Origin of the sequence: Pseudomonas cuatrocienegasensis (genome assembly GCF_900110925.1) — a bacterium.
Lineage (GTDB): Bacteria > Pseudomonadota > Gammaproteobacteria > Pseudomonadales > Pseudomonadaceae > Aquipseudomonas > Aquipseudomonas cuatrocienegasensis.
The window spans coordinates 57,672-142,711 of sequence record NZ_FOFP01000015.1 but is presented as its reverse complement, the minus strand read 5'-3'; the positions used below and the strand labels follow the sequence as shown (position 1 = coordinate 142,711).

75 protein-coding genes and 1 pseudogene (1 of these 76 only partly in view) are annotated in these 85,040 nt (G+C 63.2%); 38 read left to right on the top strand and 38 right to left on the bottom strand.

Annotated features, from left to right (window positions below):
• Positions 1-254: 254 nt before the first annotated feature.
• Together pssA and ilvC are read right to left on the bottom strand one after the other, a co-directional pair.
• Positions 255-1,070 (bottom strand): CDP-diacylglycerol--serine O-phosphatidyltransferase, encoded by an 816-nt coding sequence (pssA, locus tag BMW49_RS18915; protein WP_069521585.1) that lies wholly within the window; start codon positions 1,068-1,070, stop codon positions 255-257.
• Positions 1,071-1,224: 154 nt separating this feature from the next.
• Complete coding sequence (gene ilvC / locus BMW49_RS18910) at positions 1,225-2,241, bottom strand: ketol-acid reductoisomerase (RefSeq protein WP_069521583.1); 1,017 nt, start codon at positions 2,239-2,241, stop codon at positions 1,225-1,227.
• A gap of 124 nt (positions 2,242-2,365) precedes the next feature.
• On the opposite strand from ilvC, the gene ilvY reads away from it, so the two are divergent.
• Positions 2,366-3,247, top strand: coding sequence for an HTH-type transcriptional activator IlvY (gene ilvY / locus BMW49_RS18905; protein WP_069521581.1), 882 nt, complete (start codon positions 2,366-2,368; stop codon positions 3,245-3,247).
• 83 nt (positions 3,248-3,330) lie between these two features.
• Here ilvY and ilvN read toward each other — a convergent pair whose 3' ends face one another.
• Positions 3,331-3,822: an acetolactate synthase small subunit gene (ilvN, locus tag BMW49_RS18900; protein ID WP_069521579.1), complete on the bottom strand. Its 492-nt coding sequence runs from the start codon at positions 3,820-3,822 to the stop codon at positions 3,331-3,333.
• 2 nt (positions 3,823-3,824) lie between these two features.
• Positions 3,825-5,549 carry an acetolactate synthase 3 large subunit gene (locus BMW49_RS18895; RefSeq protein ID WP_069521594.1) on the bottom strand — a complete coding sequence of 575 codons (1,725 nt, stop codon included), beginning with the start codon at positions 5,547-5,549 and terminating at the stop codon, positions 3,825-3,827.
• Positions 5,550-5,963: 414 nt separating this feature from the next.
• Here BMW49_RS18895 and BMW49_RS18890 point away from each other — a divergent pair, with 414 nt between their 5' ends.
• Complete coding sequence (locus BMW49_RS18890; protein ID WP_069521576.1) at positions 5,964-6,407, top strand: DUF4124 domain-containing protein; 444 nt, start codon at positions 5,964-5,966, stop codon at positions 6,405-6,407.
• Positions 6,408-6,452: 45 nt separating this feature from the next.
• Here BMW49_RS18890 and BMW49_RS18885 read toward each other — a convergent pair whose 3' ends face one another.
• From BMW49_RS18885 to mrcB, 3 genes are read right to left on the bottom strand one after another with little or no spacing between them, the layout of a single operon-like run.
• On the bottom strand, positions 6,453-6,782 hold the full coding sequence (locus BMW49_RS18885; protein ID WP_069521574.1) for a YqcC family protein: 330 nt from the start codon (positions 6,780-6,782) through the stop codon (positions 6,453-6,455).
• The gene (locus BMW49_RS18880; protein ID WP_218187058.1) at positions 6,782-7,471 is read right to left on the bottom strand and encodes a tetratricopeptide repeat protein; all 690 of its coding nucleotides are present in this window, start codon (positions 7,469-7,471) and stop codon (positions 6,782-6,784) included. Before BMW49_RS18880 ends, BMW49_RS18885 begins: the two co-directional genes overlap by 1 nt.
• A 52-nt stretch (positions 7,472-7,523) precedes the next feature.
• The gene (gene mrcB, locus BMW49_RS18875) at positions 7,524-9,845 is read right to left on the bottom strand and encodes a penicillin-binding protein 1B (RefSeq protein ID WP_083251828.1); all 2,322 of its coding nucleotides are present in this window, start codon (positions 9,843-9,845) and stop codon (positions 7,524-7,526) included.
• Between the two features lie 118 nt (positions 9,846-9,963).
• Here mrcB and BMW49_RS18870 point away from each other — a divergent pair, with 118 nt between their 5' ends.
• From BMW49_RS18870 to BMW49_RS18855, 4 genes are all read left to right on the top strand, one after another.
• Positions 9,964-11,523: a bifunctional aminoglycoside phosphotransferase/ATP-binding protein gene (locus tag BMW49_RS18870; protein ID WP_069521572.1), complete on the top strand. Its 1,560-nt coding sequence runs from the start codon at positions 9,964-9,966 to the stop codon at positions 11,521-11,523.
• Positions 11,524-11,595: 72 nt separating this feature from the next.
• Positions 11,596-11,943, top strand: a complete 348-nt coding sequence (locus tag BMW49_RS18865; RefSeq protein WP_069521570.1) for a pentapeptide repeat-containing protein — start codon at positions 11,596-11,598, stop codon at positions 11,941-11,943.
• A 472-nt stretch (positions 11,944-12,415) separates the two neighbouring features.
• Positions 12,416-12,688, top strand: a complete 273-nt coding sequence (locus BMW49_RS18860) for a TfoX/Sxy family protein (protein WP_069521568.1) — start codon at positions 12,416-12,418, stop codon at positions 12,686-12,688.
• 204 nt (positions 12,689-12,892) lie between these two features.
• Entirely contained in the window at positions 12,893-13,693 is an 801-nt protein-coding gene (locus tag BMW49_RS18855; protein ID WP_069521565.1) for a Crp/Fnr family transcriptional regulator, read from the top strand.
• Between the two features lie 250 nt (positions 13,694-13,943).
• Here the strand turns inward: BMW49_RS18855 and deoD are convergent, their stop codons facing one another.
• The 12 genes from deoD to BMW49_RS18795 form a co-directional block, all read right to left on the bottom strand.
• Positions 13,944-14,666, bottom strand: coding sequence for a purine-nucleoside phosphorylase (deoD, locus tag BMW49_RS18850; protein ID WP_069521562.1), 723 nt, complete (start codon positions 14,664-14,666; stop codon positions 13,944-13,946).
• Positions 14,666-15,910: a phosphopentomutase gene (locus tag BMW49_RS18845; RefSeq protein WP_069521560.1), complete on the bottom strand. Its 1,245-nt coding sequence runs from the start codon at positions 15,908-15,910 to the stop codon at positions 14,666-14,668. Before BMW49_RS18845 ends, deoD begins: the two co-directional genes overlap by 1 nt.
• Before the next feature lie 43 nt (positions 15,911-15,953).
• A complete protein-coding gene (gene deoA / locus BMW49_RS18840) occupies positions 15,954-17,273 on the bottom strand; it encodes a thymidine phosphorylase (RefSeq protein WP_341864819.1) in 1,320 nt (439 codons plus the stop codon).
• On the bottom strand, positions 17,263-18,036 hold the full coding sequence (gene deoC, locus BMW49_RS18835; RefSeq protein ID WP_069521558.1) for a deoxyribose-phosphate aldolase: 774 nt from the start codon (positions 18,034-18,036) through the stop codon (positions 17,263-17,265). The genes deoA and deoC overlap by 11 nt, the downstream gene beginning before the upstream one ends.
• 51 nt (positions 18,037-18,087) lie before the next feature.
• A complete protein-coding gene (locus BMW49_RS18830; protein ID WP_083251827.1) occupies positions 18,088-18,912 on the bottom strand; it encodes an outer membrane protein OmpK in 825 nt (274 codons plus the stop codon).
• A gap of 123 nt (positions 18,913-19,035) precedes the next feature.
• Entirely contained in the window at positions 19,036-20,295 is a 1,260-nt protein-coding gene (locus BMW49_RS18825) for a NupC/NupG family nucleoside CNT transporter (protein WP_069521556.1), read from the bottom strand.
• A 69-nt stretch (positions 20,296-20,364) separates the two neighbouring features.
• Positions 20,365-20,784, bottom strand: a complete 420-nt coding sequence (cdd, locus tag BMW49_RS18820; RefSeq protein WP_069521554.1) for a cytidine deaminase — start codon at positions 20,782-20,784, stop codon at positions 20,365-20,367.
• 302 nt (positions 20,785-21,086) lie between these two features.
• Positions 21,087-21,968, bottom strand: a complete 882-nt coding sequence (locus tag BMW49_RS18815) for a ChaN family lipoprotein (protein WP_069521552.1) — start codon at positions 21,966-21,968, stop codon at positions 21,087-21,089.
• A 9-nt stretch (positions 21,969-21,977) separates the two neighbouring features.
• Positions 21,978-22,745, bottom strand: coding sequence for a heme ABC transporter ATP-binding protein (locus BMW49_RS18810; protein ID WP_069521550.1), 768 nt, complete (start codon positions 22,743-22,745; stop codon positions 21,978-21,980).
• Positions 22,745-23,782 (bottom strand): FecCD family ABC transporter permease, encoded by a 1,038-nt coding sequence (locus tag BMW49_RS18805; RefSeq protein ID WP_069521548.1) that lies wholly within the window; start codon positions 23,780-23,782, stop codon positions 22,745-22,747. The genes BMW49_RS18810 and BMW49_RS18805 overlap by 1 nt, the downstream gene beginning before the upstream one ends.
• Complete coding sequence (locus tag BMW49_RS18800) at positions 23,779-24,672, bottom strand: heme/hemin ABC transporter substrate-binding protein (protein ID WP_069521546.1); 894 nt, start codon at positions 24,670-24,672, stop codon at positions 23,779-23,781. Before BMW49_RS18800 ends, BMW49_RS18805 begins: the two co-directional genes overlap by 4 nt.
• Positions 24,673-24,734: 62 nt before the next feature.
• Positions 24,735-25,802 carry a hemin-degrading factor gene (locus BMW49_RS18795; RefSeq protein WP_069521544.1) on the bottom strand — a complete coding sequence of 356 codons (1,068 nt, stop codon included), beginning with the start codon at positions 25,800-25,802 and terminating at the stop codon, positions 24,735-24,737.
• Positions 25,803-25,977: 175 nt separating this feature from the next.
• Between BMW49_RS18795 and BMW49_RS18790 the strand changes: the two genes are divergently transcribed.
• Positions 25,978-28,179: a TonB-dependent hemoglobin/transferrin/lactoferrin family receptor gene (locus BMW49_RS18790; protein ID WP_069521542.1), complete on the top strand. Its 2,202-nt coding sequence runs from the start codon at positions 25,978-25,980 to the stop codon at positions 28,177-28,179.
• Positions 28,180-28,250: 71 nt separating this feature from the next.
• Positions 28,251-28,568: a Rieske (2Fe-2S) protein gene (locus BMW49_RS18785; RefSeq protein WP_069521540.1), complete on the top strand. Its 318-nt coding sequence runs from the start codon at positions 28,251-28,253 to the stop codon at positions 28,566-28,568.
• A 64-nt stretch (positions 28,569-28,632) separates the two neighbouring features.
• On the opposite strand, the gene sfsA is transcribed toward BMW49_RS18785, so the two are convergent.
• Both sfsA and BMW49_RS18775 read right to left on the bottom strand, forming a co-directional pair.
• Positions 28,633-29,337: a DNA/RNA nuclease SfsA gene (sfsA, locus tag BMW49_RS18780; RefSeq protein ID WP_069521538.1), complete on the bottom strand. Its 705-nt coding sequence runs from the start codon at positions 29,335-29,337 to the stop codon at positions 28,633-28,635.
• The gene (locus BMW49_RS18775; RefSeq protein WP_069521536.1) at positions 29,327-30,508 is read right to left on the bottom strand and encodes a pyridoxal phosphate-dependent aminotransferase; all 1,182 of its coding nucleotides are present in this window, start codon (positions 30,506-30,508) and stop codon (positions 29,327-29,329) included. Before BMW49_RS18775 ends, sfsA begins: the two co-directional genes overlap by 11 nt.
• A 195-nt stretch (positions 30,509-30,703) precedes the next feature.
• On the opposite strand from BMW49_RS18775, the gene dksA reads away from it, so the two are divergent.
• The 5 genes from dksA (at position 30,704) to BMW49_RS18750 (ending at position 34,808) form a co-directional block, all read left to right on the top strand.
• The gene (dksA, locus tag BMW49_RS18770; RefSeq protein WP_069521534.1) at positions 30,704-31,147 is read left to right on the top strand and encodes an RNA polymerase-binding protein DksA; all 444 of its coding nucleotides are present in this window, start codon (positions 30,704-30,706) and stop codon (positions 31,145-31,147) included.
• Between the two features lie 91 nt (positions 31,148-31,238).
• On the top strand, positions 31,239-32,126 hold the full coding sequence (gluQRS, locus tag BMW49_RS18765) for a tRNA glutamyl-Q(34) synthetase GluQRS (RefSeq protein WP_069521532.1): 888 nt from the start codon (positions 31,239-31,241) through the stop codon (positions 32,124-32,126).
• Between the two features lie 95 nt (positions 32,127-32,221).
• The gene (locus BMW49_RS18760; protein WP_069521530.1) at positions 32,222-32,749 is read left to right on the top strand and encodes a hypothetical protein; all 528 of its coding nucleotides are present in this window, start codon (positions 32,222-32,224) and stop codon (positions 32,747-32,749) included.
• Between the two features lie 18 nt (positions 32,750-32,767).
• On the top strand, positions 32,768-33,442 hold the full coding sequence (locus BMW49_RS18755; protein WP_069521528.1) for a cupin domain-containing protein: 675 nt from the start codon (positions 32,768-32,770) through the stop codon (positions 33,440-33,442).
• A 166-nt stretch (positions 33,443-33,608) separates the two neighbouring features.
• The gene (locus BMW49_RS18750) at positions 33,609-34,808 is read left to right on the top strand and encodes a GGDEF domain-containing protein (protein WP_069521526.1); all 1,200 of its coding nucleotides are present in this window, start codon (positions 33,609-33,611) and stop codon (positions 34,806-34,808) included.
• A gap of 5 nt (positions 34,809-34,813) precedes the next feature.
• On the opposite strand, the gene BMW49_RS18745 is transcribed toward BMW49_RS18750, so the two are convergent.
• Positions 34,814-35,704, bottom strand: a complete 891-nt coding sequence (locus tag BMW49_RS18745) for an esterase/lipase family protein (protein WP_069521524.1) — start codon at positions 35,702-35,704, stop codon at positions 34,814-34,816.
• Between the two features lie 150 nt (positions 35,705-35,854).
• Between BMW49_RS18745 and BMW49_RS24830 the strand changes: the two genes are divergently transcribed.
• Complete coding sequence (locus BMW49_RS24830) at positions 35,855-35,998, top strand: hypothetical protein (RefSeq protein WP_167362820.1); 144 nt, start codon at positions 35,855-35,857, stop codon at positions 35,996-35,998.
• Here the strand turns inward: BMW49_RS24830 and BMW49_RS18740 are convergent.
• Positions 35,987-36,883, bottom strand: coding sequence for an AEC family transporter (locus BMW49_RS18740; protein ID WP_069521522.1), 897 nt, complete (start codon positions 36,881-36,883; stop codon positions 35,987-35,989). The two genes, BMW49_RS24830 and BMW49_RS18740, sit on opposite strands and share 12 nt — an antisense overlap.
• A 187-nt stretch (positions 36,884-37,070) precedes the next feature.
• Here BMW49_RS18740 and osmE point away from each other — a divergent pair, with 187 nt between their 5' ends.
• A complete protein-coding gene (osmE, locus tag BMW49_RS18735) occupies positions 37,071-37,424 on the top strand; it encodes an osmotically-inducible lipoprotein OsmE (RefSeq protein ID WP_069521520.1) in 354 nt (117 codons plus the stop codon).
• A 249-nt stretch (positions 37,425-37,673) separates the two neighbouring features.
• Here osmE and BMW49_RS18730 read toward each other — a convergent pair whose 3' ends face one another.
• On the bottom strand, positions 37,674-38,780 hold the full coding sequence (locus BMW49_RS18730) for a fatty acid desaturase family protein (protein ID WP_090391052.1): 1,107 nt from the start codon (positions 38,778-38,780) through the stop codon (positions 37,674-37,676).
• Positions 38,761-39,885 carry a flavin reductase family protein gene (locus tag BMW49_RS18725; RefSeq protein ID WP_069521515.1) on the bottom strand — a complete coding sequence of 375 codons (1,125 nt, stop codon included), beginning with the start codon at positions 39,883-39,885 and terminating at the stop codon, positions 38,761-38,763. The genes BMW49_RS18730 and BMW49_RS18725 overlap by 20 nt, the downstream gene beginning before the upstream one ends.
• 152 nt (positions 39,886-40,037) lie before the next feature.
• On the opposite strand from BMW49_RS18725, the gene BMW49_RS18720 reads away from it, so the two are divergent.
• The 5 genes from BMW49_RS18720 to BMW49_RS18700 all read left to right on the top strand — a co-directional run bounded on the left by BMW49_RS18720 (position 40,038) and on the right by BMW49_RS18700 (position 43,344).
• Positions 40,038-40,694, top strand: coding sequence for a TetR family transcriptional regulator (locus BMW49_RS18720; RefSeq protein WP_069521513.1), 657 nt, complete (start codon positions 40,038-40,040; stop codon positions 40,692-40,694).
• Positions 40,695-40,845: 151 nt separating this feature from the next.
• A complete protein-coding gene (gene ureE, locus BMW49_RS18715) occupies positions 40,846-41,346 on the top strand; it encodes an urease accessory protein UreE (RefSeq protein ID WP_069521511.1) in 501 nt (166 codons plus the stop codon).
• A 21-nt stretch (positions 41,347-41,367) separates the two neighbouring features.
• Positions 41,368-42,066, top strand: coding sequence for an urease accessory protein UreF (locus BMW49_RS18710; RefSeq protein WP_069521508.1), 699 nt, complete (start codon positions 41,368-41,370; stop codon positions 42,064-42,066).
• 66 nt (positions 42,067-42,132) lie between these two features.
• Complete coding sequence (gene ureG / locus BMW49_RS18705) at positions 42,133-42,747, top strand: urease accessory protein UreG (RefSeq protein ID WP_069521506.1); 615 nt, start codon at positions 42,133-42,135, stop codon at positions 42,745-42,747.
• Between the two features lie 24 nt (positions 42,748-42,771).
• Positions 42,772-43,344 (top strand): HupE/UreJ family protein, encoded by a 573-nt coding sequence (locus tag BMW49_RS18700; protein WP_069521504.1) that lies wholly within the window; start codon positions 42,772-42,774, stop codon positions 43,342-43,344.
• An 835-nt stretch (positions 43,345-44,179) separates the two neighbouring features.
• Here the strand turns inward: BMW49_RS18700 and azu are convergent.
• Entirely contained in the window at positions 44,180-44,629 is a 450-nt protein-coding gene (azu, locus tag BMW49_RS18690; RefSeq protein WP_069521502.1) for an azurin, read from the bottom strand.
• Positions 44,630-45,034: 405 nt separating this feature from the next.
• Here azu and BMW49_RS18685 point away from each other — a divergent pair.
• From BMW49_RS18685 to BMW49_RS18675, 3 genes and pseudogenes are all read left to right on the top strand, one after another.
• A pseudogene (locus BMW49_RS18685) lies at positions 45,035-45,424 on the top strand (LOG family protein); the annotation flags it as partial.
• A gap of 161 nt (positions 45,425-45,585) precedes the next feature.
• Positions 45,586-45,873: an LOG family protein gene (locus BMW49_RS25680; protein WP_090391050.1), complete on the top strand. Its 288-nt coding sequence runs from the start codon at positions 45,586-45,588 to the stop codon at positions 45,871-45,873.
• An 87-nt stretch (positions 45,874-45,960) separates the two neighbouring features.
• Complete coding sequence (locus BMW49_RS18675) at positions 45,961-46,881, top strand: DUF808 domain-containing protein (RefSeq protein WP_069519528.1); 921 nt, start codon at positions 45,961-45,963, stop codon at positions 46,879-46,881.
• Here BMW49_RS18675 and BMW49_RS18670 read toward each other — a convergent pair.
• The 3 genes from BMW49_RS18670 to BMW49_RS18660 all read right to left on the bottom strand — a co-directional run bounded on the left by BMW49_RS18670 (position 46,878) and on the right by BMW49_RS18660 (position 53,666).
• Positions 46,878-47,780 carry a transglutaminase family protein gene (locus tag BMW49_RS18670; protein ID WP_069519529.1) on the bottom strand — a complete coding sequence of 301 codons (903 nt, stop codon included), beginning with the start codon at positions 47,778-47,780 and terminating at the stop codon, positions 46,878-46,880. The two genes, BMW49_RS18675 and BMW49_RS18670, sit on opposite strands and share 4 nt — an antisense overlap.
• Entirely contained in the window at positions 47,777-50,269 is a 2,493-nt protein-coding gene (locus tag BMW49_RS18665; RefSeq protein WP_069519530.1) for a circularly permuted type 2 ATP-grasp protein, read from the bottom strand. The genes BMW49_RS18670 and BMW49_RS18665 overlap by 4 nt, the downstream gene beginning before the upstream one ends.
• Positions 50,270-50,378: 109 nt before the next feature.
• Positions 50,379-53,666, bottom strand: coding sequence for a transglutaminase family protein (locus BMW49_RS18660; protein WP_069519531.1), 3,288 nt, complete (start codon positions 53,664-53,666; stop codon positions 50,379-50,381).
• A 249-nt stretch (positions 53,667-53,915) separates the two neighbouring features.
• On the opposite strand from BMW49_RS18660, the gene BMW49_RS18655 reads away from it, so the two are divergent.
• From BMW49_RS18655 to BMW49_RS18585, 15 genes are all read left to right on the top strand, one after another.
• The gene (locus BMW49_RS18655; protein ID WP_090391049.1) at positions 53,916-54,092 is read left to right on the top strand and encodes a hypothetical protein; all 177 of its coding nucleotides are present in this window, start codon (positions 53,916-53,918) and stop codon (positions 54,090-54,092) included.
• Positions 54,093-54,149: 57 nt separating this feature from the next.
• Positions 54,150-57,104, top strand: coding sequence for a sensor histidine kinase (locus BMW49_RS18650; RefSeq protein WP_069519532.1), 2,955 nt, complete (start codon positions 54,150-54,152; stop codon positions 57,102-57,104).
• A 35-nt stretch (positions 57,105-57,139) separates the two neighbouring features.
• Positions 57,140-58,561, top strand: coding sequence for a sigma-54-dependent transcriptional regulator (locus tag BMW49_RS18645; protein ID WP_069519533.1), 1,422 nt, complete (start codon positions 57,140-57,142; stop codon positions 58,559-58,561).
• Positions 58,562-59,242: 681 nt separating this feature from the next.
• Positions 59,243-60,643 carry a polynucleotide adenylyltransferase PcnB gene (locus BMW49_RS18640; RefSeq protein ID WP_069519534.1) on the top strand — a complete coding sequence of 467 codons (1,401 nt, stop codon included), beginning with the start codon at positions 59,243-59,245 and terminating at the stop codon, positions 60,641-60,643.
• Positions 60,643-61,152, top strand: coding sequence for a 2-amino-4-hydroxy-6-hydroxymethyldihydropteridine diphosphokinase (gene folK, locus BMW49_RS18635; protein ID WP_069519535.1), 510 nt, complete (start codon positions 60,643-60,645; stop codon positions 61,150-61,152). The genes BMW49_RS18640 and folK overlap by 1 nt, the downstream gene beginning before the upstream one ends.
• A gap of 137 nt (positions 61,153-61,289) precedes the next feature.
• On the top strand, positions 61,290-62,090 hold the full coding sequence (panB, locus tag BMW49_RS18630; protein WP_069519536.1) for a 3-methyl-2-oxobutanoate hydroxymethyltransferase: 801 nt from the start codon (positions 61,290-61,292) through the stop codon (positions 62,088-62,090).
• The gene (gene panC, locus BMW49_RS18625; RefSeq protein WP_069519537.1) at positions 62,087-62,947 is read left to right on the top strand and encodes a pantoate--beta-alanine ligase; all 861 of its coding nucleotides are present in this window, start codon (positions 62,087-62,089) and stop codon (positions 62,945-62,947) included. The genes panB and panC overlap by 4 nt, the downstream gene beginning before the upstream one ends.
• 202 nt (positions 62,948-63,149) lie before the next feature.
• Positions 63,150-64,814: a glucose-6-phosphate isomerase gene (pgi, locus tag BMW49_RS18620; RefSeq protein ID WP_069519538.1), complete on the top strand. Its 1,665-nt coding sequence runs from the start codon at positions 63,150-63,152 to the stop codon at positions 64,812-64,814.
• A 73-nt stretch (positions 64,815-64,887) separates the two neighbouring features.
• The gene (gene acs / locus BMW49_RS18615) at positions 64,888-66,825 is read left to right on the top strand and encodes an acetate--CoA ligase (RefSeq protein ID WP_069519539.1); all 1,938 of its coding nucleotides are present in this window, start codon (positions 64,888-64,890) and stop codon (positions 66,823-66,825) included.
• A gap of 378 nt (positions 66,826-67,203) precedes the next feature.
• Entirely contained in the window at positions 67,204-68,082 is an 879-nt protein-coding gene (locus tag BMW49_RS18610) for an oxygenase MpaB family protein (RefSeq protein ID WP_069519540.1), read from the top strand.
• A gap of 52 nt (positions 68,083-68,134) precedes the next feature.
• Positions 68,135-69,151, top strand: a complete 1,017-nt coding sequence (locus BMW49_RS18605) for a class I SAM-dependent rRNA methyltransferase (protein WP_069519541.1) — start codon at positions 68,135-68,137, stop codon at positions 69,149-69,151.
• Positions 69,152-69,218: 67 nt separating this feature from the next.
• Entirely contained in the window at positions 69,219-72,128 is a 2,910-nt protein-coding gene (locus BMW49_RS18600; protein ID WP_069519542.1) for a DUF748 domain-containing protein, read from the top strand.
• 9 nt (positions 72,129-72,137) lie between these two features.
• Positions 72,138-72,428, top strand: coding sequence for a DUF2845 domain-containing protein (locus tag BMW49_RS18595; protein WP_069519543.1), 291 nt, complete (start codon positions 72,138-72,140; stop codon positions 72,426-72,428).
• Positions 72,428-72,739 (top strand): DUF2845 domain-containing protein, encoded by a 312-nt coding sequence (locus tag BMW49_RS18590; protein WP_069519544.1) that lies wholly within the window; start codon positions 72,428-72,430, stop codon positions 72,737-72,739. The genes BMW49_RS18595 and BMW49_RS18590 overlap by 1 nt, the downstream gene beginning before the upstream one ends.
• 216 nt (positions 72,740-72,955) lie before the next feature.
• On the top strand, positions 72,956-74,410 hold the full coding sequence (locus tag BMW49_RS18585; RefSeq protein WP_069519545.1) for a rhomboid family intramembrane serine protease: 1,455 nt from the start codon (positions 72,956-72,958) through the stop codon (positions 74,408-74,410).
• 256 nt (positions 74,411-74,666) lie between these two features.
• On the opposite strand, the gene BMW49_RS18580 is transcribed toward BMW49_RS18585, so the two are convergent.
• The 9 genes from BMW49_RS18580 to rimP all read right to left on the bottom strand — a co-directional run.
• Positions 74,667-75,032 carry a BON domain-containing protein gene (locus BMW49_RS18580; protein WP_069519546.1) on the bottom strand — a complete coding sequence of 122 codons (366 nt, stop codon included), beginning with the start codon at positions 75,030-75,032 and terminating at the stop codon, positions 74,667-74,669.
• 194 nt (positions 75,033-75,226) lie between these two features.
• Positions 75,227-76,642 (bottom strand): tetratricopeptide repeat protein, encoded by a 1,416-nt coding sequence (locus BMW49_RS18575; RefSeq protein WP_069519547.1) that lies wholly within the window; start codon positions 76,640-76,642, stop codon positions 75,227-75,229.
• Positions 76,643-76,748: 106 nt separating this feature from the next.
• A complete protein-coding gene (pnp, locus tag BMW49_RS18570; protein ID WP_069519548.1) occupies positions 76,749-78,854 on the bottom strand; it encodes a polyribonucleotide nucleotidyltransferase in 2,106 nt (701 codons plus the stop codon).
• A gap of 213 nt (positions 78,855-79,067) precedes the next feature.
• Entirely contained in the window at positions 79,068-79,337 is a 270-nt protein-coding gene (rpsO, locus tag BMW49_RS18565; protein WP_042554902.1) for a 30S ribosomal protein S15, read from the bottom strand.
• A 148-nt stretch (positions 79,338-79,485) separates the two neighbouring features.
• Entirely contained in the window at positions 79,486-80,403 is a 918-nt protein-coding gene (gene truB, locus BMW49_RS18560) for a tRNA pseudouridine(55) synthase TruB (protein WP_069519549.1), read from the bottom strand.
• A gap of 4 nt (positions 80,404-80,407) precedes the next feature.
• Complete coding sequence (gene rbfA, locus BMW49_RS18555) at positions 80,408-80,815, bottom strand: 30S ribosome-binding factor RbfA (protein ID WP_069519550.1); 408 nt, start codon at positions 80,813-80,815, stop codon at positions 80,408-80,410.
• 107 nt (positions 80,816-80,922) lie between these two features.
• A complete protein-coding gene (infB, locus tag BMW49_RS18550; RefSeq protein ID WP_069519551.1) occupies positions 80,923-83,406 on the bottom strand; it encodes a translation initiation factor IF-2 in 2,484 nt (827 codons plus the stop codon).
• A gap of 26 nt (positions 83,407-83,432) precedes the next feature.
• Positions 83,433-84,914 (bottom strand): transcription termination factor NusA, encoded by a 1,482-nt coding sequence (gene nusA / locus BMW49_RS18545; protein ID WP_069519552.1) that lies wholly within the window; start codon positions 84,912-84,914, stop codon positions 83,433-83,435.
• A 66-nt stretch (positions 84,915-84,980) separates the two neighbouring features.
• Positions 84,981-85,040: the 3' portion of a ribosome maturation factor RimP gene (gene rimP, locus BMW49_RS18540; RefSeq protein WP_069519597.1), read on the bottom strand. The gene runs 399 nt beyond the window's last position; the window shows 60 of its 459 coding nt (coding positions 400-459); its start codon lies beyond the right edge, outside the window; its stop codon occupies positions 84,981-84,983.

The following is an 85,040-nucleotide window of genomic DNA, read 5'->3' as shown; positions in this document are numbered from 1 at the left end:
TCGTCAGCCCGGCGCATTCTACACAGCTTTCGCTGCTTTGCAACCCCTCTTTTTTAAGCTAACTCATTGATTTAAAACGAGTTATCCGAGAAGTCCGCGCCGGAAGAGGTGCGCATTATAGGCACAGCAGAAATGCCGTCAAGGGTTTTATGACGATTTGATGGCAAAGCATGCTTAAAGATCAATAACCCCTGCACCAGAAGCAGAAAAGCCGCTGAAGCAAGGCTTCAACGGCTTTTTAGGTAGCAGCGAAATCAGCTGACGGATTTACGCTTACGCAACTGCAGCAGGTATTGGATCGGCCCAGAGGCCGCATAGGCCAGGAAGATCAGCAACAGAATACGCGGCGGATCACTGAAGACGACCGCGAACACCAGCACAACCGCCAAGATCGCGACAAAGGGCACGCGCCCCTTGAGATCAAGATCCTTAAAGCTGTGGTACTTGATATTGCTGACCATCAACATACCAGCCGCTGCGACCAGGATAGCCACGACAAAGGCCATGTTCGAACCCTGGATACCAAAGTCGCTGAACGCCCACACAGTACCTGCCACAACACCGGCGGCAGCCGGGCTAGCCAGGCCAATGAAGTAACGCTTGTCGGTAGTGCCGATCTGCGTGTTGAAACGCGCCAGGCGCAATGCGGCACCAGCCACATAGATGAAGGCGACCATCCAGCCGACCTTACCCATGCTGCCCAGCGCCCACTCGAATGCCAATAGCGCCGGCGCTACACCGAAGGCCACCATATCGGACAGCGAATCGTATTCTGCGCCGAAGGCACTCTGCGTATTGGTCAGACGTGCCACGCGACCATCGAGACCATCCAATACCATCGCCACGAACACGGCAGCTGCCGCTACATAGAAGTTGCCGTTCATAGCATTGATGATCGCGTAAAAGCCCGCAAACAGATTGGCGGTAGTGAACAGGTTGGGCAGCAGATAGATACCGCGATGGCGAACCTTGCGCCCTTCTGCGTCGTGCCCCTCCTCGACGTGCTCGTCGATGGGCAACAAGCTTTCAGGTTCGGGGGCCGAAGACGGCTGTTCTGGACGTTCGCTCATGAAATACACCTTGCAGCGGATTTGAAGATTCGACACGGACCTGGAGCAAGGGTTCGTCCTGGCTCCGACGTGAGTACCGGCTTTATACCAGAGCCTTGCTGCAGAATGAAAAAACGCGGCCATGGCCGCGTTTTTTTATCTCGCAGACGAGGCCTTAGTTCTTGGCTTTGTCGACGATCTTGTTGGCCGAGATCCAAGGCATCATGGAGCGCAGCTGCTCGCCGACCACTTCGATACCATGGGCCGCATTGTTGCGACGGTAGGCAGTCATCGACGGGTAGTTGGCGGCACCTTCCTGGATGAACATCTTGGCGTACTCGCCGTCTTGAATACGCTTCAGCGCATTGCGCATGGCGGCACGGGATTCAGCGTTGATGACTTCCGGACCAGTCACGTACTCGCCGTACTCGGCGTTGTTGGAGATCGAGTAGTTCATGTTGGCGATACCGCCTTCGTACATGAGGTCAACGATCAGCTTCAGCTCATGCAGGCACTCGAAGTAGGCCATTTCCGGCGCATAGCCAGCATCGACCAGGGTCTCGAAGCCAGCCTTGACCAATTCAACGCAACCGCCACAGAGAACAGCCTGCTCGCCGAACAGGTCGGTTTCGGTTTCGTCCTTGAAGGTGGTTTCGATGATACCGGTACGGCCACCGCCCACGCCCGAAGCGTAGGACAGGGCAACGTTCTTGGCGTTGCCGGAGGCGTCCTGATAGATCGCGATCAGGTCAGGGATGCCGCCGCCTTTGACGAACTCGGAGCGCACGGTGTGGCCCGGTGCTTTCGGCGCGATCATGATCACGTCGAGGTCAGCGCGTGGCACAACCTGGTTGTAGTGGATCGCAAAGCCGTGGGAGAAGGCCAGGGTGGCGCCCTTTTTGATGTTCGGCTCGATTTCATTCTTGTACAGCTGGGACTGGAACTCGTCCGGGGTCAGGATCATGACCAGGTCAGCACCGGCAACAGCAGTAGCCACGTCAGCTACTTTCAGGCCATGAGCTTCGGCCTTGGCAACAGTGGCCGAACCTTTACGCAGACCAACAGTGACGTCGACGCCGGAGTCTTTCAGGTTGCATGCCTGGGCGTGGCCCTGGGAGCCGTAACCGATGATGGCGACTTTCTTGCCCTGGATGATCGAGAGGTCACAGTCTTTGTCGTAATAAACTTTCATGGTCTTGGCTCTTTTAAGCGAAAAGGGGTGGGTGCATGCACCGCGACGGAGCCACCTTAAGCGATCCGCGCTATTGCGTAAAATGATATATTCGCAACACAACATGCCGATATGTGAAACGACTATGGACAGCCATGCACTCAGGCTCTTTCTCGCGCTGGCCGACAACCTGCACTTCGGCAAAACCAGCCGCGAGCAGCACGTCAGCCCATCAGCGCTCAGCCGCAGCATCAAACAGCTTGAAGACGAGCTTGGCGCGACGCTGTTCTTGCGCGACAACCGCTCGGTGCACCTGACCCGAGAAGGCCAACAGTTTCGCGAGTATGCAAGCGGGGTCATGAGCGGTTGGCAAGCCATACGCCAGACATTCAAGCAGGATCAGTTGATCCTGCACGGGGAGTTATCCCTCTATTGCTCGGTCACCGCCAGCTACAGCTTTCTCTATGACATTTTGAGCAGCTTTCGCCAGGACTACCCACGCATTGAAATGAAGCTGCACACTGGCGACCCGGCAAAAGCGGTCGAGCGCGTGCAGGAAGGGCTGGAAGACCTCGCCATCGGCGCCCGCCCCGACAGCCTGCCCCCCGGCGTCGAGTTTCAATCGATTGCCCGCTCCGCATTGTGCTTTATCGGCCCGCTATCGCCGCAGCTACTCACCGAAGAACAACTGAAACACCCCAGCGCGGAGACGTGGCGGGACGTGCCGATGATTCTCTCGGAAGAAGGCCTCGCGCGAACCCGCACCGACCGCTGGCTGAAAAGCCACAATATCAAGCCACGCATCTACGCCCAGGTGAGCGGCAATGAAGCCATCGTCAGCATGGTGAGCCTGGGCTTTGGTATTGGCGTGGTGCCGCAGATCGTCCTCGATAACAGCCCGCTGACTGCACGCATCCGCATCTACGATATTCAACCGCCATTAACCGCCTACGACATCGGCCTGTTCGCCCTGGGCAAGCGTCTTAAAGAGCCGTTGATCAATGCCTTCTGGAATCGTCAGGGCTGAAGCCGTTCTACGGCACCTGAAAAACAAAAAGCCCTCGGGAGAGAGTCCCCCCGAGGGCTTTTTGTTTAATCAGTACAACGCGATCAGATGCTCAACACCTTGTCGCCACGGGCGATACCGGTAACACCGCTGCGCACGGTTTCCAGAATCGAAGCCGTGCCAATGGCCTGGATAAAGCTGTCCAGCTTGTCGCTCGTACCCGCCAGCTGAATGGTGTACACGCTGGTGTTCACGTCGACGATCTGCCCACGGAAGATGTCGGTGGTGCGCTTGACCTCGGCGCGCTGGGCACCGGTGGCCTTGACCTTGACCAGCATCAGCTCGCGCTCGATGTGCGCGCTTTCTGACAGGTCGACCAGCTTGACCACTTCGATCAACTTGTTGAGGTTCTTGGTGATCTGCTCGATCACATCGTCCTGACCCACAGTAGTCAACGTCAGACGCGACAGAGTCGGGTCTTCGGTCGGTGCCACGGTCAGGCTTTCGATGTTGTAGTTGCGTTGCGAGAACAGCCCAACCACACGCGACAGTGCACCGGGCTCGTTTTCCATCAGCAGAGAGATGATGTGTCGCATGATTAGGTACGCTCCGTCTTGCTCAGCCACATATCGCGCATCGAGCCGTCTTTGATCTGCATGGGGTAGACGTGCTCACTGGTATCGACCTGGATATCGAGGAACACCAGACGATCCTTCATCGCAAACGCTTCTTCGAGCTTCGGCTTGAGGTCCTTCAGTTCGGTGATGCGGATACCGACATGGCCGTAGGCCTCGGCCAGTTTGACGAAGTCAGGCAGCGACTCCATGTAAGAGTGCGAGTGACGGCTGCCGTAGTTCATGTCCTGCCACTGGCGCACCATACCCAGCGCACCGTTATTCAGGTTGACAATTTTCACCGGCAGACCGTACTGCATGCAGGTCGACAGCTCCTGAATGTTCATCTGGATGCTGCCCTCGCCGGTTACGCAAGCAACATCATCGTCCGGGAAGCTTAGCTTCACGCCCATGGCGGCAGGAAAACCGAAGCCCATGGTGCCCAGGCCACCGGAGTTGATCCAGCGATTGGGCTTGTTGAAGCGGTAGTACTGCGCCGCGAACATCTGGTGCTGACCAACATCGGAGGTGACGAAGGCATCGCCCCGGGTGACTTCGCTGAGCATTTCGATCACGGTCTGCGGCTTGATGATGCTGCCGTCGCCCTTCTCGTAAGGGAACATACCGCGACTGCCACGCCACTCTTCGATCTGCTTCCACCAACTGGCCAGCGCGTCCTTGTTCAGGTGCTCGCCAATCTCCTTGAGGATGGCGACCATCTCGGTCAGCACGCTGTCGACCGGCCCGACGATCGGAATGTCGGCCTTGATGGTCTTGGAGATAGAGGCCGGGTCGATGTCGATATGAATGATCTTGGCGTTCGGACAGAACTTGCTCGCGCCATTGATCACCCGGTCATCGAAGCGCGCACCCACAGCCAGGATTACGTCAGCATGGTGCATGGCCAGGTTAGCGGTGTAGCTGCCGTGCATACCGAGCATGCCGAGGAACTGGCGATCGGTACCGGGATAACCACCCAGCCCCATCAGGGTGTTGGTCACCGGCAGGTTGAGCATCTGCGCCAGTTCTGTCAGCGGCGCGGCCGCACCGCCCATAATCACGCCGCCGCCGGAGTACATCACCGGGCGTTTAGCCGTCAGCAACAGCTCGGCCGCCTTGCGGATCTGCCCGGAGTGACCGCGCAGTGCCGGGCTGTAAGAGCGCAGCTTGGCTTTCTTCGGGTACACGTACTCGAATTTTTCCGCTGGGTTGGTCATGTCCTTGGGAATGTCCACAACCACCGGACCCGGGCGACCGGACTCGGCCAGGTAGAACGCCTTTTTCATGACTTCCGGGATTTCCGAGGCATGCTTGATCATGAAGCTGTGCTTCACGATAGGCCGCGAGATACCGATCATGTCGGTTTCCTGGAAGGCATCGGTGCCGACCATGTTGCTCGGGACCTGACCGGACAGGACGACCATCGGAATGGAGTCCATATAGGCCGTGGCGATCCCGGTGATCGCATTGGTCGCACCAGGACCGGAGGTCACCAGCACCACACCGGCCTTGCCGGTGGCACGGGCATATCCATCAGCCATGTGCGTGGCGGCCTGCTCGTGGCGAACCAGGATATGGCTGACTTCCGGTTCTTTGAACAGGGCATCGTAGATGTGCAGGAGGGCACCGCCCGGGTACCCATAGATATGCTTAACGCCTTCGTCACGCAAAAAGCGGACGACCATTTCAGCGCCGGATAAAAGCTCCACGTTGTTCACCTCTAAAACGCCAGAAGACCGCCCACGGTGGACGGCCCAAGATAGGTTTACTGTCAGCAGAGCATGAGCGACGGTGGTCGCCGACTACGTCAGCTACAACTGAGCAAGTATTGGGAAAGCGCCTTGGTGTTGCGGAGCATTCCCACCCAGCGCGAGGTAACGCGTTGCGGGTGTTACAGGTCGGCGCGGGTGTGCGCCTCATGTCTGCTGAGCTAAAGCCTGCTTGCGGCCGACTCCACTACAGCGAGCTTGGAATTGTTCGGATTCGGCGCCAGCAAGTCAAGTCATCCGTTGTTGATTCTCTAATCTTCTGCTGTGACGCAGCGCAGGATGACGGCACCGTGCTTTTGGTTATAGTAATGCCAGGCTATTCAGAAGCCCCAGCGCTCACCAGAAGGAAACCCCATGCGCCGCACGATCCTCGTCAGCAGCCTGCTGCTCGCCCTCAGCGCTCCCGTCATGGCCAGCCAGGTGTACAAATGGGTCGATGCCCAGGGCGTCACGCACTTCGGCGCCCAGCCGCCCCAGGGCCAACAGGCCACGCAAATCAACACCAGCGCGCCACCGCCGCGCCCTGCAGAAACACCGCCGACGCCCGCTGCGCCTACATTCGACAGCATTGCCGACCCCGAGCAGGAAGCGATCAACGAGCAGGTCCGCAAGGATGTCGCCGCCCAGGAAGCAGAGCGGCGCAAGTACTGCGAAGCGCAGCGGAACAACCTGGCTCAGCTAGAGAACAACCCGCGAGTTCGTGTCGAAGTGGATGGCGAAGTCAGGCGTTTGGGCGAAGATGAACGCCAGGCGCGCATCACGGAGGCACGCAAGGCAATAGAGGAGACCTGCAAATAACACTGCAGGGGCTCTACAGTATGAGCAGGGCAGACTTTGCCCTGCTCAGGAGGCAGAACCACCTATCAGCGCATCGAACTCACCCAGCAACACGATAAGTCCCTGGGCACGAGCTTGCTGGCCATAAACCTGCTCGGCCATCGGTTGAATGCCGGAAACCCTAGGCAACGCCGCACCGGCTTCAAGCAAATCCTTCATCCGCGGCAGAAAGATCCACTGCAGCCACTGTTCGAACGCCAGGCTGTCGACACAGAAGGGCTCTACGCTGGCGAGCGCTTCAGCGCTAGGCGCTTGCTCTTCCCACCAGCCTTGCACGCGCAACTCACGCTCGATCAGCAATATCTGTTGAGCGACTGCTGGAAAACGCGCATCCATCAGAGGTTGACCCGCGCCTGCTCACGGGCCTGAGCAGCACCTGCCGGATCACCCTGGCGCTCCCGCGCCTGGGCGATCAGGTCCCACAGGCTGGCCTGCAGCGCCGGGCGACCACTGGCATAACTCAGCCCACGCCGGGCGAACTGCTCGGCTTGAGCGGCATCACCCTGCGCCAGGCGCACTTCGGCCAGACGATAGAGCACCTGGGGCTCACGGGGTGCGATACGCTGGGCGCGCTCCAGGCTTGATGCAGCGCCATTGAGATCGCCACTTCCCTGCAGCTGCTGGGCGGATGTCAGCAAAGCCAGCACCGGGCCGTCGAGCTGCTCATCCGCGGCGAGACCACCGCCACTGGGAATCCCGCTCGGCTGGCTCGGCATAGAAGGCGCAGTGAAAGTACCACTCGACGGCGCAGCAGGTACGTCACTGCCAGAACCGAAAGTCAGCGGCTGCTGATTGGCAATACCGCCGCCGGCACCGGAAGCAGGAAACGTTTGGATCGGCGCCGAACTGCCGCCCGGCACCATGACCACCACACCGGAGTCCTCCGGCGCGCTCTGCATGGACGCCTGGGGCGCTGCACTGGCGTAACCAGCGCTGCCGCCATCCTGCAATTCGGAAGCCGAAGTACCCGAGTCGACCACTGGAATGGAACCCCGCGGGACACTGGCACAACCACCCAGAACCATAGACGCGGTTAAAACAGGAATCAGCCACTTAGCCACAACACACCCTCTCGTCTTAGTCCAACCAGCCACGTACCCAATCCATCACCGAATCGACCGGCGCCTGGATGCCGCAGGCTTGACCTGCCGCGGGTTCACTGCCGCGAATATACGGCATCTGCACCGCGCCAGGGCAGCTCGGGTCCGAGCCCTGACCAGTCGTGGGATTAATCCACGCCTGCACCACGTTGTCCGGCATCGGCATGTCCAGCGGCAAGGGGTCAGCCTTGCGCATGAAATCTGTCCAGACCTGCAAGGCACCAGTCGCGCCTGTCAGCGGCGTTGGGCCGTTGTCATCGCGGCCGAGCCAGACCACCGCCAGCACGTCTTGGCCGAAACCGGCAAACCAGCTGTCGCGCGAATCGTTACTGGTGCCGGTCTTGCCAGCCAACGCCAGGGAGGCCGGCAACTGGTTGTACACCGAGCGCCCAGTACCTTCGCGCATGGTGCGCTGCATCGCATTCTGCAACAGGTAGATAGCACCTGCATCGAAGCGCTGCTGAATCTGATACGGGTAGCGGCCAAGCGGCTGCCCTTCGGCGGTCAGCACACTGCGAATGCCGCGCAGCGGTGTGTTGAAGCCACCATTGGCCAATGTTTGGTACATCCCCGCGACGTCCAGCGGGCTCAAGGCTCCCGCCCCCAGCAACATGGACGGATAGGCCGGCCACTGGCGACTCACGCCCATCCGATCAAGGGTTTTGAGCACGGTCGGCACGCCCAGTTCCAGACCGAGCTTGGCAGTCGACAGGTTGTAGGAATGGACCAACCCCTGGTACAGGTAGATGGTGCCGTGCGCCTTGCGGTCGTAGTTCTGTGGGCGCCAGACCTGACCATCCTGCCCCTTGACCGAGAATGGCTCGTCCTCGAGGAAACTGGTCAGGGTGTATTGGCTGGGCCGTTCCAGTGCTGTGAGATAAATCGCTGGTTTGATCAGCGAGCCAATCGGCCGTACCGCATCAATCGCTCGGTTAAACCCGGCAAAGCGCGGTTGGCGACTACCGATCATCGCCTGCACTTCGCCAGTTTCCGGATTGGTCACCACCATGCCGGCTTCGACTTCGTCGACGCCCTTGCGTCCGGAAAGGCGCTTGAGGCTGTCGCTCAGCGCACTCTCAGCCTTGAGTTGGAGGATGGGATCGAAGCTGGTGAAGATTCGCAGCCCCTCTTCGGTCAGGTCTTCCTCGCGGTAGTCCTCACGTAACTGGCGCTTGACCAGATCGAGGAACGCTGGAAACGAGCTGTTAGCCATACTGCCGCGCTGGGTCACGCCCAAGGGGCGCTGTTTGGCGGTTTCAACTTCTTCGGCAGAGGCCACGCCCTGCTCAGCCAGTACGTCGAGCACCAGATTGCGCCGCTCCAGCGCACGCTCCGGATTGCGTCGTGGGTTGTAGAACGTCGGCCCTTTGACCATACCGACCAGCAAGGCCACCTGGTGCAGCTTGAGCTCCGACAGCGGCTGGCTGAAAAAATACTGGCTGGCCAAGCCGAAGCCATGCACGGCGCGCTGGCCATCCTGGCCGAGGAACACCTCGTTAAGGTAGGCCTCGAGAATCTCGCGTTTGTCGTAATGCAGCTCCAGCAGCACAGCCATCATGGCCTCGGTGGCCTTACGGGTCAGGCTGCGCTCGTTGGTCAGGTAGAAGTTTTTCACCAACTGCTGGGTCAGGGTGCTGCCACCCTGGCGCACCTGGCCGGCCGAGGCGTTAACCCAGATGGCACGGGCGACCGATTTGGGTGATACGCCGAAGTGATTGAAGAACTCGCGATCCTCAACGGCCACCAGCGTCTCGATCAGGTAGGGCGGCACCTGGTCCAGCTTGATCAGCACGCGGTCTTCCTGATGCGCCGGGTACAGGCCGCCGATCAGCATCGGCTCCAGGCGTGCAACAGCCAGATTGCTGCCATTGGCCTGGCTCAGCGCCGCCACGTAATCGCCCGAAAAGCGCACACGTACACGCTGTGACGGCTCATTGCCTTCGTAGAATTGAAAGCCCCGCGAGTGCAACTCGATGGTATTGCCAGCCACCGACACACCACCCGGCCCATCGACCGCAGTTTCGCGGCGATAGCCCAGGGCATCGACTTCCTTGAGGAAGTCATCCTTGGCCAGTTTCTGCCCGACGAACAGCTCAAGCGGCCGGGCATAAACCTTGGCTGGCACGGTCCAGCGTTTGCCGGAGAACTTCTCCTGGACCACGGCATCGAGGTAAACCGCAAAGCCAGCCAGCACCACCAGACCGACCAGGCCGAGCTTCACAGCCCAGCCAAGCAGTGGACGCAGGCCGCGCGAAGGGCGGCGTTTAGAACGGGAACGGGGGGATCGGGTACGAGTCATGGCGCGGCATTATACGCACTTTGCTGCAGCCGAGCAGGCGCAGGACAGGCGGTTTGCAGGCGGCCTCACAGCGTCCATAATGCCGCCTCTAAATCTCTCGACACCCCAAGGATTCTCCGTGAGCCAAGCCCTGATCGCCGCCCTGCAGAACCCGGCCCTCTACCCGCATCCGGTAGACGCGTTCCAGGTCATCGAGACCCACATATCCTGGGTGCTCCTGACCGGCCCCTACGCTTACAAGATCAAGAAGCCGGTGAACTTCGGCTTTCTCGACTTCACCCGCACGGATGACCGCCGACACTTTTGCCAAGAAGAACTGCGCCTCAACCAGCGCCTGACCCAGGACCTGTACCTGGAAGTCGTCACGATCACCGGCAGCGAGCAGGCCCCCCAGTTCGGCGGCGAAGGTCAGGCACTCGACTATGCCCTGAAAATGCGCCAGTTTCCCCAGCATGACCTGCTCGCCGACGTGCAGGCTCGCGGCGAATTGACCGCTGCGCATATAGATGACCTGGCCCAGCAACTGGCCGCCTTCCACCTGGCCGCGCCACGCGTGCCGCAGGACAACCCCCTGGGTAGTGCCGAAGCGGTGATGGCGCCCGTGCGGCAGAACTTCGAGCAGATCCGCCCGCTACTGCAGGACAAAGAAGCCCTGCAGCAACTTGATGCCCTCGAAGCCTGGGCTGAAAGCAGCTACGAGCGCCTCAAGCCGCTGCTCGAACAGCGCAAGCGCGATGGTTTTATCCGCGAATGCCACGGCGACGTGCATTTGGGCAATGCGACCCTTATCGACGGCCGCGTGGTGCTGTTCGACTGTATCGAGTTCAACGAACCCTTCCGCCTGACCGACCCGACCGCCGACAGCGCTTTCCTGGTCATGGACCTGGAAGACCGTGGTTTGAAATCCCTGGCCCGGCGCTTCATGAGTACCTGGCTGGAGCTGACCGGGGATTACGCCGCGCTGGAGCTGATGAACTTCTACAAGGCCTACCGGGCGCTGGTGCGCGCCAAAGTCGCCCTGTTCAGCCTTGATGGTACTCAGGATGCCGTGAAGCGCGCCGTGATCCTGCGCCAGTACCGCCGCTATGCCGACCTCGCCGAGCGCTGCAGCGCCATTCCATTGCGCTTTTTGGCCATTACCCACGGTGTCTCGTCGGTCGGCAAAAGCCACGTGGCCATGCGCCTGGTCGAGGCGCTCGGTGCTGTGCGCCTGCGTTCGGACCTGGTGCGCAAGGGCCTGTTCGGCGAGCAGCAGGGAGCCAGCAACACACTGGACAGCGGCATCTACAGCAGCGATGCCAGCAGCGCGACCTACCAACGCCTGCACGAGCTGGCCGAGCTGGCTTTGCACAGCGGCTTCGGCGTGGTCGTTGATGCCACCTACCTCAAACAAGCCCAGCGTGAAGCGGCCTCGCGGGTGGCCGAGCAGAACGGCGTGCCCTTCCTGATCATTGATTGCCATGCCCCCGACGCGGTGATTGCCAGTTGGCTGGCCCAGCGCCAGGCCGAAGGCCGCGACCCCTCGGATGCGACACTGGAAGTGATCGCTGCCCAACAGCGCAGCCGCGAGCCCCTGAGTCAAGCCGAGCAGATCCACTGCAAACGCGTCGAGACCCACGACAGCGCCAGCATGGACAGCCTTATCGAGCGTATCCGCCAGCGCCTGCCGGGGCTCTGAAGCCGAGGCGTTCATCGCGCAAACTCCGGCATGCCACCTATACTGGTGGCAAAGCCGCTAGGGATTTGCGCCATGACCGAACAGCCCCACCACCTCGACAACCCGCTGTACCGCCTTCTGCGCGACGAGGACATCAAAGGCTTCAATGCGCAGAAACCTGCCGAAGGCCAGATCGACCTGGCCCACGGCGATTTCCGCGGCCTTGACCTGCGACTACTGAATGCCGAGCGGATTGACTTCACTGGAGCCTACTTCCGCGGCGCCGATCTGCGTGGCCTTGATCTGCGCGAAGCACAGCTTGAAGGTGCGAGCGTCGCCCATGCGCAAATCTCCGGTGCTTACTTCCCTGCCGAATTGACCGCCGACGAGATCCTCATGTCGGTCAACTTCGGCACACGCCTGCGTTATCGCACTAAATGATATGCGTGCCATCGCCTCGCTATTCGATAGGCGCGCCGAAGAGCAGCTACGCCCTGACTGCCCCATGGACGTGGTGGTGATTGACCAAGCCTGGCAGGGGCTTGCCACGCCACTTGTTTTTGTCGATGTCACACGCCTACTGCAACCTGGCGGACCAGTCGCTGTCTGGTGTGGTGGCCTACAAGAGAGAAACAGCGCTCTGAACGCGCTGATCGAGCATTGCTATCGCAGAACCTTGGCTTGCATACCCGCCCCCCGACCGAGATCGCACCGTCAATGTTCGCCATTAGAACCAAGCGGATAGCCACGCAACATGGCTACGAGCAAGTCTGCGCATTGAATCAGGCCATTGAACAGAACTGAGGCCCTCCCCACTCAACACCTCACCTACGCTGACTACTGCATCTGTACACCTGCGCCTGGGCAAGTCGCAGCACCCCTAAACTTTATCCATACGGCGCAAGGAGGCTCGATGAACGACGAACTGCAACAACTCAAGAATCTTGGCAAGACGTCAGCACAATGGCTGCATGCCGTGGGTATCCATAGCGCCAACGACCTCCGTCGACTGGGGGCCGCCAGCGCTTATAGCGCGGTACGCGCACGCGGCTTTCGTGCCTCCAGAGTGCTGCTCTACGCCATCGAAGGCGCACTCCTGAATGTTCACTGGAGCGAATTGCCACCGGCGCACAAGGCACTTCTCAACGCTCAGGTCGAGGATACGCAGGTGCGCAACAAGCGCTAGCTCACAACCTAAAGGCCCAAACATTTACCAAAGACGCGCCACCGCCTATTGTTTGAGGGACGTTCGTGCGCATGAGGGGCCTGCAGGTTACCCATGGCCACGACCTGGCCATGCAACGGCATACAGCTGCACACCGCGTCGGACCCTTGACGCGTTATCAATCGCCAACGGATCCTCGCTCAGCACGTTCAAGGAATTACACACATGTATCTACTCGGGGAGCAACCGGCGTACGCCGATCAGCTGATCAACCGACTGCAAAGCATCCCGGCCAAACTGCTCGACGGTCTGGCCCCGTGCGGCGAAGTGTTGCAGTTTGAAGGCGTCGACGACCTGGGCAAGCTGCTGCCGGGCAATCAGTTGTTCATTATCGAAAATGGCCTGCTGCACGCGCTAGTCGATGAACGGCCGCTGTTCTACCTGCAGGAGGGTGATCTGGTCGGCTTGCGCCAAGGCATCGACCTGCCCAGTTGCCGCTACAGCAGCGAAGAGCCGCTGAGCCTGCTGCCCTATTCACGCAGCGACGTGTTCAAGCACATCTATGCCAACGAACAGCGCCAGGAGCTATTCATTCAGTACCTGGTTGGCCATACCGCGCTGCTCTCGGACGCGCTGGCGCGGCTCAAGCAACCGGAAATTCGCCCTTCCACCGGCTTCCAGCATTTCGCTGCGGGTGAAGAACTGATCCACCAGGGTGATGCCGCCGATCATGTGTTCATCATCATCGAGGGCCATGCCGAGGCCTATGTCAATGGGCACAAGGTCGGTGATGTGCAGAAAGACGAGATATTCGGGGCGATGGCGGTGTTCACTCGCGAGAAACGCAGCGCGACCGTACTGGCCAGCGAACCCTGCACGGTAATGGTGATTCCCAAAGAGCAATTTCTCAGCCTGATGCAGAGCAACCCACGCATTGCCCACAGCCTGATCGAAAGCATGGCACGACGCATCGACCTGCTGAACAAGGAGGTTACCCAGCTGCGCCTACCCGACGCGGATGAGTGATTGTCCACTGCATTATCAAGAACCCGGCCGAGGCCGGTTTTTTTGTAGCGCCCGACCGTTCATCCGCCGTTGAGAATCTTTTTCAAAAAGACGTTGACTCATGAATGAGAATTGTTATTATTCACTCAACTGATCGCGAGATCAGTCGATAAGCTCAAGAGACTCTCATCAGGCTCTTCAGGTTATCTCCTCATCAGGCTAATCACGGTTATTGACCCGGCTAACACCCGGGTCTTTTTTTGCCTGCAATTTAAGCGCGGGCAGGCAGCGTGGTGACCGCATCCAAGGCCAGCCTGGCCATGTCATGGAAGTCATCCTGGCGCTGTTGGGCGCTGAGTTTTTCGCCGTCGAGGATATGATCGCTGACCGTCAGCAGCGTGAGCGCCTGACGGCCCAGTTCCGCCGCCACGCCATACAGCCCGGCCGCTTCCATCTCCACGGCAAGAATGCCCATGCGGGTCATCTTGGCGAACAGCTCGGGATCGGGCTCATAGAACAGGTCGGCGGAAAACACGTTGCCAATGTGCACAGGCAGGCCACGGGCCTGCGCCGCTTGTACGGTATGAGCGAGCAAAGCGTAGTCAGCGATGGCGGCAAAATCGAAACCGCCCAGGCGCTTGCGGTTGACCTGAGAGTCGGTGGAAGCGCCCAGCGCCAGCACCAGCTCACCAACCCGCACACCCGACTGTACCGAGCCACAACTGCCGACCCGCACGATACGCTGCACGCCGTACTGGCTGTACAGTTCATGGGCGTAGATGGAGATAGAGGCAATGCCCATGCCCGAGCCCATCACCGACACCGGCTGGCCGTTATACAGGCCAGTGAAGCCCAGCATATTGCGCACCGCATTCACCTGGCGTACCTCGCTCAGGTAGGTCTCGGCGATCATCCGTGCGCGCAGCGGATCACCCGGCATCAGTACGGTTTCAGCAAAATCGCCTGGTTCAGCCTGAATATGTGCAGTCGCCATCAGCGCGTACTCCTCGAAAGAGTGGGTTGCAAAAAGGACAGGCCATGGCTGCAGGGCGCCAGGCCGAAAAACGCGGCCAGGGTCTGGCCAATGTCGGCAAAACTGCCGCGCTCGCCCAGGCTGCCGGCCACCACGCCCTTGCCCAGGGCCAACACGGGCACGTGTTCGCGGGTGTGATCGCTGCCCGGCCAACTGGGGTCGCAGCCGTGATCGGCCGAGAGCAGCAACAGGTCGTCGGGCTGCAATGCGCCGATCAACTCGGGCAAACGTCGGTCGAAATCCTCAAGCGCCTGGGCGTAGCCGGCCAGGTCGCGGCGGTGGCCGTAGAGCATGTCGAAATCAACAAAGTTGCTGAACACCAGGCTACGCGCTGGCGCCTGGGCGAGAGCCTGCAGGGTGCTGTCGAACAACGCGTCGTTGCCGTCGGCCTTGTACAACTGGCTGATGCCGCGATGGGCGAAGATATCGCCGATCTTGCCCACCGCATGCACCTGTCCGCCGGCGGCGCACAGGCGATCCAGCAGGGTTGGCGCCGGTGGCGGCACGGCATAGTCGCGGCGATTGCCGGTGCGTTTGAAGGTCGCCGGGCTGTCACCGCTGAACGGCCGGGCGATCACCCGGCCGATCTGGTAGTCATCGCACAGCTCACGGGCAATAAGGCACAGCTCGTAAAGCCGCTGCAGGCCAAACGTCTCTTCATGGGCGGCGATCTGCAACACGCTATCAGCCGAGGTGTAGCAGATCGGCATACCTGTGCGCAGGTGTTCGTCCCCCAGCTGTTCAAGGATGGTGGTACCCGAGGCATGACAATCGCCGAGGATGCCGGGCAGCTTGCCGCGCTCGATCAACGCCTCGACCAGCGCGCGGGGGAAACAGGGGGTACCTGCAGGGAAATAGCCCCAGTCATCAAGCACCGGCACGCCGGCCATTTCCCAGTGTCCGGACGGCGTGTCCTTGCCGCTGGACAGCTCGCGGGCATAGCCATAGGCCCCCGACGCTGTCTGCTCGGCAGAAAAACCTGGCGGGTAACAACCGGCACTCAACGCGGCAGCATGACCCAGGCCCAGCCGTGCCAGATTGGGCAGCTGCAACGGGCCGGCACGGCGTTCGCTGTCGGCCTCGCCCCGCGCGCAAGCCTCGGCAATATGCAAAAAGGTATTGGCACCGACGTCGCCAAAACGCTCGGCATCGGCCGTGGCGCCAATGCCGAACGAGTCCAGCACCAGCAGGACAGCACGAGACATAAGAAAACTCCTGAATCAGTTATCGCCCTTCGACCGTGACGATCTAGAGATGGGCCAAAATCAGCGCATTGGCAGCGACCGGCGCGTCAGCAAGCTGATAAGCACGGCGCAGCGCCTGCTCGGCCAAATCGGCGCTGGCCGCATCCCGCGCATGCACGCAGGCCAGTACATGCCCCGGCCCTGCCGGCTCGCCAGGCAGGGCCAACTGGCTGAAGCCCACCGACGCATCGATGGCATCACCCGCCTGCTGACGACCACCGCCCAGCCCGATCACCGCCAGGCCGATGGCACGGGTATCCACCGTGCTGACATAGCCGCTGTGCGAGGCTTCGATGCGCCGCGTGACCGGGGCTTGGGGCAGATAATCCCAGGGCGCACGCTGCAGATCGTTCGGCCCACCGAGAGCGGCGACCATACGCGAGAAGCGCTGCAGCGCCGCGCCACTGGTCCAAACTGCCTGCAGTTGAGCCTGGGCCTCTTTACGGGTAGTCACGCGTTGCGCCGCCAGGAGAATGTCCTCGGCCAGGGTCAGGGTCAGCGCCCACAGCCGCGGGCTGCGTACCTCGCCCGCGAGCAGGGCCAGCGCTTCCTCGACCTCCAGGGCATTGCCGGCACTGCGTGCCAGGGGCTGATTCATATCGCTGACCCGCGCCTGGGTGCGCACGCCCGCGCCGTTGGCCACCTCCACCAGGCTACGGGCCAGGGCCTCGGCTTCGGACAGCTCGCGCATAAAGGCGCCATTGCCGACCTTGACGTCCATGACCAACACGTCGAGGCCAGCCGCCAGTTTCTTTCCGAGGATCGAGGCGGTGATCAGGTCAATCGACTCGACGGTGGCGGTGACATCACGAATGGCATACAGGCGTTTGTCCGCCGGCGCCAGGTCGGCGGTCTGGCCGATGATCGCGCAGCCAACCTCGGCAACCACCTCACGCAAGCGCTCGGGGGTGGGCTGGATGCAGTAACCGGGGATGCTCTCGAGTTTATCCAGGGTGCCGCCGGTGTGGCCCAGGCCACGCCCGGAAATCATCGGCACATAGCAGCCACAGGCGGCCAGCAGCGGTGCCAGGACCAGGCTGACCAGATCACCGACGCCGCCGGTGGAGTGCTTGTCCACCACCGGGCCGGGCAACTGCCACTGCAGCACCTGGCCGGAGTCACGCATGGCGCAGGTCAGCGCGATACGTTCGGCGACCGTCATGCCCTTGAGCAGCACGGCCATGGCAAAGGCGGCCATCTGCCCCTCGCCCACGCTGCCGTCGGTAATACCTTCGACAAACCGCTGGATATCCGCCGCCGCGAGCACCTGGCCGTCGCGCTTCTGGCCAATCACTTCCTGGGCCAGCCACAGCTCAGTAGCCACTGTGGTGCCCCGCTGCCGCTGCCTGGCCCAAGGTCGCCAACAGATCATCCAGCAGGCTGGATGCACCGAGACGCAGGTGCGCCGGCGTGACCCAGTCGGCACCCAGGATCTCGCCCGCCAAGTCGATATACAGCCGCGCATCGGCCAGGGTGCGGATGCCCCCGGCCGGTTTGAAGCCCACCTGCGCACCACGCTCGACAATCGCCGCGAGCATGATCCGCGCCGCCTCGGCGGTGGCGTTGACAGCCACCTTGCCAGTGCTGGTCTTGATAAAGTCGGCGCCCGCATCGATAGCATCCAGGCTGGCCTGACGGATCAGCGCGGGGTCCTGCAACTCGCCGGTTTCCAGAATCACCTTGAGCAGTACGCGGCTACCGCACGCCGCCCGACAAGCGGCCACCAGGGCGCGGCCCACGGCGGCATCGCCCGCCAGTAACGCGCGATAGGGGTAGACCACATCTACTTCGTCGGCGCCCGCTGCTACTGCAGCAGCGGTTTGTGCAGCGGCAGCCTCGACATCCGCCGCCCCCGCCGGGAAGTTGGTCACAGTCGCCACCCGCACGGCTGCGCCGCCCAGCTCATCCAGGGTGCGCCGCGCCAGCGCGACGAACGCTGGGTAGACGCACACCGCCGCCACCGTGCCGGCTGGGCTGAGCGCCCGCTGGCACAGGGCGATGATGCGCGCCTCGTCGTCGTCGGCGTTGAGGGAAGTCAGGTCGAGCAGCGCAACGGCCTGCTGGGCCAGGGTTTGATCGGCAGTCATGGCAAATTCTCGGCAGTGGCAAAGACACCCGCCGGAGGGCGGGTGGCGGCATCAGAAATTATATTTGAGGGTATAGATCATCGCGTTCTGGTAATCGTCCGGGGTGCCAAGCTTGTTCATCGAGTAACGGTACTGCACGCCGGCGGTGATGGCCGACACGGGGTGCCACCAGAGCGAGACCGCGCCGTTATTACCCATTTTGCCGGCGCTGCCGTTGACGTAGTTCTCGCTGACATAGTCGTCATCACGGTCGAAGGTCAGCTCATGCCAGTTGGTGACACTGAGTTTCTGCTCCATCACGGTGAAATCGTAACCGGCCACCCAGCCTGCCATGTAACCGTTCATCCCGCTGTAGTTGGCGCTGTTGACGTGGGCGACGCCAAGAAACGGCTTGAACCACAGGCCATTGTCGAAGGTGTGGCGATAGCCCAGGCCGACGACCTGGTCCTGCTCGCGCCCGTCATAGCCGGGGTCACGAAAATCGTAGACATGCAGGTAGACGGAAAACGGCGACTCGCCCAAGTACAGGTGCGAGGTGATCTTGGCAGCGCTGCGGCGCTGGTCGCGGCCATCGTCCTCGCGCTTCTTGTTGCCCGGGTTTTCCCAGTCGGCAAAGCCGTAGAACTCACCCCAGGTAAAGCCCACCCCGCCTTCCACTTCGAGGAAGAAGAAATCGCCTTTCGCGGCGTTGCTGGCCGTACGGTCTTCGGTGCCCTTGGACCAGTCCAGGTAATTGAGCGACACGTTACGGAACGACCACACTGGCTCGAACGCATCGGCCAGCACCTGCGGGCTCACCGCCAGTGCAGTGGCACAACCCAGCCAGCGAGCGCCCTGGCCCAGGGACGGTACAGCGGTATGACGGGTAATGGACATCGGACTCTCCTTTCTCGCGAGTGATATAGCGCCCGCTTGGGCGACCGTGGGGCAAAGGGTTCCCGCAGGCCTCGAGTGAGGCCTGAACGGTGACCAGGGGTGACTGTGGGGCGAGCGCCCCGCTTAAAGTGAAACGAACAGGCCGGCCAACGCCGCGCTCATCAGGTTGGACAGGGTGCCGGCGAGCACCGCCTTGAGGCCCAACTCAGCCAGCTCCTTGCGCCGAGTCGGCGCCATCACGCCAAGGCCGCCGAGGAGGATGCCGATCGAGGACAGGTTGGCGAAGCCGCACAAGGCAAAGGTGACGATGACCTGGGTTTGCGCCGAGAGCACCTGCACACCGCTCTCCAGCGCTTTGGCCGGATCGATGTAACGGGCGAAATCGATGTAGGCGACAAACTCGTTAAGCACCAGTTTCTGGCCGATAAAACTGCCGGCCTGAACCGCTTCGCCCCAGGGCACGCCGATGACGAAGGCCAGCGGTGCGAACAGGTAACCGAGCAGCCCCTGCAGGCTTACCTGTGGGTAGCCGACCAGGCCGCCGAACCAGCCCAGCAAACCGTTGAGCACGGCAATCAGGGCGATAAACACCAACAGCATGGCGCCGACGTTGAGCGCCAGCATCAAGCCACTGGAAGCACCGCTGGCGGCCGCATCGAGCACATTGGTCGGACGCTCGTCTTCACCTTGCTGCAAGTCACTGGGATCGTCATGCGGCTTGCTGGTCTCCGGCTCCATCAGCTTGGCCATCAGCAATCCACCCGGGGCTGCCATGAAGCTGGCGGCGATCAGGTACTTGAGTTCGACACCCAGGCTGGCATAGCCGATCAACACCGAGCCGGCGACCGAGGCCAAGCCACCGACCATGACCGCGAACAGTTCCGAGCGGGTCATGCGCGGGATAAAGGGGCGCACCACCAGCGGCGCTTCGGTCTGGCCGACAAAGATATTGGCGGTGGCCGACATCGACTCCGTACGACTGGTGCCCAACACCCAGCGCAGGGCGCCGCCGATCACCCGGATAATCAGGGTCATTACCCCCAGGTAGTAGAGCACTGCGATAAAGGCACTGAAGAACACAATCAGCGGCAGCACGCGAATGGCGAAAACAAAACCACCGCCGCCGAAGACTTCAAACATTTTGTCACCGGCCAAACCGCCAAACAGAAAGGCGATGCCTTCGTTGGCCGCGCTCTGCAGCGCCGACACAGCACCGGACAAGTTGAGCAGCACTTCCTGCCCCCAGGGCACGTAGAGCACGAAGGCGCCCAGACCAGCCTGAATCAGAAAGGCGCCGATCACCGTCCGTGGGCGAATGGCCCGTCGGTTACTGGAAAAGGCGATGGCAACAAGCAACAACACGACGATGCCGATCAAACTCATGGCGCAGGGCTCCCGCTACAGGGCAATAGACGATAGGGGCGAGCTGCGTGGGGCAGCCCGAAGGTAGATTCAGGGAAAGCTGAAAGCGCCGGGTAGCAGCTCATCGGTGCGCCACTGGCGCATCTGGCTGTCATCGCTGCCGCAGCAATACACCGGGCAATCGGCCTCGAGCAGCTCGCTGATCACCTGGCGACAGGCGCCGCAGGGGCTGATCAGCTCGACCTTGGGTGCATACACCACCAGCGCCTTGAAACTGCGCGGGGCGTAACCCTGACTGATGGCGGCGAAGAGCGCGCTGCGCTCGGCGCAGTTGGTCAGGCCGAACGAGGCGTTTTCCACGTTGCAGCCTGTGATAAGGCGATCGTCATGGGTCAGCAGCGCGGCTCCGACGGGAAAATCGGAGTAGCGGCAATAGGCGCGGGTGCTGGCCTGGCGGGCTGCATCGAGCAGCGTAGCGACCTGCGAAGCGGTGATGGGGGTATGCGTCATGAGCACTCCGGGCGTCTTCGAAACCTGTCTTGTCGGTCAGCTACAGCAAGTGCCGCGCCAACTTGAAAAAAGGATTTCAGGCCGCCTGAAAAATTGTTGTTTTTTAGAGTGTTAGCCCGACATTCAGCGTGTAGCAAACGTTTGGCATGGCAATAATCTGCGCCAAAACCTGAAAACTTGTCAAACAGGTATTTTTTTGGTGCGCCCACGCACCGAAATCAGTCATTGCCTTGCGAAGGCGTTGAAAGTGCGCAGGGGCTAGGCGCTGGACGGCGGACAGCGGCTCGCCGGGCAGGTAAAAATCAGCGCCGCAGCTGGGCGCAGAGGTCCTGTTCGGCCACGCCTGGGGTGTACCAGACATAGTCAGCCATGGCCGCACTGACCGGTTTGCCGGCTTCGGCGAGGATCAGTACCCGTTCGTCGGCGGGCAGACCAAGATCACGCAAATGCAGCGGCGCGCCGAGGTCACGCCGCACATGGTAAGCCCCGGCAAATAGCAGGCTCGGCGTCGCGGCTGCCTGCAGCGCTTGCGCCATGCGCAGGTCGCGCTGCTGCTGCACGGCGAGCATGGCGGGCAACTGGCTTTCAGGCAGCAGGTCGCAGTGTGAGGTGCGAATCTGCGCCAGCAGCGCCTCGCGCACAGCGGGCGCACTCGCCGCGGCGCCCTTGAGCGGCGGCACGGCACGGTAGATAGCCATGACCTCGGCACGGTCCAGGTTGGCCGCCCGCAACGGGTAAGGCTGCGCCAGGGCATACCGCACCACGGGGCCGTACAGCGCCCAATCCCAGCCCTTCTCCCAGCTCAGCGCGGCGGCTAGATCAGTCACCGCCTCGCCCCGCGCCAGTGTTGGGCGCACGCCATCGACCTGGGCCTGCTGGCTTGGCGTGAGCATTTCCAGCAGCAGGCTGCCCTGCCCGCGCTGACTGGCCAGGGCCTGTAACAACCAGAGTTGCAGGGCGTGGTGGTCGGGGTTGTCATGCCGCTCACCGACCAAAACCTGCGGCGCGTCAGCCAATTGCTCGACCAGTTGCGCCGGGCTCAGGGCCTGGCCGCTGCGCAGATCGATGATCTGCCCAACACCGGGCGCCTGCCCCTCGCTTGGCAACTGCCACGCGGGCAGTGCCGGCAGATGTGCCTGGCAGCCGGCCAAACAGAGCAACAGGACGAACGACAACAGGCGCATGGCAAACCCTCAGCGAGCAATGATCAACGGGTGGCCGCGCTCCGGGTGTTGCTGCACCAGGACATCCAGACCGAAAACCGCCTGCAGCGGTTCGGCACGCAGCACTTGCTCCGGGCTGCCGAGCGCGTAGGGACGGCCCTCGCGCAGCAGGAGCAGGCGATCACAATAGCGGGCCGCGAGGTTCAGGTCATGCACGATCACCAGCACCGCGGCGCCCTGCTCGGCAAAGCGCCGCACTGCCTGCAAGGTGGTGTGCTGGTGCAGTGGGTCGAGCATCGAAGTCGGCTCATCGAGCAACAGCACCTGCCCCGCCGCCCCTGGCCAGAGCTGCGCCAGCACCCGCGCCAGGTGCACGCGCTGGCGCTCACCGCCGGACAGCGCCAGGTAGCTGCGCCCGGCCAGGTGGCTGGCATCGGCGGCGGCCAACGCCTCGCCGACGATCTGCGCATCGCGCTGCTGACCGCTGGCATGGGGCAGCCGGCCCATGCCGACGACCGCCTCGACACTGAAGGCGAAGCTCAGCGTCGAGGTCTGCGGCAATACGGCCAGGCGTTGCGCGCGCTCGACCGGGTTCCAGTCCGCCAGGGCCTGCTGGCCGAGCCAGACCTGCCCCTGCGCCACCGGCAACTCGCCGCTAAGCGCGCCGAGCAGCGTGCTCTTGCCGGCGCCATTGGGGCCGAGCACGCCCAGCACTTCGCCGGGCAGCAGCGCCAGATCGACCTCCGCCAGCACCGTGCAGGGCCCGCGCTTTACCGCCAGGTTCTCGACACGCAGCATCAGGTGCGCCCTCGCAACAGCAGATAGAGGAAGAATGGCGCACCGAGCAACGCCGTGACGATGCCGATCGGCAGCTCGGCCGGGGCCAGCAGCAAACGGGCGATCAAATCGGCGAACAGCAACAGGCTGGCGCCAGCCAGTGCCGAAGCGGGCAGCAACACCCGGTGATCCGGCCCGACCAGCAGGCGCACCAGGTGCGGCACGACCAAACCGATAAAGCCGATCATCCCTGCCGCCGCCACAGCTGCGCCCACGCCCAGGGCGGTGCAGAACACCAGCTCACGCTTGAGCCGCTCCACGGCAAAGCCCAGGTGACGCGCTTCCGACTCGCCCAGCAGCAGGGCGTTCAGCGCCTTGGCCCGGCGCGGCAGCCACAGCGCCACCGCCAGAGTGACCAGCAGCAGCGGCCACAACCGGCTGTAGCTGGCGCCATTGAGGCTACCCAGGTTCCAGAACGTCAGGGTACGCAGGGTGGCGTCATCGGCCAGGTAGGTGAACAGGCCGATGCAGGCGAACGCCAGGGCATTCAGGGCAATGCCGGCCAGCAGCATGGTGGTGACACTGGTTTGGCCATCGCGCCGGCCGAGACGGTAGACCAACGCCGTCACCCCCAGGCCGCCGGCAAACGCGCAGAGCGACAGCAGATAAGGAGCGTAGACCTGCGGTAGGCCGCCCAAGGCAGCGCCGCCGACTATCGCCACCGCCGCACCCAATGCGGCGCCGCTGGACACCCCGACCAGTCCGGGGTCAGCCAGCGGGTTGCGAAACAGCCCCTGCATGGCCACGCCACAGAGCGCCAGCACGGCGCCCACCGCCAGGCCCAGCAAGGTACGCGGCAAACGAATCTGCCCGAGAATCAACTCAGCCTGATCCAATTCGGCACCGCCAAGCGGCGCCCCGAGCAGGCGCAGCGCCGCCTGCAGCGTATCGAGCAGCGGCAGGCTGACCGGCCCCAGGGCCAGGGACAACCAGAGCGCAAGCGCGAGCAACAGGCCCAGTGCAATAAACAGTGAGCGCGGTGTAAGAACGGGCTTCATGGCTTAGGCGAGGCTTCGGCGGTAAGGGGCTGGCGGGCAGGATAAAAGGCTGCGGACATGGCCGCCAGCCCATCCGGTACACGCGGCCCCAGGCCACCGACCAGCAGGGTCGGGTCCAGCGTCAGCAGGCGCCCCGTACGCGCGGCCGTGGTGGCCGCCAGAGCCGGGTTCTGCGCCAACAGCGCGTCGCGCGCAGCATCACCTTTCAGACGCCGATCGGCGATCACCAGCACCTCGGGGTCCAGGGCCAGCAAAGCCTCGGTGGACAGGGTTTTGTAGCCCTCATGCTCGGGCAGATTACGCCCGCCGGCCTGCTCGACCAGCCAGGCACCCGCCGTGCCCCGCCCTGCCGCCAGCGGACTACCGCCGGCATGGCCGACCACCAACAGTACGCGCGGCGCCGGCTGCTGTGCCTGCGCGAGCCAATCAGCCTGGCGCTGCAGCTGTTCGCGGTAGGCGTCAAAACGCGCGCTGGCACGTTGCGGCTCGCCCAGCAGCGTACCGATGCGCTGCAGGTTGGCGGCCAGGGTAGAAAGATCCGGCGTAGACGGCAGCACCTCGACCTGCACCCCTGCGGCCTTTAGCTGCGCCAAGACCGGTGGCGGGCCCATCTCTTCAGTGCCCAGCAACAATTGCGGCTGCAGGCTGAGAATGCCCTCGGCGGCCAGTTGGCGCTGGTAACCAATGCTCGGCAAACGGCTGAGCGACGCCGGATGCAGGCTGGTGGTGTCGACCCCGACCAAACGGGCTTCTCCGCCCAGTTCGACCACCCACTCGCTGAGCGCGCCGCCAGCACTGACCCAGCGCTGCGGCAACGGCTCGGCCGCCAGCACCTGATTCGGGAACAACAAAACGGCTGCCAGGCCGCCGAGTATCTGCGCAAGACGCATGGTCAGGGCTCCTTATAAATAAGCAAAGCCCGCCGCCAAGCATGGCGGCGGGCACACAGGGCTCAGCCCAGAACCGGCAAGGCCTCGGCCAATTCGCGCCAATCGTCGCGCTCGGCCATACCCGGTTTACGCGCGCCGAATAGCTGGACCACCAGTTCGCCGTCGGCGTCGAAAGCCTCCAGGCTGGTGATCACCCCGTCCACGCTGGGCTTGCGCACGCGCCAGAGTTCGACCACCCCGGCGGTCTGCAGGTGCAGGTTGAAGTCAGGGTCAAGAACGTTGAACCAAGTGTCCATCCAACGCAGGTTGCGCACCGGCCCGGTGTGGATCTGGATGCAGTGGCGGTTGCCGACAAACACCATGATCGGCACCTCACCGGCGCCCGCCTGCTCCATCAGCCGGGGCAATTCGCGGGTGTCCAGCGGCTCAGCCCACTGGCTGCCCGCCAGGCGCAAAGCCTGGGTCCGCGCGACCTCGTGCTTTTTCAGCAAGGCGAAAAAGTGGTGGGTGTCCTTCAGTGCCGCCCAACCATCGCGCAGAGCCTGCTGGTCGATCTGCTCGTCGGCCTTGTGCAGCGGCGCTGCAGGCAGCGGCTGCAGGGCCAGTTCAGGACTTTGCTCGGCCGCAGCGAAGCGCGTCAGCAACGGCGCCCAGGCCGACACGTGGCTGTCTTCGGTCAGGTAGACCTTGTGCACCGCAACGCCCTGACGATCAAACACCTGCAGGCTGCGCAGCATACCGTTGGCGGTTTGCTCGGCCACAGCAAACACGCTGGCCCAGCCGCCGAGGAACAGCCGCAGATCGATATCGGCCGACACCACCAACCCCATCTGCCCGTTAGCGCTGACGCTGACCTCGCGGTACAGGCCTTTGCGCTCATGAACACAGTGCTCATTACGCGTCAGCACCATCACCCGACCCAGTTCACCCAGCGCCGGCAGCAACTCGGCCCAGTCCGGGCGCAGGCGCACGGCATCCACGCCCAACCGGCTGGCAGTCAGCTCGGCTTCGCTGACGCCCAGCGCGGCGGCCGCCTCGCGGGCGCGTAAACGCGGCTGCTCATGGCGCAGGGCCTGCCAGCGTTGATACAGATCGGCCACCTGCACGGCGGCGGTGTATGCGGTATTCATCGGAACGCTTCCTCTCTCAAGGCCTGGGGCGACTGCGGCCTGGGCAGTCGTATCAAAACCCAAACAAAATAATCTATATGAGAAGTATTTGCATCCGAGAATTAATCTGGTTACCGTTTTGCGCCATTGCCAACCAACAGCCGCAGAGCTGCCCCCACGCACTGGAGTCATGACGATGCTGATTCGCCCACCGTTCACCCGCCGCCCCTGGCTTGCCCTGCTGCTCTGCCCCTCTCTGGTCCTGGCTGACGCTCCCGCCGAGCTACCGGATGTGGAAGTAACCGCCACTGCTGCTGCCCAGGCGCTGCCGACTACCACCAGCACCGACGCCGATACCCTTGAACGGCGGCAGATCCGCAGCTTCGACGACCTCGCACGCCGCGCCGAACCCGGCGTGAGCTATAACCGCAACAACAACAGCATCAACATCCGTGGCCTGGACAGCGACCGCGTGCTGACCACCATCGACGGCATTCGCCTGCCCTGGCTCAACGACGCTGTGCGCGAGGTCAACGGTGGCCTGGACAGCATCGACTTCCAGAGCCTGTCATCGATCGACGTGGTACGCGGCGCCAACTCCAGCCAGATGGGTTCAGGAGCCCTCGGTGGCGCGCTACAGTTACGCACCCTCAATCCAGACGATCTCCTGGGCACCGAAGACGACTTCGCCGGCCTGGTCAAAAGTGATTACGACAGCGCCGACCGCAGCTGGGGCCTGAATGCCGCCCTGGCCGGGCGTTTCAACGACACCTCCTGGCTGCTGCAGGCCGGTGGCCGGCAAGGGCACGAGCGCGAAAACATGGGTCATGACGATGCGTTGGGTAGCCAGCGTACCGAGCCCAACCCCAGCGACACCGACCAGCACAGCCTGCTGGTCAAGGTGCAGCAGAAGCTGCAGGGCGGTCACCGCGTGGGCATCACCGCCGAGCGGTTCGAGCGCGAAGAGGACATGGACAGTCGAATCAACCAGGGCACGGCCAACTACCCCGATCACTATGACGCCCGCGAAACCAACGAGCGCAAGCGCCTGTCCTTCGACCACCATTACCAGGCCGAGGACGCCAGTGGCCTGCTCGACTGGGCAGAGACCGTTGTTTACTGGCAAAAGGTCTATCGCGAGGACCAAGTCGACGCCACCCGCGCCGGCACCCTGGCCGGCCCGTTCGGGCGTAGCAATGAGATCGAGAAGACCCAGTACGGCATCAACAGCAGCCTGGGCAAACAGGTCGGCCAGCACAACCTGACCCTGGGTGGCGAGGCGAGCCGAATCGAGGCGCAGCAGTACAGCGGCGGCTACGATGCCTGCCCAAGCGTGCTGGTGCCACCCTTCCAGCCCGGTGGTACGCCAACAGGAATTTATTTCGCCTGCATGAACCTGCACACCAACCAGGCCGAAATGCCGAAAACACCGGGCACGCTCTACGCCCTGTATCTGAAGGACGAAATCGACCTGAGCGATACCCTGACCCTGACCCCCGGCCTGCGCTACGACCGCTATGCCTACAAACCCGATAGCAACACCAGCGGCTATGTACTGGCAGGCGACAGCGTGATGCTGACCGAGAACAAAGACTCCAACTGGTCGGGCAGCCTGCTGCTGAACTGGCAGGCCCACGAGTTGGCAAGCTTTTATGCCCAGTGGGCAGAGGGCTTCAAGGCACCCGACGTCAACGAGCTGTACAGCACCTTCATCAACACCGGCATGCGCTACGCGCGGGTCGGCAACCCGAACCTGAAACCCGAGGAAAGCACCGGCTATGAAGTCGGCACGCGCCTGGGTAACGAGCGCCTGGGCGGCTCCATCAGCCTGTTCGACAACCGCTACAAGAACTTCATCGACAGCATCACCGCCAACGAGGCGGACTACGGTTTCCAGACCGGCGAATTCCCGACTTTCTTCGAAGTCATGGAGAACCGCAACAAGGTGCGCATCTACGGCGCGGAAGGCACCGCCCACTGGCAATTCGCCCCGGCCTGGCAGGCCTGGACATCGGTGGCCTGGGCCGTCGGCAAAGACCGCGAAACCGACCAGCACCTGAACTCGGTCGCTCCCCTCACCGGCACCCTCGGCCTGAGCTACACCCAGCAACGCTACGGCGCCGACCTGATGCTGACCGCCGCCCGCAGCCGCGACAAGGTCGAGAACGACGGCGACTTCCAGGCGCCCGGCTACGCCGTGGTCGACCTCACCGGCTTCTGGCAACCGGCGGTCCTGGAGGGCGTCCGTCTGCAAGCCGGCCTGTTCAACCTGTTCGACAAGCAGTACTGGAACGCTCTCAACGTGCCGGACACGGGCAGCCGCACTGGCGCGCAACCGGATGACTATTACAGCGAGCCAGGGCGCAACTTCCGCGTATCGGCGTCCTGGCAGTTCTAGCGTTTCATCTGCGCAAGGATGCGCCCCCCTTCTTCCTGCGCGATAATCCGGCTTCATTACTGGAGCACGCGATGATCCGCTTATGCACCCCCGGCGAGCTGGCTGAAGGCCAGAGCCGGGGCTTCGTTATCGATGAACTGAACCTGCTGGCTGTACGACGGGCCGGTCAGGTGTATGCCTACCGCAACCGCTGCCCGCACCGTGGAGTGCCGCTGGAGTGGCAAGCGGATCAGTTTCTCGACAACAGCGGCAGCTTGATCCAGTGCGCCCGCCATGGCGCGCTGTTTCTGATCGAGAGCGGTGAGTGCGTGGCCGGCCCCTGCGCCGGGCAGGGGCTGCAGGCCATTGCCTGCAGTGAGGACGCCACCGGCATTTGGGTACAACCCTAGCCTTTATTCGCGATAACTCTTACAAGCGCCGAAAGAGTCGCGGCTAAAGCCCCTCCCACACGCTCTATAGCACTTCTAAACGGCGTACCACCCGCACCTCGTCCGGGCTGATATCCACACCATAAGCCAGCACTTCGACGCCGGCCAAGCGCGCCTCGCGTAGCGCTGCCGCATATTGTGGGTCGATCTCCTCGGCGGCGCGCACGGCGCTGATACCGGAGAGATTCACGCAATACAGCTGCACTGCGCGTACCCCGGCGCGGGCCAGCGCCGCCAGCTCGCGCAGATGCTTTGCGCCACGCTCGGTGCGCGCATCGGGGAAGGCCGCCACGCTGCTGTCGGCAAAGCCCAGGGTGACGCTCTTGACCTCGACGAAGGCCGTACCACCGGGGTACTCCAGGCAGAAGTCCACCCGGCTGCGCTCCTGACCATAGGGCACTTCGCGGCGCAACCCGATGAAGCCGTCCAGCTCACTGATCACCCCGGCGCGCAGGGCCTCCTCCACCAAGGTATTGGCGCGCGCAGTGTTGATCAGCGCCAGGCGCCCGTGGGGCGTCTCGCCGATCTCCCAGGTGCCCGGCAGCTTGCGCTTGGGATCATTGGAACGGCTGAACCAGACCGCCGCGCCCTCGCTCATGCAATTGAGCATCGAGCCGGTATTTGGACAATGCAGGGTCAACAACTCGCCGGTTGAAGTTTCGATATCGGCGAGAAAGCGCTTGTAGCGGCGTAGCAAGCGCCCTTGCTGCAGCGGCGGCTCAAATTTCACGGGCGCGCCAGCTCTTCAGCCCACGGGCGATGCGCTCGACCGCCTGCTCCAGGCGCGGCAGGTCCTGGGTGTAGGCGAAACGGACATGGTGCGCGGCCTGGTAGCGACCGAAATCCAGGCCTGGGGTGAAGGCCACATGCTCGGTTTCCAGAAAGTGCTGGCAGAAGCTGAAGGCATCGCCGCCAAAGGCGCTGATGTCTGCATATAAATAGAAGGCGCCTTCCGGTTCCACGGCGATGCCGAAGCCCAGCGCGCGCAATGCCGGCAGGAGATAGTCGCGACGCGCGGCGAAGGCATGCCGGCGCTGTTCGAGGATTCCCAGGGTCGCGGGCTCGAAGCAGGCCAGTGCGGCGTGCTGGGCCATGCTCGGCGCACTGATGTAGAGGTTTTGCGCAAGCTTCTCCAAATCGGCCACCGCCGCCTGCGGCGCCACCAGCCAGCCGAGGCGCCAACCGGTCATGCCGAAATACTTGGAAAAACTATTGAGCACGAAGGCGTCGTCATCCACCTCCAACACACTGGCGGCGTCGCAGCCGTAAGTCAGGCCGTGGTAGATCTCATCGACTACCAAGTGCCCGCCACGGGCCTTGAGCGCCTGGGACAGCCCGCCCAGTTGCTCGCGGCTGAGCAGCGTACCGGTCGGGTTGGCCGGCGAGGCGACCAACGCGCCGACGCTGTCGCTATCCCAATGCCGATCGACCAATTCGGGAGTCAGTTGGTAGCGCACCTCGGGGCCAACCGGCACCAGTTGCGCCGCGCCCTCGACCAAGCGCAGAAAATGTCGGTTGCACGGGTAACCCGGATCGGCCAGCAACCAGTGCTTGCCCGGATCGACCAGCAGGCTGGTGGCCAATAACAATGAACCCGAGCCGCCGGGGGTGATCAGAATGCGCTCGGCATCAACCTGCACGCCGTAACGCTGGGCGTAAAACCCGGCAATCGCTTCACGTAGGGCGGGCAAACCACGGGCTGCGGTATAGCGCGTATGGCCAGCCGCCAGGGCAGCCTGGCCAGCGGCAATAATAGGCGCGGCGGTGGTGAAATCCGGCTCGCCGATCTCCAGGTGAATCACATCATGCCCATCGGCCTGCAACTGATTGGCGCGGGCCAACAAGGCCATGACGTGGAACGGCTCGATGGCGCGACTGCGGGCACTGTAGGTCGTGGGCATGAAAGGGCCTTGAAATGGGTCGAGCCGCGGATTCTACCCAAGGCCTGGGGCAAACGGCAGCAACCTCGACAACCGGGAGTGGCGCGGCAGGTGTTGTTCTGGTAAGTTCGCCCGCTTGCAGCCGCAGGGCCGAGTATTAACGGCAAAGGATAGTATCCTGCGCAGTGGATTAGAGAGAGTGAGAGGCGGTCATCCATGCCCACCAAAGCAAAAGCAACTAGCAGCCAACTGACTCGTGGTTTCGAGCCCTATAAAGAAACAAAGGGCGAGGAATACATGGGTGAGCCGATGCGCGCCCACTTCACCGGCATCCTCAATAAGTGGAAGCTGGAACTGATGCAGGAAGTCGACCGTACCGTACACCACATGCAGGACGAGGCAGCCAACTTCCCCGATCCAGCCGATCGCGCCAGCCAGGAAGAGGAATTCAGCCTCGAACTGCGCGCCCGTGACCGTGAACGCAAGCTGATCAAGAAAATCGACGAAACCCTGCAACTGATCGAAGACAACGATTACGGCTGGTGCGACTCCTGTGGTGTAGAGATCGGCATTCGCCGCCTCGAAGCCCGCCCGACCGCAACCCTGTGCATCGACTGCAAAACCCTGGCGGAAATCAAGGAAAAGCAGATCGGTTCCTGATTGGCCGTGCAGTACATCGCGCCAGGCTTCGGCCTGACGACCCACAAGGGGTGCTTCGGCACCCCTTGTTGTTTCTACCTAAGGCTTGCCCATGAACCGTCCGCCCTACATCGGCCGCTTCGCCCCCACCCCCAGCGGCTATTTGCATTTTGGCTCGCTGGTCGCCGCCCTCACTTCCTACCTCGACGCCCGCGCCGTGGGCGGCCGTTGGCTGGTGCGCATGGAAGACCTCGACCCGCCGCGCGAAGTGCCGGGCGCCCAGGCGGCGATCCTGCAGACCCTTGAAGCCTACGGTTTTGAATGGGACGCCGAGGTGGTCTGCCAGAGCCAGCGCACCGACGCCTACGCCGAAGTGCTGCAGCGCTGGCTCGAACAGGGCCTGGCCTATGCCTGCACCTGCTCGCGCAAGCAACTCGAAGGCAGCAATGGCCTTTACCCCGGCACCTGTCGCGAGCAGAACCACGGGCTGAGCGATGCAGCGATTCGCCTGCGTGTGCCGGCGCTACGCTACGGGTTCAATGACCGCGTGCAGGGAACCTTTGCCCAGGACCTGGCCCGCGAGGTGGGCGATTTCGTGATTCGCCGCCGCGATGGCCTGCATGCCTACCAGCTCGCCGTGGTGCTGGACGACGCCTGGCAGGGCATCACCGATGTCGTACGCGGCGCCGACCTGCTGGACTCCACGCCACGGCAACTCTATCTGCAGGAGCTGCTTGGCCTGCCCCAGCCACGTTACCTGCACGTCCCGCTGCTGACCCAGCCCGATGGCCACAAGCTGGGTAAGACCTACCGCTCGCCAGCGCTCCCAGCCGAGCAGGCCAGCGCCCTGCTACTGCGTGCCTTGCGCGCCCTGGGCCAGGACAGTGATGCGCACCTCGCCCAGGCGCGCCCCGCTGAAGTACTGGCCTGGGCGACGACACGCTGGGATGCCAGCCGTATTCCACGTAGCACCACCCTGGCCGAAGCCAGCCTGGATTAGAGGCTGTCCCCGTTTCGTCGCACACGAACCAAACGGGAGAGGGCCCTCGGTCTGCTATCCTGCTCGCCTCTTTTATCCGCACCACAGGACACGCCATGAAAGCCCAACTCCACGAACTGATCAGCAAAATTAGCTCGGGCTGCATGGCCGACGACGAAATTACTCGCATCGCCGACGAAGCCGCCCAGGCCTATGCCGACCCGGCAGCGTTCCTGGCGACCAACCCGGACATCAACTACGACGACAGCTTCCCCATTCCCCTGGGTGAATGGGTGGTGGTCGGCAGCCTGCCGGAGACCGTGCTGTTCCAGGCTGACAGCTATGAAGCCTTGTTCCAGCAGATCACCGAATCCTTCGGCCCAGAGGTCAGCTTCGTGCTCAAGGCCAAGCAACTGGCCAAGACCGAACCGCTCAAGGCGCTCAACCGTATTCAGGTGCAACTCTCCAGCCTCTCGCCAGAAACCGGCGGCTATGTGCTGGTGGACTTCAGCGAACCGCTGGACGACGAACTCCAGGCCGTACTGGTGTACACCAGCGACCTGCCACGGGTGCTGGAGTTGGCTGTAGAAATCGGCCTGTACGCCGCACCGGCCTACGAGTCGCTCAAGGCCGCCCAGGAATAAAACTGAACGGGAGCCTCCATGCGCCTGCATGCCGATTTCAGCCAGCCGGTGGTGATCCGCCCCGGCGACAGCCCTTGGCTGGCCTCGCCCATGGCCGGGGTCGAACGCTGCCTGCTTGATCGCATTGGCGACGAGGTGGCCCGCGCCACCTCCCTGGTGCGCTACGCGCCCGGATCACGCTTCAGCGAGCACCAGCACCCCGGCGGGGAAGAATACCTGGTGCTGGAGGGCGTGTTCTCCGATGCCCGCGGTGATTACCCGGCGGGGACGTACGTACGCAACCCCATCGGCACAGCCCATGCGCCGTTCAGCGAGGATGGCTGCACGATCTTCGTCAAGCTCTACCAATTCGCCCTTGATGACGACAGCCCGGTCGTCATCGACACCACCCGTACCCTGTGGACGCCAGGCTCGACACCGGGTGTTGAAGTCTTGCCCCTGCACCAGCACGGCCATGAGCAGGTCAGCCTGCTGCGCTGTGCGCCTGGCAGTCATTTCACCCAGCCAGGGAATGGCCGCGGTGAGGAAATACTGGTGCTCGAAGGCAACTTCCGGGATGACCATGGCGATTACCCCAAGGGGACCTGGCGCCGCACGCCACAACTGACCGAACAGCGCAGCTACAGTGCGTGCGGATGTCTGCTGTGGATAAAAACCGGACACCTTGCGCTGGTTTCCCTGGCAGCCCGCTAGCAGCCCAGGACTTACTCTACTATCGTGCGTAGGCAGGCAGCGCGCTTTCAAGCGCGCTCTGCCCAGTTGCAATGCCAAGGATCAAGGCCACTCCCCCAAGTACCTTTTTACGGGTTACGGGCCAAGTAGCCGACCGTAAGCCAGTAAGGCATTTCAGGAGACGCCGATGCTCAACCCTACCCCGCACGAGCAACTCGAGGCGGCGCTGGGCGAGCGCCAGTACCGTTTGCGCTTTCCCGATGATCTGGAGAAGCGCTTCGAGGCCGATACTGGCGACCAGCGCTCGCAGATGCTGTTTATATCGGGCGTGATTTGCCTGCTGATTTATGACTCTTTTCTTATCGCCGACTACCTGCTGCGCCCGGCACAATTCTGGGGCATTGCCGCCTTACGCCTGGGCCTGGTCAGCGGCTTTGGCATGCTCGCGCTGCTGTGGGTCCGCACAGGACCGCCCGGCTGGCAAAGGGAGGGCTGCCTGGCGCTGATCATCGTGCTCGGCATGGCCACCTCGGGGCTGATCTTCTCGTTCTCGCCGCAGTCCATTGCGATGTTCGACCCGTTCTCCTTTTGCCTGATTCTGCTGGCCAGCAATATCGTGATCGCCCTGCGCTTCAAGTATGCGCTGCTCACCACCCTGGCCTGCCTGCTGATCATGGCCCTGTATGTTGTGCCCAGCGCCCTGATGCCCCTTGAGGCCAAGACATTCGCATTGCTCACGACCCTGGGTACGGCGGTTTTCACCTTATTCGCCAACTATCGCCTCGAAATCAGCGAGCGCAACAACTACCTGCTGCTGTTGCGCGAGCGCCTGCGCGCCAGCCTGATGCACGAAAGCAATCAGGTACTGACGCATATATCGCAAACGGACTCGCTCACCCAATTGCCTAACCGACGCCGCTTCGACGAGGTCTACCAGCGTCTCTGGCAAGAGGCAGCCCAGCGAGCGCGGCACATTGGTGTGCTGATGATCGATATCGACCACTTCAAACGCTACAACGACCATTACGGCCATCAGCAGGGTGATATCTGCCTGGCCACCGTGGCCGCCGCCATAGAGTCCCAGCGCCGTGCCCAGGATCTGGTCGCGCGTCTGGGCGGCGAGGAATTCGCTGTACTGCTTACCGATACCGACCTGGACACCGCCGTGCAGATCGCCGAACGCATCCGCAGCGCCATTGAGGTCCTGGGCCTGGAGCATGGTGCATCCGGCGAGCGGACAATGGTGACAGTGAGCATTGGCGTGGCGCTGACGGTACCAACACCCCAGACCACCCCGGCCTGGCTGATGCGCCAGGCTGATGAAGCGCTCTATGCGGCCAAAGGCAGTGGCCGTAATTGCGTGCAGATAGCGGCCACGTCAGGCTGAACCGGTCAGAGGCCTGCCTCGTATAGCCGCCGCGCATGGGCGACAAACAGCCCGACCGGATCAGCGCCTTTACCGACCAGACCGAAACTCTGGTTGACGATATCGAAGTGATCCAGCGGAAAATCGTCGCCAATCACCGTACCCAGGTGTGAGCTATAGCGACCGACCATGCCGTCGCACTGCCCCGCTTCGCGCTGAAAAGTGCGGGCGAACAACCGGCACGCCCGGTTAGGGCCGTCGAAGCGGTTGCCGCCGCAGTCGGTGAGCCCGGGTTGCAAGGTGCCGGACCAGGAGTAATAGCGCACACCATTGACCTCGGCCGCTCCTTCACCGCCCCAGGTCTCGGGCAAGCCCTGGGGAAAACGTGCGTTGAACGCCGCCACCCCCTCACTGGTCAGCGAGCCCTCGGCCGCCGCCACATCCACTGGTAGGCGCGGCCCACGGTAGCCGGTTTCCAGCCACCCCATGCAGCGCGCCAGCCCACGCAATAACGCGCCCAGCAGGCGGCCGCGCCAACTGTCGAGCGGCGCCTTGCGGGCGAGAAAATCCGCCAGCTCCGAGCCATGATTGGGCCCGGCCACCGAGGTCACCGAGGCCACCCAATCGGGCCGCAGGGCAGCGGCGTAGCGCGCCGTCAGCGCCCCCTGGCTATGGCCGATCAGATGCACCCGCGGTGCGCCCGTTTCGCGCATGACCTCGGCAATGCGCTCAAGCAACTGTTCGCCACGTACCTGCGTAGCGTTAATTGGCGAGACCAGCACAGCAGTCACCTGTGCCCCTTCGCGGCGCAGCGCGCGAATGATGCCGAACCAGTAGGAATACCCCAGCAAGCGGACAAAGCCGAGCAGACCGGGAACCAGGATCAACGGATAACGCGGAGTTGCCGGGCGATGCATAGAAGCGTCCCTGTCATAAAGGAGGTGGACGAAAGGCAGCGGCATGTTCTGTATCAGGACGGTCAATGGACACTATCAGAACGCTCAACTTCTTATATTTCATGGAATACCTAGCATAGGCCCCCTGAAACACCCCGTGAGGACTTCATCATGAAACGCGCACTCGCACTCAGCCTGATCCTCAGCCTGCTTGCGCCCTATGCCCTGGCCATGCCCAGCCGCCAGCCCCAGCCCTTGCTCGGGGAAGTCATCGACTCCCAGGCTGCCAGCGTGGCGCTGCCTTCAGCCCAGTGAGAGCATCCATAACGGCAGCGTCAACGCCGCCAGCACGGTGGACAGAAACACCGCCGAGCTGACCTGCCGAGTGTCTTCGGGGGTCTTGGCGAACGCCAGAATGTTCACCCCGCTCGGGCAGGCCGCCAGCAGCACCAGCACCATCCGCGCCGAGTCGTTGAGGCCGGGCAGCCAGGCGCTGAACCACCATACCAGCGCCGGGAACAGCACCAGCTTGGCCAGCGTCACGCCCAGCGCGGTGGGGCTGGGGCGCAGGCGATAGCGCGACAGGCTGACGCCCAGCACGATCAATGCACAGGGCAGCGCGGCCTGGGACAGCCAGGTGATCATCCGCCACAGCGGCTCCGGCACACTCAGGCCGGACAGGTTGAGCAACGCGCCCAGGGCCAGGCCAATGATCATCGGGTTGGCCAGGTTCTTCAGCAGCGCCAGCCCGTTGACCCGCTCCCGCCCACCAAAGGCGGCGTACAGGCTGTGCAGGGAAAACAGCGTGAGGCTGTGAAACACCAGAATGGCGAAAACATAGACCAGCCCCTGGGAGCCCATCAGGCTGGTTACCAGCGGAATGCCCACCAGCACATTGTTGGAAAATGCCGCCGTCAGCCCCAACGGGGTCGCCTGGCCGCGCTGCAGGTGCACCACCAGGTTGACCGAGGCAAACACCAGCAGCACCGGCACGAAATAGGCCACCAACAACAAGGGCGACAGCCCTTCACCGAGCGGGGCCTTGGCGATGCCGGCAAACAACAGGGTCGGCATAAACAGCTTGAAGGTAATGGCCGCCAGCCCGGCGGCCGATTCACCACTGAGCACGTTGCGCCAACCCAGCAGGTAGCCCAGCACTATCAACGCGAAAATCGGCAGAATCGCCTGGATAACCACCATCAGCCGCCATGCTCCTTGATTAGCCCAGCGCTGCCAATCGCCTGAAAGGCGCGCTCTTGAGGGGCGCCAGGATAAACCGCGGCGCAACGGCCAGGCGACCGTTAGCGCGGAAAAATAAGCGCAACTTTCGCCCGCGCGCCGGGCTCCAAGGTTTATCCCTCCCCACGTGCAAGAAAAGGAAGCCTCCATGTACAAGCAATCACTGGGTGTCGTCTGTGTGCTGGCCACCCTGGCTGGCTGTGCGGGCAAACCGGAAAACCCGATCGATTACCTGACCTACCGTAATGAACCGCTGGTCAAACAGATCGAACTGGACATGAGCAAGGCCCGCGTCAGCGAACTGGCTGGCCCATCTTCCAGCGAAATGCGCCGCACCCTGCTGCCGGGCACCTGCAATAACTACGTCCTTAACAAGGATGGTCATCAGCAGCCGTATTACGTCAGCTTCAACTCGGCAGACCGGGTCGATGGCAAGGGCTTTATGACCTGCGAGCAGATGGAAACCAACGCCCGCGAACGGGCTCGCGGCAACGGCCTGTAAGCCGCACTGCGCGCAAGCAAACGCCGCACCCCAGGGTGCGGCGTTTTGCATTGCGGGGTTAACAGGCCGTTGAAAACGTAGGCGAAGCAGCCAGCGCAATACCGATGGCGGCCCCACAAAAACAGGCGAAAAACGGACTGGGCTCGCACTCGAGTTTACGAGTTGTAAATGAGCATTTTGAGACGCCGCGTCCCGGCCTGTTTTTAACGCAGCGATGGCAACGTAGGTAGTTTTTCAACAGCCTGTTAATCAGCTCGCCGTGCTGGGCAGGCGATACACCCAAATGCGGCGCATCACACTGGCGAACTGCCGGGCCAGGCTGCCGCTGTTGTAGACCTGGCCATAGCGTGTAGCGATGGCCTGTACCTCGCGCGCCAGGCTGGCGTAGCGGCGCGCCGGCAGGTCCGGGAACAGGTGGTGCTCGATCTGGTGACTGAGGTTGCCAGTGAGGATATGCAACAAGCGTCCGCCACGCAGGTTACTGGAGCCACGCAACTGGCGCAGGTACCAATGACCGCACGTCTCACCATCCAGCACCGAGGGCGCAAACACCGCAGCCTGCTCGGTAAAGTGGCCGCAGAAAATCACGATGAAGGTCCACAGGTTGCGCAGCAGATTGGCCACCAGGTTACCGGCCAGCACAGCCAACGCATTGGCGCCCAGCAGCAACGCCAGGAGCGGAAAGATCAGGTAGTCCTTACCCCATTGGCGCAGCAGCTTGGCGGCAAAGACCTTGAGCAGCGGGCGCACCTCGTCAAAGGCCAGTTTGCCCTTGGCGACCTTGTCCAGGCGCAGATGCTGGATCGCCACCGCGTACTGGAACAGCAGCGCCTGCAGCGTCACCCACAGCGGTTGCCAACGATAAAAAGGCTTCCAGCGCTGCTCGGGGAATAGCCGCACCACGCCATAACCGACGTCATCGTCCATGCCCAGCACGTTGGTGTAGGTGTGGTGAATATGGTTATGAGTGTGCCGCCAGAAGTCGCTCGGCCCGGCGATGTCCCACTCATAACTGCGCCCGGCCAGGCTGGGGTCGTTCATCCAGTCGTACTGGCCGTGCATCACGTTGTGACCCAGCTCCATGTTCTCGATAATCTTGCCCAGGGCCAACAGCAGCGTGCCGAGCAGCCAGGTCGGCGGGAACCAGCCAGCCATCAGCAATACCCGGCCGCTCCAGCAGCACGCCCGTACCGCCGCGCGCACACGGCGGATATAGCGCGCGTCCGCCGCGCCGAGGTCGGCCAGGGTGCGCTGGCGCAGCGCGTCGAGCTCCGCGCCAAAAGCCTCCAGTTCGGAGGCAGACAGGGTTTTATCCATGCGCATGGCAGTGCTCTCTCTAGAGGTCGATTTCGACATCACCCACGGGTGCGCTGACGCACAGGCGGATGGGTTGGCCGGGCTCACGCAGCACAGCGCCACTGCGCAGGTCGCGCACCGCACCGCCAAGCAGCAGGCAAGTGCAACTGGCGCAAATGCCCTGACGACAGCCGAACGCCGGGCGCAACCCATGGGCTTCGGCCTGCTCCAGCAGGCTGCGCTGGTTATCCCCGGTCGCCTGCTGGCGACTGCGGGCGAAACGCAGGCTCACGGCCTGACGTGCGTCCTGCACTGTCGGCAAACGCGGTGGGGTGAACGCCTCAACCTGCAGCGCTTCGCCAAGCCCGGCGATCTGGGCCCAGGCACTGACCCGCTCGACAAAACCGGCCGGGCCACAAGCCAGCACCTGATCGACTGCCGTAACCCCGAGCTGATCCAGATGCGCGGCGGCAAAGCGCCCATGGGCCGTGCCGTCTGCCGCCTTGCAGGCTGGATCAGTGAACACCGCGTGCACCTGCACATTGGTGTAGCGCTGCTGCAGCTGCTCCAGCAATTCGCCAAAGGCGCGCTGCCCGGGCGTGCGTACGTAATGCAGCAGCGTGACTGGCGCACTAAAACCCTGGGCCAGCGCCTCACGCAGCACGCCCAACAGCGCCGTGATGCCGCTGCCGGCAGCCAGCAGCAACACACCCGGGCTCTGGCTCGGCCAGTGCAGTGCGCCAGCGACTGCACCGATCTCCACGGTATCGCCGACCGCCAGGAGCTCGACCAGCAGCGCTGAGACCCGCCCGCCATCCTTGCGCTGCACGGCAATCTCCAGACGCCCATCCGCGTTGCAGGCCGTCAGGCTGTAGCTGCGGCTCAGGCGTACCCCATCCACCTCCAGATAAAGCTGCAGGTGCTGGCCGGGCCGCGCCCCACGCCAGTGGCCATTGGCGTGCAGCGTCAGCGCCAGCATGTCGTCGGCCACCCAGCGCCGCTCCAGCACCTGCGCCATCACCCGCTGCACATTGAGCAACGGATGCACCACACCCAGGCAAGCGTCCAGATCGCTGCCGCGCAACCAACCGCCGTCCACTGCAACACGCAGCGGACGCAATGCCGGCGTCAAACAGCGCACCCATGCCAGGGGAATCAGCTTCATGCTCAGCTCTTAGTGGATAAACCTAGTGGACAACTGTTCACTAGATTGGCAGCACCGCCCTTTTCAGTCAACAGTCGTACACTAAAACCGGTTCGACGCCTCCCGAGTGCCTTTGTTAAAGTGCGCCGCACTGCCACGGACAAGGTCTTGCAATGCAGCCGCGCGCCGAACAAAAACTGCAAACCCGTCATGCCCTGATGGACGCCGCACGTAGCCTGATGGACAGCGGTCGCGGCTTTGGCAGCCTCAGCCTGCGCGAGGTCGCACGCACTGCCGGCATCGTACCCACCGGCTTTTACCGGCACTTTCAGGACATGGACGAACTCGGCCTGGCGCTGGTCGCCGAGGTGGGCGAAACCTTCCGTGAAGCGATCCGCCAGGTTCGCCACCATGAGCTGGAACTGGGCGGCCTTATCGATGCGTCGGTGCGCATCTTCCTCGACGCCGTGGCCGCCAACCGCGCGCAATTTCTGTTTCTTGCCCGAGAACAGTACGGTGGCTCACTGCCGGTACGCCTGGCCCTGGGCGCGCTGCGCGAGCGCATTACCGCCGACCTGATTGCCGACCTGGCGCTGATGCCCAAACTGCAGCACCTGGACAGCCGCGCCCAGGCGCACCTGGCCGATCTGGTGGTCAAGACCGTCTTCGCCACCCTGCCCGAACTGATCGACCCGCCCCGCGAAACCCTACCGGCACACCTCACGCCGCAAGCGAAGATGATCGAGCAACTGCGTTTTATCTTTATCGGTGCCAAACACTGGCAGGGTCTGGGGCATGGCAATGCCAGCAATCCGGAAAACGCACCTTAACAGTGCAGAAATCCGCATAGCGCACCAGTAAAAACCTGACCGACGCCCCAACTCTTGCCACAGCCGGCGTGCAGCCCGCACCAGGACGGCGCTTCAGCGCCTTGGCAAGGCACTTGCTCTGTCTGTCCCATTGATCTGCCGGAAAGTCCCCATGCTTGTGATTCATCGCCGCACCGCCGCCCAGCCCACCTGGGATGCCGAACTGCACCTGACCTTCGAGGCCCGTAGCAAATCTCGCCTGCGCTGCTTTAGCGCCAGCGGCGAGGAAGTCGGCCTGTTTCTCGAGCGCGGCCAGCCCGCCTTGCAGGACGGCGAATGCCTGCAAGCCGAAGATGGCCGTATCGTGCGGGTGGTCGCCCGCCCCGAGCAGCTGCTGCACGTCACCTGCAGCAGCCCGTTCGAGCTGATGCGCGCGGCCTATCACCTGGGCAACCGGCATGTGGCCCTGCAACTGGGTCACGGCTGGCTGCGCCTGCCGGATGACTACGTGCTCAAAGCCATGCTCGAACAACTCGGCGCCGAGGTCAGCACGGTCGAGGCGCCCTACCAGCCCGAGCAAGGTGCCTATGGCGGTGGTCATCACCACTCCCATGCTGGCGACGCTGAATTCAGCTACGCGCCGCGCCTGCATCAGTTCGGTGCACGAAAATGAGCATCGCTGGGCGGACTGATCATGGCTGCTGAACCCCTCGGCAACCCCAACCGTGCCTGGGCACTGCTGCGTCTGGCCAGCCCGCAACTGCCAATTGGCGGCTATAGCTATTCCCAGGGCCTGGAAATGGCCGTCGAACAGGGCCTGGTGGCAGACGAAGCCTCGGCGGCGTGCTGGCTAAGCGACCAGTTGTTGCTCAATCTGGCGCGCTTCGAGGCGCCGCTGCTGCTCGCCCATTGCCAGGCCGCGCATGCCGGCGACTGGGCAGAACTGCAGGAACTCGCCGCCCAACATCGCGCCAGCCGCGAAACCCGCGAACTGCGCCTGGAAAGCCGGCAGATGGGTTACTCACTCAAACAACTGCTCGATGGCCTGCCGGAGCTGGAACAGCAGGTTCGTGAGCAGCTTGAGGCTGTCGAGGAACCCGGACTTGCCCTGGGCTGGGCCCTGGCCGCACGCACCTGGCAAATCAGCCCGCAAGACGCCCTGGCGGCCTGGCTCTGGGGCTGGCTGGAAAACCAGCTGGCGGTGCTGATGAAGACTCTGCCCCTGGGCCAACAGGCAGCTCAGCGCCTGACCTCGCACCTGCTGCCAACACTCGATACGGCGCAGCGCGAGGCTCAGGCCTGCCCGCCACAACACTGGGGTAGCGCGGCCTTCGGCCTGGCCCTGGCGAGCATGGCCCATGAACGCCAATACAGCCGGCTGTTCCGCTCGTGAGCCTTTTTTACTGTCGGCCGCCAGACGGCGACCGACCCTTAGACGATTGATGGGAGAGACATCCTGATGAACAGCCAACCCCTGCGTGTCGGTATTGGCGGCCCGGTCGGTTCCGGCAAGACCGCCCTGACCCTGGCGCTGTGCCTGGCCCTGCGCGAACGCTACAACCTGGCCGTGGTCACCAACGACATCTACACCCAGGAAGACGCCCAGTTTCTGGTACGCAACGAGGCCCTGGCGCCGGAACGGATCATCGGCGTGGAAACCGGCGGCTGCCCACACACCGCGATCCGCGAAGACGCCTCGATCAACCTGGAAGCCGTCGACCAGCTCAACCGACGCTTTCCGGGCCTCGACCTGATCATTGTCGAGTCCGGCGGCGACAATCTTTCGGCCACCTTTAGCCCGGAGCTATCGGACCTGACCATCTACGTGATCGACGTGTCGGCCGGCGACAAGCTGCCGCGCAAGGGCGGTCCAGGCATTTGCAAATCGGACCTGCTGGTGATCAACAAGGTCGACCTGGCCCCGCTGGTCGGCGCCTCGCTGGAGGTCATGGGGCGCGACACCCTGAAGATGCGCGGCGATAAGCCCTTCGTCTTCAGCAACCAGAAAATCGGCCAGGGTCTGGAGCAGATCATCGCCTTTATCGAACGCCACGGCATGCTCAATGCCGCCTGAACCCTTAACGTCAAGGAGAGCCTTATGAACCTGCGCAAACCCCTTCTCGCCCTCGGCCTGATGCTCAGCCCGGCGCTGGCTTTCGCCCACCCAGGCCATGACCACTCAGGCCTGATGGCGGGCCTGGCCCACCCGGTATTTGGTCTGGACCACCTGCTGGCCATGCTCGCCGTCGGCCTGTGGGCCGCTCAGCAATCCGGCGCGGCGCGCTGGGCGCTGCCGCTGACCTTCGTCGCCAGCATGCTGGCCGGCGGGATGCTCGGCTTCGCTGGCCTGGAAATCCCGCTGATGGAAACCGGCATTGCCGCCTCGGTCCTGGCCTTCGGTCTGCTGGTCGCGGTGGCCGTGCGCCTGCCGATGGTGATCTCCATCGCCCTGACCGCACTGTTCGCCCTGACCCATGGCGTCGCCCACGGCCTGGAACTGCCGAACCTGGCCAGCCCCTGGACCTATGCCGTTGGCTTCCTGGTCGCCACCGCCGCTCTGCATGCCGCCGGCTATGCCCTGGTGCGCAGCCTGCCCCGCGCTGCAGCCCCGCTGGTGCGCGTAGCGGGTGCCGCTTCGGCCCTGACCGGCGTTTGGCTGCTGGCCAGCTGACCCAGCGCGTACCCCGGCGTCTTGCGTCGGGGCAACGCTGTACAAAAATCACTCAACCGGCGCAACGCCTTGGTACTGCTGGGCTGCAGCGCGACATGCGCAGCTTATCCACAGATCGCCCCACAAGCCTCGGGGATAACCCGCCCTACGACCGCGCCAAGTGCTTGAATAATCTGCGATTTATCTTGACAGCAGCTGCGTGCCGACACGCTGCCGAATCCTGGTCATAAAGTAACCATCCCGCTACAGACCACGCAGTTACTGGTCTGCAGGTAGCTGCCCAGTGGTTATCCACAGCCCTGCGCACACGCAATGGGGATAAGCGTTGCGCCCCCCGCTCCCCCACCTGAGATCATCGATCAAAAAACAACCAGGCAGCGCAACGCCTAGTGCTGCCGAGCCTGCAGCGGCTTGCTCCCATGATATCCACAGCCAGCCCCACAGCGATTGGGGGTAAGCCGGCACAACCGCAGTGGATAACGAGGGTCTTTTCCCGTTTCGTCGCAAGCCGCGTTGCTGCGAAAAATCTCGCCAGGCCGGGCGGCGTTCCGCTAGGCGGAGGACGCAGGGAATGGACTCGCCGTCCACGTCGTTCCCTTGCCAAGTCCTCCAACACCGCATGGCGAGATTTTGCGCGCAACCCGCAGGGCCGGGCCAGTTTTAGCGCGATGCTGCGTTTCTCGATGGCTCATTTAGCTGGCTAAACTTCGCATCTCGTGCCTGGCCTCGCGCAAAAACTGGCTCCGGCGCGGCCGCGAACGAAACGGGAACAGACCCTAGCGCCCAGCAAAAAGCCGCTTGTAAGAAGCGGCTTTTGTCCCTGCAGGCGTCTGGTTCAGTCGACCAGTTTCAGATTGCCTTTCATCAGTGCGACATGCCCCGGGAAGGAGCAGAAGAACTGGTAGGCTTCGCCGGCAGTCAGCTTGGCTACGTCGAAGGTCACCGAGTCGGACTCGCCGCCACCGATCATTTTGGTGTGGGCGATAACGCGGGTGTCGCCGTCTTTCAGGTAGCCCTTGTCCAGGCCAGCACCAATGCCGTCGGCGGCAATAGCCGGGGCGTCGGCAGTCTTGCTCAGCACCCAGTTATGGCCCATGGAGGCCTTGGGCAGAGAACCCGAGTGTTTCAGGTTAACGGTGAAGGTCTTGCAGCTTTTGCTGACCGCGATCTCTTTGGTATCGAAGGTCATCTGGTCTGTGGCTTGCACATCTACAGCACACTCGGCAGCGAGCAGAGGGGCACTGGAGAGGGCGAGCAACGATGCGACAACAAACTTGCGAATCATGTGAGTCTCCTGGGCAGTGAGGCAAATGGCCTCGTTGCTTAGAGTGCACCGCAAGCGTCCCGGTTCCTATGCCCTGCGGCAACAGGCCGCGCCCCAGGTGATCGTTTGATAAATGCTCAGGATGAAGAAATAGATCGCACCCTCAGTACCTCGCTGGGTCAGCTGTAATGCCCGTGGCGCCTATCGTTGCGATGCACACAATCAACGGTGCAGAGCGCCGAGCAAGGCGTAGAGTCGCGACACTAACTCAGGAGCAACGGCCATGTTTATCAATGATCTGTTACACAGTTTGCTCGTCGCCTATGCCGGTGGCGCCAGCGGCAGCACACTCGACTGACTCACATAGGCAAAAGCGGGCAACCTCGCTACCCTGCTGCGCGACACTCGCACAACCGGGAGTTAATGATGGCCTTGCAATCGATCTGTGTGTTCTGCGGCGCCAGCCCCGGCGCGAATCCCGAGTATCGGGCTGCGGCCGAGCACCTGGGCCGCTACCTGGCAGAACAGGGCATTCGCCTGGTCTACGGCGGCGGTGCCGTTGGCCTGATGGGCGTAGTGGCTGATGCCGCTCTGGCTGCCGGCGGTGAAGTGATCGGCATCATCCCGCAAAGCCTGAAACGCGCCGAAGTGGGCCACAGCGGCCTGACCCGCCTGGAAGTGGTCGATGGCATGCACGCGCGCAAGGCGCGCATGGCCGAACTCAGCGATGCCTTTATCGCCCTGCCAGGCGGCCTGGGCACCCTGGAAGAGCTGTTCGAGGTGTGGACCTGGGGTCAACTCGGCTACCACGCAAAATCCTAGGGTCTGTTCCCGTTTCGCTCGCGGCCGCGCCGGAGCCCGTTTTAGCGCGAGGCAAGGCACGAGATGCGAAGTTTAGTGAGCTAAATGAGCCATCGAGAAACGCAGCATCGCGCTAAAACTGGCCCGGCCCTTCGGGTTGCGCGCAAAATCTCGCCATGCGTTGTTGGAGGACTTGGCAAGGGAACAACCATTCCCTGCGTCCTCCGCCTAGCCTGGCGAGATTTTGCGCAGCAACGCGGCTCGGGACGAAACGGGAACAGACCCTACGCCTGCTCGACGTCAACGGTTTCTATAGCCGTCTGGGCGAGTTTCTCGATCACCTGGTTACCGAACAGTTCGTCCGCGCGCCGCACCGGGCCATGCTGCAGTTGGCACAAACGCCGGCTGAACTGGTCAGCCAATTGCATGACTGGCGCCCGACTGCTCTGCCCAAATGGGGCTGACACATTGCTCAGCCATGATTCGGCAAAGCCAAGCAAACAGACGCCCTGAACTGCGGTCTGACACTCTCCCTTAGAAGGATTTTTCCCATGGCCGGCGCTAGCCTGTTGACCCTGCTCGATGACATCGCCACGGTGCTGGACGATGTCGCCCTGATGACCAAAGTGGCGGCGAAGAAGTCCGCCGGAGTGCTCGGTGATGATCTGGCGCTGAATGCCCAGCAGGTTACCGGCGTGCGCGCCGATCGCGAGCTGCCGGTGGTCTGGGCGGTGGCCAAGGGTTCCTTGCGCAACAAGGCGATTCTGGTGCCGGCGGCGCTGCTGATTAGCGCCATTGCCCCTTGGGCCGTTACCCCGCTGCTGATGCTCGGCGGCGCCTTTCTCTGCTACGAGGGCTTTGAAAAGCTCGCCCACCGTTACCTGCATTCCGCTGCCGAAGATACAGATGCAGATCAGCGCCTGCGTGCGGCAGCGGCAGATGAACACGTCGACCTGGTGGCGTTCGAGCAGGACAAGATTCGCGGCGCGGTACGCACCGACTTTATTCTCTCGGCCGAGATCATCGCCATTACCCTGGGCATAGTCGCGGGTGCGGCGTTTTTCTCCCAGGTGGTGGTGCTGGTGGGTATCGCACTGCTGATGACCGTGGGCGTGTATGGTCTGGTGGCGGGTATCGTCAAACTCGACGATGCCGGCCTGTACCTCAGCCAGCGCGGCAGCAAGTCTGCCCAGGCCATCGGCCATGGCATTCTCGCCACCGCACCCTACCTGATGAAAACCCTCTCGGTGGTCGGTACCGCGGCGATGTTTATGGTCGGCGGCGGCATCCTCACCCACGGCATCGCACCCGTGCATCACGCCATTGAGCAGGTGGCCGCAGCCGCCGGCAACGGCCTGCTGACGGCCATTATCCCCACGCTACTCAGCGCCCTGTTCGGCGTCCTTGCCGGCGCCGTGGTATTGGCGCTGGTAAGTGGCGGCAGCCGAATATGGCGCGCCGTGCGTACCTAAACTGGGGCAGCCAGCGGCAGCACCGTCACTTCGACTTCCGGGTCGTGGCTGCCGCCGCCAAGGATCACCCCGCGCAGCGGTGAGACATCGGCAAAATCCCGACCCCAGGCCAGGGTGATGTGCTCCAACGCCGGTAGCACGTTATTGGTCGGGTCGAAGTCGACCCAGCCCTGGCGCGGGCAATACACCGAGATCCAGGCATGGGAGGCATCGGCGCCGATCAGCCGCGGCTGGCCGGGTGGCGGCTGGGTCAGCAGGTAGCCGCTGACGTAACGCGCCGACAAACCCCGCGAGCGCAGGCAGGCGAGCATCAGGTGGGCGAAGTCCTGGCACACCCCACGACGCTCTTCGAGCACCTGCAACAATGGCGTCGCCACTTGGGTGGCGGCGGCGTCGAAGGTGAACTCGGTGAAGATCTTCTGCATCAGCGCACGCACCGCCAGCAGCAGCGGGCGCCCCGCCGGAAAGCAGTCCTCGGCATAGTCGACGAAGGCCTGCTTCAAGCGCACATAGGGCGACTCGAAGCGAAAGCGCGCCGCCTCCAGTAGTGGCGCTGGCAAAGGCTGCCCGCTGTAGGTCAGCAGCGCGCAGGCACGCTCCCAGGGCGGGGAATTTTCGAGCGTCAGGGCAACACGCGCCAGCACCTCGACCTGCAGCCGCGCGCTGACCTTGAGCTCGTCGTGTGGACGCTCGAACACCAGGCGGGTCAGCGGGTTGCCATGCACGTCGAGGGCATCGCGGCGCTGGCACGGCTGCGGGCCGACCTCCAGTTGGCGCAGGTGGCAGCGCTGCCAGGCGCAGTCGCGCGGCCACAAGTGGGCCAACTGCTGGGCCAGGGAAACCGGCGCCGAATAGCGGTAATGGGTGTCATGCAGAATCTGGTAGTGCGCGCTGGTCATGACGACTGGGTCCGCTGGCTGGCATCGACGTGAACGAAAAAACGCAGCCCAAGGCGATCTGACGTCTCGCTGGCCGCCTGGGCGATGGCTTCCAGCCGTTCTGCCAGACCGTCGAGCACGGCATCCACACCTTCGCTGCCAAACAGCGGGTTTTCCAGGCTACTCAGTTGGAAGGCCGACAACTGCTGCTCCAGCGTCGCCAGGGCCTGTTCCTCGGGTAGCTCAAAACGCTCACCCAGGCGCTGCAGCGAGCGCAGCAGGGTGCGTAGCTGGAACAGCACTGAATGGGGGTTCTGCTCATCCAGCAGCAACAGGTCGAGCACCGGGATCAACTGCGCCGAGGCCAGGTAACGGGTGCGGTAGGTGATGCTACTGTTGCCCAGTTCGAGCAGCCATTCCAGCGCGGACTGGTCCTGCGCCGCGCCGCTGCGCAGAAAGCCGGCGACGCTGTCGCAGATAAACTGCAGGCGCTCGATGCAGCGCCCGATCATCAGGAAGCGCCAGCCATCGTCGCGGGTCATGTCGTCCAGGGCGAAGCCCGAGAGTGCGGCCAGGGACATCAGCAGGCGGTTGAGAAAATCCAGCAGGTCGCCGAAGTCGCCGTGCTCGGCATCCAGCTCCTGGGCCTCACGCTGCAACTCCACCAGGGCTTGCCAGTTGGCCTGGGACAGCTTGCCGCGCACGCTGCCGGCGGTCCACTGCAGGCGTTGCAGGTTGGCCCGCAGGCTGGCCGGCCACTCCTCGCCAAGCAGGGCCTCGAGCAGGCGCTCATCCAGCTCGCCGCTGTCCGCCTCGGGTAGCAGGCCCAGGCGCTCGCCCAGCACCAGTGCGGTCTGCAAGGCCTGGGGATCGTCATCGTCGTCGACGTAGCGCGCCAGCATGATACGCAGCAGCCGCGCGCTGTCTTCACAGCGCTCGCTGTAGCGACCGAACCAGAACAGGTTCTCGACCATGCGCGATGGCAGGAAGGGGTCGCTGCGCACCAGATCGGCGACGCCCAATGGCCGCAGCCACTGCCAGGGTTCGCCACTGACCTGGCGCTCGCTGAGCACCCAGGTGTCCTTGCTCGCCCCGCCACGCTGCATCGACACCACCTCGGCGTCGGCATCGGCTGCCACCCGGGTCAGGCCGCCTGGCATCACCCGGTAACCGTCGGCGCTGGCCACAGCGAAAACTCGCATGCCGATGGCCCGTGGCTGCAGGCTGGCCTCATCGGCCTGCCACACCGGCGCCTGGGACAGTTGCGCCAGGGCCTGGGCGACATAGGCGTAGGGGCGCGCCCGCAGGCGCTCGCTGAGGGCCTCGCGCTGCGCAGCATCGAGGTCGCGGCCGAACACCGGAGTGAAGCTCTGGGACGGAAAGGTCGGGCGAATCAGCAACTCCGGCAGTTTCTTCAGCGCCGCTTCGAGGACTGGCGGCTCGCCGCACCACCAACTGGCGATGCTCGGCAGCAGCAGCGGCGTGCCCAGCAGCTTCTCGGCGATGGCCGGCAGAAAGCCCGGCAAGCCCGGCGACTCCAGCACGCCACTGCCCAGGGCATTGGCCACCAGCACCCGGCCCTGACGCACCGCCTCGAGCAGGCCTGGCACGCCCAGGGCGGAATCGGTGCGCAGCTCCAGCGGGTCGCAGAAGTCGTCGTCCAGGCGGCGCAGCACCGCATGCACACGACGCAGACCGGCCAGGGTCTTGAGGTAGACAGTGGCATCGCGCACCGTCAGGTCGCTACCCTCGACCAACGGATAACCGAGTTGGCGCGCCAGGTACAGGTGCTCGAAATAACTTTCGTTGAAACGCCCCGGCGTCAGCAGCACCACCAGCGGCGGCTCGCCATCGGCCGGGGCCTGACGCGCCAGGGTGTCCTGCAGGGTACGGAAGAAGCCAGCCAGGTGCTGCACGCCGAGGTCGCGGTACAGGTCCGGGAAGGCACGCGAGAGAATTTGCCGGTTCTCCAGTGCGTAACCGGCGCCCGAAGGCGCCTGGGTACGATCGGCAGTGACCCACCAACGGCCATCGGGCGCACGCGCCAGGTCCACCGCATACAGGTGCAGGTAGGTGCCGCCAGGCGGCTGTACGCCCTGGCACGGCCACAGGTAGTTGTTGTGGCCAAACACCAGCTCCGGCGGCAGCAGGCCATCGGCGAGCAACTGCTGCGGCCCGTAGACATCGGCCAATACCGCATTCAGCAGGCTGGCACGCTGGGCCACACCGGCAGCGATCTGCTGCCACTCGTGGGCGGGAATCAGGTTGGGCAGCAGGTCGAGTTCCCAGGGGCGATCAGCGCCTTCCGGGTCGGCATAGACGTTGTAGGTCACGCCGTTTTCCTGGATCTGCCGGGCCAGCAGCGCTTGGCGCTGATTCAGCTGCGCGGTGCTGCTGCGTTGCAATTGGGCAAACAGTCGGCGCCAGTGCGGCCGCACCTGGCCCTGGGCGTCGAGCAGTTCATGGTAGGCCGCCTCGGGCAGCGGGTAGTCGGCAAGCAAGTCTGGCATCAAGGTCTCGGCAGCAGATCATCGGTACGCGGCCCTTGCGACGCACGCCCGTGCGCGCCCTCAAGGGGCGTCGACACGGGCGTGGCCGGGCTTCTACGCGGGGCGCCACTCAGCTGTGGCGCAAATCCAGGGTCATTGGGCTCTCATTATGGCTGATCGCCAGCAAAGGCGGGCGTTTGCCTGGCGTATGGCCGACGCGGAAGAAACGCGCCAGGCGCCGACTCTCGGCCTCGTAGGCGTTGACCGGCAAGCTGTCGTAGTTGCGCCCGCCTGGGTGGGCGACATGATACTGGCAACCGCCCAGGGAGCGATTCATCCAGGTATCGACCAGGTCAAAGATCAGCGGCGCATGCACGCCGATAGTCGGCTGTAGGCAGTTGGCCGGCTGCCAGGCACGGTAGCGCACACCGCCGACGAACTCGCCGACCTTGCCAGTGGGCCGCAAGGGCACCGGTACGCCATTGCAGGTCAACACGTAGCGGTCGGCCGGCAGGCCATTGAGCTTGACCTGCAGACGCTCCAGGGACGAGTCGACATAACGCACCGTGCCGCCCGGCGCACCCTCCTCACCCAGTACATGCCAAGGCTCCAGGGCCTGACGCAGCTCCAGGTCGATGCCCTTGACGCTGAAGTCACCGGCCTTGGGAAAGCGGAACTCCAGGTGCGGGGCAAACCATTCGCTGCGCAGGCGATAGCCGAAGCTACCCAGCTCCTGCAGCACGTCGGCGAAATCCTGCTCGATAAAATGCGGCAGCAGGAAGCGATCATGCAGCTCGGTACCCCAGCGCACCAGGCGTGGCGGGGTGTAGGGCTCCTGCCAGAAGCGCGCGACCAGGGCACGCAGCAGCAACTGCTGGGCCAGGCTCATCTGCGCATGGGGCGGCATCTCGAAGGCGCGCAACTCAAGCAGGCCCAAGCGCCCGGAGGCGGAATCCGGCGAATACAGCTTGTCGATGCAGAACTCGGCGCGGTGGGTGTTACCGGTGACATCCACCAACAGGTTGCGCAGCAGGCGGTCGACCAGCCAGGGCGGGCACTCGCGGTCCTGCTCGGGGAACTGGGCAAAGGCCACTTCCAGCTCGTAGAGCGCATCGTTGCGTGCTTCATCCACCCGTGGCGCCTGGGAGGTCGGGCCGATAAACAGGCCGGAGAACAGGTAGGACAACGACGGGTGGTTGTGCCAGTAACTGATCAGGCTGCGCAGCAGGTCGGGACGGCGCAGAAACGGCGAATCCGCCGGTGTGGCGCCGCCCAGGACGAAGTGGTTGCCGCCGCCGGTGCCGGTGTGGCGACCGTCGATCATGAACTTCTCGCTGGTCAGGCGGCACTGGCGGGCCTGTTCGTAGAGAAACTCGGTGCGTTCGACCAGTTCGCTCCAGCTGGCAGCCGGGTGGATATTCACCTCGATCACGCCCGGATCTGGGGTCACCCGGAAGAACGCCAGGCGCGGGTCGCTCGGCGGCTCGTAGCCTTCGAGAATCACCGGGCAGTCCAGCTCGGCGGCGCTGGCCTCGATGGCCACCACCAGTTCCAGGTAGGCCTCCAGCGTAGTCAGCGGCGGCATAAACAAGTACAGCTTGCCGTCGCGCGGCTCGGCGCACAGCGCGGTACGCACGATATCGGCGGCCGACTGCTTGAGCGCTGGTTTGCTGCGGGTGCTTGCCTTGCCATTCCATACACCACGCAACTGGCGCTGCAGCTGAGTGATCGCCGGCAGCGGGGCAAACGCCTGTGAGGGGTCGGCTGGGGTGACATAGGGGTAGTCGGCTTCCTTGACCCAGGGCTGCGAATCCAGTGGCAAGCGGAAGCCAATGGCCGAATCCCCTGGGATCAGACGGCAATGTCCGTCACGCAGGAACCAGGGCCCGCTGATCCAGTTTTGCTCATCACTGTCACGGGCCAGCGGCAGGATATGGCCGACCACCTTGTCCAGGCCCTGCTCGAATACCCGGCGCAGGCGCTCGCGCTCCAGCGGGTCGGCCAGGCGCGGGTCTTCGGCGGTGACGTTGATCGGCAAACGCCGCTCGCGCCACAGGTAATAGAAACGGTCTTCATAGGCCGGAATGCGGTGCGCCGGGTCAACCCCCAGGCGCCGCGCCAGGATCTCGAGAAAGCGTGCTGCCAGTGCAGCATCGACCCCATAGTCGCGCTGCTCATCGGCATACAGGCGTGCGTCCTGCCACACCGGCTGGCCGTCACGGCGCCAGAAGCAGTTCAGCGACCAGCGCGGCAACTGCTCGCCCGGGTACCACTTGCCCTGACCGAAGTGCACCAGCGCCTTGGGCGCGTAATGCTCGCGCAGGCGATGGAACAGGTCAGCGGACAGACGGCGTTTGTTCGGCCCCAGGGCGGCGGTGTTCCACTCGTCATCGTCGGGGTAATCGAGGGCGACGAAGGTTGGCTCGCCACCCATGGTCAGGCGTACATCGTGGCGCTGCAGGTCTTCGTCGATGCGCTCACCGAGGCTACAGATCGCCTGCCACTGCGCTTCGCTGTAGGGCCGGGTGACCCGCGGCGCTTCCCAGATACGCTCGATGCTCATGCTGTGGTTGAACTCGCACTCGCACTCGTCCACGCCACCGCTGATCGGCGCCGCCGACGACGGCTCGGGGCTGCAGGCCAGCGGAATATGACCTTCGCCGGCGAACAGGCCGCTGGTCGGGTCCAGGCCGATCCAGCCGGCGCCCGGCAGATACACCTCGCACCAGGCATGCAAATCGGTGAAATCCACCTCGGTGCCGGACGGGCCATCGAGGGATTTGACGTCAGCGGTCAGCTGGATCAGGTAACCGGAGACGAAGCGCGCCGCCAGCCCCAGGTGGCGAAACAGCTGCACCAGCAGCCAGGCCGAATCACGGCAAGAGCCAGAGGCGTTCGCAAGGGTTTCTTCCGGGGTCTGCACGCCCGGTTCCATACGGATCAGGTAGCCGATATCAGTCGATAGCCGTTGGTTCAGGCCGACCAGAAAATCCGCGCTGGGCGTTGGCGTGCGGCTGATGCCTGCCAGGTACTTGGCAAACAGCGGCGTCGCCGGCAGCTTGACCAGATAAGGCGCCAGCTCGCGCTGCTCGCCCTCGGTGTAGGCGAAGGGAATACGCTCGGCATAGGGCTCGAGGAAAAAATCGAATGGGTTGAACACCGCCATCTCGGCGACCAGGTCGACCTCGACCTTGAACTCGCGGGTCTTCTCGGGGAACACCAGGCGGGCGAGGAAGTTGCCCTGGGGGTCCTGCTGCCAGTTGACGAAGTGCTCGCCCGGCTCGACATGCAGGGCATAAGAAAGAATACGGGTGCGGCTGTGGGGTGCCGGACGCAGCCGGACGATTTGCGGGCCGAGGTTGACGTCACGGTCATAGCGGTAGTGCGTCACATGGTGCAAGGCGATATGGATCGACACAGTGGGCCTCCTGCGAGCCTGGGCGATGGATGAAGGTGCGCAAGACTTATGCCAGCGCGCGGCAGCCGGCGTTATGCGCAATGCCCGTGTATACGCGCACCATAGCAGCGCTAACGCATGCCCCATAGCTGACATGGCGCACCAAAATACAGCAACAACCCCAACTAACCGCGCACCTGTCCGCTTCCACGCTACGCAGGGTGACGCGCTTCCGTTACCATCACCGGCATTCCCGTGACGAGAAACGGCATGTACATCTATCGACTGGTGCTGATCCTGGTGGTGGGCATCTACCTGTTCTCCCCGGCCATCATGGACTGGTGGATCGACCCCAGCGGCGCCTGGTACCGCCCCTATCTGCTGTGGCTGATCCTGATCGTGGTGACCTTTATCCTGCAGAGCCAGCGTGATGCCGATGAACTCTGAGCCCGTTCGGCGAACCGCCGTGCATGCCGATACCGCTTTCTTCGCCGAGCCAACCTGATGCTGACGAGCTTTAGCCTGAGCCAGCTGATACTGATCAGCGCGGCCTACCTGCTGGTGCTGTTCGGCGTCGCCTGGATCAGCGAACGTGGGCTGATCCCGCGCTGGATCATTCGCCACCCGCTGACCTATACCCTGTCGCTGGGCGTCTATGCCAGCGCCTGGGCGTTCTACGGCACGGTCGGCCTGGCCTACCAATATGGCTACGGTTTTCTGGCCAGCTACCTCGGGGTGTCCGGTGCCTTTCTGCTGGCGCCGGTGCTGCTCTACCCGATTCTGCGCATCACCCGCACCTACCAGCTCTCGTCCCTGGCGGACCTGTTCGCCTTTCGCTTTCGCAGCACCTGGGCCGGCGCCCTGACCACGCTGTTTATGCTGATCGGCGTGCTGCCGCTGCTGGCATTGCAAATCCAGGCGGTGGCCGACTCGATCGGCATCCTCACCCGTGAGCCGGTGCAGGAGCGCGTGGCCCTGGCCTTCTGCGGCCTGATCATCCTCTTCACCATCCTGTTCGGCGCCCGCCATATCGCCACCCGCGAAAAGCACGAGGGCCTGGTCTTCGCCATCGCCTTCGAGTCGGTGGTCAAGCTGGTGGCGCTGGGGATCATCGGCCTGTATGCCCTCTACGGCGTGTTCGACGGCCCGCAGGACCTGGAACGCTGGCTGGTACAGAACCAACTGGCCCTGAACAGCCTGCACACGCCGCTGCAGGAAGGCCCGTGGCGCACCCTGCTGCTGGTGTTCTTCGCCTCGGCCATCGTCATGCCGCACATGTACCACATGACCTTTACCGAGAACCTCAACCCGCGCGCCATGGTCAGCGCCAGCTGGGGCCTGCCACTGTTTCTGCTGCTGATGAGCCTGGCCGTGCCGCTGATTCTCTGGGCCGGGCTGAAACTCGGTGCCACCACCAACCCGGAATACTTCACCCTGGGCCTGGGCATTGCGGTGGACAGCCAGACCCTGGCGCTGGTGGCCTACGTCGGCGGGCTTTCGGCCTCCAGCGGGCTGATCATCGTCACCACCCTGGCGCTCTCGGGGATGATGCTCAATCACCTGGTACTGCCGCTCTATCAGCCGCCAGCCGAAGGCAATATCTACCGCTGGCTGAAGTGGACGCGCCGCGCGCTGATCGTCGCGGTGATCATGGCTGGCTATGGTTTCTACCTGCTGCTCGGCGCCGAGCAGGACCTGGCCAACCTGGGCATTGTCGCCTTCGTCGCTACTCTGCAGTTCCTCCCCGGCGTGCTCTCGGTGCTGTACTGGCCGACCGCCAACCGGCGCGGCTACATTGCCGGCCTGCTCGCCGGCATCGGCGTCTGGCTGGTCGGCATGCTGCTGCCGATGCTGGGCAACGTGCAGGGCTTCTACCTGCCGGCGCTGGACCTGGTGTACGTGCTCGATGACAGCAGCTGGCACCTGGCGGCCATCGCCTCGCTGGCGACCAACGTGCTGGTATTCACCCTGGTGTCACTGTTCACCGAGGCCAGCCCGGAAGAAAAAAGCGCTGCTGAGGCCTGCGCCGTGGACAACGTGCGTCGCCCGCAGCGCCGCGAACTGGTGGCCCTGTCGCCCCAGGAATTCGCCGCTCAGCTGGCCAAGCCGCTCGGTGCCAAGACCGCCCAGCGCGAAGTGGAGCAGGCGCTGCGCGACCTGCACCTGCCCTTCGATGAAAACCGCCCTTACGCCCTGCGCCGCCTGCGCGACCGTATCGAAGCCAACCTGTCCGGGCTGATGGGCCCCAGTGTGGCCCAGGACATCGTCGAGACCTTCCTGCCGTACAAATCGGGCAGCGAAACCTACGTCACCGAAGACATCCACTTTATCGAAAGCCGCCTGGAGGATTATCACTCGCGCCTCACCGGCCTGGCGGCCGAGCTCGATACCCTGCGCCGCTACCACCGGCAGACGTTGCAGGAACTGCCCATGGGCGTCTGCTCCCTGGCCAGGGACTTCGAGATCCTCATGTGGAACAAGGCCATGGAAGAGCTGACCGAAGTACCCGCGCACCGCGTGGTCGGCTCGCGCCTGACGGCGCTCAGCGAGCCCTGGCGCGGCCTGCTGCAACAATTTATCGCCATGCCCGACCAACATCTGCATAAGCAGCGCCTGGCGCTCGATGGGCAGATTCGCTGGCTCAACCTGCACAAAGCGGCCATCGACGAGCCACTGACGCCCGGTAACAGCGGCCTGGTACTGCTGGTCGAAGACCTCACCGAAACCCAATACCTGGAAGACAAACTGGTGCACTCCGAACGCCTGGCGAGCATCGGTCGCCTCGCCGCCGGGGTGGCCCATGAGATTGGCAACCCGATCACCGGTATCGCCTGCCTGGCGCAGAACCTGCGCGAAGAGCGCGAGGAAGACCCGGAACTGACGGAAATCAGCCAGCAGATCATCGAGCAGACCAAACGCGTCTCGCGCATCGTCCAGTCGCTGATGAGCTTCGCCCACTCCGGCAGCCACCAGCACAGCGACGAGGCCGTATGCCTGGCCCAGGTCGCCCAGGAAGCCATCGGCCTGCTGGCGCTCAACCGACGCAGCGTCGAGGTGCAGTTCTTCAACCTCTGCGACGCCGACCACTGGGTCTGCGGCGATCCGCAGCGCCTGGCCCAGGTGCTGATCAACCTGCTGTCCAACGCCCGCGACGCCTCGCCGCCCGGCGCGGCGATCCGCGTACGCAGCGAAGCCAGCGAGCACACCGTCGACCTGATCGTCGAAGACGAAGGCAGTGGCATTCCCAAGGCGATCATGGACCGCCTGTTCGAGCCGTTCTTCACCACCAAGGATCCTGGCAAGGGCACCGGACTGGGCCTCGCGCTGGTCTATTCCATCGTGGAAGAGCATTATGGACAGATAACAATCGACAGCCCGGCCGACGCCGAGCACCAGCGTGGCACTCGCATTCGGGTGACCCTGCCGCGGCATGTCGAGGCGACGTCCATAGCGAACTGAACCTGCGACCTGAGACCGTCGAGAGACCTTATTTAATGCCTCATATTCTGATCGTCGAAGACGAAACCATTATCCGCTCTGCCCTGCGCCGCCTGCTCGAACGCAACCAGTACGAGGTCAGTGAAGCCGGCTCGGTGCAAGAAGCCCAGGAGCGCTTCAGCATTCCCGGCTTCGACCTGATCGTCAGCGACCTGCGCCTGCCTGGCGCCCCCGGCACCGAGCTGATCAAGCTGGGCCAGGGTGTCCCGGTGCTGATCATGACCAGCTACGCCAGCCTGCGCTCAGCCGTCGACTCGATGAAGATGGGCGCGGTCGACTATATCGCCAAGCCCTTTGACCACGACGAAATGCTCCAGGCCGTCGCCCGCATTCTGCGCGACCGCCAGGCCCTGGACAGCACCGCCGCAACGCCAGCCCTCGCCCCCAACCGCGCTGCCGACAAAGGTGGTGACAACCGCAATGGCGAAATCGGCATCATCGGCTCCTGCGAGCCCATGCAGGCGCTCTACAGCAAGATCCGCAAGGTCGCCCCAACCGATTCCAACGTCCTGGTCCAGGGCGAGTCGGGCACCGGCAAGGAGCTGGTCGCCCGCGCCCTGCACAACCTCTCACGCCGCGCCAAGGCGCCGCTGATTTCAGTGAACTGCGCGGCGATCCCGGAAAGCCTGATCGAGTCCGAGCTGTTCGGCCATGAAAAGGGCGCCTTCACCGGCGCCAGCGCTAGCCGCGCCGGCCTGATCGAAGCCGCTGACGGCGGCACCCTGTTCCTCGACGAGATCGGCGAGCTGCCCCTCGAAGCCCAGGCCCGCCTGCTGCGCGTGCTGCAGGAAGGGGAAATCCGCCGTGTCGGCTCGGTGCAGTCGCAGAAAGTCGACGTGCGCCTGATCGCCGCGACCCACCGCGACCTGAAAACCCTGGCCAAGACCGGCCAGTTCCGTGAAGACCTGTTCTACCGCCTGCACGTCATCGCGCTCAAGCTGCCGGCACTGCGCGAGCGCGGCGCCGATGTCAGCGAAATTGCCCAGGTGTTTCTCGCCCGCCAGTGCCAACGCCAGGGTCGCGAAGGGCTGCGCTTCGCGGCCGATGCCGAACAGGCCATCCGCCTCTACAGCTGGCCGGGTAACGTGCGCGAGCTGGAGAATGCCATCGAGCGTGCGGTGATCCTGTGCGAAGGCAACAGCATCTGCGCCGAGCTGTTGGGTATCGATATAGAGCTGGATGATCTGGAAGACGACGATGGCGGCTTCATGGGCATGCCGGGCAGTTCGAGCAACAGCCACGAACCCACCGAGGACCTGTCCCTGGAAGACTACTTCCAGCACTTCGTCCTCGAGCACCAGGACCACATGACCGAAACCGAGCTGGCGCGCAAATTGGGTATCAGCCGCAAATGCCTGTGGGAGCGCCGCCAGCGCCTGGGTATTCCACGGCGCAAGACCAGCAGCACCGCTCCATGAAGCAGTGATACCTAGGCGATAGCGCACACAGTTTGTTACCGCTCAAACACCTCGTAACAAAAGCCGGGTCTTATGGTAACGAGAACCCGGCTTTTTTAGGCCTACGCACTGTCACCCATAACAGCCAAGCCCTTGATTTAAAAGGATTAACAGAAACTGGCACGGCTTCTGCTTTATCTCTGGCATAACAACAATAACAAGCAATGCACCACACACAATAAAAACAAAACGCAACGGCTCTAGCACAATAAGAACAAGACGGCAGAGGCGCAGCTAACTGATTCTTTTGGAGAGGAATGGCTTTTTTGGGGTTCGCCCCACACCAGACCGAGAACAATAAAACTGTCCTGAGACAGCACCCGTACTGGTAAGACCGCAAGGTAAAAAAGCTCTGTCAGCATCCAAAGAAATCCGTTTGCTATTGACTCCCCTTTGGGAGGTCTCCGGAAGCACGGCGCTTCCAGGAACGGGCAATTGAACAAGAACAACAAGCCCGCAATAACAATAAAATGAAGCACGCATTACTTAGAGGGGAGCTTAGGCTCCCCTCAGTGCTTTCTGGCGTTTGACACCTGTCTTCCCTCCCGTCCTACACCATCCCGCGACACAATGCTAGAATCCGCGCCACTCTTGTGGTCAGCGTTTACTTCTGGCCGGTCATTCCGTCAAACAGTGCATCCCATGCTGAAAAAGCTGTTCAAGTCATTCCGTTCCCCGCTGCGCCGCGCCCAGACCAAAAGTACGCCTCAGGTACTCAGCAGCAGCCAGCACCCGATCAAGCGCAGTGAGATCAGTCGCTACGCCATCAGCGTGGTCGAACGCCTGCAACAAGCCGGTTACCAGGCCTACCTGGTCGGCGGCTGCGTACGCGACCTGCTGCTGGATATCGACCCCAAGGATTTCGACGTTGCTACCAGTGCTACGCCCGAACAGGTGCGCGCCGAGTTCCGCAATGCGCGCATCATCGGCCGGCGTTTCAAGCTGGTTCATGTGCACTTTGGCCGGGAAATCATCGAAACCGCGACCTTCCGCGCCAATCATCCACAGGATGACGAGGAAGAAGACAGCCACCTGTCCTCGCGCAACGAAAGCGGCCGCATCCTGCGTGACAACGTCTACGGCACTCTGGAAGACGACGCCCAGCGCCGCGACTTCACCATCAATGCGCTCTATTACGACCCGGTCACCGAGCGCATTCTGGACTACGCCAACGGCGCCCATGACATCCACAACCACCTGGTACGCCTGATCGGCGACCCGACCCAGCGCTACCAGGAAGACCCGGTGCGCATGCTGCGCGCCGTGCGTTTTGCCGCCAAGCTCGACTTCGATATCGAAAAACACAGCGCCGCGCCTATCTACAAACTGGCACCGCTGCTGGCAGGTGTGCCAGCAGCGCGCCTGTTCGACGAAGTGCTCAAGCTGTTTCTCAGCGGCTACGCCATCTATACCTATGAGCTGTTGGTCGATTACGGCCTGTATGGCCAGTTGTTCCCGGCCAGTGCCGCCGCGCTCAAGCAAAACCCCGACTACACCGACACTCTGATCCGCAACGCCCTGGGCAATACCGACCTGCGCATCCAGCAGGGCAAGACGGTGACGCCGGCCTTCCTCTTCGCCGCCCTGCTCTGGCCCGCCCTGCCGGCTCGGGTGATTCGCCTGCAAGAGCGCGGCATGCCGCCGATCCCGGCAATGCAGGAAGCCGCCCACGAGCTGATCAGCGAGCAAGTCCAACGCATCGCCGTGCCCAAGCGTTTCACTCTGCCGATCCGCGAGATCTGGGACATGCAGGAACGCCTGCCGCGGCGCAGCGGCAAACGCGCCGACCTGTTGCTGGAAAACCCACGCTTTCGCGCCGGCTATGACTTCCTGCTGCTGCGTGAAAGCGCTGGCGAGCAGACCGGCGGCCTGGGTGACTGGTGGACCGACTACCAGGACGCCAACGACAGCGAACGCCGCGGCATGATCCGCGACCTCAGCAGCAAGGACGAAGGCCCCAACGCCCCACGCAAGCGCCGACGCAGCGGTAGCAAACGCAAACGCAGCGGCGCCGATGGCGCAGCACAGCCTGCCGCTGACTGATGGAACGCGTGTATATCGGCCTGGGCAGCAACCTGGCCGAACCCCTGGCACAGTTGCGCGACGCCTTCGAGGCGTTGGCACAATTGCCGGACAGCCAGCTCGTGGCCAGCTCATCCCTGTATGCCAGCGACCCCCTCGGCCCACCGGACCAGCCGCGCTACGTCAATGCCGTCGCCGCCCTGGACACCAGCCTGACGCCACTGGGACTGCTCGATGCATTGCAGGCCATCGAGCAACGCCAGGGTCGCCAGCGCAAAGCCGAGCGCTGGGGACCGCGCACCCTCGACCTGGATATCCTGTTGTTTGGCCAGCGCCTGATCGATGAGCCGCGTCTGGTTGTGCCGCATTACCACCTGCACGCCCGCGCCTTTGTCCTCTATCCGCTGGCCGAGCTTGCCCCCGACCTGCAGTTGCCCGATGGCCGCACGCTACCCACGCTGCTGGCCGCCTGTCCGTTCGCCGGACTGGAGCGACTCTCGAGGCCGGTAACGCCCGTAACAGGACGGTAACACCCGCAATTGACTTCGAGCGGCCCCATCAGGACTATAGGCGTCCCGTTGCCCCGCACCGGTGCAAACCGAGGCCATTGCAGGCCAAATTGAAGCAGCCCAGAAGCTGACAGAACGCCTGAGTGAGGACGATTTTCATGCCTGACATTACCCTGACCACCCTGCAGAGCCTCAAGCAGAATGGCGAGAAAATCGCCATGCTGACCTGCTACGACGCCACTTTCGCCCATGCCGCCTGCCAGGCTGGGGTTGATGTGCTGCTGGTTGGCGACTCCCTGGGCATGGTTCTGCAGGGGCACGACAGCACCCTGCCGGTCAGTGTCGAGGACATGGCCTACCACACCGCCTGCGTCAAGCGCGGTAACCAGGGCGCACTGATTCTCGCCGACCTGCCGTTCATGGCCTATGCCACCACCGAACAAGCCCTGCGCAGCAGCGCCGCACTGATGCAGGCCGGCGCACACATGGTAAAACTCGAAGGCGCAGCCTGGCTGGCCGAACCGATCCGCCTGCTCGCCGAGCGCGGCGTGCCGGTGTGCGCGCACCTGGGCCTGACCCCGCAAGCGGTGAATATCCTCGGTGGCTATAAGGTACAAGGCCGCCAGGAAGCCCAGGCGCGGCAGATGCGTGCCGACGCCATGGCCCTGGAGCAGGCCGGCGCGGCCATGCTGTTACTCGAGTGCGTACCCAGCGAGCTGGCGGCGGAAATCACCCAGGCGGTGAAGATCCCCGTGATTGGTATCGGCGCTGGTGTCGCCACCGACGGCCAGGTGCTGGTGCTGCACGACATGCTCGGCCTGTCCCTGAGCGGCCGTGCGCCCAAGTTCGTGAAAAACTTCATGGCCGGCCAGAGCAGCATTCAGGACGCGCTGCGCGCCTACGTCACAGAAGTGAAGGCGCAGACCTTCCCCGCCACCGAACACGGATTCAACGCATGAATACGGTCAAGACTGTCCGCGAGCTGCGCGCTGCCGTCGCCCAGGCGCGTGCCGAGGGCAAACAGGTCGGCTTCGTGCCGACCATGGGCAACCTGCACGCCGGGCATGCCGCACTGGTGGAAAAAGCCGCCCAGCGCGTCGACTTCGTGGTGGCGAGCATTTTCGTCAACCCACTACAGTTCGGCGCTGGCGAAGACCTGGACAAGTACCCACGAACCCTGGTCGCCGACCAGGAGCGCCTGCTCGCCGCAGGCTGCCAGTTGCTGTTCACCCCCAGCGTCGAGGAAATGTACCCCGAAGGCATGACCGGGCAGACCCGCGTCAGCGTCCAGGGCGTCTCCGAAGGGCTGTGTGGCGCCAGCCGCCCCGGGCATTTCGAGGGTGTCGCCACCGTGGTGACCAAACTATTCAACATGGTCCAGCCGGACCTGGCGATCTTTGGCGAGAAGGACTTCCAGCAACTGGCGGTGATCCGCACCCTGGTGCGCGACCTGAACATGCCGATCCAGGTGATCGGTGAGCCGACCGTACGCGCCGCAGACGGTCTCGCCCTGTCCTCGCGCAACGGCTACCTGAGTGCCGAGCAGCGCGCCCTGGCGCCCGTGCTGTACCAGACCCTGGCGCAGATTGGCGACGCCCTGCAGGTTGGCGGGCGTGACTTCGTCGCGCTGCTCAGCGCGGCCCGTAAGCGCATAGAAGCGGCCGGGCTGCGCCTCGACTACCTGGAAATTCGCGAGGCCGAAAGCCTGCGTCAGGCCACGGCGCTGGACCATAACCTGGTCATTCTGGTTGCCGCCTACCTGGGCAACACCCGCCTGATCGACAACCTCAGCGTCACCCTCGCCGCCAACGCCTGAGCACGAACACCGCCGGGGCGTTTACACCGCGGCGCTTGCCCTCCCCCGCCCTGCCCCAGTTACACTGCGAACGAGCAGAGCCTGCCGGATATTGGTCGCGCCCACGCACAACAGCGCTACGAAAGAATTCGGACCTTTTTGCACTGGCGCTGCCTAATACTTCGCACCCGCTCCCGCACATCGCACAAGGAAACGAGCCCAGATGGCGTACTACCAGCACCCTCTCGATGTGACCCGCCTGCCGACCTGGCAAGCCCTGCAAGCCCACCGCGATAGCCTGCAGAACTTCAGTATGCGCGATGCTTTCGCCGCCGATGCGAAGCGCTTCGAGCGTATGTCACTGAGCAGCTGCGGGCTGTTTCTCGATTATTCGAAGAACCTGATCACCGCGCAGACCCGCGAAATGCTGGTTAGCCTGGCCCGTGAAGCCGGCCTGGAACGCTCCATTAAGGCGCTGTTCGACGGCGAGCTGATCAATGCCTCGGAAAGCCGCCCGGCGCTGCACACCGCCCTGCGTCGACCATTCGGTGATCGCCTGCTGGTCAACGGTGAAAACGTCATGCCCGACGTGCACCGCGTGCTCAACCAGATGACCGAGTTGGTGGGCCGCATCCATAACGGCCTGTGGCGCGGCTACACGGAAAAGCCGATCACCGACGTGGTCAATATCGGTATTGGCGGCTCCTTCCTCGGCCCGCAACTGGTGTCCGAAGCCCTGCTGCCCTTCGCCGAGCGCGGCGTGCGCTGCCATTACCTGGCCAATATCGACGGCAGCGAGTTCCACGAGTTGTCGGCCAAACTGCGCGCCGAGACCACCCTGTTTATCGTCTCATCGAAATCCTTCAACACCCTGGAAACCCTGAAAAATGCCCAGGCCGCGCGCCAGTGGTACCTGGCCCAGGGCGGCACCGAGGCGCAGTTGTATCGGCACTTTATCGCCGTGTCGAGCAACCTTGAGGCAGCCGTGGCATTCGGCATCCACGAAGAGAACGTGTTCCCGATGTGGGACTGGGTTGGCGGGCGTTACTCGCTGTGGTCGGCCATCGGCCTGCCCATCGCCCTGGCCATCGGCATGTCCAGCTTCAAGGAGTTGCTGTCCGGTGCCTACAGCATGGACCAGCACTTCAAGACCGCACCCTTCGAGCAGAACATGCCGGTGCTGATGGCCCTGCTGGGCATCTGGTACGGCAATTTCTGGGGTGCGCAGAGCCAGGCGATCCTGCCGTACGACCATTACCTGCGCAACATCACCAAGCACCTGCAGCAGCTGGACATGGAGTCCAACGGCAAGAGTGTGCTGCAGGACGGCACGCCCGTGCACTGCGCCACCGGGCCGGTGATCTGGGGTGGTGTGGGCTGTAACGGCCAGCACGCTTACCACCAGTTGCTGCACCAAGGCACCCAGTTGATTCCGGCCGACTTTATCGTGCCAGTGGTCAGCTATAACCCGGTGTCCGACCATCACCAGTGGCTCTACGCCAACTGCCTGTCGCAGAGCCAGGCGCTGATGCTCGGCAAGACTCTCGAGGAGGCCTGTGCCGAGCTGCGCAGCAAAGGCATGGATGAAGACGAGGTGCAACGCCTGGCACCGCACAAGGTGATCCCTGGCAACCGTCCGAGCAACACCCTGGTGCTCGAGCGCATCAGCCCACGCCGTCTCGGCGCGCTGGTGGCGCTGTACGAGCACAAGGTCTTCGCCCAAAGTGCCATCTGGGGCATCAATGCCTTTGATCAGTGGGGCGTGGAGCTGGGCAAGGAACTGGGCAAAGGCGTTTACTCGCGCATGGTCGGCAGCGAGGAAAGCGGTGCCGAAGACGGCTCCACCCAAGGTCTGATCGACTACTTCCGCGGCCGCCACCGCGGCTGATGAAGGGCTGCGGTCCTCACGGGCCGCAGCTGCTACTCTGCAACATCGCGGACACAACAAGAAGGAAGCCGCCATGTTCGAGATCACCCGTCATCCCGTTTCCGCCGCCACGCGTCAGCGTGCCCACCTCAACGACGCAGACTATCAGCGCCTGTACCGCGAGTCGGTCGAGCAACCCGAACGCTTCTGGGCCGAGCAGGCGCGCCAGTTTCTCGACTGGAGCCAGCCCTGGCAGAGCGTCTACCGTGGCGACCTGCGCAGCGGCGAGACGCACTGGTTCGAGGGCGGCCAGCTGAATGTCAGCAGCAACTGCATCGACCGTCACCTGGCCACCCGTGGCGAGCAGATCGCCCTGATCTGGGAAGGTGACAACCCCGCCGAGTCGGCCAACATCACCTACCGCAAGCTGCACCATCACGTCTGCCGCCTGGCCAACGTGCTGAAAAGCCGTGGTGTAGGCAAAGGCGACCGGGTGTGCATCTACATGCCGATGATTCCCGAGGCGGCCTACGCCATGCTCGCCTGCGCGCGCATCGGTGCGGTGCATTCGGTGGTGTTCGGTGGCTTCTCCCCCGACGCCCTGCGTGATCGTATTCTGGATGCCGACTGCCGCACGGTGATCACCGCCGATGAAGGCGTGCGCGGCGGCAAATACATCGCCCTGAAGGCCAACGTCGACAAGGCCCTGCAGAGCTGCCCAGCTGTCAGCACGGTGGTCGTAGTCGAGCGCACCCAGGGCGAAATCGACTGGGTCGAGGGCCGCGACCTCTGGTACCACGAAGCCCTGCGCACGGTCAGCGACGACTGCCCCGCCGAGCCCATGGAAGCCGAAGACCCGCTGTTTATCCTCTACACCTCCGGCTCCACCGGCAAACCCAAAGGCGTGCTGCACAGCACCGGCGGTTATCTGCTGATGGCCGCCATGACCCACAAGTACGTCTTCGATTACCACGAGGGCGATATCTACTGGTGCACCGCCGATGTCGGCTGGGTTACCGGCCACAGCTACATCGTCTATGGTCCGTTGGCCAACGGCGCGACCAGCCTGATTTTCGAGGGCGTGCCGAACTACCCGACCGCCTCGCGCTTCTGGCAGGTGATCGACAAGCACCAGGTGAATATCTTCTACACCGCCCCCACCGCCCTGCGCGCGCTGATGCGTGAAGGCACGGCAGCCGTCACCAGCACCTCGCGCAGCAGCCTGCGCCTGCTTGGCAGCGTCGGCGAGCCGATCAACCCGGAAGCCTGGGAGTGGTACTTCAACGTGGTTGGCGAGCGCCGTTGCCCGATCGTCGACACCTGGTGGCAGACCGAAACCGGTGCCATCCTGATCACCCCACTGCCTGGCGCCACCGACCTCAAACCCGGCTCAGCCACCCGCCCATTCTTCGGCGTGCAGCCGGTATTGCTCGACGAGCAGGGCCAGGAAATCGACGGCCCTGGCAACGGCGTGCTGGCGATCAAGGCGAGCTGGCCAAGCCAGATCCGCAGCGTCTATGGCGATCACCAGCGGATGATCGACACCTACTTCAAGCCCTACCCCGGTTACTACTTCAGCGGCGACGGCGCACGCCGCGATGAAGAGGGCTATTACTGGATCACCGGGCGGGTAGATGACGTAATCAACGTCTCCGGCCACCGCATCGGCACGGCCGAGGTGGAGAGTGCCCTGGTACTGCACGACGCGGTCGCCGAAGCCGCAGTGATCGGCTACCCCCACGACCTCAAGGGCCAGGGCATCTACGCCTTCGTCACCCTGATGAACGACGCCACGCCGAGCGACGCGCTCAAGGCCGAACTGCTGACCCTGGTCGGCAGCGAGATCGGCAGCTTCGCCAAACCCGAGCTGCTGCAGTGGGCACCCGGGCTGCCGAAGACCCGCTCGGGCAAGATCATGCGGCGCATCCTGCGCAAGATCGCCTGTAACGAACTCGACAGCCTGGGCGACACCTCCACCCTGGCCGATCCCTCGGTGGTCGACAGCCTGGTCGAGCAACGGTTGAATCGCTAGCACGTACTGTTGGGTGCGCCGTGCGCACCTAGGAGTCTTATTCGGCCACAGGTCCTGAAGGCGGCACGCTTTTACTTGAAGCGTGTCGCCTGAAGCCTGAAGCCAGGGTCTGTTCCCGTTTCGTTCGCGGCCGCGCCGGAGCCAGTTTTAGCGCGAGGCAAGGCACGAGATGCGAGGTTTAGTGATCTAAATGAGCCATCGAGAAACACAGCATCGCGCTAAAACTGGCCCGGCCCTTCGGGTTGCGCGCAAAATCTCGCCATGCGTTGTTGGAGGACTTGGCAAGGGAACAACCATTACCTGCGTCCTCCGCCTAACCTGGCGAGATTTTTCGCGGCAACGCGGCTCACGACGAAACGGGAACAGACCCTAGCCCCCATGGAATGGCTCCGCTCCCACATTGAAACCCAGGTGCTCAGCCTCAGCGGCATCGCCCTGGGGCAAATCGACTTCACCCAACCCCCTGGCGACCCCGGCCTGTTCGGCCCGGATGCGGTGTGCTGGCGCGTGCACGGTGACTTCACCAGCATGTTGGTCGGCGGCATCAGCGCGTTGTTGCTGCAGGCTCTGCACCCGCTGGCTCTGGCCGGGGTGTGGGACCACTCGAACTTTCGCCAGGACCTGCTGGGGCGCCTGCGCCGCACCGGACAATTTATCTCCGGCACCACCTTCGCCGCGCGCGCCGACGCCGACTGGCTGATCGACAAGGTGCGGCGTATCCACCTCGGCGTGACCGGCACTGCGCCAGACGGCCGGCCCTACGCCGCCAGTGATCCCGCGCTACTGACCTGGGTGCATGTCGCCGAAGTGCAGAGCTTTCTCCAGGCCCACCTGCGTTACCACAACCCAGGCCTCGGTGCCGCCGAGCAGGACCGCTACTACGATGAAGTCGCGCTGATCGCCGAGCGCCTCGGCGCCACCCAGGTGCCGCGCTCGCGGGCGGCCGTGGCGACGTATCTGCAGCAGGCCCGCGGCGGCCTGTACGCTGACGCACGCAGCCATGAAATCCTGCGGATTCTGCGCAACGCGCCGGCGCCCAGCGCCCTGGCACAACCGGTAGGCGCCCTGCTGGTCCAGGCCGGGATCGAACTGCTGCCGGAGTGGGCGCAAGCAGCCTACGGCCAGTCATTCTCGCCCCTGCGCCGCCGGCTGATTCGCCAAGGCGTCAACCGCCTCGCACCAGCGCTGCGCTGGGCGGTACGCAACGGCGCCACACAAAAGGCGCACCAGCGCATGGGCCTGGCGCCGCGCACCTGAGCAGTGCGCTTTATTGCTAAACTGCGCGCCTTTCCCTTACGAGCTGCCGTGCATGTTGCCCCTCGACCAGGCGCTGCGCGCCGCCCTTGCCCAGCGCGCGCCGCTGCTCGCGACCCTGCATGCCCAGGGCACCAATTGCTACCGCCTGTTCCATGGCAGCCAGGAAGGCGCCGGCGGGCTCACCGTCGATCGCTACGGCCCACAATTGCTGGTGCAAAGTTTTCACCAGACGCTGCCGCGCGACGCCCTGCTGCACCTGGCGAGCCTCTGCGAAGAAGCCTTGGGCACACCCCTGCAACTGGTCTACAACGACCGCTCCCAGGGCAACTCGCGAATCGACCGCAGCGACCCGGTGTACCAGGCCGAGGACGCCGCACTGGCTGACCTGATCGGCCAGGAGTGGGGGCTGAACTACCGGGTGCGCGGCCGTCATGCCGGGCAGGACCCGCTGCTGTTTCTCGACCTGCGCAACGCCCGTGGCTGGGTCAAGGCGCACAGCGCCGGCAAGTCGGTGCTCAACCTGTTCGCTTACACCTGCGGCGTCGGCCTCGCCGCTGCAGCAGGCGGCGCCCGTGAGGTGGTCAACCTCGACTTCGCCGAAGGCAACCTGGCGGTCGGTCGCGAGAACGGCGCACTGAACCCTGAGCTGGCGCCCATGCAGTTCATCCAGAGCGATTACTTCCCGGCGATCCGCCAGTTCGCCGGCCTGCCGATCGCCCAGCGCCGCGGGCACAAACTGCCGCCCTACCCACGTCTGGCGGCGCGCAGCTTCGACCTGGTGTTCCTCGACCCACCGGCCTGGGCCAAGAGCGCCTTCGGTACCGTCGACTTGCTGCGCGACTACCAGAGCCTGCTCAAGCCGGCGATTCTCGCGACGGCCGAAGACGGCGTGCTGATCTGCTGCAACAACCTGGCAAAGGTTGCCCTGGCGCCCTGGCGCGAACAGGTGCTGCGCTGCGCGGAGAAAATCGGCCGACCGCTGCGCGACTGCCAGGTGCTGGCCCCGGCGGACGACTTTCCCTCACAGGATGGCCAGCCGCCACTGAAGACACTGATCCTGCAGTTCTGAGCCGGCTGCGGAACTGCACACTCGTGCCATACTCCAAGGCATTTCGTCAGGACACAGATGCCCCGCTATGTACAAAGCAATGAAGCGTCTCGTCAGCGTCCTGTTGCTCGCCGTGCTGCTCTACAGCCTGCTTGGTTTTCTGATCCTGCCCGGCATCGCCCTGCGTATCGCCAACCAGCAATTGGCCGAGTACAGCAACGTGCCGGCCAGCCTGGAGCGTCTGCAGTTCAACCCCTTCAGTCTCGAACTGGACCTCTGGGGGCTGCGCATGGGCGAGCCCCAGGCGCCCCAGCTGGCATTCGCGCGGCTGCACGCCAATCTGCAGCTCGACAGCCTGTGGCGCGGCGCGCTGCACCTGGCCGACGTGGAACTGCAGCAACCCCAGGTCGAGCTGCGCTTTGCCAAAGATGGCACGCTCAACCTCGCGCAGCTGTTCAAGCTGCCGCCTAGCGCGGAGCCCACCGCTACCGAAGAACCCAGCGAACCCTTCCCTCTGCAACTCGACCGCCTGCAACTGAGCGGTGGCGACCTGTACCTGCAAGACCTGCGGCCCAGTAGCCCGGTCGAGCTGCGCTACGACGACCTCACGTTCGAGCTGCACAACCTCAGCACCCGCAGTGCCGACGACGCCGAGATGACCCTGGTCGCCAGCGGCCCCGATGGCGGGCGCCTCGACTGGAGCGGTACGTTCGGCCTGACGCCGATCCGCTCCAGCGGCAGCCTGAAGATCAGCGATGGGCCACTGCACAGCCTGTGGCCCTATGTCAGCGATGCCGTACCCCTGACCCTGGCCGAAGGCGCCATCGACCTGGCCGCCGATTATCAACTGAGCCTGGCCGAAGGCACCCAACTGTTGCTCAAGGGTATCCAGATCAAGCTCGCCCCCTTTGCCCTGCAGGCCAGCGATGGCCGCCCGCTGCTCAAACTGGCCAGCCTGGAAGTCGCTGACAGCAGCCTGGACCTGGCCAAGCGCCAAGTCGTGGTCGGCAGCGTACGCAGCCAACAACTGGAAACCTGGGCCGCCCGCGAAGCGGATGGCCAGTTGGACTGGCAGAAGCTGTTTGCCGCCGAGCCAAGCCCCCCGGCTACAGCCAACAGCGCAACGGTTGCACCAGCCACTGCGGCCGATACCGAGGCAACCACGGCCCAGGCGGAAGCTCCCTGGCAGGTGCGTCTGCGCGATATGCAGCTGCGTGATAGCCATGTGCACCTGGCCGATCGTGTACCTGAGCAAGCCGTCGCACTCGACCTCGGCCCGCTCAACCTGAGCCTGCAAGACTTCGACAGCAACGGCACCTCGCCCTTCAACCTGCAGCTCGATACCGGCGTCGGCAAACAGGGCCGCTTGAGTGCCGAGGGACAGGTGCAACTGACGCCGACCACGGCCCAACTCAAAGTCAGCAGCCAGGACATCGACCTGCGCGTGGCCCAGGCCTACCTGAGCCCGTTTGTCCGCCTGGAACTGCGCAGCGGCCTGCTCGGCAGCGACCTGGATGTGACCCTGGAAAGCACCGCCCCCTTGGCCCTCAGGGTTACCGGCGCCGCGCGAATCAGTCAGCTGCATACCCTCGACACCCTCAAGGAGCGCGACTTCGTACGCTGGAAACAACTGGACCTGGCAGGCCTGAACTACCGCCATGGCGAATTGCTCAGCATCGACAGCGTGCGCCTGGAACAGCCCTATGGGCGCTTCATCATCAATGAAGACCTGACCACCAACGCCAGCGAACTGCTGATTGCCCAGGCCAAGCCTGCAGCGCCCAGCGAGGGCGCCCCGCTCGGCGTGCGCATCGGTCAGGTGGATATCCACGATGGCTCGGCCAACTTCGCCGACTTCAGCCTGACGCCCAACTTCGCCACCGCCGTGCAGCAGCTCAATGGCCGCATCGGCACCCTCGACAACCGCGCGGGCAAACCTGCCAGCGTGAATATTGCCGGCAAGGTCGACCGCTACGCACCGGTGAGCATCAAGGGCAGCCTCAATCCGTTCGACCCGCTGGCCAGCCTGGATATTGCCACCCAGTTCAAGCAGGTCGAACTGACCACCCTGACGCCCTACTCAGGCAAGTTCGCCGGCTACCGCATCCGCAAAGGCCGCCTCAACCTGGACCTGCACTACCGCATTCGCAACGGTCAGCTGGACGCTGAAAACAAGGTGGTAGTCGAACAACTGCAGCTGGGCGAGAAGGTCGACAGCCCGAGCGCGGTGGACCTGCCCATCCGCCTGGCGGTTGCGCTGCTCAAGGACAGCGACGGCAAGATTGCCCTCGAGTTACCGCTCAAGGGCGACCTCAACAGCCCCGACTTTGATGTCATGCCGATTGTCTGGCAGACCTTGCGCAACCTGGTGCTACGCGCAGCTCAAGCACCCTTCAAGTTTATCGGCGGCCTGGTCAGCGGTGGCGCCGAGGTCGACCTGAGCAGCGTGCCCTTCGCACCCGGTAGCGACGAGCTGGACGCCAACGCACGCAGCCGCCTGGATACCCTGTCGGCCGCGCTCAAGGCGCGCCCGGCCTTACGCCTGGAAATCGAAGGGATGAGCGCAGCGCAGGACGGCCCAGTTCTCGCGGCACAACGCCTGGAGCGCGAATACCAGCGTACTTACTACGCCATCCTCCAGCGCCGCGGCGACAAGGTACCGGCCAGCGCCGGCGAGCTGCAGGTAGCCGATGACGAAAAGCCCGCCTTGCTCGAGGGGATTTACCGCGCTCGCCTGAAGCAGCAGCCGCCTGCCGAGTGGGCCGAACTGGACGATGATCAGCGCACCGAACAGTTGCAAACAGCGCTCCTGCAATCCTGGGGCGCCAGTGAACTGATGCAGCGCCAGCTTGCCCAAGCCAGAGGCGCACGCATCAAGGAATACCTGGTCGACCAGGGCGGGCTCGAAGATATGCGCCTTTACCTACTGGATGTTAGCCTGGGCCAGGCGGATGCCGACGGACGAGTGGCCACCCCCCTGCACCTGGACAGCGAGTAAGGAGTGCCGATGAAAAGAAGTCTGTTCCTGCTGGCCCTGTGTGTGGCGGCGAGCGCTGCCAATGCCAGCACCATGCGCTGCGGCAACCAACTGATTGGTCTGGGTGACCGCATGTTCGAGGTGCAACGCAAGTGTGGTGAGCCGGTCGCCCGCGACGTGCTCGGCTATACCCTGGGCCCCTATGAGCGCCGCGAAGCGGTTATCGAAGAGTGGGTGTATGGCCCGAGCAACGGCGTCTATCGCTACCTGCGTTTCGAGGCGAATCGCTTGACCAGCATCAGCACCGAGCGCAGTCACTGATGCGCCGCCCCCGCCTGTCCGCCACCCTGCTGCTACTGGGCCTGCTCGGCGCCAGCACAGCCCAGGCCACCAGCCTGCGCTGTGGCAGCGCGCTGATTACCCGCGACGACAGCACCCACGAGGTACTGAGCAAGTGTGGCGAGCCGGTGAGCCGTGACTTTCTTGGCTACCGCGAGCGCCTGGACATCTACGGTTTTCGCAACGAAATAGCGGTCGAGGAATGGACCTACGGGCCGCGCAATGGCATGTACCACTTCCTGCGCTTCGAGGCCGGTCGGCTCGTCAGTATCGGCAGCAAACGCGGCAACTGACAAACCGCTGAACGGCTGCTAGTGTCGCGCCACAGAAGAGTCTGGCGCTTTCTGTGGGAGGGGCTTTAGCCGCGATTGACCTCGAAAGCGCTGACAGTATCGCGGCTAAAGCGGAGCGCCGCCCGCCCACACAAGGATTCTCACCATGCTGCGCTGTTCAGCGCCCCAGCAGCGGCCATGCTGTGCTCTGTCGCCTGACGCACAGGGCACGCCGCTATGCTGATCATCCCGGCCGAGCACCCACTGGACTGGAAGAAGCCGCCGGTGATGACCCTGCTGCTGATCCTGCTCAACGTGCTCGTCTACCTGCTCTATCAGGGCGGCGACGAGCAACGCGAACAGCAGGCAGTGCAGACCTACCTCGACGGCGGCCTGCTCAGCCGTGAGCGCGAGCTGTTTATCGACGCCTTCGTGAGCCGGCATGACCTTGATGCCGATGAGCAGCGCTATATCGAACGCATGGCCGGCACCGCGCTGACGCGCCTGGTGCTGTATGACCTGCAGTTCGAGCACGACCTGCATCAACGCACGGACTACCAGGCTGACCCTCAATGGCAAGCCGCGCGCCAACGCGCCGAAGCGGCCCGCGATAAGGTCAGCAGCATCCGGTTCGGCTTCATCCCGGCCCGCTTCACGGTCGAAGGCCTGGTCGGTGCGATGTTCCTGCATGGCAGCATCGACCACCTGGTCGGCAACATGCTGTTCCTGTTTATCTTCGGCTTCGCCCTGGAAATCGCCCTCGGCCGCTGGCTGTACCTGGGCCTCTACCTGGCCACGGGTATCGCCTCGCACCTGCTGTGGTGGCTACTCGACCCAGTGTGGATCAGCGGTGTTGGCGCATCCGGGGCGGTGTCCGGGCTGATGGGCATGTACATCGGCCTCTACGGCCTGCGGCGGATCAACTTCTTCTACTGGCTGGGGCCGTTTTTCGGTTACCTGCGCGCCCCGGCCTTGTGGATCTTGCCGGTGTGGCTGGGCAAGGAGCTATACGGCCTGCTGTGGGCCAAGGACAACGTCAATTACTACGCCCACCTGGGCGGCCTGGCCGCCGGCTACATGGGCATCTGGCTACCACAGATGCTCGGGCGCCTGAAGGTCAACCAGGCCTACCTCGACAAAGAGCAGCCCGACGCAGCCTTCACCCGTGAACTCGCCAGCCTCGACCAGGTGCTCGAGCGTTTTGATCTGGAAGCCGCCGCGGCCCGTGGCCTGGATCTGCTGAGCCGCTATCCAGGGCGCCTGGCCCTGCTGCAGCGCCTCTACCCACTGGCGCTCAACCGCCGCGACAAGGCCTTGCTCAGCCCCGTGCTGCAGCAACTCCTGCGCCTGCCGGAAAGTACTGACAGCCTGCCACTGCTACAACGCCTGGCCCGCGACAGCGCCGAACCCCAACACCGGATACTGCAGCACCCCAGCGTGCAGGCCCACCTGTTGCAGCGCCTGCTACGTGCCGGCCAGGGCCAGCAGGCCATTGCCTGCTGGCGGCACCTGTGCACCGCCCAAAAAGCCCCTGACAACCTGCCCATTCTGACCCTGATGCTGGCCAAGCAGGTCGGTAACCAGGGCGACAAAGCCACCCTCGCCGAGCTGGCGAGCCTGCTGCACAGCCGCTACCCCGACAGCGAACAAACCCGGCAACTGGAACAGTTGAGGGCACACCTGGCGCGTTGAACGCACAACAAAAAGCCCCACCGGCAAGCCGGTGGGGCTTTTTGCTAAAACATGCATCCTGCCAAACCGGCGGATGCTGATCCATTCCAGGATCAGGCGCGAGCATCCTGCTGCATCCTTGCCGTCTCATTAACGCTACGACAGCCTTGTCGATCACGCCCCCGTCCATGGGGGACGCCTCCTGGCGAACGTGATAAGCGTGCTGAGACGCGCCTCAAACCTGCCGTGCGGCGCCTTGGGCATCCGCCAGGCGGTATTAGTCGGCCGACTTCAGGCCATCAGCGGACACCGCGGTCACGCCTTTGATTTCCTTGGCCTTGGCAATCGCCAGGTCACGCTCGGCGTCGCTGGCGACTACACCAGAAAGGGCAACAACACCCTTGTTGGTTTCAACCTTGATATCCATGCCGCTGAGGCTGTCTTCAGCGAGGAAAGTAGATTTGACCTTGCCAGTGATCCAGGTGTCAGACACGGCTTCTTCAGCCTTGTCCATGGTCGTGTTAGCGGCCAGCACAGTGGACTGCAGGGTCGGCGTTTCCGCGAAGGCGGCGCTGGCCATCGACAGGCTCAGGGCGGCAGCAGTGGCAGTGGCAACAAAAACGTTATTGATCGAGTTCTTCATGGATTCGACTCCTAGGTTCTGAATAATCCGCCGCCATTCCTGGCCGCAGTCTCCCCTAGGTAATTGCACGCGGCATGCCAGTGCATAAATAAAATAAAATCCATAAATATCAATAACTTAAAAACAAACCAAAATGACAAGTCCGTGCAAACTGCATGCTGGCGCACAAAACGCCGGGCAATTTGCATGGCCTCTTACGCGGTCTTCTCAAGCCGGTCCAGGGTCGCCTCAAGCGCCGCTACCTCACCCAATAACGACGATTGCGGATAGCGCTGGCGAATAAACTGCAGCAACTGACGGGCCGGCCCCAGCTCCCCCAGGTACTCGGCAAAGCCACGCGCCGCAAGCAGATAGGCACGCGCAATATGCGGATAGTCGGGGAAGCGCCGGTGCAGGTTGCGCAACAGGCTCAACGCCTCACGAGGCTTATGCCGTTGCAGCAGGGCCGCAGCGAGACGCTCGCACACCAGGGCGTCATCCGGCAGGTAATCGGCCTGCAGCTGACGCGCGTTGAGCAGTGCAGTCACCGCCTGAGGCTCGCTCAGCCGGCTCGCCAGCGGCAGGTAATGAGCCAGGTGGCGCAGGCAGCGCTCGCGGGCGCCGAGGCCGTAAAGCAGTTGGTGGAAGCGCTCATTGAGCGCCAGGTCATCCGGCGCGCGCTGCAGGGCCAGGGTCAGAATTTCCAAGGCCTGTTCAAGCTGGCCTTCCTTGATCCGCACCTGCGCATCGGCCAGCGCCTTGCGCCGCAGAAACTCTGCGGCCGGGTAGGCTGCCTGGCCCTCCTCATCGGCGATCACATAACCCAGGGCCGCCTGATACTGGAATACGGCATAGCCCATCATGGCGCACATGACCACGCCGAAATAACCGAACAGGAAGGCCGCTACCGGCAACAGCACCACACGCGGCAAACCACCGGCCAACATCATCGTCACCCAGCTCGGCGACTGCCAGAGCATAAACAGAAAGGCGCAGAGGATCAGGTAACGCCAGCCCATGGCACTGATCACCTGGCCGACCTGCTCCGGGCTCAGCGCGGCGCCGAGTTGCTTGTCCAGCGCCAGGCGAATAATGCTGGCCGGCATAACCAGCAACAGCCCGAGATTGACCAGCCAGAACAGCCCGCGACTGCCCGTGTCAGCCGCCAGCCAGAGTACACCGAAGGCGACCATGAACACCGCCAGCTGCTTGATAAACAGCGTGAAGCCTTCCCCCGTGAAGGCACTGAGCAGGCTCGGTGCCTGCCGCTCGGCTTGGCTGCTGCCCTCGATGACGCTATGGAAGTACTTGGTTGCCACGCTGAACACCAGCAGCCAGAGCAGCAGCGAGCGTGGCAAGAACAGCCCGGCCAGGGCCAGCAGCGCGGCAAACGCCAGCGGTCCACTCTGCAAGCCATAGGCAAAGAAGCTCGGAATGCGCTCCCAGAACGGCTGGGCACTGTTGGCGGCGCCGAGAAACTCCAGGGTACCCGCGCAGAGTGCGCATTTCGGGGCATCGTCGGGGGCGTCGGCATTGAGCGGCACACAACAATCGCCGTAACTGCGAGCGCAGGGTCGGCAGGTCCAGGTGGCAGGTTGTGCAGCGTGGTAGTGACAGTGAATTTTATCCATGGGTGTGCATCGTCCTGCTCGCCAACTCATTAGGTCAGAGGGTTTCAGCAGACAAAAAAAGAGGGCCCGCATGGGGCCCTCTGTTCAGCATGCTGCTTAGGTGCGATTAAGCACCCGAGGCTTCTGCTGCTGCAACGTCTTTGATCGACAGCTTGATACGACCGCGGTTGTCCACGTCCAGTACCAGTACCTTCACTTCCTGACCTTCTTTGAGCACGTCGGTGACTTTCTCGACGCGCGCATCGCTGAGCATGGAGATGTGCACCAGACCGTCTTTGCCCGGCAGGATGTTGACGAAGGCGCCGAAGTCGACGATGCGCTCAACCTTGCCGACGTAGATCTTGCCGATCTCGGCTTCCGCGGTGATGCCCAGTACGCGCTGACGCGCGGCCTCTGCAGCGTCCTTGGTCTCGCCGAAGATCTTGATCGAGCCATCGTCTTCGATGTCGATCGACGCCTTGGTTTCTTCGCAGATGGCACGGATGGTCGCGCCACCTTTGCCGATCACATCACGAATCTTGTCCTGGTCGATCTTCATGGCGATCATGGTCGGTGCGTTGGCCGACAGTTCGCTACGGGATTGAGCAATGACCTGGTTCATCTGGCCGAGGATATTCAGGCGCGCTTCCAGGGCCTGGCCCAGGGCGATTTCCATGATCTCTTCGGTGATGCCCTGAATCTTGATGTCCATCTGCAGTGCAGTAACGCCATTGGCGGTACCAGCAACCTTGAAGTCCATGTCGCCCAGGTGGTCTTCGTCACCGAGGATGTCGGTCAGCACGGCGAATTTCTCGCCTTCCTTGACCAGACCCATGGCAATACCGGCTACCGGTGCCTTCATCGGCACACCGGCGTCCATCAGGGCCAGGGAAGCACCGCAAACGGAAGCCATCGAGGACGAACCGTTGGACTCGGTGATTTCCGAGACAACGCGGATGGTGTACGGGAACACGTCGGCAGCCGGCAGCATGGCCTGCACGGAACGACGAGCCAGGCGGCCGTGACCGATTTCGCGGCGGCCAGTGGCGCCCATGCGACCACACTCGCCGACCGAGTACGGCGGGAAGTTGTAGTGCAGCATGAAGGGGTCTTTACGCTCGCCTTCGAGGGTGTCCAGCAGTTGCGCGTCACGGGCGGTACCGAGGGTGGCAACCACCAGCGCCTGGGTTTCGCCACGGGTGAACAGCGCCGAACCGTGGGTCTTGTCCAGTACCCCGACTTCGATGTTCAGGCCACGCACGGTGCGGGTGTCACGGCCGTCGATACGCGGTTTGCCGTTAACGATGTTCTCGCGCACGGTGCGGTATTCGATTTCGCCGAAGGCTTCTTTGACTTCACCGGCGGAAGGCTGACCTTCTTCACCTGCGAATTTAGCGACAACCTGGTCTTTCAACTCGCCCAGACGCGCGTAGCGGTCCTGCTTGATGATGATGGTGTAGGCCTGGGAAATCGCCTCGCCGAACTCGCTGCGGATCGCATCGAGCAGCGCGGTGTTTTCCGCTTTCGGCTGCCAGTCCCAACGCGGCTTGGCGGCTTCGGCAGCCAGCTCGGTGACGGCCTGGATCACGGCCTGGAACTCGTCGTGGGCGAAGAGTACGGCGCCCAGCATCTGGTCTTCGGTCAGCTCTTTGGCTTCCGACTCAACCATCAGCACGGCGTCTTTGGTGCCGGCTACGACCATGTCCAGGCTGGAGGCCTTGAGCTGCTCGTAGTTCGGGTTCAGCAGGTAGCCGGTTTCCGGGTGGAAGGCCACGCGCGCAGCACCGATCGGGCCGTTGAACGGGATGCCGGAGATGGCCAGCGCAGCCGAGGTACCGATCATCGCAGCGATGTCCGGATCGGTCTTCTTGCTGGTGGAAACCACGGTGCAGATGACCTGGACTTCGTTCTGGAAGCCTTCCGGAAACAGCGGACGGATCGGACGGTCGATCAGACGCGAGGTCAGGGTTTCTTTCTCGCTCGGGCGCGCTTCACGCTTGAAGAAACCGCCAGGAATCTTGCCGGCTGCGTAGGTTTTTTCCTGGTAGTGCACCGACAGCGGGAAAAAGCCTTTGCTTGGGTCGGCAGTTTTTGCGCCAGTGACAGCGACCAGCACGGTGACGTCGTCGTCAACGGTGACCAGCACTGCGCCGGAGGCTTGACGGGCGATACGGCCTGTCTCGAGGGTAACGGTCGATTGACCGAACTGGAACTTCTTGATTACCGGGTTCACGGTGTTTTCCTTCTCTCTATTGCCCTTGGGGAAAGCGTTTCTTGCAACCGTTCTATCACGTCTAGGTGAACGACACGGGTCTTGCAGAATGTGTGGGCGGTGGCGGGAATCGGACCCGTTCACGTCCAAAACAGCTAAAGCAGAAAAGCAAAAGCTGGAAGCAGGGGCAAACCCCACTTCCAGCTTCGGCAGTCAGCTACGCATAAGCATTGCTTAGCGACGCAGACCCAGGCGACCGATCAGGGCGCTGTAACGACTGGTGTCTTTACCCTTCAGGTAATCCAGCAGCTTACGACGCTGGTTAACCATACGGATCAGACCACGACGGCTGTGGTGATCTTTACCGTTGGCCTTGAAGTGGCCTTGCAGCTTGTTGATGTTGGCGGACAGCAGTGCAACTTGCACTTCCGGGCTACCGGTGTCGCCTTCAGCTTGCTTGTAGTCGTTAACGATCTGGGCTTTTTCTTCAACGCTGAGTGCCATGGGGCAATCCTCTCAGTTAAGCAACTGCCGAAACAGTCGCAATAGGCCGGGAATCGCTTCCCGTGTTTTTAAGTGAGGTATGACCGTGCCTATTAACAGCCACCCTCGATACACAGACCAGAGCCGAAACCCCAGGCCTGCGCTACGGTCATGCCGACCGAATCAAACGACGCGGCGCAATGCGCCCGTCTTCGCTCACTTCACCGATACCGATAAAGCGACCATTGTGATCCTGCACCCGGACCATGCCGAACTTCGGCCCGTCCGCGGCGCGTACTGGCTGCCCTTGCAACCAGTAGAACGAACTGTGCTCGGAGAACTGCAGCAGCGGCCAGTGTTGCAGGCCGCTGTCGACCGGTTGCAGGAACTGGTCAACCGCCTCATTGCCACCTTCGCCGTGTACCCGCTCCAGCTCTTCGAGCGTGACGGTGCGGCTCAAATCGAAGGGGCCGGCTTTGGTTCTGCGCAGCTCTGCAACGTGGGCACCACACCCCAGCAGGTGGCCGATGTCTTCGACCAGAGTGCGGATGTAAGTGCCTTTGCTGCAATCGACCGCCAGACGCGCTTGCTCCGCCTCGCAGCCCAGTAATTCCAGGCGCGCAATAGTAACAGAACGCGGCTCGCGCTCCACTACTTCCCCTGCCCGCGCCAGCTTGTACAACGGCTGACCATCACGCTTGAGCGCCGAGTACATCGGCGGTATCTGGCTGATTTCACCACGAAAACCTGGCAAAACCGCTTCAATATCGGCACGACCAACGGTCACCGGACGACGCTCCAGCACTTCACCTTCGGCATCGGCAGTGGTGGTGGTCACACCCAGTTGCATCAGCGTCTCGTAACCCTTGTCGGCATCGAGCAGGTACTGGGAGAACTTGGTCGCTTCACCGAAACACAGCGGCAGGACGCCGGTAGCCAGCGGGTCGAGGCTGCCGGTGTGCCCGGCCTTCTCGGCGTTGAGCAGCCAGCGCACCTTCTGCAGCGCAGCGTTGGAGCTGAAGCCCTTGGGCTTGTCCAGCAGGATGATGCCATCGACCGCACGACGAATACGTTTCACCTGGGCCACGCGCTTACTCCTTGGCCTCGGTGGGTTCGTCATCGTGCTGACGGTCTTCGCTGACCGCACGCTCGATCAATGCCGACAACTGCGCACCGCGAATCACGCTCTCGTCGTAATGAAAGCGCAGGTTCGGCACGCTGCGCAGCTTCATCGCCTTGCCCAACTGCATGCGCAGGAAACCGCTGGCGTCGTTGAGCACCTTGATGCTCTGCACCACGGGGTCAACGCCCTCTTCTGCTTCAGCACCCATGATGGTGACGAACACCTTGGCATGGCTGGAGTCGCGGCTGACTTCCACGGCGGTCACAGTCACCAGGCCGCCAAGACGCGGGTCTTTGATTTCCAGGCGGATCAACTGCGCCAGTTCGCGCTGTATCTGGTCGCCGATGCGCTGGGCCCGGCTAAATTCTTTGGCCATTTCTACTACCTTCACTCGTCACGCTGCTCGAAAAGCAACGGACCTAAAAGCGGCAAACGCCCGGCCGCGCAGAAGCGGGGCCGGGCGCTGCATGTTGCGACTCCGCCTTACAGGCTACGAGCCACCTGGACCTTCTCGAACACTTCGATCTTGTCGCCGACCTTTACGTCGTTGTAGCTCTTCACGCCGATACCGCATTCCATGCCGTTACGCACTTCGGCAGCATCGTCTTTGAAGCGACGCAGGGATTCCAGCTCGCCTTCGAAGATCACCACGTCTTCGCGCAGTACGCGAATCGGACGGTTACGGTAGACCGTACCCTCAATCACCATACAACCGGCGATCGCACCGAACTTCGGCGAGCGGAACACGTCACGCACTTCGGCGATACCCAGGATGTTCTCGCGAACATCGCTGCCGAGCATGCCGGTCAGGGCTTTCTTGACGTCTTCGATGATGTCGTAGATCACGTTGTAGTAACGCATATCCAGACCTTCCTGCTCGACGATCTTGCGCGCGCCGGCATCGGCACGCACGTTGAAGCCGAACAGTACAGCGTTGGACGCCAGTGCCAGGTTGGCATCGGACTCGGTGATACCACCGACGCCGCCACCGACCACACGCACCTGTACTTCGTCGTTACCCAACCCGCCGAGCGAGCCTTGCAGCGCTTCCAGCGAACCACGGACGTCGGATTTGAGGACGATATTCAGCGTCTTCTTCTCTTCCTGACCCATGTTCTCGAAGATGTTTTCCAGCTTGCCGGCGTGAGCACGGGCCAGTTTCACTTCGCGGAACTTGCCTTGACGGAACAGGGCGACTTCGCGGGCTTTCTTCTCGTCAGCCAGCACGCTCATGTCGTCGCCAGCATCCGGCGTGCCATCCAGGCCGAGAATTTCGACCGGAATCGACGGGCCAGCTTCCTTGATCGGCTTGCCGTTCTCATCAAGCATGGCGCGGATACGCCCGTAGTTGGAACCGATCAGCACCATGTCGCCTTGACGCAGGGTGCCGTCCTGAACCAGAACAGTCGCAACCGGACCGCGGCCTTTATCAAGGCGCGATTCAACCACCACGCCACGACCCGGAGCCGACGGCGTTGCAGTCAGTTCCAGTACTTCGGCCTGCAGCAGCACAGCTTCGAGCAGCTCGTCGACACCGGTACCGACTTTCGCCGATACAGAGACGAACGGCGTATCACCGCCCCACTCTTCCGAGGTCACACCGTGCACCGACAGCTCGCTACGAATGCGATCGAGGTCAGCGCCCGGCTTGTCGATCTTGTTCACCGCAACCACCAGCGGCACACCAGCAGCCTTGGCATGCTGAACCGCTTCGATGGTTTGCGGCATCACGCCGTCGTCCGCCGCAACCACCAGGATCACGATATCGGTCGCCTTGGCACCACGAGCACGCATCGCGGTAAACGCGGCGTGGCCCGGGGTGTCGAGGAAGGTGACCATGCCGCGCTCGGTTTCTACGTGGTAGGCACCGATGTGCTGGGTGATACCACCGGCCTCGCCAGCAGCAACCTTGGCGCGACGGATATAGTCGAGCAGCGAGGTCTTACCGTGGTCGACGTGACCCATGACGGTCACCACCGGCGCACGGGAAATCGCTTCACCTTCGAACTTCAACGACTCGGCCAGCTGCTCTTCCAGGGCGTTGTCGCTGACCAGCTTGACCTTGTGGCCCAGCTCTTCGGCGATCAACTGGGCAGTTTCCTGGTCCAGTACCTGGTTGATGGTCACCGGAGTGCCCATCTTGAACATGAACTTGATGACTTCAGCGGCCTTCACCGACATCTGCTGCGCCAGGTCGCCCACGGTGATGGTTTCACCAATGGCGACGTCACGCACGATCGGGCCGGTCGGGCTCTGGAAGCCGTGAGCATTACGCTTCTTGAGCTTGGACTTGCCACGCCCGCCACGACGGAAGCCATCGCTTTCTTCGTCGATGGTGCGCGGGGCAACGCGCGGCGCAGGCGCCTTTTCCTTGACGGTCGGGCGGTGCTGCGTGGTCTTGCGATCACTATCACGGCGGCTTGCGTCGTCGTTACGAGGCTTGTCTGGGCGACGCTGCTCGTCCTTCTTGCGTTCTTCGACCACAGGCACCGGCGCAACAGGCAGGTCAACAACCGGCGCAGCCACAGCCGCTACATCCGCAGCAGACGTGGAAGGCTGGCGCTTGGCCTCTTCTTCGGCTCGGCGCTTGGCTTCTTCCTCGGCTTTCAGACGAGCAGCTTCGGCGGCAGCACGTTGCTCTTCGAGCTCACGCTGCTTCTCCGCTTCGATCTCTTCGTTGCTGCGCTTGACGAAGGTTTTCTTCTTGCGCACTTCAACGCTGATGGTCTTGCTACCGGCAACCCGCAGGGTGCTGGTGGTCTTGCGCTGCAAGGTAATCTTGCGCGGCTCTTCTACCTTGTCGCCATGGCTGCTCTTCAGGTGCGCGAGCAGGGCTTGCTTCTCGTTATCGGTGACAACTTGCTCGGCACTGCTGTGCGGCAAACCTGCCTCACGCATCTGCTGCAGCAGGCGCTCTACCGGTGTGTCGACCACTTGGGCCAGTTCTTTCACCGTGACTTGCGTCATGCACTTCTCTCCTCAGGCCGTAAAACTTACTCGAACCAATGGGCTCGGGCGGCCATGATCAGCTTGCCGGCACGCTCTTCGTCGATGCCGTCGATGTCGAGCAGGTCGTCAATCGACTGCTCGGCCAGGTCTTCGCGGGTAATCACACCGCGTACTGCCAGTTCTTGCGCCAAACCCTTGTCCATACCCTCGAGAGCGAGTAGGTCTTCGGCGGGGTGGGCATCTGCCAGTTTTTCTTCAGTGGCGATTGCTTTGGTCAACAGGCGATCTTTAGCCCGTGACCGCAGCTCGGTGACGATCTCTTCATCGAATCCATCGATGCTGAGCATTTCTTCCATCGGCACGTAAGCGATTTCTTCCAGGCTGGTAAAGCCTTCCTCGACCAGCACCTGAGCCAGCTCCTCGTCGACTTCCAGCTCGTCGATAAAGCGCTGCAGGATGTCGCCAGTCTCGGCCTGCTGTTTAGCCTGAATATCTGCCTCGGTCATTACGTTCAGCGTCCAACCAGTCAACTGACTGGCCAGGCGCACGTTCTGACCACCACGGCCAATGGCTTGTGCCAGATTGTCTTCGCCAACGGCGATGTCCATGGCATGGGCATCCTCATCGACGATGATCGCCGCCACTTCGGCCGGGGACATGGCGTTGATAACGAACTGCGCGGGATTGTCATCCCACAGCACGATATCCACGCGTTCACCGACCAGTTCACCGGAGACCGCCTGCACACGCGAGCCACGCATACCGATACAGGCGCCCTGCGGGTCGATGCGTTTGTCCTTGGAGCGAACGGCGATCTTGGCGCGCGAACCCGGGTCACGGGCAGCGGCCATTACTTCGATCAGATCTTCGGCAATTTCCGGTACTTCGATGCGGAACAGCTCGATCAGCATTTCCGGCGCGGTACGCGACAGGATCAATTGAGGGCCGCGGTTCTCGGTGCGGATTTCCTTGAGCAGTGCACGCAGGCGCGCACCGACACGGAAAGTCTCACGGGAGATGATGTCTTCACGGGCCAGCAGGGCCTCGGCATTGTTGCCCAGGTCGACGATGACATTATCGCGCGTCACCTTCTTCACGGTGCCGGAAATGATTTCACCCAGACGCTCGCGGTAGGCTTCAACCACCTGCGCACGCTCGGCTTCGCGAACCTTTTGCACGATGACCTGCTTGGCAGTCTGTGCAGCGATACGGCCGAACTCGATGGATTCGATTTTTTCTTCCAGTACCTCACCGACCTTCGCGTTCGCTTCAACGGCGCGCGGCATGTCAGTGGTGACCTGGTGAGCCGGGTCATCGAAGTCGGCTTCTTCTACCACGGTCCAGCAACGGAAGGTTTCATAGCTGCCCGTTACGCGGTTGATCGCCACGCGCAGCTCGACTTCGTCTTCAAAACGTTTCTTGGTCGCCGTGGCCAGAGCCAACTCCAGCGCTTCAAAAATCACGCTGGCCGGTACGCCCTTTTCGTTGGATACCGACTCAACAACCAGCAGTACTTCTTTGCTCATCGTACGCCTCGCCTTTCGCAATCCGTTTTGATCCACGCAATCCGCGTACACCGCGGGATCCGCGTCTCAATCAAATCTGGGGATGATATTGGCCTTGTCGATCATGTCGATCGGCAACAGAAACTC

Bases quoted from the DNA above. Each gene is read 5' to 3' on its own strand.
- BMW49_RS18605 (WP_069519541.1), top strand. From the start codon at position 68,135: ATGTTGCCCCTCGACCAGGCGCTGCGCGCCGCCCTTGCCCAGCGCGCG.
- BMW49_RS18760 (WP_069521530.1), top strand. From the start codon at position 32,222: ATGAAAGCCCAACTCCACGAACTGATCAGCAAAATTAGCTCGGGCTGC.
- BMW49_RS18795 (WP_069521544.1), bottom strand. From the start codon at position 25,802: ATGAATACCGCATACACCGCCGCCGTGCAGGTGGCCGATCTGTATCAA.
- BMW49_RS18600 (WP_069519542.1), top strand. From the start codon at position 69,219: ATGTACAAAGCAATGAAGCGTCTCGTCAGCGTCCTGTTGCTCGCCGTG.
- deoD (WP_069521562.1), bottom strand. From the start codon at position 14,666: ATGGCGACTGCACATATTCAGGCTGAACCAGGCGATTTTGCTGAAACC.
- BMW49_RS24830 (WP_167362820.1), top strand. From the start codon at position 35,855: ATGAAACGCGCACTCGCACTCAGCCTGATCCTCAGCCTGCTTGCGCCC.
- BMW49_RS18720 (WP_069521513.1), top strand. From the start codon at position 40,038: ATGCAGCCGCGCGCCGAACAAAAACTGCAAACCCGTCATGCCCTGATG.
- BMW49_RS18575 (WP_069519547.1), bottom strand. From the start codon at position 76,642: ATGGATAAAATTCACTGTCACTACCACGCTGCACAACCTGCCACCTGG.
- cdd (WP_069521554.1), bottom strand. From the start codon at position 20,784: ATGACGCATACCCCCATCACCGCTTCGCAGGTCGCTACGCTGCTCGAT.
- BMW49_RS18885 (WP_069521574.1), bottom strand. From the start codon at position 6,782: ATGGATGCGCGTTTTCCAGCAGTCGCTCAACAGATATTGCTGATCGAG.
- BMW49_RS18645 (WP_069519533.1), top strand. From the start codon at position 57,140: ATGCCTCATATTCTGATCGTCGAAGACGAAACCATTATCCGCTCTGCC.
- BMW49_RS18775 (WP_069521536.1), bottom strand. From the start codon at position 30,508: ATGCCCACGACCTACAGTGCCCGCAGTCGCGCCATCGAGCCGTTCCAC.
- dksA (WP_069521534.1), top strand. From the start codon at position 30,704: ATGCCCACCAAAGCAAAAGCAACTAGCAGCCAACTGACTCGTGGTTTC.
- BMW49_RS18655 (WP_090391049.1), top strand. From the start codon at position 53,916: ATGTACATCTATCGACTGGTGCTGATCCTGGTGGTGGGCATCTACCTG.
- panC (WP_069519537.1), top strand. From the start codon at position 62,087: ATGAATACGGTCAAGACTGTCCGCGAGCTGCGCGCTGCCGTCGCCCAG.
- pssA (WP_069521585.1), bottom strand. From the start codon at position 1,070: ATGAGCGAACGTCCAGAACAGCCGTCTTCGGCCCCCGAACCTGAAAGC.
- BMW49_RS18790 (WP_069521542.1), top strand. From the start codon at position 25,978: ATGCTGATTCGCCCACCGTTCACCCGCCGCCCCTGGCTTGCCCTGCTG.
- infB (WP_069519551.1), bottom strand. From the start codon at position 83,406: ATGACGCAAGTCACGGTGAAAGAACTGGCCCAAGTGGTCGACACACCG.
- BMW49_RS18750 (WP_069521526.1), top strand. From the start codon at position 33,609: ATGCTCAACCCTACCCCGCACGAGCAACTCGAGGCGGCGCTGGGCGAG.
- BMW49_RS18865 (WP_069521570.1), top strand. From the start codon at position 11,596: ATGACCGAACAGCCCCACCACCTCGACAACCCGCTGTACCGCCTTCTG.
- osmE (WP_069521520.1), top strand. From the start codon at position 37,071: ATGTACAAGCAATCACTGGGTGTCGTCTGTGTGCTGGCCACCCTGGCT.
- BMW49_RS18670 (WP_069519529.1), bottom strand. From the start codon at position 47,780: ATGACCAGCGCGCACTACCAGATTCTGCATGACACCCATTACCGCTAT.
- deoC (WP_069521558.1), bottom strand. From the start codon at position 18,036: ATGACTGCCGATCAAACCCTGGCCCAGCAGGCCGTTGCGCTGCTCGAC.
- BMW49_RS18825 (WP_069521556.1), bottom strand. From the start codon at position 20,295: ATGAGTTTGATCGGCATCGTCGTGTTGTTGCTTGTTGCCATCGCCTTT.
- BMW49_RS18595 (WP_069519543.1), top strand. From the start codon at position 72,138: ATGAAAAGAAGTCTGTTCCTGCTGGCCCTGTGTGTGGCGGCGAGCGCT.
- nusA (WP_069519552.1), bottom strand. From the start codon at position 84,914: ATGAGCAAAGAAGTACTGCTGGTTGTTGAGTCGGTATCCAACGAAAAG.
- ilvY (WP_069521581.1), top strand. From the start codon at position 2,366: ATGGACAGCCATGCACTCAGGCTCTTTCTCGCGCTGGCCGACAACCTG.
- BMW49_RS18740 (WP_069521522.1), bottom strand. From the start codon at position 36,883: ATGGTGGTTATCCAGGCGATTCTGCCGATTTTCGCGTTGATAGTGCTG.
- BMW49_RS18845 (WP_069521560.1), bottom strand. From the start codon at position 15,910: ATGTCTCGTGCTGTCCTGCTGGTGCTGGACTCGTTCGGCATTGGCGCC.
- ureE (WP_069521511.1), top strand. From the start codon at position 40,846: ATGCTTGTGATTCATCGCCGCACCGCCGCCCAGCCCACCTGGGATGCC.
- BMW49_RS18890 (WP_069521576.1), top strand. From the start codon at position 5,964: ATGCGCCGCACGATCCTCGTCAGCAGCCTGCTGCTCGCCCTCAGCGCT.
- BMW49_RS18800 (WP_069521546.1), bottom strand. From the start codon at position 24,672: ATGCGTCTTGCGCAGATACTCGGCGGCCTGGCAGCCGTTTTGTTGTTC.
- pgi (WP_069519538.1), top strand. From the start codon at position 63,150: ATGGCGTACTACCAGCACCCTCTCGATGTGACCCGCCTGCCGACCTGG.
- BMW49_RS18810 (WP_069521550.1), bottom strand. From the start codon at position 22,745: ATGCTGCGTGTCGAGAACCTGGCGGTAAAGCGCGGGCCCTGCACGGTG.
- BMW49_RS18815 (WP_069521552.1), bottom strand. From the start codon at position 21,968: ATGCGCCTGTTGTCGTTCGTCCTGTTGCTCTGTTTGGCCGGCTGCCAG.
- ureG (WP_069521506.1), top strand. From the start codon at position 42,133: ATGAACAGCCAACCCCTGCGTGTCGGTATTGGCGGCCCGGTCGGTTCC.
- BMW49_RS18700 (WP_069521504.1), top strand. From the start codon at position 42,772: ATGAACCTGCGCAAACCCCTTCTCGCCCTCGGCCTGATGCTCAGCCCG.
- panB (WP_069519536.1), top strand. From the start codon at position 61,290: ATGCCTGACATTACCCTGACCACCCTGCAGAGCCTCAAGCAGAATGGC.
- BMW49_RS18710 (WP_069521508.1), top strand. From the start codon at position 41,368: ATGGCTGCTGAACCCCTCGGCAACCCCAACCGTGCCTGGGCACTGCTG.
- BMW49_RS18745 (WP_069521524.1), bottom strand. From the start codon at position 35,704: ATGCATCGCCCGGCAACTCCGCGTTATCCGTTGATCCTGGTTCCCGGT.
- rpsO (WP_042554902.1), bottom strand. From the start codon at position 79,337: ATGGCACTCAGCGTTGAAGAAAAAGCCCAGATCGTTAACGACTACAAG.
- BMW49_RS18805 (WP_069521548.1), bottom strand. From the start codon at position 23,782: ATGAAGCCCGTTCTTACACCGCGCTCACTGTTTATTGCACTGGGCCTG.
- ilvN (WP_069521579.1), bottom strand. From the start codon at position 3,822: ATGCGACACATCATCTCTCTGCTGATGGAAAACGAGCCCGGTGCACTG.
- BMW49_RS18785 (WP_069521540.1), top strand. From the start codon at position 28,251: ATGATCCGCTTATGCACCCCCGGCGAGCTGGCTGAAGGCCAGAGCCGG.
- BMW49_RS18580 (WP_069519546.1), bottom strand. From the start codon at position 75,032: ATGAAGAACTCGATCAATAACGTTTTTGTTGCCACTGCCACTGCTGCC.
- BMW49_RS18675 (WP_069519528.1), top strand. From the start codon at position 45,961: ATGGCCGGCGCTAGCCTGTTGACCCTGCTCGATGACATCGCCACGGTG.
- acs (WP_069519539.1), top strand. From the start codon at position 64,888: ATGTTCGAGATCACCCGTCATCCCGTTTCCGCCGCCACGCGTCAGCGT.
- BMW49_RS18725 (WP_069521515.1), bottom strand. From the start codon at position 39,885: ATGAAGCTGATTCCCCTGGCATGGGTGCGCTGTTTGACGCCGGCATTG.
- gluQRS (WP_069521532.1), top strand. From the start codon at position 31,239: ATGAACCGTCCGCCCTACATCGGCCGCTTCGCCCCCACCCCCAGCGGC.
- mrcB (WP_083251828.1), bottom strand. From the start codon at position 9,845: ATGACTCGTACCCGATCCCCCCGTTCCCGTTCTAAACGCCGCCCTTCG.
- BMW49_RS18610 (WP_069519540.1), top strand. From the start codon at position 67,204: ATGGAATGGCTCCGCTCCCACATTGAAACCCAGGTGCTCAGCCTCAGC.
- ilvC (WP_069521583.1), bottom strand. From the start codon at position 2,241: ATGAAAGTTTATTACGACAAAGACTGTGACCTCTCGATCATCCAGGGC.
- BMW49_RS18650 (WP_069519532.1), top strand. From the start codon at position 54,150: ATGCTGACGAGCTTTAGCCTGAGCCAGCTGATACTGATCAGCGCGGCC.
- BMW49_RS18880 (WP_218187058.1), bottom strand. From the start codon at position 7,471: ATGGTTCTGGGTGGTTGTGCCAGTGTCCCGCGGGGTTCCATTCCAGTG.
- folK (WP_069519535.1), top strand. From the start codon at position 60,643: ATGGAACGCGTGTATATCGGCCTGGGCAGCAACCTGGCCGAACCCCTG.
- BMW49_RS18585 (WP_069519545.1), top strand. From the start codon at position 72,956: ATGCTGATCATCCCGGCCGAGCACCCACTGGACTGGAAGAAGCCGCCG.
- BMW49_RS18590 (WP_069519544.1), top strand. From the start codon at position 72,428: ATGCGCCGCCCCCGCCTGTCCGCCACCCTGCTGCTACTGGGCCTGCTC.
- BMW49_RS18640 (WP_069519534.1), top strand. From the start codon at position 59,243: ATGCTGAAAAAGCTGTTCAAGTCATTCCGTTCCCCGCTGCGCCGCGCC.
- BMW49_RS18755 (WP_069521528.1), top strand. From the start codon at position 32,768: ATGCGCCTGCATGCCGATTTCAGCCAGCCGGTGGTGATCCGCCCCGGC.
- BMW49_RS18730 (WP_090391052.1), bottom strand. From the start codon at position 38,780: ATGTCGAAATCGACCTCTAGAGAGAGCACTGCCATGCGCATGGATAAA.
- BMW49_RS18830 (WP_083251827.1), bottom strand. From the start codon at position 18,912: ATGTCCATTACCCGTCATACCGCTGTACCGTCCCTGGGCCAGGGCGCT.
- BMW49_RS18665 (WP_069519530.1), bottom strand. From the start codon at position 50,269: ATGCCAGACTTGCTTGCCGACTACCCGCTGCCCGAGGCGGCCTACCAT.
- BMW49_RS18855 (WP_069521565.1), top strand. From the start codon at position 12,893: ATGTATCTACTCGGGGAGCAACCGGCGTACGCCGATCAGCTGATCAAC.
- BMW49_RS25680 (WP_090391050.1), top strand. From the start codon at position 45,586: ATGCGTTGTTGGAGGACTTGGCAAGGGAACAACCATTCCCTGCGTCCT.
- azu (WP_069521502.1), bottom strand. From the start codon at position 44,629: ATGATTCGCAAGTTTGTTGTCGCATCGTTGCTCGCCCTCTCCAGTGCC.
- BMW49_RS18860 (WP_069521568.1), top strand. From the start codon at position 12,416: ATGAACGACGAACTGCAACAACTCAAGAATCTTGGCAAGACGTCAGCA.
- rbfA (WP_069519550.1), bottom strand. From the start codon at position 80,815: ATGGCCAAAGAATTTAGCCGGGCCCAGCGCATCGGCGACCAGATACAG.